95 protein-coding genes, 1 tRNA gene and 3 pseudogenes (1 of these 99 running past the window's edge) are annotated in these 115,343 nt (G+C 73.3%); 56 read left to right on the top strand and 43 right to left on the bottom strand.

Going from position 1 to position 115,343, the window contains the following annotated elements:
• A protein-coding gene (gene dnaE, locus H299_RS0124185) for a DNA polymerase III subunit alpha (RefSeq protein WP_027750506.1) crosses the window boundary here: on the bottom strand, window positions 1-1,445 show its 5' end (the start). Its footprint begins 2,098 nt before the window's first position; only the first 1,445 of its 3,543 coding nucleotides appear in the window; the start codon lies at window positions 1,443-1,445; the stop codon falls past the left edge of the window.
• A 171-nt stretch (window positions 1,446-1,616) separates the two neighbouring features.
• On the opposite strand from dnaE, the gene H299_RS0124180 reads away from it, so the two are divergent.
• Window positions 1,617-2,939: a DUF2252 domain-containing protein gene (locus H299_RS0124180; protein WP_486587445.1), complete on the top strand. Its 1,323-nt coding sequence runs from the start codon at window positions 1,617-1,619 to the stop codon at window positions 2,937-2,939.
• 87 nt (window positions 2,940-3,026) lie between these two features.
• Entirely contained in the window at window positions 3,027-3,728 is a 702-nt protein-coding gene (locus H299_RS36010; protein ID WP_051262799.1) for a hypothetical protein, read from the top strand.
• Between the two features lie 74 nt (window positions 3,729-3,802).
• Here the strand turns inward: H299_RS36010 and ybaK are convergent, their stop codons facing one another.
• From ybaK to H299_RS0124160, 3 genes are all read right to left on the bottom strand, one after another.
• Window positions 3,803-4,309: a Cys-tRNA(Pro) deacylase gene (ybaK, locus tag H299_RS0124170; RefSeq protein ID WP_027750504.1), complete on the bottom strand. Its 507-nt coding sequence runs from the start codon at window positions 4,307-4,309 to the stop codon at window positions 3,803-3,805.
• Between the two features lie 28 nt (window positions 4,310-4,337).
• The gene (locus H299_RS0124165) at window positions 4,338-5,180 is read right to left on the bottom strand and encodes an LON peptidase substrate-binding domain-containing protein (protein WP_027750503.1); all 843 of its coding nucleotides are present in this window, start codon (window positions 5,178-5,180) and stop codon (window positions 4,338-4,340) included.
• 105 nt (window positions 5,181-5,285) lie between these two features.
• The gene (locus tag H299_RS0124160) at window positions 5,286-6,899 is read right to left on the bottom strand and encodes a hypothetical protein (protein ID WP_027750502.1); all 1,614 of its coding nucleotides are present in this window, start codon (window positions 6,897-6,899) and stop codon (window positions 5,286-5,288) included.
• 163 nt (window positions 6,900-7,062) lie between these two features.
• Here H299_RS0124160 and hisD point away from each other — a divergent pair, with 163 nt between their 5' ends.
• From hisD to hisF, 8 genes are read left to right on the top strand one after another with little or no spacing between them, the layout of a single operon-like run.
• Window positions 7,063-8,418, top strand: coding sequence for a histidinol dehydrogenase (hisD, locus tag H299_RS0124155; RefSeq protein ID WP_027750501.1), 1,356 nt, complete (start codon window positions 7,063-7,065; stop codon window positions 8,416-8,418).
• A complete protein-coding gene (locus H299_RS0124150) occupies window positions 8,419-9,570 on the top strand; it encodes a histidinol-phosphate transaminase (RefSeq protein ID WP_037760475.1) in 1,152 nt (383 codons plus the stop codon).
• Complete coding sequence (hisB, locus tag H299_RS0124145) at window positions 9,567-10,160, top strand: imidazoleglycerol-phosphate dehydratase HisB (protein WP_027750499.1); 594 nt, start codon at window positions 9,567-9,569, stop codon at window positions 10,158-10,160. Before H299_RS0124150 ends, hisB begins: the two co-directional genes overlap by 4 nt.
• Entirely contained in the window at window positions 10,157-10,321 is a 165-nt protein-coding gene (locus H299_RS40010) for a hypothetical protein (protein WP_027750498.1), read from the top strand. Before hisB ends, H299_RS40010 begins: the two co-directional genes overlap by 4 nt.
• Window positions 10,322-10,326: 5 nt before the next feature.
• Window positions 10,327-10,992 (top strand): imidazole glycerol phosphate synthase subunit HisH, encoded by a 666-nt coding sequence (gene hisH / locus H299_RS0124135; RefSeq protein ID WP_027750497.1) that lies wholly within the window; start codon window positions 10,327-10,329, stop codon window positions 10,990-10,992.
• Window positions 10,992-11,723, top strand: a complete 732-nt coding sequence (gene priA, locus H299_RS0124130) for a bifunctional 1-(5-phosphoribosyl)-5-((5-phosphoribosylamino)methylideneamino)imidazole-4-carboxamide isomerase/phosphoribosylanthranilate isomerase PriA (protein WP_037760472.1) — start codon at window positions 10,992-10,994, stop codon at window positions 11,721-11,723. Before hisH ends, priA begins: the two co-directional genes overlap by 1 nt.
• On the top strand, window positions 11,720-12,124 hold the full coding sequence (locus H299_RS0124125) for a Rid family hydrolase (protein ID WP_027750495.1): 405 nt from the start codon (window positions 11,720-11,722) through the stop codon (window positions 12,122-12,124). The genes priA and H299_RS0124125 overlap by 4 nt, the downstream gene beginning before the upstream one ends.
• A 5-nt stretch (window positions 12,125-12,129) precedes the next feature.
• Entirely contained in the window at window positions 12,130-12,903 is a 774-nt protein-coding gene (gene hisF, locus H299_RS0124120) for an imidazole glycerol phosphate synthase subunit HisF (protein ID WP_027750494.1), read from the top strand.
• A gap of 43 nt (window positions 12,904-12,946) precedes the next feature.
• Here hisF and H299_RS0124115 read toward each other — a convergent pair whose 3' ends face one another.
• From H299_RS0124115 to H299_RS0124105, 3 genes are read right to left on the bottom strand one after another with little or no spacing between them, the layout of a single operon-like run.
• Entirely contained in the window at window positions 12,947-13,693 is a 747-nt protein-coding gene (locus H299_RS0124115) for a succinate dehydrogenase/fumarate reductase iron-sulfur subunit (protein ID WP_027750493.1), read from the bottom strand.
• A complete protein-coding gene (locus H299_RS0124110; RefSeq protein WP_078513006.1) occupies window positions 13,690-15,699 on the bottom strand; it encodes a fumarate reductase/succinate dehydrogenase flavoprotein subunit in 2,010 nt (669 codons plus the stop codon). Before H299_RS0124110 ends, H299_RS0124115 begins: the two co-directional genes overlap by 4 nt.
• A gap of 1 nt (window position 15,700) precedes the next feature.
• The gene (locus tag H299_RS0124105) at window positions 15,701-16,405 is read right to left on the bottom strand and encodes a succinate dehydrogenase cytochrome b subunit (protein WP_027750491.1); all 705 of its coding nucleotides are present in this window, start codon (window positions 16,403-16,405) and stop codon (window positions 15,701-15,703) included.
• Window positions 16,406-16,499: 94 nt separating this feature from the next.
• Between H299_RS0124105 and H299_RS0124100 the strand changes: the two genes are divergently transcribed.
• Entirely contained in the window at window positions 16,500-17,387 is an 888-nt protein-coding gene (locus H299_RS0124100; protein WP_027750490.1) for a LysR substrate-binding domain-containing protein, read from the top strand.
• A 101-nt stretch (window positions 17,388-17,488) separates the two neighbouring features.
• Here the strand turns inward: H299_RS0124100 and H299_RS0124095 are convergent, their stop codons facing one another.
• Window positions 17,489-18,313, bottom strand: a complete 825-nt coding sequence (locus H299_RS0124095) for an alpha/beta fold hydrolase (RefSeq protein ID WP_027750489.1) — start codon at window positions 18,311-18,313, stop codon at window positions 17,489-17,491.
• Window positions 18,314-18,382: 69 nt separating this feature from the next.
• Window positions 18,383-19,318 (bottom strand): imine reductase family protein, encoded by a 936-nt coding sequence (locus H299_RS0124090; protein WP_051262797.1) that lies wholly within the window; start codon window positions 19,316-19,318, stop codon window positions 18,383-18,385.
• Window positions 19,319-19,376: 58 nt separating this feature from the next.
• On the opposite strand from H299_RS0124090, the gene H299_RS0124085 reads away from it, so the two are divergent.
• Entirely contained in the window at window positions 19,377-19,790 is a 414-nt protein-coding gene (locus H299_RS0124085) for a MerR family transcriptional regulator (protein WP_027750487.1), read from the top strand.
• A gap of 62 nt (window positions 19,791-19,852) precedes the next feature.
• On the opposite strand, the pseudogene H299_RS40635 reads toward H299_RS0124085, so the two are convergent.
• Together H299_RS40635 and H299_RS0124080 are read right to left on the bottom strand one after the other, a co-directional pair.
• A pseudogene (locus H299_RS40635) lies at window positions 19,853-19,984 on the bottom strand (aldo/keto reductase); the annotation flags it as partial.
• A 100-nt stretch (window positions 19,985-20,084) separates the two neighbouring features.
• On the bottom strand, window positions 20,085-21,284 hold the full coding sequence (locus tag H299_RS0124080; RefSeq protein ID WP_027750486.1) for an MFS transporter: 1,200 nt from the start codon (window positions 21,282-21,284) through the stop codon (window positions 20,085-20,087).
• 203 nt (window positions 21,285-21,487) lie between these two features.
• Between H299_RS0124080 and H299_RS0124075 the strand changes: the two genes are divergently transcribed.
• Window positions 21,488-21,958, top strand: a complete 471-nt coding sequence (locus H299_RS0124075; protein ID WP_027750485.1) for a MarR family transcriptional regulator — start codon at window positions 21,488-21,490, stop codon at window positions 21,956-21,958.
• Window positions 21,959-22,039: 81 nt separating this feature from the next.
• A complete protein-coding gene (locus H299_RS0124070) occupies window positions 22,040-22,750 on the top strand; it encodes a phenylalanine--tRNA ligase beta subunit-related protein (RefSeq protein ID WP_027750484.1) in 711 nt (236 codons plus the stop codon).
• A gap of 201 nt (window positions 22,751-22,951) precedes the next feature.
• On the opposite strand, the gene H299_RS0124065 is transcribed toward H299_RS0124070, so the two are convergent.
• Entirely contained in the window at window positions 22,952-23,584 is a 633-nt protein-coding gene (locus H299_RS0124065; protein ID WP_027750483.1) for a TIGR03085 family metal-binding protein, read from the bottom strand.
• Between the two features lie 40 nt (window positions 23,585-23,624).
• On the bottom strand, window positions 23,625-24,494 hold the full coding sequence (locus tag H299_RS36005; protein ID WP_158692382.1) for a hypothetical protein: 870 nt from the start codon (window positions 24,492-24,494) through the stop codon (window positions 23,625-23,627).
• Window positions 24,495-24,808: 314 nt separating this feature from the next.
• Between H299_RS36005 and hisI the strand changes: the two genes are divergently transcribed.
• The 11 genes from hisI to lgt all read left to right on the top strand — a co-directional run bounded on the left by hisI (window position 24,809) and on the right by lgt (window position 34,059).
• On the top strand, window positions 24,809-25,174 hold the full coding sequence (gene hisI / locus H299_RS0124055) for a phosphoribosyl-AMP cyclohydrolase (protein ID WP_027750482.1): 366 nt from the start codon (window positions 24,809-24,811) through the stop codon (window positions 25,172-25,174).
• A 145-nt stretch (window positions 25,175-25,319) separates the two neighbouring features.
• Complete coding sequence (locus H299_RS0124050) at window positions 25,320-26,843, top strand: anthranilate synthase component I (protein ID WP_027750481.1); 1,524 nt, start codon at window positions 25,320-25,322, stop codon at window positions 26,841-26,843.
• Complete coding sequence (locus tag H299_RS0124045; RefSeq protein ID WP_027750480.1) at window positions 26,840-27,469, top strand: TIGR02234 family membrane protein; 630 nt, start codon at window positions 26,840-26,842, stop codon at window positions 27,467-27,469. Before H299_RS0124050 ends, H299_RS0124045 begins: the two co-directional genes overlap by 4 nt.
• 144 nt (window positions 27,470-27,613) lie before the next feature.
• The gene (locus H299_RS0124040; RefSeq protein WP_027750479.1) at window positions 27,614-27,883 is read left to right on the top strand and encodes an HGxxPAAW family protein; all 270 of its coding nucleotides are present in this window, start codon (window positions 27,614-27,616) and stop codon (window positions 27,881-27,883) included.
• A 64-nt stretch (window positions 27,884-27,947) separates the two neighbouring features.
• Window positions 27,948-28,412 carry a DUF2752 domain-containing protein gene (locus H299_RS0124035; RefSeq protein WP_486587404.1) on the top strand — a complete coding sequence of 155 codons (465 nt, stop codon included), beginning with the start codon at window positions 27,948-27,950 and terminating at the stop codon, window positions 28,410-28,412.
• Window positions 28,413-28,536: 124 nt separating this feature from the next.
• Entirely contained in the window at window positions 28,537-29,346 is an 810-nt protein-coding gene (gene trpC / locus H299_RS0124030) for an indole-3-glycerol phosphate synthase TrpC (RefSeq protein ID WP_027750477.1), read from the top strand.
• A 37-nt stretch (window positions 29,347-29,383) separates the two neighbouring features.
• On the top strand, window positions 29,384-29,569 hold the full coding sequence (gene trpM / locus H299_RS40630; RefSeq protein ID WP_078513005.1) for a tryptophan biosynthesis modulator TrpM: 186 nt from the start codon (window positions 29,384-29,386) through the stop codon (window positions 29,567-29,569).
• 225 nt (window positions 29,570-29,794) lie between these two features.
• On the top strand, window positions 29,795-31,030 hold the full coding sequence (gene trpB, locus H299_RS36000) for a tryptophan synthase subunit beta (protein ID WP_037760463.1): 1,236 nt from the start codon (window positions 29,795-29,797) through the stop codon (window positions 31,028-31,030).
• Window positions 31,027-31,845 (top strand): tryptophan synthase subunit alpha, encoded by an 819-nt coding sequence (gene trpA / locus H299_RS0124020; protein ID WP_027750476.1) that lies wholly within the window; start codon window positions 31,027-31,029, stop codon window positions 31,843-31,845. The genes trpB and trpA overlap by 4 nt, the downstream gene beginning before the upstream one ends.
• 128 nt (window positions 31,846-31,973) lie before the next feature.
• A complete protein-coding gene (locus H299_RS0124015) occupies window positions 31,974-32,720 on the top strand; it encodes a thioredoxin domain-containing protein (RefSeq protein WP_027750475.1) in 747 nt (248 codons plus the stop codon).
• 97 nt (window positions 32,721-32,817) lie between these two features.
• Window positions 32,818-34,059, top strand: a complete 1,242-nt coding sequence (lgt, locus tag H299_RS35995; protein ID WP_078513004.1) for a prolipoprotein diacylglyceryl transferase — start codon at window positions 32,818-32,820, stop codon at window positions 34,057-34,059.
• Window positions 34,060-34,157: 98 nt separating this feature from the next.
• Here the strand turns inward: lgt and H299_RS0124005 are convergent, their stop codons facing one another.
• From H299_RS0124005 to H299_RS35970, 12 genes and pseudogenes are all read right to left on the bottom strand, one after another.
• Window positions 34,158-35,006, bottom strand: coding sequence for an HpcH/HpaI aldolase/citrate lyase family protein (locus tag H299_RS0124005; protein WP_027750474.1), 849 nt, complete (start codon window positions 35,004-35,006; stop codon window positions 34,158-34,160).
• A 101-nt stretch (window positions 35,007-35,107) separates the two neighbouring features.
• A complete protein-coding gene (locus H299_RS0124000; RefSeq protein WP_027750473.1) occupies window positions 35,108-36,361 on the bottom strand; it encodes a CoA transferase in 1,254 nt (417 codons plus the stop codon).
• A gap of 35 nt (window positions 36,362-36,396) precedes the next feature.
• Window positions 36,397-37,311: a ribokinase gene (gene rbsK / locus H299_RS0123995; protein WP_027750472.1), complete on the bottom strand. Its 915-nt coding sequence runs from the start codon at window positions 37,309-37,311 to the stop codon at window positions 36,397-36,399.
• A complete protein-coding gene (locus H299_RS35990) occupies window positions 37,308-38,780 on the bottom strand; it encodes an ADP-ribosylglycohydrolase family protein (protein WP_486587444.1) in 1,473 nt (490 codons plus the stop codon). The genes rbsK and H299_RS35990 overlap by 4 nt, the downstream gene beginning before the upstream one ends.
• Window positions 38,781-38,978: 198 nt before the next feature.
• Window positions 38,979-39,305, bottom strand: a pseudogene (locus tag H299_RS40625) (ADP-ribosylglycohydrolase family protein); the annotation flags it as partial.
• A gap of 169 nt (window positions 39,306-39,474) precedes the next feature.
• Window positions 39,475-40,617, bottom strand: coding sequence for an ADP-ribosylglycohydrolase family protein (locus H299_RS0123985; RefSeq protein ID WP_051262795.1), 1,143 nt, complete (start codon window positions 40,615-40,617; stop codon window positions 39,475-39,477).
• Window positions 40,614-41,882 carry an ADP-ribosylglycohydrolase family protein gene (locus tag H299_RS35985; RefSeq protein WP_078513002.1) on the bottom strand — a complete coding sequence of 423 codons (1,269 nt, stop codon included), beginning with the start codon at window positions 41,880-41,882 and terminating at the stop codon, window positions 40,614-40,616. Before H299_RS35985 ends, H299_RS0123985 begins: the two co-directional genes overlap by 4 nt.
• Window positions 41,879-42,913 carry an ADP-ribosylglycohydrolase family protein gene (locus H299_RS35980; RefSeq protein WP_051262794.1) on the bottom strand — a complete coding sequence of 345 codons (1,035 nt, stop codon included), beginning with the start codon at window positions 42,911-42,913 and terminating at the stop codon, window positions 41,879-41,881. The genes H299_RS35985 and H299_RS35980 overlap by 4 nt, the downstream gene beginning before the upstream one ends.
• Window positions 42,914-43,145: 232 nt before the next feature.
• Entirely contained in the window at window positions 43,146-44,432 is a 1,287-nt protein-coding gene (locus H299_RS0123970) for an extracellular solute-binding protein (protein ID WP_027750471.1), read from the bottom strand.
• Window positions 44,432-45,298, bottom strand: a complete 867-nt coding sequence (locus tag H299_RS35975) for a carbohydrate ABC transporter permease (protein ID WP_051262793.1) — start codon at window positions 45,296-45,298, stop codon at window positions 44,432-44,434. Before H299_RS35975 ends, H299_RS0123970 begins: the two co-directional genes overlap by 1 nt.
• The gene (locus H299_RS0123960; RefSeq protein ID WP_027750470.1) at window positions 45,295-46,293 is read right to left on the bottom strand and encodes a carbohydrate ABC transporter permease; all 999 of its coding nucleotides are present in this window, start codon (window positions 46,291-46,293) and stop codon (window positions 45,295-45,297) included. The genes H299_RS35975 and H299_RS0123960 overlap by 4 nt, the downstream gene beginning before the upstream one ends.
• On the bottom strand, window positions 46,290-47,369 hold the full coding sequence (locus H299_RS35970; protein WP_037760459.1) for a LacI family DNA-binding transcriptional regulator: 1,080 nt from the start codon (window positions 47,367-47,369) through the stop codon (window positions 46,290-46,292). Before H299_RS35970 ends, H299_RS0123960 begins: the two co-directional genes overlap by 4 nt.
• A gap of 494 nt (window positions 47,370-47,863) precedes the next feature.
• On the opposite strand from H299_RS35970, the gene H299_RS35965 reads away from it, so the two are divergent.
• The 3 genes from H299_RS35965 (at window position 47,864) to H299_RS0123940 (ending at window position 55,107) form a co-directional block, all read left to right on the top strand.
• On the top strand, window positions 47,864-48,652 hold the full coding sequence (locus H299_RS35965; protein ID WP_078513001.1) for a VIT1/CCC1 transporter family protein: 789 nt from the start codon (window positions 47,864-47,866) through the stop codon (window positions 48,650-48,652).
• Between the two features lie 382 nt (window positions 48,653-49,034).
• A complete protein-coding gene (gene gltB / locus H299_RS0123945) occupies window positions 49,035-53,654 on the top strand; it encodes a glutamate synthase large subunit (protein ID WP_027750469.1) in 4,620 nt (1,539 codons plus the stop codon).
• On the top strand, window positions 53,647-55,107 hold the full coding sequence (locus H299_RS0123940) for a glutamate synthase subunit beta (RefSeq protein ID WP_027750468.1): 1,461 nt from the start codon (window positions 53,647-53,649) through the stop codon (window positions 55,105-55,107). Before gltB ends, H299_RS0123940 begins: the two co-directional genes overlap by 8 nt.
• A 525-nt stretch (window positions 55,108-55,632) precedes the next feature.
• Here H299_RS0123940 and H299_RS0123935 read toward each other — a convergent pair.
• Together H299_RS0123935 and H299_RS0123930 are read right to left on the bottom strand one after the other, a co-directional pair.
• Window positions 55,633-56,742: a hypothetical protein gene (locus H299_RS0123935; protein WP_027750467.1), complete on the bottom strand. Its 1,110-nt coding sequence runs from the start codon at window positions 56,740-56,742 to the stop codon at window positions 55,633-55,635.
• Between the two features lie 367 nt (window positions 56,743-57,109).
• Window positions 57,110-58,033 (bottom strand): hypothetical protein, encoded by a 924-nt coding sequence (locus tag H299_RS0123930; protein WP_027750466.1) that lies wholly within the window; start codon window positions 58,031-58,033, stop codon window positions 57,110-57,112.
• Between the two features lie 638 nt (window positions 58,034-58,671).
• Here H299_RS0123930 and H299_RS0123925 point away from each other — a divergent pair.
• Complete coding sequence (locus tag H299_RS0123925; RefSeq protein WP_027750465.1) at window positions 58,672-60,927, top strand: glycosyl hydrolase family 18 protein; 2,256 nt, start codon at window positions 58,672-58,674, stop codon at window positions 60,925-60,927.
• Window positions 60,928-61,109: 182 nt separating this feature from the next.
• On the opposite strand, the pseudogene H299_RS38610 reads toward H299_RS0123925, so the two are convergent.
• Window positions 61,110-61,826, bottom strand: a pseudogene (locus H299_RS38610) (RNA-guided endonuclease TnpB family protein); the annotation flags it as partial.
• A 171-nt stretch (window positions 61,827-61,997) separates the two neighbouring features.
• Between H299_RS38610 and H299_RS0123915 the strand changes: the two are divergent.
• Complete coding sequence (locus tag H299_RS0123915; protein ID WP_027750464.1) at window positions 61,998-62,306, top strand: chorismate mutase; 309 nt, start codon at window positions 61,998-62,000, stop codon at window positions 62,304-62,306.
• Window positions 62,307-62,319: 13 nt separating this feature from the next.
• On the opposite strand, the gene pyk is transcribed toward H299_RS0123915, so the two are convergent.
• The 6 genes from pyk to H299_RS0123885 form a co-directional block, all read right to left on the bottom strand.
• Window positions 62,320-63,753, bottom strand: coding sequence for a pyruvate kinase (gene pyk, locus H299_RS0123910; RefSeq protein WP_027750463.1), 1,434 nt, complete (start codon window positions 63,751-63,753; stop codon window positions 62,320-62,322).
• Between the two features lie 143 nt (window positions 63,754-63,896).
• Window positions 63,897-64,598, bottom strand: a complete 702-nt coding sequence (locus tag H299_RS0123905; protein WP_027750462.1) for an SIMPL domain-containing protein — start codon at window positions 64,596-64,598, stop codon at window positions 63,897-63,899.
• 60 nt (window positions 64,599-64,658) lie between these two features.
• On the bottom strand, window positions 64,659-66,131 hold the full coding sequence (locus tag H299_RS35955) for a SidA/IucD/PvdA family monooxygenase (protein ID WP_078512999.1): 1,473 nt from the start codon (window positions 66,129-66,131) through the stop codon (window positions 64,659-64,661).
• Between the two features lie 246 nt (window positions 66,132-66,377).
• Window positions 66,378-68,918 (bottom strand): aminopeptidase N, encoded by a 2,541-nt coding sequence (gene pepN, locus H299_RS0123895; protein ID WP_027750461.1) that lies wholly within the window; start codon window positions 68,916-68,918, stop codon window positions 66,378-66,380.
• Window positions 68,919-68,976: 58 nt separating this feature from the next.
• Complete coding sequence (locus tag H299_RS0123890; RefSeq protein WP_037760678.1) at window positions 68,977-69,765, bottom strand: hypothetical protein; 789 nt, start codon at window positions 69,763-69,765, stop codon at window positions 68,977-68,979.
• Window positions 69,766-69,874: 109 nt separating this feature from the next.
• Window positions 69,875-69,948, bottom strand: a tRNA-Leu gene (locus tag H299_RS0123885).
• A 186-nt stretch (window positions 69,949-70,134) separates the two neighbouring features.
• Between H299_RS0123885 and H299_RS0123880 the strand changes: the two genes are divergently transcribed.
• From H299_RS0123880 to H299_RS0123855, 6 genes are all read left to right on the top strand, one after another.
• Window positions 70,135-70,770, top strand: a complete 636-nt coding sequence (locus tag H299_RS0123880; RefSeq protein WP_027750459.1) for a response regulator — start codon at window positions 70,135-70,137, stop codon at window positions 70,768-70,770.
• Window positions 70,771-71,160: 390 nt separating this feature from the next.
• A complete protein-coding gene (locus tag H299_RS0123875; protein WP_486587403.1) occupies window positions 71,161-72,282 on the top strand; it encodes a branched-chain amino acid ABC transporter substrate-binding protein in 1,122 nt (373 codons plus the stop codon).
• Between the two features lie 148 nt (window positions 72,283-72,430).
• Window positions 72,431-73,354: a branched-chain amino acid ABC transporter permease gene (locus H299_RS0123870; RefSeq protein ID WP_027750457.1), complete on the top strand. Its 924-nt coding sequence runs from the start codon at window positions 72,431-72,433 to the stop codon at window positions 73,352-73,354.
• Window positions 73,351-74,736: a branched-chain amino acid ABC transporter permease gene (locus H299_RS0123865; RefSeq protein WP_051262791.1), complete on the top strand. Its 1,386-nt coding sequence runs from the start codon at window positions 73,351-73,353 to the stop codon at window positions 74,734-74,736. Before H299_RS0123870 ends, H299_RS0123865 begins: the two co-directional genes overlap by 4 nt.
• Entirely contained in the window at window positions 74,733-75,641 is a 909-nt protein-coding gene (locus H299_RS0123860) for an ABC transporter ATP-binding protein (protein ID WP_027750455.1), read from the top strand. Before H299_RS0123865 ends, H299_RS0123860 begins: the two co-directional genes overlap by 4 nt.
• Before the next feature lie 5 nt (window positions 75,642-75,646).
• Window positions 75,647-76,408 (top strand): ABC transporter ATP-binding protein, encoded by a 762-nt coding sequence (locus tag H299_RS0123855; protein ID WP_051262888.1) that lies wholly within the window; start codon window positions 75,647-75,649, stop codon window positions 76,406-76,408.
• A 91-nt stretch (window positions 76,409-76,499) separates the two neighbouring features.
• Here the strand turns inward: H299_RS0123855 and H299_RS0123850 are convergent, their stop codons facing one another.
• Both H299_RS0123850 and H299_RS0123845 read right to left on the bottom strand, forming a co-directional pair.
• Window positions 76,500-76,976 (bottom strand): hotdog fold thioesterase, encoded by a 477-nt coding sequence (locus H299_RS0123850; RefSeq protein ID WP_027750453.1) that lies wholly within the window; start codon window positions 76,974-76,976, stop codon window positions 76,500-76,502.
• Window positions 76,977-77,026: 50 nt separating this feature from the next.
• Entirely contained in the window at window positions 77,027-79,330 is a 2,304-nt protein-coding gene (locus tag H299_RS0123845; protein ID WP_027750452.1) for an FdhF/YdeP family oxidoreductase, read from the bottom strand.
• A gap of 146 nt (window positions 79,331-79,476) precedes the next feature.
• On the opposite strand from H299_RS0123845, the gene polA reads away from it, so the two are divergent.
• The gene (gene polA, locus H299_RS0123840) at window positions 79,477-82,164 is read left to right on the top strand and encodes a DNA polymerase I (RefSeq protein WP_051262790.1); all 2,688 of its coding nucleotides are present in this window, start codon (window positions 79,477-79,479) and stop codon (window positions 82,162-82,164) included.
• Between the two features lie 115 nt (window positions 82,165-82,279).
• A complete protein-coding gene (locus tag H299_RS0123835; protein ID WP_037760453.1) occupies window positions 82,280-84,028 on the top strand; it encodes a lytic transglycosylase domain-containing protein in 1,749 nt (582 codons plus the stop codon).
• Between the two features lie 52 nt (window positions 84,029-84,080).
• On the opposite strand, the gene hrpB is transcribed toward H299_RS0123835, so the two are convergent.
• Together hrpB and H299_RS0123825 are read right to left on the bottom strand one after the other, a co-directional pair.
• On the bottom strand, window positions 84,081-86,735 hold the full coding sequence (gene hrpB, locus H299_RS0123830) for an ATP-dependent helicase HrpB (protein ID WP_486587402.1): 2,655 nt from the start codon (window positions 86,733-86,735) through the stop codon (window positions 84,081-84,083).
• A gap of 8 nt (window positions 86,736-86,743) precedes the next feature.
• The gene (locus tag H299_RS0123825) at window positions 86,744-87,562 is read right to left on the bottom strand and encodes a class I SAM-dependent methyltransferase (RefSeq protein WP_027750448.1); all 819 of its coding nucleotides are present in this window, start codon (window positions 87,560-87,562) and stop codon (window positions 86,744-86,746) included.
• A gap of 383 nt (window positions 87,563-87,945) precedes the next feature.
• On the opposite strand from H299_RS0123825, the gene rpsA reads away from it, so the two are divergent.
• The 5 genes from rpsA to H299_RS0123800 all read left to right on the top strand — a co-directional run bounded on the left by rpsA (window position 87,946) and on the right by H299_RS0123800 (window position 93,019).
• Window positions 87,946-89,469: a 30S ribosomal protein S1 gene (gene rpsA / locus H299_RS0123820; protein WP_027750447.1), complete on the top strand. Its 1,524-nt coding sequence runs from the start codon at window positions 87,946-87,948 to the stop codon at window positions 89,467-89,469.
• A 152-nt stretch (window positions 89,470-89,621) separates the two neighbouring features.
• Window positions 89,622-90,587 (top strand): PAC2 family protein, encoded by a 966-nt coding sequence (locus tag H299_RS0123815; protein WP_037760450.1) that lies wholly within the window; start codon window positions 89,622-89,624, stop codon window positions 90,585-90,587.
• An 81-nt stretch (window positions 90,588-90,668) separates the two neighbouring features.
• Window positions 90,669-91,262, top strand: coding sequence for a dephospho-CoA kinase (gene coaE / locus H299_RS0123810; RefSeq protein WP_027750445.1), 594 nt, complete (start codon window positions 90,669-90,671; stop codon window positions 91,260-91,262).
• A 134-nt stretch (window positions 91,263-91,396) separates the two neighbouring features.
• The gene (locus H299_RS0123805) at window positions 91,397-91,765 is read left to right on the top strand and encodes a tetratricopeptide repeat protein (protein ID WP_027750444.1); all 369 of its coding nucleotides are present in this window, start codon (window positions 91,397-91,399) and stop codon (window positions 91,763-91,765) included.
• Window positions 91,766-92,320: 555 nt separating this feature from the next.
• Window positions 92,321-93,019 (top strand): S1 family peptidase, encoded by a 699-nt coding sequence (locus H299_RS0123800; protein ID WP_027750443.1) that lies wholly within the window; start codon window positions 92,321-92,323, stop codon window positions 93,017-93,019.
• Between the two features lie 96 nt (window positions 93,020-93,115).
• Here the strand turns inward: H299_RS0123800 and H299_RS35950 are convergent, their stop codons facing one another.
• Window positions 93,116-93,472 (bottom strand): cupin domain-containing protein, encoded by a 357-nt coding sequence (locus tag H299_RS35950; RefSeq protein ID WP_106965868.1) that lies wholly within the window; start codon window positions 93,470-93,472, stop codon window positions 93,116-93,118.
• Window positions 93,473-93,764: 292 nt separating this feature from the next.
• Between H299_RS35950 and H299_RS37745 the strand changes: the two genes are divergently transcribed.
• The 5 genes from H299_RS37745 (at window position 93,765) to H299_RS35940 (ending at window position 102,802) form a co-directional block, all read left to right on the top strand.
• Window positions 93,765-94,187 (top strand): hypothetical protein, encoded by a 423-nt coding sequence (locus H299_RS37745; RefSeq protein WP_051262789.1) that lies wholly within the window; start codon window positions 93,765-93,767, stop codon window positions 94,185-94,187.
• A gap of 160 nt (window positions 94,188-94,347) precedes the next feature.
• Entirely contained in the window at window positions 94,348-95,388 is a 1,041-nt protein-coding gene (locus tag H299_RS0123785; RefSeq protein ID WP_027750442.1) for an Acg family FMN-binding oxidoreductase, read from the top strand.
• Between the two features lie 81 nt (window positions 95,389-95,469).
• A complete protein-coding gene (locus H299_RS0123780) occupies window positions 95,470-98,100 on the top strand; it encodes a GmrSD restriction endonuclease domain-containing protein (RefSeq protein ID WP_027750441.1) in 2,631 nt (876 codons plus the stop codon).
• A gap of 281 nt (window positions 98,101-98,381) precedes the next feature.
• Window positions 98,382-101,348, top strand: coding sequence for a DEAD/DEAH box helicase (locus tag H299_RS0123775; RefSeq protein ID WP_199782498.1), 2,967 nt, complete (start codon window positions 98,382-98,384; stop codon window positions 101,346-101,348).
• Window positions 101,345-102,802 carry an SWIM zinc finger family protein gene (locus H299_RS35940; protein ID WP_051262788.1) on the top strand — a complete coding sequence of 486 codons (1,458 nt, stop codon included), beginning with the start codon at window positions 101,345-101,347 and terminating at the stop codon, window positions 102,800-102,802. Before H299_RS0123775 ends, H299_RS35940 begins: the two co-directional genes overlap by 4 nt.
• Before the next feature lie 226 nt (window positions 102,803-103,028).
• On the opposite strand, the gene H299_RS0123760 is transcribed toward H299_RS35940, so the two are convergent.
• Both H299_RS0123760 and H299_RS0123755 read right to left on the bottom strand, forming a co-directional pair.
• Window positions 103,029-103,718, bottom strand: a complete 690-nt coding sequence (locus tag H299_RS0123760; RefSeq protein ID WP_051262787.1) for a DUF4232 domain-containing protein — start codon at window positions 103,716-103,718, stop codon at window positions 103,029-103,031.
• 232 nt (window positions 103,719-103,950) lie between these two features.
• Window positions 103,951-105,972, bottom strand: coding sequence for an elongation factor G (locus H299_RS0123755; RefSeq protein ID WP_027750437.1), 2,022 nt, complete (start codon window positions 105,970-105,972; stop codon window positions 103,951-103,953).
• A 347-nt stretch (window positions 105,973-106,319) separates the two neighbouring features.
• Here H299_RS0123755 and H299_RS0123745 point away from each other — a divergent pair, with 347 nt between their 5' ends.
• From H299_RS0123745 to H299_RS0123715, 7 genes are all read left to right on the top strand, one after another.
• Window positions 106,320-107,180, top strand: a complete 861-nt coding sequence (locus tag H299_RS0123745) for a hypothetical protein (RefSeq protein ID WP_027750436.1) — start codon at window positions 106,320-106,322, stop codon at window positions 107,178-107,180.
• A 190-nt stretch (window positions 107,181-107,370) separates the two neighbouring features.
• Window positions 107,371-108,072, top strand: a complete 702-nt coding sequence (locus H299_RS0123740; protein ID WP_486587401.1) for a Crp/Fnr family transcriptional regulator — start codon at window positions 107,371-107,373, stop codon at window positions 108,070-108,072.
• Between the two features lie 223 nt (window positions 108,073-108,295).
• Window positions 108,296-109,033, top strand: coding sequence for a hypothetical protein (locus H299_RS35935; protein ID WP_158692381.1), 738 nt, complete (start codon window positions 108,296-108,298; stop codon window positions 109,031-109,033).
• The gene (locus tag H299_RS0123730; RefSeq protein WP_027750434.1) at window positions 109,030-111,237 is read left to right on the top strand and encodes a hypothetical protein; all 2,208 of its coding nucleotides are present in this window, start codon (window positions 109,030-109,032) and stop codon (window positions 111,235-111,237) included. The genes H299_RS35935 and H299_RS0123730 overlap by 4 nt, the downstream gene beginning before the upstream one ends.
• Before the next feature lie 107 nt (window positions 111,238-111,344).
• Entirely contained in the window at window positions 111,345-112,397 is a 1,053-nt protein-coding gene (locus H299_RS37740) for a hypothetical protein (RefSeq protein WP_051262784.1), read from the top strand.
• Window positions 112,394-112,774, top strand: a complete 381-nt coding sequence (locus H299_RS0123720) for a hypothetical protein (RefSeq protein ID WP_027750433.1) — start codon at window positions 112,394-112,396, stop codon at window positions 112,772-112,774. Before H299_RS37740 ends, H299_RS0123720 begins: the two co-directional genes overlap by 4 nt.
• Window positions 112,775-112,886: 112 nt before the next feature.
• Window positions 112,887-113,411, top strand: a complete 525-nt coding sequence (locus H299_RS0123715) for a Pycsar system effector family protein (protein ID WP_027750432.1) — start codon at window positions 112,887-112,889, stop codon at window positions 113,409-113,411.
• A 55-nt stretch (window positions 113,412-113,466) separates the two neighbouring features.
• Here the strand turns inward: H299_RS0123715 and H299_RS0123710 are convergent, their stop codons facing one another.
• Window positions 113,467-114,141, bottom strand: coding sequence for an AIM24 family protein (locus tag H299_RS0123710; protein WP_027750431.1), 675 nt, complete (start codon window positions 114,139-114,141; stop codon window positions 113,467-113,469).
• A 194-nt stretch (window positions 114,142-114,335) separates the two neighbouring features.
• Between H299_RS0123710 and H299_RS35920 the strand changes: the two genes are divergently transcribed.
• Window positions 114,336-114,884, top strand: a complete 549-nt coding sequence (locus H299_RS35920; RefSeq protein ID WP_037760441.1) for a peroxiredoxin family protein — start codon at window positions 114,336-114,338, stop codon at window positions 114,882-114,884.
• 30 nt (window positions 114,885-114,914) lie between these two features.
• Here H299_RS35920 and H299_RS35915 read toward each other — a convergent pair.
• Window positions 114,915-115,343, bottom strand: a 429-nt coding sequence (locus tag H299_RS35915) for an IS110 family transposase (RefSeq protein WP_037760438.1), incomplete at its 5' end; no start/stop codon positions are given.

Raw genomic sequence — 115,343 nt, 5'->3', positions numbered from 1 at the left:
TCGGCGGGCATCGCCTTGGTGATCCGGTCGCCCATCGCGTACGGGTAACCCAGTACCCGGGAGGCGTCCTTGATGGCGTTCTTGGCCTTGATGGTGCCGTAGGTGCCGATCATGGCGACCTTGTCGGCGCCGTACTTCTCGGTGACGTAGCGGATGACGTCGCCGCGCCTGCGCTCGTCGAAGTCGATGTCGACATCGGGCATCGAGACGCGCTCGGGATTGAGGAACCGCTCGAAGATCAGTCCGTGGACGATCGGGTCGAGGTCGGTGATGCCCATCGCGTACGACACGATGGAGCCCGCCGCCGAACCGCGCCCCGGGCCGACCGCGATGCCGTTGTTCTTCGCCCACATGATGAAGTCGGCGACCACCAGGAAGTACCCGGGGAACCCCATCTCGACGATGATGTCCATCTCGTAGTCCGCCTGCCGCTGGCGGTCCTCGGGGATGCCCGAGGGATAGCGGCGGGCCATGCCGCGCGCGACCTCCTCCTTGAACCAGGTCACCTCCGTGTACCCCTCGGGCACCTCGAAGCGCGGCATCAGGTTCCGGGTCTCGAACATGCCCGCCGTGTCGACCCGCTCGGCGATCAGCAGCTGGGTGTTGCGGCAGCCCTGCTGCCAGGCCTCCGAGGAGTCGATCGCGTACATCTCGGCGGCCGACTTGAGGTAGTAGCCCGCGCCGTCGAACTTGAAGCGGTCCGGGTTGGAGAGGTTGTTGCCGGTCTGGATGCACAGCAGCGTGTCGTGCGCGGAGGCTTCGCTCTCGTAGGTGTAGTGCGAGTCGTTGGTGACCACGAAAGGCGCGTCCAGCTTCCGGGCGATCTCCTCCAGACCGTCCCGCGCGCGCTTGTCGATGTCGATGCCGTGGTCCATCAGCTCGACGAAGAAGTTCTCCTTGCCGAAGATGTCCTGATACTCACCGGCGGCCCGCAGCGCCTCGTCCATCTGCCCGAGCCGGATGCGGGTGCTCACCTCGCCGGACGGGCAGCCGGTGGTGGCCATCAGCCCCTCGGCACACTCGGCCAGCAGCTCCTTGTCCATTCGCGGTTTGCGGAAGAAACCCTCCAGGCTGGCGCGCGACTGGGCGCGGAAGAGGTTGTGCAGGCCGGTGCTGTTCCGGGCCCACATCGTCATGTGCGTGTACGCGCCGTTACCCGAGACGTCGTCCCGCTTCTGGTGCGGGGTGCCCCACTTCACCGGCCGGGTGTTCCGGCGCGAGTCGGGCGCCAGGTACGCCTCGATGCCCATCACCGGAGTGACTCCGGCGCGCTGCGCCTGGTGGAAGAAGTCGTACGCCCCGTGCAGGTTGCCGTGGTCGGTCATCGCGATGTGCGACATGCCCATCTCGCCACAGGCCTCGAACATGTCCTTCAGGCGTGCCGCACCGTCCAGCAGCGAATACTGAGTGTGCACATGCAGATGAGTGAACGGCTGCTCGGTCACGGGGCGGGCCACCTCCGGCGCGGGACTTCTGGGGCGAGTGGGAAGTCTAAGCTTTTTTGCTGCGCTCGGTTCGCCGCCCGGCGGCGAACCGAGCGCAGGCAAAAGGGCACGCAGGCGTACGCTCGCGCGTTGGAGAGTTGCGACGGACAGCAGAAGGGGAACTTCATGGCAATGGAGCAGGGCGGCTCGGCCGAAGCGCGTGGTGAGCGGATTCTGGAGGTGTTCGGGACCGCGTTCGGAGAGCTGCTGGCCGCCGATCCGGCCGCGTTCCAGGTGAAGTTCCGGAAGATGGCCGCGTCCGCGTTCGCCTTCTACCGCGGTACGGCCTGCCTCTTCTACGCCGACCTCGACGCCGAGAAGCACGGCGGTCCCTTCCTGGACGACCGGACCGGCCGGGTGTGGATTCACGGCGATCTGCACGCCGAGAACTTCGGCACGTACATGGACGCGAACGGCCGCCTCACCTTCAACGTGAACGACTTCGACGAGGCCTTCGTCGGCCCCTTCACCTGGGATCTGAAGCGGTTCGCCGCCTCCGTCGCGCTGCTGGGGTACACCAAGGCGCTCAGCGACCAGCAGATCAGCGGCCTGGTGCGGACGTACGCCACCGCCTACCGGGAGCGTGTCCACGCGCTGGCCACCGGCGCCAAGGACGACGAGGCGCCCTCGCTCACCCTCGACACCGCGGAGGGCCCGGTGCTCGCCGCGCTGCGTGCGGCCCGTGCCAACACCCGCTTCGGGCTGCTGGACGGCATGACGGAGATCCGGGACTGGGAGCGCCGCTTCGCGCCCGGCAGCGGGACCATCGATCTGGACGCCGCCACCCGCTACAAGGTGCTGGACGCCTTCGACGGCTATCTCGACACCCTCCCCGGCGCGACCCACATCCGGCCGGACGCCTACCGGGTCAAGGACGTGGTGGGCCGCCGCGGCATCGGCATCGGCAGCGCGGGGCTCCCGTCGTACAACATCCTGCTGGAGGGGCACAGCGACGCCCTGGAGAACGACCTCGTCATCTACATGAAGCAGGGGCAGACCTCCGCCGTCTCCCGGCACATCACCGACCCCGCCATCCGGGACTACTTCCGGCACGGCGGCCACCGCACGGTGATCTCGCAGCGCGCCCTCCAGGCGCACGCGGACCCGTGGCTGGGCTGGACGGAGCTGGACGGCGCGGGCCAGCTGGTCGCCGAGGTCTCGCCGTACGCGGTGGACCTGGACTGGTCCGACCTGGACAGCCCCGAGGAGATCGCGCAGGTCGTCGCGGACCTGGGCCGGGCGACGGCGACGATGCACTCGGCGGCCGACGACGAGAGCGGCCACTCGCTGGTCCCCTTCTCCACCGAGCGCGCCATCGACGCCGTCATCGCGGGGGACGAGGACTCCTTCCCGGAGCTGCTGGTCGACTTCGCGCACACCTACGGCGCCTGTGCGCGCCGCGACCACCAGATCTTTGTCGACCTTTTCCGCAACGGCCGTATCCCCGGCCTGTAGCCCTGACCGGCCCGCCCCCGGGGTGCGGCGGCGTGCCCCGGCGCCGTCCCGTCCCGCGCACCCGTCCGCGCCTGGCACGATGTCGGGGTGACCGCACCGACACCCCCGTCACCTGACAGTGACCAGCCGCAGCAGCAGGACCCCTGGGCGCACCGCCCGCCGACCGCTCCGGTGGCCCCGGGCGGCGCCGGGCCCGTGCCCTACGGCCCGAAGTACGGCGGCGGTGCCGTCGGCCCTCCGCCGCTCTACACCGTCGAGCCGCAGGAGGAGCTGCGCGACGCTGCGCTGGCCGTGCTCGTGCTGACCGTGCTGGGCGCGGTGCTCGGCCTCCTGTGGCTCTGGCTGGCGCCCCGGGTGCCGCTGATCTCGAACGGCAGCGCCGTCTTCCTCCAGAACCCGGAGGGGGAGGAGGCCATCGGCGCCGAGGGCACCTTCGTGCTGCTGTCCCTGGCCCTGGGCGCGCTCGCGGGCGCGGGCGTGTTCTGGCTGCGGCGCCGGGGCGGGGTCGGCCTGGTGGTCGGCATCGCGCTCGGCGGTTTCCTGGGCGCGCTGCTGGCCTGGCGCTTCGGCGTCTGGTTCGGCCCGACCGGCGACCTGGTGGCGCACGCCAGGGAGGCGGGGAAGGGCGAGGTCTTCGACGCGCCGCTGAAGCTGGAGGCCAAGGGGGTGCTGTGCGTCTTCCCGTTCGCCGCGCTGCTGGTGCACCTGCTGGTCATGGCGATCTTCGGCGAGTCCGACCCGGAGCCGCCCCCGCAGCCCGTGCTGCCCCCGCCTCCGGCGGGCTGGTAGGCCGCACCGGTCCGTACGGTGCGGCCCGTACCTTCTCCGTAGCCGCACACACGTGCTGTACGGGACGTGGGCGTTCAGCGCCGGGCGATCGGCGCGCTTTTCGCGTCCGTGAGCGCGACCAGGTCCACCGGGGCGAGTTCGATCTCCAGGCCCCGGCGCCCCGCCGAGACGCAGACCGTGGCGTGGCCGGCGGCGGACGCGTCCAGCACGGTGGGCAGCCGCTTGCGCTGCCCCAGCGGGGAGATGCCCCCGCGTACGTAGCCCGTGGTGCGCTCGGCGGCGGCGGGGTCGGCCATCACCGCCCGTTTGCCGCCGAGCGCCGTGGCGAGCGCCTTGAGGTCGAGCGAGGCGGAGACCGGTACCACGGCCACGGCCAGGCCCCCGTCCACTTCGGCCACCAGGGTCTTGAACACCTGGTCGGGGGAGACCCCCAGCGCCTCGGCGGCCTCCTCGCCGTACGAGGCGGCGGCCGGGTCATGGGTGTACTGGTGGGTGGTGAAATCCACCCCGGCCTCTGCGGCGGCGACCGTCGCCGGTGTCGCCGCCGACTGCTGCCGCCGTCCCTGCTTCTTCTTCGCCATCGCACCTCGGCCAGGTCGGTGCCCCGTATCAGTTGGGGCTGGTCGGCCCGCGGGTCAACTCGGCCGCGGGCAGCGACGGGAGCTTACCGATGACCGCGGCCTCCCGGCGAAGGACTTTCAGCTCCTCCGCGAGCCGCGTCGCGGTGTCCGGCGCCTGGAGCAGCCGCTGCTTGGCCGGGGTGTCCAGCACCGTCGCGGCGGCCACCAGGTAGGAGACCACGGACGGGTCGTCCGGCAGCTCCTGCCCGGCCGCCAGCGTCCGCTCGCGCGCGCTCGCCAGCCGCTTCTGGTACGAGCGGAAGGCCCGCAGCACGCCGGAGGCCAGCGCCCCCGCGCCCTCGCCCCGCTCCTCGGGCAGCTCCTCCACCTCGCCGATCAGGTACGGGCCGCTCGCGTCCACGGACAGCAGCCGGAAGCGGGTGGTGCCGGTGGCCAGCACCTCGTATCCGGCGCTGTCGTCGGTGTCCGCGCCGCCCTCCGGATCGCCGAACCCCTCGGCCTGGCCGCCGGTGCCTCCGCGCCCGCCCGGCTCCGGCTCGTCGTCGCCCGCCGAACCGCCCGGGCGCGGGCGGATGGTGGAGGCATCCGCGACACAGCCCACCGTGTAGAAGGACTTGATCGGGTCGCTGCCGAAGCCCGCCGTGGGGTCGGCACCGGCCGGGGGCGCCGCCTCGGGCAGCCCGGCGCCCGTGGGGGCCACCTCCCGCCCGTCGCGGATGGCCACCACGCCGAACCGGCGCGGGGCGTCCTCGGGCAGGGCGAGCAGGTCGCGCATGAGCGCGCGGTACCGCTGCTCGAAGATGTTCAGCGGCAGCACGAGGCCCGGGAACAGCACCGAGTTGAGCGGGAAGAGCGGAAGCGCGGTGGTCACAACCGGTAAGCCTAAAGCCTCAAGGCCCGCATCCGGCGCCGCCCGCCGACCACCGGTGCCCGCAGCGCGTCCCGGCGGCGCGGGGCGCGCCGCGCGGCGGCCGTGTCACTGGCGCCGCAGCAGCCGCGTGGCACCCGCCGCGACCGTCGTCGCCAGGACCCAGCCCAGCAGGATCATCACGGCCGCCACCCACTGGTTCCAGCCGCGCGGGCTCCAGGCCGCGTCGTGGCCGAAGCTGATCACGGGCAGCAGCAGATCGAGCGCGTACAGCGATGCGTTCCACTGCGGCGCCTCGTCCTCCTTGAGCGGGGGCGGCGGCTGCTCGGTGAAGAAGAGCGCGCCGGAGGCCCAGATGAGCGCCATCCACAGCGCCGCCCGGCCGGGCCGGTAGCCGTAGGCGACCGTCCAGTCCTGGAGGTAGCCCCACAGCTTGCCCGCCAGCGGCAGCGTCTCGCGGCGCCTGCGGTGCTTCTCCAGCAGGACGGCACGCGCGTCCGCGTCCTCGCCGCTGTTGCGGTAGACGGCGGACAGCTGCTCGTACGGCCCGGGGGAGTACTCGGGGGTGGCGGTGGCCAGCCACTGCAGCCGCTGCTGGAGCGAGAAATGGCCGCGGTGGATCAGCTGTTGGTAGCTGAAGCCCGCCATCCACAGCCGCTCGTCCCGGGGCCAGCTGCCCACCTTGTCCACCAGGTTCTCCACCGTCGCGCCCGAGAGCACCACGACGCCCCGCTCGGGCGCCTGCGAGGTGAAGCACAGCTCCGGGGTGGTGATACGGCGCAGCGACAGCTCCTGGTCGCGCTCCAGGCGGAAGCGCGCGTTGTCCAGCACGAGCGCGCCGCCGAACCTGCCGTCGTCCAGCTTGACGCCGCCCGTGCACTCGAAGCGCTTGGTGCGGTGCCGCGAGACACCGGACGGGGAGAACGGGTTCTGGGTGCCGGTGGGCGGGGTGGTGCCCTGGATGAGGCGGGCCCGGTCCGGCTCGGCGTCGGCGAAGTGCGCGGACTGGTCGACGGTCAGCTGCGGGGCGTGCAGCGCGTACCGGCCGTGGGGGTTGCGCAGCACGCTGCCGTACATGAACAGCGAGCCGCCCACCGTCGCCCCGCGCAGGCTCACCTCGCCGTCCGTCACCAGCAGGCTGGCCTGGAGCTCCTGCGAGACCTGGAGGCCGTCGGCGGCGATGGCGCGGATACGGCGCCCGCTGCCGACGGTCGCCTCGTTGAGGAGCAGGTCGGTGCCGATGGAGGCGTCGGTGAGCCGGATGCCGTCCGGGATGCTGCACCGGGCCAGGTGCAGATCGCCCTCGGTGTGCACCCGCGCGGCCTCCAGCCGGGGCAGATAGCAGTTGATCATCCGGGCGGTGGTCAGATGCGCCTCCGGCATCAGCATCTCGTGCTCGAAGCGGCAGTGCCGCAGCTCGAAGTAGGGCTCGATGGCCCCGCCGGAGAGGTTCAGCTTGCCGGTGATGTACGCCCCGGTCAGGTGCAGCGCGGCGACCCGGCCCAGCAGGGGCGGCGGCCCGTGCAGCAGCAGCAGGGCGATGACCCGGGCGCGCACCGAGCGCTGCGGCCCCCAGGCGTGCTCGCCGTTCGGATCGTCCAGCTCCGCCTCGCCGCTGCGCAGGTCGTGCGCGCTGCCGTTGCGGAACGCCTGCCACATGCCCCACTCCGCGGTGGTCAGCCGCAGGCCTGCGGGCGGTTCGCCGGATTCGGGCTCGCTCATCGTCTTCCTCCCCCCATTCCGTAGGGCCGCCAGTCCCCGGCCCCACGGTCCCTTACCCCTCCGTGACGGGTTGAACGCCAGTGGCGACGGTCCCGGTACGGACGTGTATCACCCAGTGATACGGACGGCGGCCCGTCCCGCCCGGTCTGCGAGAATGGACCGCGTGATCTCCCGAATCGATCTGCGGGGTTCTGTCCCCTCCGGTGCGCCAGGCGCGCCCGGAGCCGGCGGCGGAATCGACCGCGACCTGCTGCCGCGTGCCGAGTTCGACGTCGAAGCCGCCCTGGAGAAGGTGCGGCCCATCTGCGACGACGTGCGCCATCGCGGCACGGCGGCACTGATCGAGTACGCCGAGCGCTTCGACGGCTGCGTGCTGGAGCGGGTCCGGGTCCCCGCCGAGGCGCTGAGCCGCGCGCTGGCCGAGCTGGCGCCCGAGGTGCGCGCCGCGCTGGAGGAGTCCGTGCGGCGGGCCCGTATCGTGCACCGCGAGCAGCGGCGTACGGACGCCCAGGTGCGCGTCGTGCCCGGCGGTACGGTCACCGAGCGGTGGGTGCCCGTCGAGCGCGTGGGGCTGTACGTGCCCGGCGGCCAGGCCGTCTACCCGTCCTCCGTCGTGATGAACGTCGTGCCCGCGCAGGAGGCCGGCGTCCCGTCGCTGGCGGTCTCCTCGCCGCCGCAGCGGGCGGCCGAGGGTTCGTACTGGGCGGGCCTGCCCAACCCCACGATCCTGGCCGCCTGCGAGCTGCTCGGCGTGCGCGAGGTGTACGCGGCGGGCGGCGCGCAGGCCGTCGCCATGTTCGCGTACGGCACCGAGGAGTGCGCCCCCGTCCAGCTGGTCACCGGCCCGGGGAACGTCTACGTGACGGCGGCCAAGCGACTGCTCAAGGGCCGCATCGGCATCGACGCCGAGGCCGGTCCGACCGAGATCGCCATCCTGGCCGACGACACGGCGGACCCGGTGCACGTCGCGGCCGACCTGATCAGCCAGGCCGAGCACGACACGCTCGCCGCCGCCGTCCTGGTGACCCCCTCGGAGGCGCTCGCGGACGCGGTCGAGGGCCAGCTGAAGATCCAGGTGGCCGCCACCCGGCACCGGGAGCGGATCACCGAGGCGCTGGCCGGGCGGCAGTCCGGCATCGTCCTGGTCGAGGACGTGGAGCAGGGTCTCGCGGTGGTCGACGCGTACGCGGCCGAGCACCTGGAGATCCAGACGGCGGACGCGGCGGCGGTGGCCGCCCGGGTGCGCAACGCGGGCGCGGTGTTCGTGGGCGCCTTCGCGCCGGTCTCGCTGGGCGACTACTGCGCCGGGTCCAACCACGTGCTGCCCACCGGCGGCTGCGCCTGCCACTCCGGCGGGCTGTCCGTCCAGTCCTTCCTGCGCGGCATCCACGTCGTGGACTACTCGCGGGAGGCGCTCGCCGAGGTCACCCACCACGTGGTGGCGCTGGCCGAGGCGGAGGACCTGCCCGCGCACGGGGCGGCCCTGACCGCCAGGTTCGACGGGAAGGTACCGCGCTAAGTGACCGGCGAACTCCGTGCCCAGAGCACCGCGCGCGACGACCTGCCCGTACGGGAGGAGCTGCGCGGCAAGTCCCCCTACGGCGCGCCCCAGCTGGACGTCCCCGTCCGCCTCAACACCAACGAGAACCCGTACCCGCTGCCCGAGCCGCTGGTGGCCCGCATCGCCGAGCGCGTGGCCGAGGCCGCCCGTACGCTCAACCGCTACCCGGACCGGGACGCCGTCGAGCTGCGCACCGAGCTGGCGCGCTACCTCAGCCGTACGGCGGGCCTGGCGGTGGAGCCGTGCCAGGTCTGGGCGGCCAACGGCTCCAACGAGGTGCTCCAGCAGCTGCTCCAGGCGTTCGGCGGCCCCGGCCGCACCGCGCTGGGCTTCGAGCCGTCGTACTCCATGCACGCGCTCATCGCGCGCGGCACCGGCACGGGCTGGATCTCCGGGCCGCGGCGTGAGGACTTCACCGTCGACGTCGAGGCGGCCGAGCGCCTGATCGCCGAGCGCCGGCCCGACGTGGTCTTCGTCTGCTCGCCCAACAACCCCACCGGCACCGCCGTGGACGCCGGGACGGTCCGCGCGCTGTACGCGGCGGCGCAGGCGGCGAAGCCGTCGATGGTGGTGATCGACGAGGCGTACGGCGAGTTCAGCCACGGCCCCTCGCTGCTGCCGCTGATCGAGGGCCGCCCCCGCCTGGTGCTCTCGCGCACGATGTCCAAGGCGTTCGGCGCGGCCGGGCTGCGGCTGGGCTACCTCGCCGCCGACCCGGCCGTGGTCGACGCCGTCCAGCTGGTGCGGCTGCCGTACCACCTCTCGGCGGTCACCCAGGCCACCGCGCTGGCCGCGCTGGAGTACACCGATACGCTGCTCGCCTATGTCGAACAGCTCAAGTCCGAACGCGACCGCCTGGTTGCGGAGTTGCGCGCGGCGGGCTGCGAGGTGACCGCCTCGGACGCCAACTTCGTCCAGTTCGGCCGCTTCCAGGACGCGCACGCCGCCTGGCAGTTCCTGCTCGACCAGGGCGTGCTGGTCCGGGACAACGGCGTGCCCGGCCGGCTCCGCGTCTCCGCGGGCACCCCGGCGGAGAACGACGCGTTCCTGGACGCGGTACGCAAGCTCATGAAGCTGCCGACAGCTTCCACGAAGGAGACCGCAGCATGACCCGCACAGGCCGCGCCGAGCGCACCACGAAGGAGACCTCGGTCGTCGTCGAGATCAACCTCGACGGCACCGGGAAGGTCGACGTCTCGACAGGGGTCGGCTTCTTCGACCACATGCTCGACCAGCTCGGGCGGCACGGGCTCTTCGACCTCAGCGTCAAGACCGACGGCGACCTGCACATCGACAGCCACCACACGATCGAGGACACCGCGCTCGCGCTGGGCGCCGCCTTCCGGCAGGCGCTCGGGGACAAGCGCGGCATCGTCCGCTTCGCGGACGCCTCGGTGCCGCTGGACGAGTCCCTCGCCCAGGTGACCGTCGACCTCTCCGGCCGCCCCTACCTCGTACACAGCGAGCCGGACGGCATGGCCCCGATGATCGGACCGGAGTACGACACGACGATGACCCGGCACATCCTGGAGTCCTTCGTCGCCCAGGCCCAGATCGCGCTGCACGTCCACGTGCCGTACGGGCGCAACGCGCACCACATCGTCGAGTGCCAGTTCAAGGCCCTCGCCCGCGCGCTGCGGTACGCCTCGCAGATCGACCCGCGCCAGACGGGCATCCCGTCGACGAAGGGCGCGCTGTGACCGGGCTGACGACACTCCTGATCTTCGTCGGGCTGTTCTTCCTCGGCGGGGCCATCTCCTTCTGGAAGCAGCAGCTGCCCAAGGGCGTCGTCGTACTGCTCGGCTTCGCCTCCTTCATGGCGCTGCTGGGCGGCGTCATGCGCCTCTCGGTCTGGACGTGACGGCCGTGACCGCGGCCGGCGGCCGGCGTACCAGGCGCGTCGTCGTCCTCGACTACGGCTTCGGCAACGTCCGTTCGGCCGAACGCGCCCTCGCCCGCGCGGGCGCCGAGGTCGAGATCACCCGCGACTACGACCGGGCGATGGCGGCGGACGGACTGCTCGTCCCCGGCGTCGGCGCCTTCGCCGCCTGCATGGCGGGCCTGCGCGAGGTGCGCGGCGAGTGGATCGTCGAGCGCCGCCTCGCGGGCGGGCGCCCGGTGCTGGGCATCTGCGTCGGCATGCAGATCCTCTTCGCCCGCGGCGTCGAGCACGGGGCGGAGACCGAGGGCCTGGCCGAGTGGCCGGGCACGGTGGGCCCGCTGCGGGCGGACGCCGAGCACGCCGTCCCGCACATGGGCTGGAACACCGTGGCGGCGCCCGAGGGCTCCCGGCTCTTCGCGGGCCTGCCCGTCGACAGCCGCTACTACTTCGTGCACTCCTACGCGGTCCACGACTGGGAGCTGGAGGCCACCCACGCCGCGATGGCCGCGCCCGTCGTCAGCTGGACCACGCACGGCGGCCCGTTCGTCGCCGCCGTGGAGAACGGGCCGCTGTGGGCCACCCAGTTCCACCCCGAGAAGTCCGGCGACGCCGGAGCGCAGCTGCTGACCAACTGGATCGAGACTCTCTGATGCCCCACGCCCCCCTCGAACTGCTCCCCGCCGTCGACGTCCGCGACGGCCAGGCCGTCCGGCTCGTGCACGGCGAGTCCGGTTCCGAGACCTCCTACGGTGACCCGCTCCAGGCAGCCCTGGGCTGGCAGCGCTCGGGCGCCGAGTGGCTGCATCTGGTCGACCTCGACGCGGCGTTCGGCACCGGCGACAACCGGAAGGCGATCGCGGAGGTGACCGCCGCGATGGACATCAAGGTGGAGCTGTCCGGCGGCATTCGGGACGACGCCTCCCTGGCCGCCGCCCTGGCCACCGGATGCACCCGGGTCAACCTGGGCACCGCCGCGCTGGAGAGCCCCGAGTGGGTCGCCAAGATCATCGCGGAGCACGGCGACCGCATCGCCGTCGGGCTGGACGTACGCGGCACCACGCTGCGCGGCCGCGGCTGGACCCGCGACGGCGGCGACCTCTACGAGACCCTGGCGCGCCTGGACACCGAGGGCTGCGCGCGCTACGTCGTCACCGACATCCAGAAGGACGGCACCCTCCAGGGCCCGAACCTGGAGCTGCTGCGGAACGTCTGCGCGGCCACCGACCGTCCCGTGGTCGCCTCCGGCGGCGTCTCCTCCCTTGACGATCTGCGGGCGATCGCCACCCTGGTACCGGAGGGCGTCGAGGGCGCGATCGTCGGCAAGGCCCTCTACGCCCGTGCGTTCACCCTGGAAGAGGCTTTGGAGGCCGTTGCCCCATGACCAGCACTCCTGGTACCCCTGTCACGCGCGTGCAGTCGGAGAGCCCCTGGGAGGACACCCTCGGCTGCGCCCACGCGGTCGCCGCCGGGGACCGCGTGCTGGTCTCCGGTGCCACCCCGCTCAGCGGCGGCGCCCCGCAGGGCGAGGGCACCCCCTACGACCAGGCGAAGGCCGCCTTCGCCAACGCCCTCCAGGCGCTGGGTGAGTTCGGGCTCGGCGCCGACGCGGTGATCCGCACCCGGATGTACCTCACGCACGCCCGCGACGTGGACGACGTGGCGCGGGCGCACAAGGAGCTGTTCGACTCCGTGCGTCCGGCGGCCACGGTGGTCGTCGTCTCCGGGTTCGTGGACTCCCGCATCGTGGTCGAAGTAGAAGTAGAAGCGTACCGAGGAGCCTGACGCGCATGTCCCTGGCCGTACGAGTCATCCCCTGCCTGGACGTGGACGGCGGCCGGGTCGTCAAGGGCGTCAACTTCCAGAACCTGCGCGACGCGGGCGACCCGGTCGAGATGGCCAGGGTGTACGACGCGGAGGGCGCGGACGAGCTGACCTTCCTCGACATCACCGCCTCCTCCGCCGACCGCAGCACCACCTACGACGTGGTGCGCCGTACCGCCGAGCAGGTCTTCATCCCGCTGACTGTCGGCGGCGGGGTGCGCAGCCCCGGCGACGTCGACAAGCTGCTGCGCGCGGGCGCGGACAAGGTCGGCGTCAACACCGCCGCCCTCGCCCGCCCCGAGCTGATCCGGGAGATCGCGCAGCGGTTCGGCAGCCAGGTGCTGGTGCTCTCGGTGGACGCCCGGCGCAGCGCGGACGGCGCCCCGGCCACCCCCTCCGGCTTCGAGGTCACCACGCACGGCGGGCGGCGCGGCACCGGCGTCGACGCCGTCGAGTGGGCGCTGCGCGCCGCCGAGCTGGGCGCGGGCGAGATCCTGCTCAACTCGATGGACGCGGACGGCACCAAGGCGGGGTACGACACCGAGATGATTGCCGCCGTCCGCAAGCACGTCACCGTTCCGGTGATCGCCTCCGGCGGCGCGGGGCGGCTGTCCGACTTCCCGCCGGCCGTCGAGGCGGGCGCGGACGCCGTACTGGCCGCGTCCGTCTTCCACTTCGGGGACCTGCGCATCCCCGAGGTCAAGGACACCCTGCGCGCGGCGGGCCACCCGGTCCGCTGAGCGTGCGGCCGGGCCGGGTACCCGGCCGCCGGTGCCGCGTGGCTCAGCGGCGGCCCTTGCGGACCGCGCGCAGGTACTCGCTGTTCATCGCCGCGATCGACGGCAGCGGGATGCCCTTGGGGCAGGCCACCGCGCACTCGCCGGTGTTGGTGCAGCCGCCGAAGCCCTCGGCGTCCATCTGCCCGACCATCGAGAGCACCCGGTCCTCCCGCTCCGGCGCGCCCTGCGGCAGCGAGCCCAGGTGGACGACCTTGGCGGAGGTGAAGAGCATCGCCGACCCGTTGGGGCAGGCCGCCACGCACGCCCCGCAGCCGATGCACTCGGCGTGCTCGAACGCCCGGTCGGCGTCGGCCTTGGGCACCGGCGTGGCGTGCGCCTCCGGGGCGCTGCCGGTCGGCACGCTCACGTACCCGCCGGAGCCGATGATCCGGTCGAACGCCGAACGGTCCACCACCAGGTCCCGCACCACCGGGAAGGCCGCCGCCCGCCAGGGCTCGACGTCGATCGTGTCGCCGTCGGCGAAGTGCCGCATGTGCAGCTGGCAGGCGGTGGTCCGCTCCGGGCCGTGCGCCTGCCCGTTGATGACCATGCCGCAGGCCCCGCAGATGCCCTCGCGGCAGTCGTGGTCGAAGGCGACCGGCTCCTCGCCGCGCTCGGCCAGCTCCTCGTTGAGGGTGTCGAGCATCTCCAGGAACGACATGTCCGGGCTGATGCCCTCGATGTCGTACGAGGCCATCGCGCCGTCGTCGTCGGGCCCGGCCTGGCGCCAGACGCGCAGGTGAAGGTTCACGTGTAGCTCCGCTGGGTGGGGTGTACGTACTCGAAGGTGAGCTGTTCGCGGTGCAGGACGGGCGCGGTGCCGGTGCCGGTGAACTCCCAGGCGGCGACGTAGGAGAACTCCTCGTCCCGGCGCTCCGCCTCGCCGCCCTGGGTGCGGCTCTCCTCGCGGAAGTGTCCGCCGCAGGACTCGGTGCGGTGCAGCGCGTCCAGGCACATCAGCTCGGCCAGCTCCAGGTGGTCCGCGACCCGGTTGGCCTTCTCCAGCGACTGGTTGAGCTGCTCGCCGCCGCCGGGCACCCGTACGCGCCGCCAGAACTCCTCGCGCAGCTCCGGGATGCGCGCCAGCGCCTTGCGCAGCCCCGCCTCGTTGCGGGCCATGCCGCACTCGTCCCACAGGAGTTCGCCCAGCTCGCGGTGGAAGGAGTCGGGCGTGCGGTCGCCCTGGTTGGACAGCAGCTGGTAGAGCCGGTCGGTGACGGCGTGCACCGTCTCCTGCACCGCCGGATGGTCGGCGGGCACGGGCTCGTGCGGGTGCCGGGCCAGGTAGTCGTTGAGGGTGGCGGGGAGGACGAAGTAGCCGTCCGCCAGGCCCTGCATCAGGGCGGAGGCGCCGAGGCGGTTGGCGCCGTGGTCGGAGAAGTTGGCCTCGCCGACGGCGAAGAGGCCGGGCACGGTGGTCTGGAGGTCGTAGTCCACCCACAGGCCGCCCATCGTGTAGTGGATGGCCGGATAGATCCGCATCGGGACCTCGTACGGGTTCTCGGCGGTGATCCGCTCGTACATCTCGAAGAGGTTGCCGTACTTGGCCTCCACAGCGGCCCGGCCCAGCCGCGCGAGGGCGTCGGCGAAGTCGAGATAGACGCCCTGCCCGCCGGGGCCGACGCCGCGCCCCTGGTCGCAGACGTTCTTCGCGGCGCGGGAGGCGATGTCGCGCGGGACGAGGTTGCCGAAGGCCGGGTACTGCCGCTCCAGGTAGTAGTCCCGCTCCTCCTCCGGGATCTCGGACGGCTTCCGGGCGTCGCCCGCCGCCTTGGGCACCCAGATCCGCCCGTCGTTGCGCAGGGACTCGCTCATCAGCGTCAGTTTCGACTGGTGGTCCCCGGCACGCGGGATGCAGGTGGGGTGGATCTGGGTGAAGCAGGGGTTGGCGAAGTGCGCCCCGCGCCGGTGGGCCCGCCAGACGGCGCTGGCGTTGGAGTTCTTGGCGTTGGTGGACAGGTAGAAGACGTTGCCGTAGCCGCCGGTGGCCAGTACCACCGCGTCGGCCAGATAGGTGTCCACCCGGCCGGTGACCAGGTCGCGGGCGACGATGCCGCGCGCCCGCCCGTCGACGACGAGCAGGTCGAGCATCTCGGTGCGCGGGTGCATCTCCACGCTCCCGGCGGCGATCTGCCGCGACAGCGCCTGGTAGGCGCCCAGCAGCAGCTGCTGCCCGGTCTGGCCGCGCGCGTAGAAGGTGCGGGAGACCTGCACGCCGCCGAAGGAGCGGGTGTCCAGCAGCCCGCCGTACTCGCGGGCGAACGGCACGCCCTGGGCCACGCACTGGTCGATGATCTCCACCGACACCTCGGCGAGCCGGTGCACGTTCGACTCGCGGGAGCGGAAGTCGCCGCCCTTGACGGTGTCGTAGAAGAGGCGGTGCACGGAGTCGCCGTCGTTGCGGTAGTTCTTCGCCGCGTTGATGCCGCCCTGCGCGGCGATGGAGTGGGCCCGGCGCGGCGAGTCCTGGTAGCAGAACTGCACGACGTGGTAGCCCTGTTCGGCCAGCGAGGCGCCCGCCGCGCCGCCCGCCAGGCCGGTGCCCACCACGATCACGGTGTGCTTGCGGCGGTTGGCCGGGTTGACCAGCTTCGCCTCGAAGCGGCGGCGCTTCCAGCGCTCGGCCACGGGCCCGTCGGGCGCCTTGGTGTCCACGAGCGGCTCGCCCACGCGGTAGTCGGCGTAGTCCGTGCGTTCCGTGTGCCCGGTGGGTTCCGTGTGCCCGGTGTCCTGCACGTGCTCGGTCTCGGCGGCCATCTCAGCTCACGACTCCTGTCATCACGCCGATCGGTATGGAGAGGAACCCGGCGGTGAGCACCAGCGCGAGACCGTTGGCGGTCGCCTTGAGCACCCGGTCGCGCCCCGCGCGGTTCGCCCCTAGCGTCTGGGCCGCGCTCCAGAAGCCGTGCCGCACGTGCAGCCCGACCGCGAGCACCGCCACGATGTAGATGACGTTCCCGTACCAGGTGCTGAAGGTGGCCACGATGTTCTCGTACGGGTGCCCCGCCTGGCCGCGCGGATTGACCGTGCCGGTCGTCAGGTCCAGCAGGTGCCACACGACGAACAGCGCGAGGATCACCCCGCCCCACCGCATGGTGCGCGTCGCGTAGCTGGCCCGCCGCCGCTGGTGCGCGTACTTGACCGGGCGCGCGGCCAGGTCGCGGCGGCTGAGCTGGTACGCGGAGACGCCGTGCGCCACGACGGCGGCGATCAGCCCGAAGCGGACGAGCCACACGAACCAGCCGTGCTTGAGGAAGGGTTCGCCGATGGTGCGCAGCCAGTGCGCGTAGCCGTTCATGTCGTCCGGGCCGAAGAAGACCTTGAGGTTCCCCAGCAGGTGGCCGACCAGGTACAGCAGCATGACCAGCCCGCTGACGGCCATCACCGCCTTCTTGCCCACCGTGGAGCGCCACGCGATCGTCACGAGTGACGGCCGCCGGTCCGTCCGAGTCGCCAGTGCCATGCGGCAGACGTTAGGGACCCGGCCGTGCATCAGTCCAAGACATAGAACAGCTGATTTCGATAGCTGCTGCCTATTCTGATCTATCCTGGCCGGTATGCAGCTGCACCAGCTCCGCTACTTCACGGCCGTCGCGGACACCCGCCACTTCACCCGCGCCGCGCAGCGCGAGCACGTCGCGCAGCCCTCGCTCTCCCAGCAGATCCGGGCCCTGGAGCGGGAGCTGGGCGCCGAGCTGTTCCACCGGGCGCGCGGCCACATCTCGCTGACCGACGCGGGCGAGGCCCTGCTCCCACTGGCCCGCCGCATCCTCGCCGACACCGAGACCGCCCGCCGCGAGGTGCAGGAGGTCGCGCAGCTGCGCCGGGGCCGGGTGCGGCTGGGGGCGCCGCCCAGCCTGTGCGCCAGCATGGTGCCGGACGTGCTGCGCGCCTTCCGCGACAGCTATCCGGGCGTCGACCTGGCCGTCCACGAGGACGGGTCGCAGGACCTGGTGCGGGTGCTGGCGGCGGGCGAGCTGGACCTCGCGCTGATCATCACCCCACTGGTGGCCCAGGCCCCCGCGCTGACCACCTTCGAGCTGCTGCGGGAGGAGCTGGTCGTGGTCTCCTCCCCGAACGCGCCGCCGCCGGTGCGGCGGGCGCGCCTGCGCATCGCGGACCTGCGGGGCCGTCCGCTGGCGATGTTCCGGCACGGCTACGACCTGCGGGACCTCATCTTCGCGGAGTGCCGCGCCGCCGGGTTCGAGCCGCTGCTCGGGGTGGAGGGCGGCGAGATGGACGCGGTGCTCGGCTTCGTACGCGCGGGCCTGGGTGTGGCGGTGGTCCCCGGCATGGTCGCCGCCCGCTCCGGCCTGCGGACGACGCCCTTCACCGCGCCCGGCCTGCACCGTACGATCTCGGTGGCCCACCGTGGCGACGTCTCCCCGCCCCGCGCGGCCCGTGAGCTGCAGCGCATCCTGACGGAGCGGATGGGCGGCGCCTGACGCGCGTTCCCTGGAGAACGTGTGCGCACGCGGCCACCGGGTGGCCGTACCGGCGCACGATCGGCTCCCCGTACCGGCGTGCTCGCCGGGGAGTTCTGAGGTCAGGACGGGACGGACGCCAGGAAGTCGCGGAGGAGGCCGCTGATCGTCTCCGGCTGCTCCAGCGTGCTGCTGTGCCCGCAGTCCGGCACCGTCTCCAGCCGTGCTCCGGCGATCCCGGCCGCGATCCGCTCGGCCCGTGCCGGCGGCGTGGCCGCGTCGTCCGCGCCGACGATCACCAGGGTCGGCACCGCGATCCGCGCCAGCTCCGCGTGGACGGGTGTCCGGTCCGCTACGCCCCGCACGGCCCGGCGGATGCCCGGCCGGGCGGAGCGCCGGAGCCGGTCGATCCACTCCGCGCGCAGGGCCGCGTGCCCCGGCGCGGACAGGGACGCCGGGCTGAACATCAGCGGCAGCGTCCGGTCCATCACCGGGCCGACGGGGCCCAGGAGCCGGTAGACCGCCGCCAGCACCTTGTACTCGCGGGAGCGTCCGGGCTCCTCGCCGTCGGCGCTGGTGCCCAGCAGGGTCAGTGAGCGCAGCAGCCCGCCCTGCCGGGCGGCGATCCGCTGCCCGACGAAGCCGCCCATCGACAGTCCGACGAAGTGCACCGGCGCGACGCCCAGCTTCCCGATGAGCGCCACGGCGTCACCTGTGAGGGTGTCCATGTCGTACCCGTCGGCCGGCGCGGGTGTCTCGCCCTGGCCGCGCCAGTCCACCGTCACGCACCGGTACTCCGCACGCAGCGCGGCGACCTGCGCGCGGAACATCCAGCCGCCGAACAGCAGGCCGTGCCCGAACACGACGGTGGCCGCGTCCGGCCGTCCGGGCGGGGGGCCGGTGTCCGCGTAGGCCACCGTCGTGCCGTTGATCCGGGCCGTCGGCATCGGCTCTCCCCCCTCACGCGGCGTGCACGCACAGCTACGCGACGAAGATAGCGCCTCACCGCCGGGTGGTCACCGCTCCCCGGAGTCCCCGTTCGACTGCCGGAGCACCTCGACGACCGCCATGTAGTTGTTCTCGCCGTACCCCGCCGCGATCGCCCGCTCGACCAACTCCTTCATCTGGCGCGGATGTTCGGTGTCCACGCCCTGTTCGCGGCTGGTGTGCAGGACGTGCTCGATCGCGGTCAGGTTCATTGCCATGGGGCCCAGGTCGCCGGGGTAGTCCCGCTGGTCGATCCCGCGTGCGAGCGTGTCGAGGTCGCTGATCACCACGGACGGCAGGAACCACTCGGCCGCCAGCTTCGCGAACTGCTCGGCCGGGACGCCGGTCGTGCCGACCAGTGCGGCGGCGTGCAGGAAGCCGTTGAGCGTCGAGTACATCAGGCCGAGCAGCGCCGTGTTGTAGACCACCGCCAGGCTCGGCTCGGCACCGAGGTAGGTGGGCTTGCCCAGCGTGGCGAGCGTGGCCTGGTGGGTGTCGAAGACGTCCTGCGAGCCGCTGTAGAAGAACACGGAGTCGGGGTGTCCGACGGCCGGGGGCGGGACCATGACCACGCCGCCCAGGTAGTCGACACCGTGCTCGGTGGCCCAGGCCGCAGCCTCGTGCGTGTGCTGGGGCGTGCCCGAACTGAGGTTCACCACGGTCTTTCCGGACAGGCCGGACGAGTCCGCACCGAAGATCGCGTACATCGCGTCGTAGTCCTTGACGCAGACGACCAGCAGCGGGCTGGCCGACACCGCCTCGGCCACACTCGCGGCGCGGGTGGCGCCCTTGGCGACGAGCGGGTCGGCCTTGCCGGGGGAGCGGTTCCAGACCGTGGTGGGGTGGCCCTGGCTCAGATACGCCTGGGCGAGCGCCAAGCCCATGGGGCCGAGGCCGATGACGCTGACGGGTGCGGGGGTGGATGCGGATGAGCGCTTCTGAGCTGCGGTTTCTTGAGTAGTCATACGCGAAAGGTAGACTTTCACATCGATGTGAGAGTCAACGGAATGTGGTGGTCGTCACATGCGGATAGGTGAGTTCTCCCGGCGTACCGGCGTGAGCGAGCGGCTGCTGCGCTACTACGAGGAACAGGGCCTGCTGCATCCGTCGCGGCGCTCCAGTGGGTACCGCGAGTACGCGGAGGAGGACGTGGAGACCGTCCGGGGCATCCGCATCCTGCTCGCCGTCGGGCTCAGCACCACCAGGATCGCCGAGCTGCTGCCCTGCATGGCCGACGAGGGGGCGGGTCTGGCGCCGCTCTGCACCGGCATGCTTCCCGATCTGTACGAGGAGCGCGAGCGGATCACCACCGCCGTCGCCGACCTGCTGGTCGCCCGCGACCGGCTGGAGGAGATCATCGCGGCCACGGCGCCGGACGAGGCCCCGGGTGTGACGGAGGGCGCCCCGGTCGCCGTTTCCGCCTCTCCCGCTGAGTGACCTCCTGGCACGGTCAGTTGAAGGAGTCCGGGTCCGGCCCGGTGCGCAGATCGCGGTCGAGGGCTGCGGTAGCCGGCCGCCAGGGCCTCGGCGACGGCGGTGGTGGTCTCCTCCTCGGGGATCTGGAAGACGCCGTAGCCGAGCTGCGGCATGGTGACACCGTTGTTCAGGGTGAGGCCCGGGACGGAGTTCATGGGATTCTGTACCTTTCACGTGGTCTGTCTTGTATGTGTGGTGATGCCTTGGATTCTGCCTCCGTCCGGCGCGGAGTTCGCGTCGGACGGTGGTGCTCGCTCAGTGCGCTGAGCGGGTGGTGGCGCGCGGGGCGGTGATCACGGGGGAGGGGCGGCGGCTGCCTCGTTCCAGTGCGCCGGAGACGAGTGCGAGCAGGAGAGCCGAGGTGGCGAGGAGCGCGCCGACCCAGTGGGGTGCGGTGTAGCCGAAGCCCGCCGCGATGACGAGCCCGCCGAGCCAGGCGGCGAGCGCGTTGCCCAGGTTGAAGGCGCCGATGTTGACGGCCGAGGCGAGGGTCGGGGCGCCCGAGGCGTGGTCCAGTACGCGCTTCTGGAGCGGCGGGACGGTCGCGAAGCCGAGCGCGCCGACCAGGAAGAGGGTGACCGCCGCAGCCGACTTGTCGTGCGCTGTCAGCGGGAAGAGTGCCAGCACCAGGGCCAGCGCGCCGAGCGCGGCGTAGAGCATCGGCATGAGCCTGCGGTCCGCGAGCTTCCCGCCGATCAGGTTGCCGCCCACCATGCCGAGGCCGAAGAGCACCAGCAGCCAGCTGACCGAGGACTCGGCGAAGCCGGTGGTGCGGGTCATCATCGGGGCGATGTAGGTGATCGCGGCGAACACTCCGCCGAAGCCCAGCACGGTCATGGCCATGGCCAGCAGTACCTGCACGTTGCGCAGGGCCGCCACCTCGTGCCGCAGCCGTACGCCCTCGGGCTTGGGGGCGTCCGGTACGAGCCGGGCGATGCCGGCCAGGCCGAGCACCCCGAGGGCGGCCACCAGGAAGAAGGTCGTCCGCCAGCCCGCGGTCTGGCCGACGAAGGTGCCCAGCGGGACGCCGACGACGTTCGCCACGGTGAGCCCGGTGAACATCATCGAGAGGGCTCCGGCCTTCTTCTCCGGTGCGACCAGGCTGGTGGCGACCACGGCGCCGATGCCGAAGAAGGCACCGTGCGCCAGTGAGGCGATCACGCGGCCGGTCAGCAGGAGGCCGAAGGAGGGGGCGAGCGCGGAGACGAGGTTGCCGAGGACGAAGAGGCCCATCAGCAGCGTCAGCATGCGGGTGCGGGAGACCCGGGTGCCCAGCGCGGTCAGCAGCGGTGCGCCGAGTACGACGCCGAGGGCGTAGCCGGTGACGAGGAAGCCCGCGGTGGGCACCGAGACGCCGAAGTCCGCGGCGACCTCGGGCAGCAGGCCCATGATCACGAACTCGGTGGTGCCGATGCCGAAGGCCCCGAGGGCGAGGGCCAGGAGCGCGAGAGGCATGAGGGGGGCTCTCCCTGGAGCGGAGGAGGTGGATGAATAGCAGGCGTGAGCGTTTTGCAGTCGCCAACAATAATTGCATACGCGGGTTAATTGCAAGCGCGCTATAGTGGTGCGTGCGTCACGCCGGGCGGTGACCGCCGCCGCTCGCTCGCCGTGTCCGCCGGGTGCGCCGCACCCGTCGTATCCGCCGCAGGAGGTGTCCGATGACCGCCACAGATCCGGCCATGACCGCTCTGGCCCAGGGCTGGTGCGCCCTGTCGCTGCTCCATGGGCGGATCGAGTCCCGCGTCGAGCGGGCCCTCCAGGACCGGCACGGCCTGAGTGTGCGCGAGTACTCACTGCTGGACGTGCTCAGCCGCCAGCACGACGGCGAGGGCGGCCACCTCCAGATGCGGCAGGTCGCTGCGGCCGTGGTGCTGAGTCAGAGCGCCACGACCCGGCTCGTCACCCGCCTCGAGGAGCGCGGCCTGCTGTCGCGCTACCTGTGCCCCACCGACCGGCGCGGCATCTACACCGACGTCAGCCCCGCCGGGTCGCGGCTGCTGGCGGAAGCCCGTCCGACGAACAACGCGGTGCTGCGCGAGGCCCTGGACGAGGCGGCGCGGGACCCGGAGCTGGCGCCGCTGGTGAAGGCCGTCGAGACCCTGGGCCCGGTGGCGGCGCCCCTCGGTTGAGGTGGCGGGCAAGTGCATTAGGGTCGACGGCACAGTTTATGGAAGTGAACCGTCCGCGAAGCCGACCCCTGGGGGAGAACCGTGCACGCCGAGAACAAGAGGTGGCTGGATTCGGCCACCGTCGACCCCGCCGTCCGTGAGCTGCGCCCGGATTACCGCGCGCTGCTCGTCGTCGCCGACGGCCTGCGGCCCGGACCAGGTGACGAGACCAGCGAGCGGCTGCTCGCGGACGCCGAACGGCAGGCGCGCGAGCGGTTCGCGGACACCGACCCGGCGGCCCACCCGCACGTCGCGGCCTGGCGCGAGGCGTTCCGCGCCTTCGGCGCGAAGCCCCAGCGCACCCGGCCCAGCGTGGAGGCGCTGCTGCGGCGGCTGGACGCGGGGCTGCCCCGGATCGACCGGCTGACCGACCTCTACAACGCGGTCTCCGTCGCCCACGTCCTGCCGCTGGGCGGTGAGGACCTGGACCACTACGCGGGCCCGGCGCGCCTGGTCCGCGCGGACGGCATGGAGCCCTTCGAGGTCACCGCGGGCGGCGAGGCGGCGGTGGAGAACCCGCGGCCTGGCGAGGTCGTCTGGCGGGACGACGCGGGCGTCACCTGCCGCCGCTGGAACTGGCGCCAGTGCGTCCGTACGCGCCTCACGCACGGGACGACCCGCGCGGTGTTCATCCTCGACGCGCTGGCCCCGATGACCGACGACGCGCTCGCCACCGCGGGCGAGGCGCTGACCGCCGCACTCGCGGAGTCCAGCCCGGGCACCCGTACGGCCTCCCGCGTCGTCACCGCCTGAGGGACCGCTGCCCCGCGTCCGTACGGGAAGAGGTCCGGGTCGGCGCGGCCTCGGCCGTCCGGGGTGTCGAGCGGGACTTCGCCGCCTGCGGCGCGCTGAGACTGGTCTCGGGGATGGCCGTCAGGTGCCTCCGCGTCAAGGCCGTGCCGCCTGACGCGTCCGCCCTGCGGGTGATACGGCCGCCGCGTGCGGAGCGGGCGGCTACAGGCCCAGAGCCGCCTCGCTCACCCGGGTCACGGCCTCCTTCTCGCCCTCCAGTTCCAGCCGCGCCGCGTCTTGGCGGCCGGAGACGAACAGGAGCAGCTCGGCGGGCTCGCCGGTGGCCGTCACGACCGGGGTGCCCTTGCGGGCGACGACCGTCTGGCCGTTGGGGCGGCGCAGCACCAGGCCCACCGGGGACTTGCGGCCGAAGAGGCGCGCGGTGGTCTCCAGCCGCTGCCAGAGGACGTCGGAGAAGACCGGGTCCAGCTCACGCGGTGTCCAGTCGGGCTGGGCTCGGCGGACGTCCTCCGCGTGCACGAAGAACTCGACGGTGTTCGCCGCCTCGTCCACCTGCTTGAGGGCGAACGGGGAGAGCCGGGGCGGGCCGGTGCGGATGAGCTGGATCAGCTCGTCGTACGGCTTCGCGGTGAACTCGCCGCGCACCCGCTCCAGCCGCGCGGCGAGCGGCTTGACCAGAGTGCCCGCCGCCGCGTCACCGCGTCGCTCCCGCACCACGACGTGGGCGGCGAGATCCCGGGCCCGCCAGCCCTCGCACAGGGTCGGAGCTTCCGGGCCCGCCGCCTCCAGCAGATCCGCGAGGAGCAGGCGTTCGCGCTTGGCATGGGTCGACATACCGCCAGCCTACGTCGGCCGCCCGCGCTCGCAGCGGAACTCAGCCCGGGAGCGGCTTGTCCAGCTTGGTGCCGTCGAGCGAGTTGCTGAGGGTGAGGGAGCAGGAGATGGTGTCCTTGCCCCGGATGCGGTAGGTGTCCAGCGAGGGGTAGATCGCGTAGAAGTAGTAGTTCTTGCCGTCCTGCGGGATGGTCTTCAGCCGCTCCGTGGCGTCCGCTTTGCACAGCTCCAGCACCTTGGCCTGGAGCTGCTGGTCGGTGGAGAAGGAGCCGGTCAGCTTGTCGTTCGCGATGACCTCGCCGTTGTGCGGACCGTCGCAGGAGCGCTTGGTGACGACGCTGACGCCGCTGTCGAGGGCGGGGTGGTCGAAGCACTCGCCCGGGTCGAGCACGACGAAGGGGACCAGGTCGCTGGCGCTGGCGTCCGGCGTCGGCTCGTCGTCCGGTGCCTCGGTCTCCAGCTCGGTGTCACGGCCGGTGCTCTCGTCCGGGTCCGGTGTCTCGCTTTCGCCGTCCGCGTCGTCGCTCGGCTTCGCCGAGGCGCTCGGGGTGCTCTTCGACTTCGAGTCCGACGCGCTGTCGTCACCGTCGTCGTTGCCCATGAGGACGACGCCGCCGACGATCAGGCCCAGCACCAGCACCACGCCGACGACGATCGCCGCCACCTTGCCGCCGTTGTTCCCGCCGCCGGGAGGCTGGCCGGGACCGCCGTAGGGCGGCTGGCCCGGACCTCCGGGGCCGGGGGGCTGACCGAAGCCGCCGGGCTGGCCCTGGCCTCCGCCCGGATATCCGTATCCCTGCGACGGTCCCGGCTGCTCGGGCGGGCCGTATCCCTGCGGCGGACCGAAGCCGCCGCCTGAGCCGGCAGCGCCGGAGCCGTGCGGGTCTTGCGGCGGCGGAGGAAAGCTCATGAGCGAAAGAATGCACCATCGCACTGACTTACGGGGAGCGCGGGGTCGTGAAATCCGCTTGTGCGACGAGCCTGTTACCCACGACGTACCAAGTGTCCGGTTCATGCGCCTGTCCAGGCTGCTTCCCTGGTGGTGGCCTCCCTCCTCCGGTCCCTTCCCGAACTCGCGGTGACACGTTCCGCTTGGACCCGTCACGTTCCCCTCAGACGCCTGACGGGCTGGGCGGCCGGCTTGCAGGGGCACCTGGCAGGCGTCCCCTCGGGGCCGGGAAGCCGGATTTCGCCCCGACGCCCCCGCGGCGGCAGAATGTCACCATGCCCAGCGCCTCCTCCCCGCTCGCGCCCGAACTGGCCGCCCGCCTCAAGCGCAACGCCGACGGCCTGTTCACCGCCATCGCCCAGCAGCACGACACGGGGGAGGTGCTGATGCTCGGGTGGATGGACGACGAGGCACTGCACCGCACCCTCACCACCGGCCGGGCCACCTACTGGTCCCGCAGCCGCCGGGAGTACTGGGCCAAGGGCGACACCTCCGGCCACGTCCAGCACGTGAAGTCGGTCGCGCTCGACTGCGACGGCGACACCGTGCTCGTACGGGTCGACCAGGTCGGCGCCGCCTGCCACACCGGCGACCGCACCTGCTTCGACTCCGGCGAGCTGCCGCTCTCCGGCGGCCGGTAGGAACCGTCCCGCGGAACGGCGAAACCGGCGCCCGCGCCGTGCCGGGCACCCCACTTTTCCGGCGGCCCCGGAAGCCGCTCGCGGCGGGCTGCCCGGACTCTTCGCCGGGTGAACCTTGCCCGGCGCGGTACTAGGGTCTCCGATCATGACGACACCGGACCTCGACACCTTCCGTGCGCTGGCGAAGGACCGCCGGGTCATCCCGGTCACCCGTCGGCTGCTGGCCGACGGCGACACCCCGATCGCGCTCTACCGCCGGCTGGCCGCCGAGCGCCCCGGCACCTTCCTGCTGGAGTCCGCCGAGAACGGGCGCACCTGGTCGCGCTACTCCTTCGTCGGCGTCCGCAGCTCCGCCGCCCTCACCGTCCGCGACGGGCAGGCGCACTGGCTGGGCACGCCGCCGGTCGGCGTCCCGCTCGACGGCGACCCGCTGCGCGCGCTGCGGGAGACCGTAGAGGCCCTGCACACCCCGCGCGACCTGCACGAGAGCGGCGAGCTGCCCCCGTTCACCGGGGGCATGGTCGGCTACCTCGGCTACGACGTCGTACGCCGGCTGGAGCGGATCGGCGACAGCACCACGGACGACCTGCGGGTCCCCGAGCTGACCATGCTGCTCGCCTCCGACCTGGCCGTGCTCGACCACCGCGACGGCACCGTGCTGCTGATCGCCAACGCCATCAACCACAACGACCTGGAGACCGGCGTCGAGGACGCCTACCGCGACGCGGTCGCCCGTCTCGACGCCATGACCGCCGACCTGGACCGGCCCGCGCCCGCCAGCGCCGTCGCGCTCCCGGCCTCCGAGCTGCCCGAGCACACCGCCCGCTCGGGCGGCGAGACCTTCCGGGCCGTCGTGGAGGACATCAAGGAGCGCATCCGCGCGGGCGAGGCGTTCCAGGTGGTGCCCTCGCAACGGTTCGAGACCCCGTGCGCCGCGAGCGCCCTGGACGTCTACCGGGCGCTGCGGGCCACCAACCCCAGCCCGTACATGTACCTCTTCCGCTTCGAGGACGAGGACGGCGGCTTCGACGTCGTCGGCTCCAGCCCCGAGGCCCTGACCAAGGTCGAGGACGGGCGCGCCCTGCTCCACCCCATCGCGGGCACCCGGCCGCGCGGCGCCACCCCGCAGGAGGACACCGCGCTGGCCGAGGAACTGCTCGCCGACGCGAAGGAGCGCGCCGAGCACCTGATGCTCGTCGACCTGGGCCGCAACGACCTGGGGCGGGTGTGCGAGCCGGGCAGCGTGGAGGTCGTCGACTTCATGTCCGTGGAGCGCTACAGCCACGTCATGCACATCGTCTCGACGGTCACCGGGCGGCTCGCGGCCGGTCGTACGGCGTTCGACGCGCTCACCGCCTGCTTCCCCGCGGGCACCCTCTCCGGTGCGCCCAAGCCCCGCGCCCTCCAGATCATCGAGGAGCTGGAGCCCACCCGGCGCGGCATCTACGGCGGCTGCGTGGGCTACCTCGATTTCGCGGGCGACTCCGACACCGCCATCGCCATCCGGACGGCGCTGCTCCGCGACGGCACGGCCTACGTCCAGGCCGGGGCCGGGATCGTCGCCGACTCCGATCCCGCGGCCGAGGACGCCGAGTGCCGGAACAAGGCGGCGGCCGTACTGAGGGCGGTCCGTACCGCCGAAGGGCTCGGCGGTAGCGTGGAGGGGTGACTTCCCCCTCACCCGCCCGTACTTCACGGGCCCCCCGGCGGGCGCTCGCGCTCGCGCTCCTGTCCGGTGCGCTGGGCGCGGCCGTCGTTCTTGTGGCCGCAGGACAAGTGTGGGGCGAGAGCACCGCCTCCTTCGCCCAGGGCACGCTGCCGGTGGAGGCCGAGGGCGGCGACATCGGCGGCCTGCCCAGCGCACTCGCGCTGGTCGGACTGGCCACGCTGGTCGCCGTCTTCGCGGTGCGCCGAGCGGCTCGACTGGCCGTCGCCGGGCTGCTCGTCCTCAGCGGCGCCGGGACGCTGACGGCCGCGCTGCTCGGCGCGGGCGACACGGCCGCGCTGGAGGAGAAGGCGGCGCAGGCGAGCGCGCTCGCGGGCAGCGACATCGGCTCCGTCGACGTCACCGTCTGGCCCTACCTCTCCGCGCTCGGCGGCGCGCTGCTGCTGCTCGCCGGGGTGCTGGCGCTGCGGTACGGGCGTGCCTGGCCGTCGATGGCGGGCAGCGGCCGGTACGAGCGGGGCTCCCGCTCGGCGCGGAAGGCGGCCGTTGCCGCGGTCGACCCGGACCGCCCGGAGGACCTGTGGAAGGCGCTCGACCGGGGCGAGGACCCGACGCGGGGCACGGCCTGAGCCGTCCGGCGAGGCGCCCCGGCGCCGACCCCGGTCCACCCGGCAGACCCTCAGCACCCCCTGGGTCCGGGGGCGATCGGGCCCGGTGGAGAATAGCGGGGCGGGCGCCGTACGCCCACGAAGTTGATCAACGAGGAGCAGTCAATGGCGGGCAACAGTCACGGACACACGCTGGCAGCGTGGACCGGTGTCATCATCGCCTTCATCGGCTTCACCGTCGCCGGGATGTTCACGGTGATGGCGGAGCCGCTCGGCGTCGCGGCGGGCGGAGCCGTCGTCGTGATCGGCGGGCTGGTCGGGCTCGCCATGCGCGCGGCGGGCATGGGGCAGCCGAAGGGGCACAACCAGGGCCGCCAGGCGCACCAGCTCCAGGGCTCCCAGGCCCAGACGCAGGCGGCGCAGAGCCAGTCCTGAACGGATGGACGGCTCGCCGCGCCACCGGTTGGCGGCCGGGCCGCAGAGCGGGGAGGCTGAGAGCGTGACGGACGCGGACGACATCCCGCCCCGCGGCGCCCGGCCCCGCCCCGCCGGCCCCGCCGGCCCCGGGCTGTTCGTCCGGCTGGCCGCTCCGGCGGGTGCGCTGGCGGGGGTCGGCGCGGCCTTCGCCGTCGTGGGCACCCTGGACCCGAACGAGCCGGGCCACTACCCGACGTGCCCGCTGCTCTATCTGACCGGAATCGACTGCCCGGGTTGCGGCGGGCTGCGCGCCGCGCACGCCGTCGCGCACGGTGATCTGGCCACCGCGCTGGGCGCGAACGTCCTGGCCGTCGCGGCGTTCGCGGTCTTCGCCGTCTGGTGGGCGGTGTGGGCCGTGCGGGCCCTGCGGCACCGTCCGGCCCCCTCCCTGGTGCTGCGGGCGCCGCAGTGGTGGGTGATCGGCCCGCTCGTCGCCATCTTCACGGTTGTCCGGAACCTGCCTTTCGGAGCGGCGCTCGCACCCTGATCACATCTGGCGGACTGTCCGTATTGTGGGCATTCAGGTATCCGGATGCGGGCGCTCCGCCCCCGTCCGGATACCATCGAAGTGCTTGACCACACCATTCCCTGCCAAGAAGGGGGCCGCTCGCGTGAGTGTGCTCGACGAGATCATCGAAGGCGTCCGCGAAGACCTCGCCGAGCGGCAGGCGCGCGTCAGCCTCGACGAGCTCAAGCAGCGCGCCGGGGCCGCTCCGCAGGCGAAGGACGGTGTCGCGGCCCTGAAGGGCGACAGCGTCAAGGTCATCTGCGAGGTGAAGCGCTCCAGCCCCTCCAAGGGCGCCCTCGCCGCCATCGCCGACCCGGCCGGGCTCGCCGCCGACTACGAGGCGGGCGGCGCCGCCGTCATCTCCGTGCTCACCGAGCAGCGCCGCTTCGGCGGCTCCCTCGCGGACCTGGAGGCGGTGCGCGCCAAGGTCGACATCCCGGTGCTGCGCAAGGACTTCATCGTCACCGCCTACCAGCTCTGGGAGGCGCGGGCGTACGGTGCCGACCTCGCCCTGCTGATCGTCGCCGCGCTCGAGCAGGAGGCGCTCGTCTCGCTCATCGAGCGTGCTGAATCGATCGGCCTGACGCCGCTGGTCGAGGCGCACGACGAGGACGAGGCGCAGCGCGCGGTGGACGCCGGGGCGAAGATCATCGGGGTGAACGCGCGCAACCTCAAGACCCTGGAGGTCGACCGGGGCAACTTCGAGCGCATCGCGCCGGAGATCCCGGACCACATCGTCAAGATCGCCGAATCGGGTGTGCGCGGCCCGCACGACCTCATCGCCTACGCGAACGACGGCGCGGACGCCGTCCTGGTCGGCGAGTCCCTGGTCACCGGCAAGGACCCGCGGGCGGCCGTCGCCGACCTGGTCGCGGCGGGGGCGCACCCGGCGCTCCGCCACGGGAGGGGCTGACACCCCGGTGACACGAGACGGCCACCATGCCTGCCCCGTGACGCGCGCGCCCCGCGCGGCCGTGCCGGACCCCGGTCCGTGCGCGGCGCTGCGGCGCGGCTGCCGGCCGCGCGGGTGCCGGGCACCCGCGCGGCGGGTGCGGGGGCGGAGGGTGCGCTACCACATCGGCTGTGAGCCGGGGCAGATCAACGGGTGCCGATGGCCGGAGGCCGCCGCGGCCTGACCGGCCCGCGGGCGCCGCCCGTACCCGGCCCGTTCCGTCTGGCCACCTCCGCACGCCGTGCGCCGTTCAGTCGTGCGCCGTTACGCGGTGCGCCGTTCGGCCGTGCCGTGCTCCGGCGGTCGGCGCGGCACGGCCGCGGGCCGCAGCGCGGCGGAGCCCCGCGCGCGGCAGGCGCGTCCACCCCCTTCACTCACCACACCCCTTTTCTTTCGAGGAGTACGTCGGATGTCCGACTTCTTCATCCCCGACCCCGAAGGCCGGGTTCCCACGGCCGAGGGCTACTTCGGGATCTTCGGCGGCAAGTTCATCCCGGAGGCGCTCGTCGCCGCCGTGGACGAGGTCGCGGTCGAGTACGCCAAGGCGAAGGCGGACCCCGCGTTCGCCGCCGAGCTGGAAGACCTGCTCGTCCACTACACCGGCCGCCCCAGCGCCCTCACCGAGGTGCCGCGCTTCGCCGGACACGCGGGCGGCGCGCGGATCTTCCTCAAGCGGGAGGACCTCAACCACACCGGCTCACACAAGATCAACAACGTGCTGGGCCAGGCGCTGCTCACCAAGCGGATGGGCAAGAGCCGGGTCATCGCCGAGACCGGTGCGGGGCAGCACGGTGTCGCCACGGCCACCGCCTGCGCGCTCTTCGGCCTCGACTGCACGATCTACATGGGCGAGATCGACACGGAGCGGCAGGCCCTGAACGTCGCCCGGATGCGCATGCTGGGCGCCGAGGTGATCCCGGTGGCCTCCGGCAGCCGCACCCTCAAGGACGCCATCAACGAGGCGTTCCGCGACTGGGTCGCCAACGTCGACCGTACGCACTACCTCTTCGGTACGGTCGCCGGCCCGCACCCCTTCCCCGCCATGGTCCGCGACTTCCACCGGGTCATCGGCGTGGAGGCGCGCCGCCAGGTGCTGGAGCGGGCCGGACGCCTGCCGGACGCGGTCGCCGCGTGCGTGGGCGGCGGGTCCAACGCCATCGGCCTCTTCCACGCCTTCATCCCGGACGCGGACGTGCGCCTGATCGGCTTCGAGGCCGCGGGCCACGGCGTGGAGTCCGGCGAGCACGCCGCGACGCTGACGGCCGGCGAGCCCGGCATCCTGCACGGCTCCCGCAGCTACGTGCTCCAGGACGACGAGGGGCAGATCACCGAGCCGTACTCGATCTCGGCCGGGCTGGACTATCCCGGCATCGGGCCCGAGCACTCCTACCTCAAGGACTCCGGCCGGGGCGAGTACCGGCCGGTCACCGACGACGAGGCCATGCGCGCACTGCGCCTGCTCTCCCGTACGGAGGGCATCATCCCGGCCATCGAGAGCGCCCACGCGCTGGCGGGCGCGCTGGAGATCGGCCGGGAGCTGGGCGGCGAGGGTCTGATTCTGGTCAATCTCTCCGGCCGCGGCGACAAGGACATGGACACGGCGGCCCGCTACTTCGGGCTCTACGACGAGGGGGCGGACACGTGAGCGGGAACGTCGAGCTGCTGAACTCCACACTGGCCAGGGCCAAGGGCGAGGACCGGGCCGCGCTGATCGGCTACCTCCCGGCGGGGTTCCCCACCGTCGAGGGCGGCATCCTGGCCTGCACCGCGCTGCTGGAGGGCGGCTGCGACATCGTCGAGGTCGGCCTTCCGCACAGCGATCCCGTGCTGGACGGGCCGGTCATCCAGACCGCCGACGACATCGCGCTGCGCGGCGGCCTCCGGATCGCCGACGTCCTCCGCACGGTGCGCGAGGTGTACGCGGCGACCGGCGCGCCGGTGCTGTGCATGACGTACTGGAACCCGGTCGACCGCTACGGCGCCGAGCGCTTCGCCGCCGAACTCGCCGAGGCGGGCGGGGCGGGCTGCATCCTGCCGGACCTGCCGGTCGAGGAGTCCGAGGGCTGGCGCAAGGCGGCCGAGCAGCACGGGCTCGGCACCGTCTTCGTGGTCGCCCCCTCCAGCCGCGACGAGCGGCTGGCGAAGATCACCGAGGCGGGCAGGGGGTTCGTCTACGCGGCGTCGCTGATGGGCGTCACCGGCACCCGCGAGTCCGTGGGCCGGGAGGCGCGCGACCTGGTGGAGCGCACCCGTCGGACCACCGAGCTGCCCGTCTGCGTCGGCCTGGGCGTCTCCACGCCGGAGCAGGCCGCGGAGGTGGCCGCGTTCGCGGACGGGGTGATCGTCGGCTCGGCCTTCGTCAAGCACCTGCTGGCCACGCCGGACGATCCGGACGCGGGTCTCGCCGAGGTGCGGGCGCTCGCGGGCCGGCTGGCGCGCGGCGTACGGCGCTCCGGCTGATCCGGGGCCCCGCCGTCCCCTGAGGGGGCCCCGCCGTCCCCTGAGGGGGCGCCGGAGTCCTCCTTTCGGGGGAAAGCACGGCCGGGGGCGCACGCAGGTGCGTCCCCGGTTCGTTTGCGCAGGATGTGATGAACCAGACGAACCATGACGCAAGGCGCACCGCCCGTGAGCGGCTGCGGGAGCAGCGGGAGCGGGACAAGACCGCGGACAAGCGCATCAGGGCGCTGAAGGTGACGGGAGTGATGGTCGCCGTACTGGCGGTCGCGGGCGGGGTGGGGGCGGTCGTCGCCAACCAGAGCGGCGGGGGCGGGGGAGGCGGCGACGCGCCCGCCGCCGCGCCGATCACCCAGGGCAAGGGCAAGGCGCCCGCGACCCTGACCGTCTACGAGGACTTCCGCTGCCCGGCGTGCGCGCAGTTCGAGAAGTCCTTCCGGAGCACGATCCACGACCTCCAGAAGGCCGGAAAGCTCAAGACCGAGTACCACATCGTCACGATCATCGACGGCAACATGGGCGGCGAGGGCTCCACCCAGGCGGCGAACGCCTCCGCGTGCGCCCGCGACCAGGGCGAGTTCGGGCCGTACCACGACGTGCTCTTCAGCAACCAGCCCCCGGAGCAGGACGACGCCTTCGGTGACCCGAAGCGGCTGGTGGAGCTGGCCGGGAAGGTCAAGGGCCTGGACAACGCCACGTTCCGCAAGTGCGTCGAGGACGGCGAGCACACCGGCTGGGTGGAGCGGTCCAACAAGGGGTTCCTGGAGTCCGGGCACGACTCGACACCCACCGTCCTCCTCGACGGGAAGAACATCTACGCCGATGCGACGAATCCGCTGACACCGGAGAAGCTGCGGGAGATGGTCGAGAAGCGGGCCTGACGCACCGGCCGGATCGCGGCGCGCGGTCTCGTTTTGGAGGCGTTGTGCCGTGCTGAGTGCCGCAGCGTGCGCCGGGCACGGTAGCGTCGGCTGGGCTATGAACACCCTTGCCTTCATTCCCAGCCCCTCGGCCGGCGAGATCGATCTCGGACCGGTGCCGCTGCGTGGCTACGCGCTCTGCATCATCATCGGCGTCTTCTTCGCCGTCTGGCTCGGCGGCAGACGGTGGGTCGCCCGCGGCGGCCGGGCCGGCACGGTCGCCGACATCGCCGTGTGGGCGGTGCCCTTCGGGCTGATCGGCGGTCGCCTCTACCACGTCATCACCGACTACCAGCTGTACTTCGGTGACGGGCGGAACTGGGTCGACGCGTTCCGCGTGTGGGACGGCGGCCTCGGCATCTGGGGCGCCGTCGCCCTCGGCGCCGTCGGCGCCTGGATCGGCTGCCGCCGCCGGGGCATCCCGCTCCCGGCCTGGGCGGACGCCCTGGCACCGGGCCTGGCCGCCGCGCAGGCGATCGGCCGCTGGGGCAACTGGTTCAACCAGGAGCTGTACGGCCGGGCGACCGACCTGCCGTGGGCCGTGAAGATCGACCCGGAGAACCGCCCCGTCGACACGCCCGACCTGGCCACCTACCACCCGACCTTCCTGTACGAGTCCCTGTGGTGCATCGGTGCCGCCCTGCTGATCATCTGGGCGGACCGCCGGTTCCGGATGGGCCACGGCCGGGTGTTCGCGCTGTACGTGGCGATCTACACGGCGGGCCGGTTCTGGATCGAATACATGCGGGTCGACGACGCGCACGAGATGTGGGGCCTGCGGCTCAACAACTGGACGTCGATCGTGGTCTTCGTCGCGGCGGTCGCCTACATCGTGATCTCCCGGAAGAAGCGGCCGGGACGCGAGGAGGTCGTCGAGCCCCGGGCGGAGGACGACGGGCCCGCGGGCGCGGCCGTGCCGGCCAAGGGCGCGGGCACGGTGAAGGGGCTCGCCGCGGGCGGGGACTCGGCCAAGGCCAAGGATTCGGCAACGGCGGAGGACCCGGACGAGGGCGAGGACGCGGCTTCGGGCAAGGATGCGGCGTCGGGCAAGGGCGCCGCGAAGGGCCGGAGCGCGGCCGATGGTGACGCGGCCGAGCCGAAGGACGGCGGCGAGGCGGCGGACGAGGCCAAGGGCTCCGGGCTCGCCGCCTCGCCGGGCACCTCCCCCTTCTTCACCAAGAAGAAGGACTCTCCCGACGAGGAGAAGAACGACGGAGCCGAAGGCTCCGGTGCCACGGACGAGGCGGAGGCCCCCGCGGCCTCCGGCGGTGCCCGGCAGGACTCCGGGAAGAAGACCTGACCCGCACCCGCGAGGCCTCGGCCACAGCACCAGCCGCGCCTGCGTCCCGCTGACGCCCACCCGCCGCGCGGGTGGGCGTCAGCGTGTGCCCGGGTGGCTCAGGCACGCGGCGCCCGGTGGGCGAGCGCCAGTGTGCGCCGCGCGCCGGCGACCACCGCCGCGTCCACGAACCGCCCGTCAGGCAGTGCTGAGGCTCCCGCGTCGGCGGCCCCCGCCCGTACGACCTCCTCCGCCGCCTCGATCTCCGCGGCGGTGGGCAGATAGGCCCGCTCGATGACGGGCAGTTGACGCGGGTGGATCGCCGTCCGGCCGAGGAAGCCCAGCGCCCGGCCCCGGGCACAGGAGCGGGCCAGCCCTTCGGCGTCGCGCACATCCGGGTAGACGGACTGCGCGGGCGGCGCCAGGCCCGCCGCGCGGGCCGCGACGACGGCACGGCTGCGCGGCCACGCCAGCCCGGCCTCGCCGGACACTCCCAGGACGGCCCGCAGATCGGCCTCGCCCAGGGCGAGGCCGCGCACGGCGGGGTGGGCGGTGGCGATCGAGAAGGCGTTCTCGATACCGAGGGCGGACTCCAGCAGCGCGTAGAGCGGCGGGACCCCGCCGATGGCCCCGGCGGAGCTGGAGGCGTCGGCGGCCCACTCGGTACTCCGCAGCACCCCCTCCGCCGCGTCGACCTTCGGCAGCCGCAGCCCGGCCAGACCCGGCAGTGCCGCGAGCGCCCGGGTGTCGGCCGCCGCGAGCGGGGTGTCCAGCGCGTTGATCCGCACGTGCACGGGGACGGGCCCCGGCGCGCGCTCGGTGAGCAGCTCCGCCGTCGCGGCACGGGCGTACGCCTTGCGGCCGGGCGCGACGCCGTCCTCCAGGTCGACGACGACGATGTCCGCGCCCGAGCCGAGCGCCTTGGCGACCCTCTCCGGCCGGTCCCCGGGGACGTAAAGCCAGGTCAGCGGGAGCGCCTCGGGCGCGGCCCGCGGGGCTGCCGCCCCTGCCGCGGTGCCGGTGCGGCCGGGGGCGTGGTCGTGCGGGGTGGCGGCTGCCCCGGCGCCGCTCACAGCGCGCCTCGTTCCCGCAGGGCGTCGATCTGCGCGCGGGTGAGGCCGAGTTCGGTAAGGACCGCCTCCGTGTCCGCCCCGTGCCGCCGCCCCGCCCACCTGATGGCACCGGGAGTCTCGGAAAGGCGGAAGAGGACGTTCTGCATCCGCAGGGTGCCCAGCTCCTCGTCCTCGACCTCGGTGATCGTGCCCAGCGCCGCGTACTGCTCGTCGGCCATGACGTCCCGGATGTCCTGCACGGGGGCGACCGCCGCCTCCGCCCGTTCGAAGGCGGCGATCACCTCGGCACTGCCGTGTGCCGCGATCCAGCCGCCCACCGCCTCGTCCAGCTCGTCGGCGTGCCGGGCGCGCCCGGCGCCCGTCGCGAACCACGGCTCGTCGATGAACTCGGGCCGCCCCACCAGCCGCAGCACCCGCTCCGCTATGGACTGCGCGGAGGTGGAGACGGCCAGCCACCTGCCGTCGGCTGCGCGGTAGGTGTTGCGCGGCGCGTTGTTGGTGGAGCGGTTCCCCGTGCGGGGCTGTACGTAGCCGAGCTGGTCGTACCAGAGGGACTGCGGCCCCAGCACCGCCAGCATGGGCTCGATGATCGCCATGTCGACGACCTGGCCCCGGCCCGTCGCCTCCCGGCCGCGCAGCGCGGTCAGTACGGCGAAGGCCGTGGACAGCGCCGCGATCGAGTCGGCCAGCCCGAAGGGCGGCAGCGTCGGCGGCCCGTCCGGCTCGCCGGTGACCGCGGCGAAGCCGCTCATCGCCTCGGCCAGGGTGCCGAAGCCGGGGCGGCGCGCGTACGGGCCGAACTGCCCGAAGCCGGTGACCCGGGCCAGCACGAGGCGGGGGTTGGCGGCGGAGAGGCGGTCCCAGCCCAGATCCCACTTCTCCAGGGTGCCCGGGCGGAAGTTCTCGATGACGACGTCGGACTCGGCGGCCAGCCGCAGGAGCACCTCCCGGCCGCCGGGGGTGGACAGGTCCAGGGTCATCGTGCGCTTGTTCCGCCCCAGCAGCTTCCACCACAGGCCGACGCCGTCCTTCGCCGGGCCGTGGCCGCGGGAGGGGTCGGGCTTGTGGGGATGCTCGACCTTGATCACCTCGGCGCCGAAGTCGCCGAGCATGGTGGCGGCCAGAGGTCCGGCGAAGAGCGTGGCGAGGTCGAGCACGCGCAGCCCTTCGAGGGAGCCGGGGACCGGCGCGGGCGAGGCAGGCGTGGAGGAAACGGGTGTGGCGGGTGTGGGGCTGTGCGGGTCAGGCATCGGAGCACCGGGCTTTCCTGGTTCAACTTCCCTTGTCAGTCTTCCTGGCCGGACCGCGCCATGGCGTCGATCTCGGCGCGGTACGGCATCGACGCGGAGGCTCCCGCGCGCTGGACGGAGAGTGCGGACGCCGCCGAGGCCCAGGCCATCGCCTCGGGCATGGCGCGCCCCTCAACGGAGGCCACCGCCAGGGCGCCGACGAAGGTGTCGCCCGCGGCCGTGGTGTCCTGGGCGCGCACCGGGCAGGCGGGCACGGTGACGGGCTGCGCGCCGCGCGCGGCGTACAGGCTGCCCGACGCGCCCAGCGTGACCACCACTTCGGGGACGAGGCCGAGCAGCGCGGCCGCCGCCTCGTACGGATCGGCGCGGCCGGTCAGGGCGGCGGCCTCGTGTTCGTTGGGGACCAGCAGGTCGGTGACGGTGAGGAGCTCGGTCGGCAGGGGCTGCGCGGGGGCCGGGGTCAGGACGACCCGCACCCCGTGCGCACGGGCCGCGCGCGCTCCTGCCAGCACGCCGGACAGGGGGATCTCCAGCTGGAGGAGCAGCGCGGAGGCCGCTGCGATCCGCTCCTCGTCGCCCTCGGCGAGGCCGCTCACCGCGCCGTTCGCGCCGGGGACGACGATGATCGAGTTGCCTCCCTCGTCGTCCACCACGATGTGCGCGATGCCGCTGGCGCCGGGCACCGAACGCAGGCCGTCCGTCCGCACGCCCGCCTCGCTCAGCGCGGCGCGCAGCCGCCCGCCGAAGTCGTCCTCGCCGACGGCGCCGATCATCGACACGGCGCCGCCCGCCCGCGCCGCCGCGACGGCCTGGTTGGCGCCCTTGCCGCCGGGCACCGTACGGAACGCGCTGCCCGTCACGGTCTCACCGAGGCGCGGCGCCCTCGGCACGTAGGCGACCAGGTCCATGTTGGTGCTGCCCAGCACGGCCAGGGCGGGGGGAGCGGTCATGGTGCGGGGTTCTCCTTTCCTTCGGCATACGGCTGAGGGGCGAGCGAGTGTGGGGGGTGGGGACGGGTCTCGGGCGGGGCAGCGGCGGGGGGCACCGCCAGCGCGAGGGTGCGGTCGGCGAGCGCGTCGAAGCCGACGCCGTCGAAGCCGCCGACGGCGCTGGCCAGCCGGTTCCGCAGCGGAGCGGTCCAGCGGTCGGGGAGCGCGCCGGGCGAGCCCGCGAGCAGGCCCGCGACCGAACCGGCGGTCGCGCCGTTGGAGTCGGTGTCCCAACCGCCGGAGACCGCGCGGCAGATGGAGCCGGTGAAGTCACCGTCCGCGTGGGTGAGCGCGGCGGCCAGCAGGGCGGCGTTCGGCAGGACGTGCACCCAGTGGTACGTCCCGTAGGCCGCGTGCAGGGCGTCCACGACGTCGGCGAACCCCGCCGCGCTGCCGGTGGGTTCCGCGAGCGCCGCCGCTCTGCCGAAGCGCACGGCCTGCGCGTAGCGGGAGTGCTCCGGCACGACGGCCAGGCCCGCCCGCAGACAGGCGTGCACGTCGGCGCCCCCGCGCGCGGCCTCGGCGACGACTGCCGCCACGAACATCGCGCCGTACACGCCGTTGCCCGTGTGGCTCAAGGTGGCGTCCCGCCAGGCTTGCGCGGCGGCGGTCGCCGGGTCACCGGGGTGCGTCCAGCCGAAGACGTCGGCGCGGATCTGCGCACCGATCCACTCCCGGAACGGGTTGTGGCGCACGGCTGTGAGCGGCGGCTCCAGCCCGTCGAGCAGGTTGCGGTAAGCGACGCGCTCGGCGGTGAACGTACGGCCCGCGGGCAGCTCGTCCAGCCACAGCCGGGCGACGTCGGCGGTACGGAAGCCGTGGCCGTGCCGCTCCAGCAGCAGCAGGGCGAGCAGGGGGTAGTTGAGGTCGTCGTCCTCGGGGGTGCCGTCGATGTTCTCGGCCAGCGAGGTGGGGCGGCTGCGGCGGTTCCACGGCCAGCGGCGGGCGACGTCGGCGGGGAGGCCCGCCTCGGTGAACCAGGTGTCCAGCGGCCAGTTGCCGGTGGCGCGGGCGATCTCCCGGATGCCGGGCAGCGGCAGCTTCTCGACCGGCTTCCCCAGCACGCATCCGGCGGCCCGCCCGAGCCACCCGGCCTCCAGCCGGGCCCGCAGGGCCGCGCGTTCCGCGCTGCGGGCAGGGACGGGCCGGTCCGGCGATCCGGCGCCTGCGGCCGGACCGCGCCCGGCGGCGGCTGTGGTGCCGCCGGGTTCCGTCGGCGCGCTTGTGCTTGAGCCCGCGTCTGTTCGCGGAGTGCGGGTCGGGGCAGGTGATCGGCGGGAGACGTCGGTGGCTGTGCCCGGGGTGCTGTTCGGGGTGCGGGTGGGCAGGTTTGTGCCCGCGTCCGTGTCCGGGGCGATGGCCGTGTCCGGCCTATGGGGGGTGTCCGTCGTCGCGTCAGCGGCCGGGGAAGGGGATCGGTGGCCGGGCATGCCCGTGCCCGGTGGCGCGTGGGCGGGGGAAGCGGCCAGCCCGTCGGCCGGTGGGGGGCCGGGCGTTGCGCGTGGGTCGGCCGCCGGTCCGGGCGACTCGGCGGGTGAGTGCGCGGGAGGCGCGGGAGCGAGAGAGCGGCCGGGTCGCTCCGAGCCCGGAGCACCCGGCGCTCCGGAGGGGGCGACCGGCCGAGCGGAGGCGGTCGGCGCCGTCGCCCGCCCCTCCGGCCACGCCGGGCAGGCCGCGCGCAGGGAGGCGAGGTCCGTCGGCTCGCGGGCGGCCAGCGGCGACCGAAGCAGCTCCAGCTCGTCCAGCAACCGCACCGCCAGGGCGCGCAGTTCCGGGTCGCACGGGCCCGGAGAGGCACCGGCCCGCTCCGGGGCCAAGGCGCCGCCCGAGGCGAGCCAGCGCCGCTGGATGGCCTCGGCGTCCCGTCCGTCCTCGGCTGCCTGCCGCAGCTCGTGGCCGACCAGGTCCTCGGGCTGCACCCAGGTCAGCCGCACTCCCGCCGCGCCGCTCGGCATCGGGGCACCACCGGGCGGCGGGGCGCCGGTACCGGTGCCGGTCATCGCGCCTCCCACAGGCTGTCCGCGCGCGCGGCGGCCGGGGCGGCGCACGCGGGGTCGTCCCACCCCGGCCGCTCATCCGGGACGGACCGTCGCACGGTGCTTACGCCGGTGAGGCCGCCCCGCATCACGCGCCCGCGATCGCGTCGAAGGCGTGCTCGTGCGCCCGGCGGCGCTGCGCGTCCAGGGTGAAGACCTCGCGGGTGACCGCGGCCAGGGCCGCCGCCGGAGCGTGCAGGTCGAGCCTGCTGGCGCGGGCCACCTCCGCGCTCCACTCCGCCGGGACGGCGTCCTCCCCGCGCAGCGCGCCCACGACGGCCCCGCTCATGGTGGCGATCGAGTCGCAGTCGCGGCCGTAGTTGACCGAACCCAGCACCGTGTGGCGGTAGTCGCCGTCACCGATGAGCAGCATGCCCAGGGCGATGGGCAGTTCCTCGATGGCGTGCAGCCGGGACGGCCGACGGGCACCGAGCGAGGGCTGCCGGTACTCCGGGCCGACGGTGTCGAACGGCGCCACCGCCGCACGCAGCGGCTTGAGTGCCGCCTCGAAGTCCGAGAACCCGGCCGCCGTCTCGCACACCGCCTCGATGGCGTCGCGCGTGCCGTCCTTGGCCAGCGACAGCGCCGTGTCCACCACGGAGCGCGGGGTCGCGTCCGGCAGGCAGGCCGCCGCGACGGCCGCCGCGAAGACTCCGGCCGCCTCGCGCCCGTAGGAGGACTGGTGGGCCCCGGCGACGTCCAGCGCCTCGGCGTACGCGGCGGCCGGGTTGCCCGCGTTGACGGCGCCCACCGGAGCCATGTACATCGCGGCACCGCAGTTGACGATGTTGCCCACGCCCGCCTCGCGCGGGTCGACATGGCCGTAGTGCAGCCGTGCCACGATCCACTTCTCCGCCAGGAAGAGCCGCTGCAAGGGCAGCGCCTCGGCCTCCAGCTCGGGAATCCAGCGCGGGTTGCCCATCAGGTCGGGGACCAGGTGGTCGGCCACGGAGTAGGCGTCGAGGTGGTCGCGCACGCGCTCGTACACGCGGATCAGGGCGTGGGTCATCAAGGTGTCGTCGGTGACGTGCCCGTCGCCCTTGTGGTACGGGGCGATGGGCCGCGCCGTGCGCCAGTCCTCGTAGAAGGGGCCGACGATGCCCCGCACCCGGCCGCCGTGCCGCTCGGCGATCCGCTCCGGTGTCCAGCCTTCGACCGGCCCGCCGAGCGCGTCGCCGACGGCGGCGCCGATCAGGCATCCGGCCGTACGGTCCTCCAGGGTGAGCGTCATGTGCGGGTCAGTCCTTCCGCCGAGGTGGTCCCGGATGTGAGGGGTGGTTCGAACGTGCCTTCGGGCGTGGTCAGTTCGGCATGCATCAGCCTGTCGGCCAGCTCGACCAGGTCGGTGCCGGCCAGCCGGGGCAGTGCGCAGCCGGAGAGGGAACGGCAGGCGTCCCGCCAGCTGTCGGGGAGATCGGCGGCGCCGCCGATCGCGCCGGTCAGCGCGCCGGCCAGGGCGGGCGCGCTGTCGGCCACCCGGGAGAGGCAGGCTGCCGAGGGCACCGCCTCCGCGATCCGGCCGCCGCCCGCGAGGGCGACGGCGAGCGCGACGGGCACGGTCTCGGCAGCCGCGATGCCGTAGCTGTAGATGTGGTCGACGATCTCGTGCTCCAGCACGGGCACCAGGGCGAAGGCGTTGCCGGGCTGGCCCGGACGGCCGTCGACGGCGGCCCGGGCGAGCCGCACGGCCTGCTGCGCGTTGCGGTGGATCTCGGTGTGCGCCGGGAGCTGGCCGAGGGCGGACTCCACACACTCCTCGACCCGGGCCCCGCCGAGCGCGGTGGAGACGGCGGCGGCCATCGCACGGGCGCCGTGCACGCCGTCGCCGTCCTGTGTGTAGTGCGCGTCGTACTCCGCCAGTTCGGCGGCGGCTGCCGGATCGCCCGGATACGCGGTGGCCAGCACCACCGCGCGTACGCACGCCGCGTCGTCGAAGAAGTGCGGGTTGTCGTGGCCGGTGGCGGGCGGGCGCAGACCGGCGGCGAGATTGCCCAGCCCGGCCCGTACGGAGATACGGGCGCGCAGCGGCAGCACCGCCGACTCGACCTCGGGGGCCCGCTGGGCGGCGGCGGCGACCTCGCTGGCCAGAGTGTTCCAGGCGAGGTCGATCGCGGCGCGCATGCGCCGGTCCCGGCCGAAGTCGCTGAGCAGGGCGCCGGCGGCGGTGAGCACCGACTCGGCGGTGAAGGCCGCCCATTCGGCGTCGTCGGAGGGGCCCAGGCGCAGGGGCTCGGGCGCCTGGTTCAGCGCGGTGGGCACGGGCAGCGTGGTCGTGGCGTTCTGCTCGGCGAAGGTGTCCAGCTCGCGGGTCAGCCGCCGGGTCCACTCCGGCATGCGGGAGGCGCGGTGCCGTGCGGCGGGCCAGCCTGCGGCGTCCCCGGCGGCGAGGCCGAGCAGCAGGCCCTCGATCCGGCGCGGATCGGCGGCGGCAGTGGCAGCAGTGGCAGTGGTCGCGGTGCGGGCGGTGGCCCCGGGAGGACGCGGCGCGGGGGTCATGAGGCCGCCGGTCCCGGCGAGGCGCCGCCCCAGGCCGCCGCGGGCGGCTGCTGCCCGCGCGCCGACTCCACCGGTGCGGGCGCGGAGGAGGTGAGGAGGTCGGCGATGTCCAGCACGTGGTAGCCCGCCATCGAGGGCAGGCAGCTGCCGCGCACCGGGCCGATCGCCGCGGCCCACTCGCCCGGCACGGCCTCCGCGCCGCCGAGCGCACCGGCCAGCGCGCCCGCGACGGCCGCCGTGGTGTCCGCGTCGCGGCCCATGTTGACGGCTGTCAGCACGGAGGCGGTGAAGTCGCCCCGGGCCGCGGCGAAGGCGCCGAAGGCGAGGCCGACGGCCTCCGGGGCCAGGTCGGTCCAGGGGTAGCCGCCGATGACCACCGCCGAGCGGACCGTACGCTCCGTGCTGAGCCGGGTCGCGTCCGGGTCCAGCAGGGAACGCTGGGCGGCGGAGACCGCCCGGCGCAGCGAGCGCGCCGTCCAGGAGTCCTCCGGCACGACGGACAGCGCCGCGGCGATCACCATGTCGGTGCCCCGGCCGACCATGGCCGCGGCGACCCCGGCCGCGACGGCCTGGCCGCCGTAGATGCCCTCGCCGTCGTGGCTGACGGTGCCGTCCACCGCGACAAGCCGGGCCGCCTCGGCGGGACGCCCCGCGCAGTAGACGCCGAACGGGGCGGCCCGCATGGCCAGTCCGTCGCTCCAGGCGTGCCGGTGCTGGGCGGAGATGGGTGCGGCCAGACCGCGCCGCAGGTTCTCCAGGGTGCCGCGCTCACTGAACCCGGCACCACGGAAGGGGCCTTCGTCGAGGTTGGCGATCCACTGGTGCCAGGCGGACTCGACATGTGCGACGGTGAGCGAGGAGCCGTGCTCGGCCAGCAGCAGCCCGGAGAAGATGGCGTACTCGGTGTCGTCCGTGCCTGCCGGGTCGTCGTCGACGAAGCCCTCGATACGGCCCCAGCGCTGGCGGATCTGCGACGGCTTGAGGTTCTCCGCGGGCGCGCCCAGCGCGTCGCCGACGGCCAGGCCGAGCATGCCGCCGCGGCCCCGGCCGCGCAACGCGCTCGTGCTCTTCGCCGACGGCGCCTGGGCCGGTGGCGGGACGGTACGGAGCCGGGCGCGCGGCTCCGGCGGTGGATGGGGGGAAGGGGATGCGTGCGCTGCGCTCAAGGTGCGTGCCGTTCTGTGCTGGTGGGGCGGCGTGCGGCGGCGTGCGTGGTACGGGCCGGCCGGTGCGGCGGGCGGGGGTGGGGGCGGCAGAGGGCCGTCAGCGCTGGTACCGCGCGAGTATGCGGTTGCCGTCGTCGACGAGCTTGTCGCGGAGGGCGCCCAGGCCGATGCCGCCGCTGTAGTACTCCTGGAAGGCGGGGGTGGCGATCTTGTCCTTCCACTCCGGGTAGCCGCGCACTCCCAGCACCGGGGAGGCGCGCAGGCCCTCGGAGACCTGCACGCCCGTGCGCCAGCCGAGCTTCGGGGTGTTCAGCGCCGGGTCGCGCAGGGCCTCCTCGCCCGTCGGCACCAGCCAGTCCGCCCGTGCGAGCCGGGCCATCCGGTCGGGTGCGGTGAGGAAGGCGACGAACGCCATGGCGGTCTCCTTGCGGGTGGTGTCCTGCGCGATGGAGAGGGTCTGCGGGCTGACTCCCTGGGCCCGGCCGCCGTCGGGTCCGCTTCCGACGGGCAGCGGCAGCGTCACCCAGTCGAAGCCCTTCGGCGCCTGCTGCTGGATCTGCTGCCGGTAGGAGAAGTTGAGCGGCACCATGGCGTAGCGGCCGCTGAAGAACCCGGGCAGGGTGTCGCCGCCGGCCATGCCGAGGCTGCCCGAGGGCGCCGTGCGGTCCTCGTTGACCTGCCGGTGGATGATCTGGGCGATCTGCGACTCGGCCTCGCCGAAGCGGATGACGTTCTTGCCGCCCTCGCGCTGGAAGACCGAACCGCCGGTGCTCATGGCGAGGTTGACCGACTGGTTGACCGGCTCCTTCATCGACCACGCCACACCGTAGTCCCGGCCTCGGGTCAGCTCCTTGGCGGCGTCCTCGAACTCCGCCCAGGTCCACGGGTCCTCGGCGGTCGGGACGCGCACCTGGGACCGCTCCAGGAGCGTGCGGTTGGCGATCAGTACGCGCGGGTCCTGGAGGAAGGGCACGCCGTAGACGCCGTCGGCCTGGCTGACCATGTCCCAGGTGCTCCGGGGGATCTGCCGCTTGAGCCCCCCGGGCAGCAGCCCGGTCAGATCGGCGAGGTAGCCGCCGTGCGCGAAGTCGGTGAGGTCGTTGGCCTCGTCGTGGATGATGTCGGGGGCCTCGCCGCCCTCGAAGGAGGTGAGCAGCTGGTCGTGGACGCTCTCCCAGCTGCCCTGTACGTAGCGCACGCGGGAGCGCGGATGCCGCTCGTTCCACGCGGCCACCAGCGCCTTGTTCGCCTTGATGGACTCCGCCTGCCACGCCAGGCTCAGGAAGTCGAGCGTGCCGTCGTCCGAGTCGTCCGCGCAGCCGCTGAGCACGGTGGCGGCGGGCACGGCGGCCACCGCGGCGGCGAGCAGGCTCCGGCGGCGCATCAGCCCTTCACCGCCCCGCTCATCATGCCGCTGACCAGCCGTCGCTGGAGCAGGGCGAAGAAGATCAGGCTGGGCAGCGTCGCCAGTACGGCCGCCGCGGCGAGCGGCCCCAGGTCGGCGGCGCCCTCGGCGCCGAGGAAGTGGGTCAGGATCACGGACATCGTCTGCTTCTCCGGGGACTTGAGCAGGACCAGGGCGAAGAAGAACTCGTTCCACGCGGTGACGAAGGAGAACATCACGGTGGCCACCAGCCCGGGAGTGAGCAGCGGGAAGACCACGCTCACCAGCGTCCGGAAGCGGCTGCACCCGTCGATCGCGGCGGCCTCCTCCAGCGAGGCGGGCACCGCCTTCACGTAGCTCCGGAGCATCCACAGCGCGAACGGGAGGTTCCACACGACGTAGACGAGGATGACTCCGAAGAGCGAGTTGACCAGCTGGAGGTTCTTCAGCACCAGGAAGAGCGGGATGATCACCAGTACGAACGGGAACATCTGGCTGACCAGAATCCAGCCCGTCGCCGCCTTGCTGACCACCGAGCGGTACCGCACCATCGCGTACGCGGCGGGCACCGCGATCACCACCGATATCCCGGCCGCGGACACCGCCACGATGAGGCTGTTGAGCGCCGAGCGGGCCAGCGGCTGCTGGTCGAAGGCGTCCCGGAAGTTGTCCAGGGTCGGATGCCGGGGGAGCCAGTCGGGGTCCACCGAGCCCAGCTCCTGCGGTGCCTTGAAGGCGATGGAGACCAGCCAGAACAGCGGGAAGGCCAGGAAGACCAGGTAGCAGGACAGCGCGAGGTACTGCCCGGCCCGGCCGAGCCGGTGCTTCCGCGACGGGCGTCCGTACCGTGGCGAGTGGGACGTCACTGGTCGTCCTCCTTCAGACGGTTGCGCAGGAAGATCGTCAGCAGCACGGCGACGACGGCGATCATCACCAGGCCCATCGCGGCGGCGTAGCCGAACTGCCCGTAGCGGAACGCCTCTTCGTAGGCGAAGAGGGACGGCAGCCGGGTCTCGCCGCCCGGTCCGCCCTGGGTCAGCACGTAGACCAGGCCGAAGGAGTTGAAGTTCCAGATGAAGTTGAGCGCGGTGATGGCCAGGACGACCGGTTTCAGCGCCGGCCAGGTCACCGTGCGGAAGCGGCGCCACAGGCCCGCGCCGTCCAGCGCGGCGGCCTCGTGCAGCTCGTGCGGCACGTTCTGGAGGCCGGCCAGCAGCACCACCGTCGTCTGCGGCATGCCGGCCCAGACGCCGACCGCGATCACGGCGGGCAGCGCCATGGAGAGGCTGGAGAGCCAGTTGACGTTCTCCGAGATCAGGTGCAGGTCCCTGAGCGTGGCGTTGAGGATGCCCGCGTCCTGGTGGTAGACGAGCCGCCACATGATGCCGATGACGACCTCGGGCATCGCCCAGGGCACCAGCGCGAGCGTGCGGGCCAGCCAGCGGAAGCGGAGGTTCTGGTTGAGCAGCAGGGCCAGGCCCAGCGCCAGTACGAACTGGATGGCCGTGACGCTGACCGCCCAGATGATGCCGATCCGGAAGGAGTCCCAGAAGAGCGAGTCGAAGCGCAGGTCGTCGAAGTTCCGCAGGCCGATCCACTGGGTGGGGTCGGTGCGGCCCGCCTGCGAGTCGGTGAAGGCCAGCGACAGCCCGTACAGCAGCGGGCCGACGCTGAGGACCAGGATCGGCAGCAGGGCGGGGAGCAGCAGGAACCAGGCGTCGCGGTCCAGACCGAGGGCGGCCTTGCGCGCCTTGGCGGTGCGCGGCGGCGGCGAACCCCGGCCGAACGGTTTGCGCGCACGGGGGCCGTCGGGGGAGTCCGCACCGGCGTCGGCACCGGCGCGGGGAGCCGTCCCGCTCATCGGACCACCTGCTTGCCGCGGGGCCCCGCCGGGGCGGACGAGGCGCGGACGACCAGCTCGGGCGTGACGGTCTCGGACCGGACCGGGGCGCGCGCCGGTCCGTCCCGGCCCGCGCTCTCCCGCGCCGCCTCGTCCCGCTCGGCGATGCGGGCCAGCAGCATCTCGGCGGCGATCCGGCCGCGCTCGGCGGAGCCGAGGTCGACGCTGGTCAGCGGCGGCCAACTGGCGCGGGCGAGCGAGGTGTCGTCCATGCCGACGACCGCGACGTCCTCCGGTATGCCCACCTGCCGGGTGTGCAGGGCCTGCGCGGCGCCCAGCGCGAGCTGGTCGTTGGCGCAGAAGACGGCGTCCACCCGCGGATCGGACTCCAGCAGTGTGTGCATGGCGCGCATCCCCGCCTCGATGGTGAACTCGGTCGTCGCCACCAGCCGCGGATCGGGCTGGAGGCCGCAGGCGGCCAGCCCGGCGCGGTAGCCGCGCAGGCGGTTGCGCCCCGGCACCGTGTCCGCCGGGCCGTTGACGAAGGCGATCCGGCGGCGCCCCGTCTCCACGAGGTGGCGCACCGCCTTCTCCGCGCCGGTCACGGAGTCGGCCCGCACGCTGTCGACCGGCGCGCCGGCCGGCAGCGAGCCGATGACCACGACGGGCTGGGCCGCCGTGCGCAGCGCGTCGAGGTGCTCCGGCGTGATCCGGATCGGGCAGATGACCAGCCCGTCGCTCGTACGGTCCGCGAGGCTGCGCAGCACCGCCAGCTCGTCCGCGACCACGGCGTCCGTGGAGTGCAGCAGCAGGCGGTAGCCGTGTGCCTTGGCGATGGTCTGGATCTGCCGGACCATCGAGACGTAGACCGGGTTGCCGATGTCCTGCATGGCGAAGGTCAGCTGCATGGACCGGCCGCCCTTGAGGGAGCGGGCCACGGCGTTGGGCACGTAACCCAGCTCGGCCGCCGCCCGCTCGACCCGGGTGACGGTGTCGGGGCGGCCACCGTGGCCGTTGAGCACTCGGGAGACCGAGGCGATCGAGACTCCGGCGCGCTCGGCGATCGTCTCGACGGTGGGAGGCCCGTCTGTCGTCACCACAATTGCCCCTCCGCTGACTCGGTGTGCTGGAAACGTTTACAGCGCGACTCGTCCCCGCACCGGCCGGATGCGGTGGGGATGAAGAGAATGTTGCGCGCATGCGTCACGGGCGTCAATGGCCGGTGATCGGCGAAATCCACGGAGTCCGCCGCCGGTTCCGCCGGGAGGGAGCCTCTCCCTCGTCCCCGCCGACTGCTGCGCGCGACCTGTCGGCAAGCCCTCACCGGGGGCGTCCGTGCAGGTGGAAGGCCGGATGGGGGACTGGGTAAGTACGGCCTTCCTTGCTGGCGCGGGACCGCGGAGCGTGCGTACTGTCGAGGTGTCAGGGCCGCAGGGCGGGTGGTGCCGGAGGCGGCAGGACGATCGAAATTGTCCGCTTCGGACCGGCATCGAGCGCCACCGGCCTCTGTTGATCCGGCGAGGGCCCGTGCCGACGAGGTGAGTGCGTGCGGAAGCAGCGAGACGCGATGAGGACGGGAGCGCGAAGCGGCATGACGACCCTCGCCAGGCCCGGGACCAGGCCCGGCGCCAAGCCCGAGGCCCAGCCCGCGGCCACGCCAGCCGTACGGGCCGGCACCGCCGCCGCGGCACGGCTCGAGGACCACCACCGCGACGTCAACGGCGGCTGGCTGCGGCCGGCCGTCTTCGGCGCCATGGACGGCCTCGTCTCCAACCTCGGACTGATGGCCGGCGTCGCGGGCAGCTCCGCCTCCTCGCAGACGATCGCCGTCGCGGGCCTGGCGGGGCTCGCGGCCGGAGCGTTCTCCATGGCCGCCGGCGAGTACACCTCCGTGGCCTCCCAGCGCGAGCTGGTACAGGCGGAGCTGGACGTGGAGCGGCGCGAGCTGCGCCGCGACCCCGGGGGGGAGCTGGCCGAGCTGGCGGGGCGCTACACCGCGCGCGGTGTGGAGCCCGCGCTCGCGCTGGAGGTCGCCCGCCAGCTCACCCGGGAGCCCGAGCAGGCGCTGGAGATCCACGCGCGCGAGGAACTGGGGGTCGATCCGTTCGACCTGCCCTCCCCGACGGTCGCCGCCGTCTCCTCCTTCGCGTCCTTCTCGCTGGGCGCGCTCCTGCCCGTGGCGCCGTACCTGCTCGGCGCGACGGCGCTGTGGCCCGCGCTGCTGTCGGCGCTGCTGGGGCTCTTCCTGTGCGGTGCGTTGGTGGCCCGGGTGACCGCGCGGACCTGGTGGTTCAGCGGGCTGCGGCAGCTGGCGCTGGGCGGGGCCGCCGCGGCCGTCACCTACGGGCTGGGCGCGGTCTTCGGCACCGCGGTGGGCTGAGAGCCGCGCACGGAACGCCTCCGCGGTCCCGCCGCCCCGGCGCGGGTACGCTGGGGCGGTCCCGCCAGGTGATGATCCACTGGTTACCGATCGGTTTCGCGCGCGTCACGGTGGGCAGAAGCCGGGAAGCCCACGCGCAACGAAGCCCGTGTCGGCAGACCGTTCCAGGCCGTGGAAGGCTGAGTTTCCCCGGTGTTCCCCGGTGTCCCCCCCGGCGCCCGCTCCCGCATGTGGCAGTCGTCCCCAACGTCCGCATGTTGATACGACTTATCCGCGTACTGGGAAGATGCGCCATCATGTAATCTGCACGAAAATTCGATTCTGAGGGCCGACGCCGTCCCTCGGTGAGTGCAACATGCCACCGACGACGACGGGAGAGCCGATGCGCGCAGCATCTCTGGCGGCCCACCCTGCCAAGCAGGGGATGTACGACCCCCGGTACGAGCACGATGCCTGCGGTGTCGGCTTTGTGGCCACTCTCACCGGCGTGCCGAGCCATGAGCTGGTGGAGCAGGCGCTGACCGTGCTGCGCAATCTGGAGCACCGCGGCGCGACGGGTTCCGACCCGGACACCGGTGACGGTGCGGGCATCCTGCTCCAGGTGCCGGACGCCTTCCTGCGCGAGAGCGTCTCCTTCGACCTGCCCGAGGCGGGCGCGTACGCCGTCGGCATCGCCTTCCTGCCGGTCGAGGAAGCGGAGTCCGCCGAGGCCGTCGCCCGCATCGAGGAGATCGCCGCCGAGGAGGGCCTCCGGGTGCTGGGCTGGCGTACGGTACCCGTCGCCCCGCAGCTGCTCGGCGCCGGCGCCCGGGCCACGATGCCCGCCTTCCGCCAGTTGTTCGTGGCCGACGCCGCCGCGGCGGACGCGGAGACCGCAGCCGCCGCCCCGCGCACCGGCCTGGCACTGGACCGGCCCGCCTTCGTGCTGCGCAAGCGCGCCGAACGCGAGGCGGGGACGTACTTCCCCTCGCTCTCCGCGCGCACCCTCGTCTACAAGGGCATGCTCACCACCGGCCAGCTGGAGCCGTTCTTCCCGGACCTGTCCGACCGCCGGTTCGCCTCCGCCGTCGCGCTGGTCCACTCCCGCTTCTCCACCAACACCTTCCCCAGCTGGCCGCTGGCCCACCCGTACCGCTTCGTGGCACACAACGGTGAGATCAACACCGTCCAGGGCAACCGCAACTGGATGCGCGCCCGCGAATCCCAGCTGGCGAGCGAACTCTTCGCCGACGGAAACCGGGACCTGGAGCGGATCTTCCCCGTCTGCACTCCGGACGCCTCCGACTCCGCCTCTTTCGACGAGGTGCTGGAGCTGCTCCACCTGGGTGGCCGCTCGCTGCCGCACTCGGTGCTGATGATGGTCCCCGAGGCCTGGGAGTCCGCCGAGTCCGCCGACTCGATGGACCCGGCCCGGCGCGCCTTCTACCGCTACCACTCCACGATGATGGAGCCCTGGGACGGCCCCGCCTGCGTCACCTTCACCGACGGCACCCAGGTCGGCGCCGTTCTCGACCGCAACGGGCTGCGCCCGGGCCGCTACTGGGTCACCGAGGACGGCCTGGTCGTCCTCGGCTCCGAGGTCGGCGTCCTGGACATCGACCCGGCCAAGGTGGTCCGCAAGGGCCGTCTCCAGCCGGGCCGGATGTTCCTGGTGGACACCGCCGAGCACCGCATCATCGAGGACGACGAGATCAAGGCGCGGCTCGCCGCCGAGCAGCCCTACGGGGAGTGGCTGGAGGCCGGGCTCATCGAGCTGGCCGACCTTCCCGAGCGCGAGCACATCGTGCACACCCACGCCTCGGTCACGCGGCGCCAGCAGACCTTCGGCTACACCGAGGAGGAGCTGCGCGTCCTGCTCGCTCCGATGGCCAAGGCAGGCGCCGAGCCGATCGGCTCGATGGGCACCGACTCGCCGATCGCCGCGCTCTCGGACCGCCCCCGGCTGATCTTCGACTACTTCACCCAGCTGTTCGCCCAGGTCACCAACCCGCCTCTGGACGCCATCCGCGAGGAACTGGTCACCTCGCTGCACTCCTCGCTCGGCCCGCAGGGCAACCTGCTGGACCCGAACGCGGCGTCCTGCCGCAGCGTCACGCTGCCCTTCCCGGTGATCGACAACGACGAGCTGGCCAAGCTCATCCACATCAACGCCGACGGCGACCTGCCCGGCTTCAAGGCCACCACTCTCTCCGGCCTCTACCGGGTGCACGACGGCGGCGCGGGCCTGGCCGAGCGGATCAAGGAGATCTGCGCCGAGGCGGACGCGGCCCTCGCCGCCGGTGCCCACCTGATCGTGCTCTCGGACCGCCACTCGGACGCCGAGCACGCGCCGATCCCGTCGCTGCTGCTGACCTCGGCCGTGCACCACCACCTCATCCGTACCAAGCAGCGCACCCGGGTGGGCCTGCTGGTCGAGGCGGGCGACGTGCGCGAGGTGCACCACGTCGCGCTGCTCATCGGCTACGGCGCCGCCGCCGTCAACCCCTACCTCGCCATGGAGTCCGTGGAGGACCTGGTGCGCGCGGGGACGTTCCTGCCGGACGCGGAGCCCGAGGCGGCGATCGGCAACCTCATCAAGGCGCTGGGCAAGGGCGTGCTGAAGGTGATGTCCAAGATGGGCATCTCGACCGTCGCCTCCTACCGCGGCGCCCAGGTCTTCGAGGCCGTCGGGCTGGACGAGAGCTTCGTGGAGACCTACTTCCACGGCACCGCGACGAAGATCGGCGGCGCCGGCCTGGACGTCGTCGCCAGGGAGGTCGCCGCCCGGCACGCCAAGGCGTACCCCGCCAGCGGCATCGCCCCGGCCCACCGCGGCCTGGAGATCGGCGGCGAGTACCAGTGGCGCCGCGAGGGCGAACCGCACCTCTTCGACCCGGACACCGTCTTCCGGCTCCAGCACTCCACGCGTGAGCGCCGCTACGACGTCTTCAAGCAGTACACCAGCAGGGTCGACGAGCAGTCAGAGCGGCTGATGACGCTGCGCGGCCTGTTCCGCTTCAAGGACGGCGAGAGCCCCGGGGGCCGCACCCCCGTGCCGCTGGAGGAGGTCGAGCCGGTCTCCGAGATCGTCAAGCGCTTCTCCACCGGCGCGATGTCCTACGGCTCCATCTCCATGGAGGCGCACGAGACGCTGGCCATCGCCATGAACCAGCTGGGCGGCAAGTCCAACACCGGCGAGGGCGGCGAGGACCCCGAGCGGCTCTACGACCCCGCGCGCCGCTCCAGCATCAAGCAGGTCGCCTCCGGCCGCTTCGGCGTCACCAGCGAGTACCTGGTCAACTCCGACGACATCCAGATCAAGATGGCCCAGGGCGCCAAGCCCGGCGAGGGCGGCCAGCTGCCCGGCCACAAGGTCTACCCCTGGGTGGCGAAGACCCGGCACTCCACGCCGGGCGTGGGCCTCATCTCGCCTCCGCCGCACCACGACATCTACTCCATCGAGGATCTCGCCCAGCTGATCCACGACCTGAAGAACGCCAACCCGAGGGCCCGCATCCACGTCAAGCTGGTCTCCGAGGTCGGCGTCGGCACCGTCGCCGCCGGCGTCTCCAAGGCGCACGCCGACGTCGTGCTCATCTCCGGCCACGACGGCGGCACCGGCGCCTCCCCGCTCACCTCGCTCAAGCACGCGGGCGGCCCGTGGGAGCTGGGGCTCGCCGAGACCCAGCAGACGCTGCTGCTCAACGGGCTGCGCGACCGGATCGTCGTGCAGACCGACGGGCAGCTCAAGACCGGCCGCGACGTGCTGATCGCCGCGCTGCTGGGCGCCGAGGAGTTCGGTTTCGCGACCGCGCCGCTGGTCGTCTCCGGCTGCGTCATGATGCGGGTCTGCCACCTGGACACCTGCCCGGTCGGCATCGCCACCCAGAACCCGGTGCTGCGCGAGCGCTTCTCCGGCAAGGCCGAGTTCGTGGTCAACTTCTTCGAGTTCATCGCCGAGGAGGTACGGGAGCTGCTCGCCGAGCTGGGCTTCCGCACCCTGGACGAGGCCATCGGGCACGCCGAACTGCTGGACACCAGCCGCGCCGTGGATCACTGGAAGTCGCAGGGCCTGGACCTGGCGCCGCTGCTGCACGTGCCCCAGCTGCCCGAGGGCGCCGTACGCCACCAGGCCGTCGAGCAGGACCACGGGCTGGCCAAGGCGCTCGACAACCAGCTGATCAAGCTGTCCGCCGACGCCCTCGCCGCCGATTCGCCCGAAGCCGCCCAGCCGGTCCGCGCCGCGCTCACGATCCGCAACATCAACCGGACCGTGGGCACCATGCTCGGGCACGAGGTGACCAAGAAGTTCGGCGGCGCGGGCCTGCCGGACGACACGATCGACCTCACCTTCACCGGCTCCGCCGGGCAGTCCTTCGGCGCCTTCCTGCCGCGCGGCGTCACGCTGCGCCTGGAGGGGGACGCCAACGACTACGTCGGCAAGGGCCTCTCCGGCGGCCGGATCGTCGTACGGCCCGACCGCGGCGCCGACCACCTCGCCGAGTACTCCACCATCGCGGGCAACACCCTCGCCTACGGCGCGACCGGCGGCGAACTGTTGCTGCGCGGCCGGGTGGGCGAGCGCTTCTGCGTACGCAACTCCGGTGCCACGGTGGTCTCCGAGGGCGTGGGCGACCACGGCTGCGAGTACATGACCGGCGGTCGGGCCGTCGTCCTGGGCACCACCGGCCGCAACTTCGGCGCGGGCATGTCCGGCGGCACCGCCTACGTCATCGACCTGGACATCCGGCACGTCAACATCGGCCTGCGCCCGGCGGTCGACGTGCTCGACGACGACGACAAGCGGTGGCTGCACGACGTCGTGCGCCGCCATCAGGAGGAGACCGGCTCGACCGTGGCCGCCGCGCTCCTCGCCGACTGGGATGCGGCAGCGACCCGCTTCAGCAAGGTCGTGCCGCCCACCTTCAAGGCCGTGCTCGCCGCCAAGGACGCCGCCGAGCGGGCCGGACTCCCCGAGTCCGAGACCCACGAGAAGATGATGGAGGCGGCGCTCAATGGCTGACCCCAAGGGCTTTCTGACCACCGGCCGCGAGGTCGCCGCCTCGCGCCCCGTCCAGGAGCGCGTCCGCGACTGGAACGAGGTCTACGTCCCCGGCTCGCTGCTGCCCGTCATCAGCAAGCAGGCCGGGCGCTGCATGGACTGCGGCATCCCCTTCTGCCACAACGGCTGTCCGCTGGGGAACCTGATCCCCGAGTGGAACGACTTCGCCTACCGCGAGGACTGGGCCGCCGCCAGCGAGCGGCTGCACGCGACGAACAACTTCCCGGAGTTCACCGGGCGGCTGTGCCCGGCGCCGTGCGAGTCGGCCTGCGTACTCGGCATCAACCAGCCCGCGGTGACCATCAAGAACGTCGAGGTCACCATCATCGACAAGGCGTGGGAGACCGGGGACGTCACCCCGCAGCCGCCCGACCGCCTCTCCGGCAAGACCGTCGCCGTCATCGGCTCCGGCCCGGCCGGGCTGGCCGCCGCCCAGCAGCTGACCCGGGCCGGCCACACCGTCGCCGTCTACGAGCGGGCCGACCGGCTCGGCGGCCTGCTGCGGTACGGCATCCCCGAGTTCAAGATGGAGAAGCGGCACATCAACCGGCGCATCGAGCAGATGCGGGCGGAGGGCACCAAGTTCCGTACCGAGGTCGAGATCGGCCGCGACCTGGACGCCGCCAAGCTGCGCAAGCGCCACGACGCCGTCGTCATCGCCGCCGGGGCCACCACCTCCCGCGACCTGCCGGTGCCCGGCCGCGAACTGGGCGGCATCCACCAGGCGATGGAGTACCTGCCGCTGGCCAACAAGGTGCAGGAGGGCGACCTGACCGTCTCCCCGATCTCCGCCGAGGGCAAGCACGTCGTGGTCATCGGCGGCGGCGACACCGGCGCCGACTGCGTGGGTACGGCGCACCGGCAGGGCGCGCTCTCCGTCACCCAGCTGGAGATCATGCCCCGGCCGGGCGAGGAGCGCGCGCCGGGCCAGCCGTGGCCGACCTACCCGATGCTCTACAAGGTCACTTCCGCGCACGAGGAGGGCGGCGAGCGGGTCTACTCCGTCTCCACCACCCACTTCGAGGGCGACGACGAGGGCAACGTGCAGTGGCTGCACATGGTCGAGGTCGAGTTCAGCGGCGGCAGGCCGGAGCCCAGGCCGGGCACCGAGCGGAAGATCCCCGCCCAGCTGGTCACCCTCGCCATGGGCTTCACCGGCACCGACCAGGCCAACGGGCTGGTCGAGCAGTTCGGCGTCGAACTGGACGCGCGCGGGAACGTCGCCCGCGACGCGGAGTACGCCACCTCCGTCGAGGGCGTCTTCGTGGCCGGCGACGCCGGGCGCGGCCAGTCGCTCATCGTCTGGGCCATCGCCGAGGGCCGCTCCGCCGCCCGCGGCGTGGACCGGTACCTGGCGGGCAGCAGCACGCTGCACGCCCCCGTGCGGCCGACGGACCGGGCGCTGACCGTGTGACGCCCGCCTGAGCCCCCCGGTGTCCCGTACGAGGACGTACGGGTCCGACGCGGCGCCTGCCACTCCCCGACCGGAGGCGGGCGCCGCGTCTTTTTCACGGGCTCAGCGGCCCCCCGCCCCCCGCCCACCGGCTGCCCACGCTCAGGGGCATGAGCCTTCCGTCGCGAGCGGGGTGGACGGCGCGGGCCGGATCGTGATCGCACCTACCCCGAGCGCGCCATGACCCGCAACGCGCGCCGCACGGCAGCCCCCGACAGGGGTAAGACAACAGCTTCTCAGCCTGATCGTCCGCCGCGACGAGTATCTGGCGGCGATGATCCGCCAGGGCAAGTCCCCCCCTGATCCGGGGCCGCCGAGAACAACAGCGGCCTCTCCGTCACCAGCATGAGCCTGGGCGGCGGCGCGCGAACTCTTTCTGGACGGGACCGTACGCGGTGCCGTCACCTGCGGCGGTGTGCAGTTCGGACTCGCTGGGGAACAACGGGGCCGACGCCTGCGACTACGGCCCCGCCCGCTGAGGGGCGCTCAGTCCCTGCCGCAGTCGACGCAGCCGCCGCGCCGCCGCAGGTAGTAGGAGTACGTCGCCGCCCCGAGGGCCACGCCCCAGGTGATCCAGAAGAGCATCGGGCCGCTCGCTCCCCACTCGTCCCGCTCGATGTGCCCGATGGTCATCACCCCGCCGGGGATCAGGGCCAGTGCCACCGCGGTCGCCGGGATGATCGCGGTCTTCGGGTTGACGGGTTTGCCCGCCTTGAACCACACCCAGCGCGGCCATACCTCGCCCCACTTGCTGATGAGTCCGTGCGCCAGCAGGCTGCCGAGCGTCGAGACGACACCGAGGGCGAGGCCGATCTCCAGCATGCCGCTGGTGTCCTGCATGTCCTTCAACAGCGCGTCCGTGATGCCCAGCGGATAGCCGAAGTACCAGGCGATGCGGGTGATGTCGTACGGGAGCGTCGAGAGCACCGCCACGTACACCGCCAGGCGTCCCCACCGAAGCGCCCGGCCGGGCGAGGTCCACGCTGCGGCGCCTGCTTCGCCGCGTCCGCAGCTCAGGCACTGCCGCGCGCTGCGCCGCTGGTAGGCGAGCGTGGCCAGGGCCCACAGCAGGCCGCCGACGAACACGAGGATCAGATGGTCCCGGTGCCAGTACAGGATGTCCTCGATGCCGCCCTGCGGACCGGGGATACCGGTGAAGGCGAACACCACCAGGACCGGGGAGAAGGCGACCACGGCGATCAGCGTGTAGTCGGGAATCACCAGGGCCAGCAGCCCGGCCGACACCCATCCGAAGACGAGCAGCGCCTTGCGGGACCGCCCCCCCTGCCGGTTCCTGATCATCATGACCCCGGCGACGACCGTGGCCGCGCAGAACACCGCGAGGATCGGTGCGACGATCTCCGCCCGGCTGGGCTCGAGGAGCGAGGCCGAGGCCCGGTCGTCATGGGTACGGGCGAACGGGTACGCGGCTCCGCCCAGCGCCCAGTAGACCGAGGCGGCCCCGTAGACCACCGACCACACGAGGGCCGCGTACGGCGACCACTCGGGCCACCGCGCCCACCAGCGGCGGTGCCCCGCCCGGCCGTGCTCCGGGGAGCCCCCGCGCGCCACCCGTTCCTTCACTGCCCCGGCCATGGCCGACCTCCTCCTGATAACCCGCTGTGCCGCCGCTGTGGTGACGAGGCAAGCTTGTGGCCGGGGTAGCCGGCCGCACCATCTGCCGATCGGCGGACCCGGAGCGCTCTGCCGATCGGCAGAGGAACGCTGCGCCCCGTACGGGAGCAGGGCGCTCCGACTGCCGCTCGGCCCCCGGACAGCGCGAGCGCGCCCCGCAGCCGCGCCGGGCCGGTCGACTTCCTTTCCGGCATGGCAGTACGGCCCAGTGCCGCCCGTGAGGGCGGTGCGGGATGGAGGCAGGTGCGTGCAGCTGCAAAGCGGATGAAGCCAGGGGGGAGTGCGCGTACCAGGCGTCGCGGGCCCGGGAGGATTTGCCGGACAGGCGCTACGTGTCGCAGTCCAGCACCGTGTGGCACAGGCCGCAGCGGGCCCGTACGCGGCCCCGCACGGGGACGCGGATGCGCTGGTGGCACGTCGGGCAGGGGAAGGAGACGCGCGCCGGGGCGTGGCCCTCGAAGGCGTACCCGGCACGGTCCGACGGCGGGGGAGGGGCGCCCGTCCCGGGCCCGGCCGGTGCCAGCGCCAGCCGCCGGTCCCGTGCGTACCGGCGCCGTCCGGCCCAGCCGGAGGAGGCCAGCGGCGGCTGCGCCTCGTCCCGCCGGGCCAGGGCGCGCCCGGCGGTGTACGCCTCGTACGCCTGCGGGCTGGTGAACCAGATCGCCGGGTCCTCGTCGAACAGCGCGGCCCGCTTGGCCAGTACGTACCCGAACTCCTCCGGGGTGAGGTAGCCGAACTTCTGCGAGGTGAGGGAGTCCTGCCGGAAGGCGTCCAGCAGCAGCCAGCCGGAGCCGAGGTAGGCGGCGGCCGTGTCGGTGAGGATCTCGTTGTCACGGGTGCCGGGGAAGGCGAGGCCGAGGCGGTGCAGGTAGACGTGCATCACCTCGTGGGCGAGCGCGGCACCGATGTCCCGGCGGTGGGTCTTGAAGCGGGAGTTCAGCTCGACGAAGTACTCCGGGCCCGCCTCCAGCTCGACGTGGGCCGCGTCCCGCATGTCGCGGAAGCTGACGATCACGCGCGCGTCGGGCAGCCGCAGGTGCGAGACCATCACCCGGGCCAGCCGCTGCACCCCGGCGTACAGCTCCTCGCCGTCGGAGAGGGCGACTTCGGCCGGAGTGACGCTGAGGTCGAAGGTGCGCACCGTGTCGCAGGACAGCCGCTTGTACAGGGCGGTCACCGCCGCGCGCACGGTCTCCAGGTGCGGGAAGCCCCGCTCGACCGGGTCGGCCGTGCCGCCGTGCCGCGCGACCATCCGCTCCACCCCGCCTCCGCCGGTCCGGGCCCGCCCGGCCGGTGACGCCGAAGGGCTCACTCCATCGTCGCACCCGCCCGCGGCTGTCCCGGAGGTCTGGACTTCGCGGTCACCGTGGGTGCCCGTACGGCAGCGGGCCGTGAATAATTCCGCCGCTGCTCCGAGGCGGCGATCGACGTCCCCGGCTTTGAGACGGACGTGCCGGCCGGGCCGCTGCGTGCGGCGGGGCGTACGCAGCGTCCGGCACGGGGCAGGCACCGCAGGCCAAGGAACGGTAAATTCCCGGGAGTTGGTCCAGTCCACCCCTGGTGTCACGAGCGGGCACGAGTGCTCCCGGCCCTGCGAATTGGTCTGGGCCAATCCTCGCCCCACGTGTTGACATGTACGCAAAGAGCGGCTGTTTTAGAGGTCTGTACCGCAGCGCAGCGCGTCCGACGTCCCGAGCGGCAGGACACGTTCACGCCTCCGCCGCCCCGCTTCGGCGATCGGCGGGCACGCGGACGCGGACGACCGCCTCGCCTTACACCCCCTCAAGGAGAGCCGTGTCCCCACGCAGATCCCTCCGCAGATCCCCACGCAGCCCCGCCGGCAGATCCGCCGGCACACCGCACCGCTTCTGGCGGAGCACGCGCAGCAGGCTGACCGCCGTCCTCACGGTGCTCGCGCTGGCGCTCGCCGGACTGACCGGGCTGGCCGGCCCGGCACACGCCGAGACCGGGCTCACCGCGACGTTCAGCAGCAGCGGCAGCGGCTCGTCCTGGACGGGCAAGTTCGTCGTCCGCAACAGCGCGGCCACCGCCGTGAACAACTGGTCGCTGGAGTTCGACCTGCCCGCCGGAGTCACCCTCAGCGGCCACACCCACGGGACCGCCCAGGTCAACGGCTCGCACGTCACCGTGACGCCCGCCTACTACAACGCCCGCGTCCCCGCCAACGGTTCCACCGAGCCGTACAGCTACACCTTCCAGGCGTCCAGCCCCATCACGGCTGCGGGCTGCCTGATCAACGGCGACAAGTGCGACGGCAGCGCCGCCGTACCGCCCGAGGCGCCCGGCGGCGTCACGGTGGCCGACACCACCGCCCGCACGGTGAGCCTGAAGTGGACGGCCGCGGTCAAGGGCGACTTCCCGGTGGCCTCCTACGAGGTGCTGCGCGGCAGCACGGTCGTCGGCGTCAGCGCCAAGGCCGAGGCCACCGTCCGCGACCTGACACCGGCCACCAGGTATGAGTTCACCGTCCGGGCCAAGGACACGCGCGGCAACCTGGGGCCCGCCAGTGCCCCGGTCGCGGCGACGACCGTCGACCCGGCGACCGATCCGGACCCGCCGACGGCACCTGGCGGACTGCGGGCCGGTGAGGTCACCTCCAGCACCGTGGTGCTGAACTGGAACGCCGCCACCGACAACAAGCGCGTCGCCGCGTACGACGTCTACCAGGGCGCCACGCTGGCGGCCAGCGTGCCCGCCGACACCCTCACCACCACCTTGACCGGCCTGGCGCCCGCCACCGGCTACCAGTTCACCGTCAAAGCCCGCGACGCGGCCGACAACTCCTCCCCGGCGAGCAACACCCTCACCGTCACCACCGACGAGGCCGTGGGCAACGGCGGCTACGCCAAGGTCGGCTACTTCGTGCAGTGGGGCATCTACGGCCGCCAGTACTTCGTCAAGAACCTCGACACCTCCGGGGCCGCCGCCAAGCTGGACGTGATCAACTACGCGTTCGGCAACATCGACCCGAAGAACCTCACCTGCCTCAACGGCGTCACCAAGGGCACCACCACCAACCCCCAGGACCCCAACCAGGGCGACGGGGCGGGCGACGCCGAGGCCGACTACGGCCGCGCCTTCTCCGCCGCGCAGTCCGTGGACGGCGTGGCCGACGACGGCTGGGGCAAGCTGCGCGGCAACTTCAACCAGCTCAAGAAGCTCAAGGCCAAGCACCCGCACCTGAAGGTCCTCATCTCCCTCGGCGGCTGGACCTACTCCAAGTACTTCTCGGACGCCGCCGCCACGGACGCCTCCCGGAAGAAGTTCGTGAAGTCCTGCATCGACATGTACATCAAGGGCAACCTGCCCGAGTACCTCGCCGCGGGAGGCGAGGGCGTCGCCGCCGGGATCTTCGACGGGATCGACCTCGACTGGGAGTGGCCCGGCTCGCCCGACGGCCACCCCGGCAACCACTGGAGCGCCCAGGACAAGGCCAACAACACCGCGCTGATCGCCGAGTTCCGCGACCAGCTCGACGCGCTGGGCGGCGAGCACAAGCTGCTCACCGCCTTCACCCCGGCCGACCCGAAGAAGATCGACGCGGGCTGGGACCTGCCCAAGATCTTCAAGGACCTGGACTACGCCAACATCCAGGGCTACGACTTCCACGGCTCCGGCAGCGACAACTCCTGGGAGCCCAACCGCTCGGGCCACCAGGCCAACCTCTACCCGGACCCGCAGTCGCCGTACGCCACCGACTTCAGCGTCGACGGTGCCGTGCAGACCTACCTCGACCAGGGAATCTCGCCACGCAAGCTCACCTTCGGCTTCGCCTTCTACGGCCGGGGCTGGCAACAGGTGGCGGACGGCGGGGTCCGCGGTGAGTACCAGAGCGCCAACGGGGCCGCGCCCGGCCAGTTCCAGGAGGAGGCCGGAATCCGGGGCTACCAGAACATGCTCACCAGCGTGCCCAACATGACCGTCCACCACGACGCCGAGTCCGTGTCCACCTACGGCTACACCGGTCCAGGCGGCCAGTGGTGGTCCTTCGACGACGCCTGGTCCATCGGGAAGAAGACGGCGTACATCAAGTCCAAGGGCCTGCTCGGCGGGATGGTCTGGGAGATGTCCGGCGACACGCCGAACGGCTCCCTGATGACCGCCTTGAACAGCGGCCTCAGATAGCGGCCCGGCCGCCGTCCCGATCCCCTGTTTCCCGTGTCCCCCGCGGTGCGGTACGTCCGCACCGCGGGGGACGTACCCGACAAGGAGGCGTCCACGATGCGGCCTGCCCGTGAAACCGCCCCCGTGCGCGGCATAGGCTTTGCCGACCTTGACATCCTCTCCTCCCTGGGGGGAGGAGGTTCCTACGGCTCGCGCCGTGGGGTTTTCTGCTTCGTTGCCGACTGCCCGCCCGGAGTACTCCGTTGAGGTCTTACGCCAGCTCCACAGACAGACACCGCCAGCCCGGCGGCCTTGAGATTCGTCGCCGCGTTCACGTCACGGTCGTGGGCCGTGCCGCAACTGCTGCACCTCCAGGTATGGACGCGGAGCGGCATCTTGCTGCGCAGGGCGCCGCAGACGGAGCACAGTTTGGACGAGGGGAACCACCGGTCGACGGCGACCACCTCCCGCCCGTACCAGCTTGCCTTGTACTCCAGCATCGAGCGAAACGTGCTCCAGCTCGCGTCCGAGATGGCGGGGGCGAGGGAGTGGTTCTTGACCATGTTGTGCACGGCCAGGTCCTCGATCACGAGCGTTTGGTTCTCACACACGAGCCGGGTGGTCAGCTTGTGCAGGTGGTCCCGGCGGCGGTCGGCGATGCGGGCATGGACCTTTGCGACCTTCCAGCGGGCCTTGTTCCGGTTGGTTCCCTCACCCTTGGCCTTGCGGGAGAGATTCCGCTGGGCCCTGGCGGGCCGGACGCGGTCCTTGCGCTCGAACTTCGGGTTGGTGACCTTCTCCCCGGTGGAGAGCGTCACCAAGCTGGTGATCCCGGCGTCGATACCCACAGCCGCGCTCACCGGCGCGGGCAAGGCGGGCCGGTCCTCGCACAGGATGGACGCGAACCAGCGCCCGGCCGCCTGCGCACCGGTCGGATAGAAGCGGTACTTGAACGCCCACTTCACCTGATTCCCGGCCATGCTCGTAAACTAGCGCATAAAGGTGACCTTCAAACCCGCCCGCTGGCTTCCTTCGCAGGCGCTTCGCTTCCTCCCCCGGCTGAAGCCAGGGGTATCCACGAAAGAATCCCGATGAATGAGATCGACGGTACCGACGAGTCCGTACAGGCACAGCTGGAAGAACTGCGCGACAGCATCGACAACATCGACGCGGCTGTGGTGCACATGCTCGCCGAACGCTTCAAGTGCACCCAGCGGGTCGGCAGACTCAAGGCGGACCACCGCCTGCCCACCGCCGACCCGTCCCGCGAGGCGCGTCAGATCAAGCGGCTGCGGGAGCTGGCCGGGAACGCCAAGCTGGACCCGGCGTTCGCGGAGAAGCTGTTGAACTTCGTCATCGCCGAGGTCATCCGGCACCACGAGACGATCGCCCGCTCCTGACCGGAGCGGCGGGTCAGCCGCGGGTGTCGTCCTCGCCGATGTGGTGCACGTGCACCAGGTTGGTCGTCCCGGGCACACCCGGCGGCGACCCGGCCGTGATCACCACGATGTCGCCCTTCTCGCAGCGCCCGATCTTCAGCAGCTGCTCGTCGACCTGGGCGATCATCTCGTCCGTGGTCTGCACCGTCGGACCCAGGAACGTCTCGACGCCCCAGGTCAGATTGAGCTGCGAACGCGTCGCCTCGTCGGGCGTGAAGGCGAGCACCGGGATCGGCGAGCGGTAGCGCGCCAGGCGCCGCACGGTGTCCCCGGACTGGGTGAAGGCGACCAGGAAGCGGGCGCCGAGGAAGTCGCCCATCTCGGCCGCCGCCCGCGCCACCGCGCCGCCCTGGGTCCGTGGCTTGCTCCGCTCGGTCAGCGGCGGCAGCCCCTTGGCGAGCATGTCCTCCTCGGCGGCGGCCACGATGCGGCTCATGGTGCGGACCGTCTCCACCGGGTAGTGGCCCACGCTGGTCTCGCCCGAGAGCATCACCGCGTCCGTGCCGTCCATCACGGCGTTCGCCACGTCCGAGGCCTCCGCGCGGGTCGGGCGGGAGGCGTCGATCATCGACTCCAGCATCTGCGTCGCCACGATCACCGGCTTGGCCATCCGCTTGGCCAGCTTGACCGCCCGCTTCTGGACCATCGGCACGGCCTCCAGCGGCATCTCCACGCCGAGATCGCCGCGCGCGACCATCAGACCGTCGAACGCGTCCACGATCGACTCGAGGTTCGCCACCGCCTGCGGCTTCTCGATCTTGGCGATGACCGGGACGCGCCGCCCCTCGTCCGCCATCACCCGGTGCACCTCCCGGATGTCGTCGCCGCTGCGCACGAACGAGAGGGCGATCAGATCGGCACCCATGCGCAGCGCCCAGCGCAGGTCCTCGACGTCCTTCCCGCTCAGTGCGGGCACCGAGACCGCGACACCGGGAAGGTTGAGGCCCTTGTGGTCCGAGACCATGCCGCCCTCGACCACCGTGGTACGCACCAGCGGCCCCTCGACCGCCGTCACCTGGAGGGTCACCCGGCCGTCGTCCACCAGAATCAGCTCACCTGCGGTGACGTCCGCGGCCAGACCGGCGTACGTGGTGCCGCAGCAGGTGCGGTCGCCCTCCCCTTCCTCGACGGTGATGCTGAACTCGTCACCGCGTTCAAGGAGTACCGGGCCCTCACGGAAACGCCCGAGACGAATCTTCGGACCTTGAAGGTCCGCCATGACACCCACGCTGCGGCCGGTCTCCTCGGACGCCCGGCGCACCCGCTCGTACCGCGCCTCGTGCTCGATGTGCGTGCCATGGCTGAAATTGAACCTGGCCACATCCATTCCCGCCTCGACAAGCGCTTTGATCTGCTCGTACGAGTCGGTGGCGGGACCCAGGGTGCTGACGATCTTCGCTCGGCGCATGTTTCGAGTTTAGGACTTACCAGTCAGTAGAGAGCTGTGGAAAGGTAACTGACCAACGTCCTTCTGATGAAAGGCCATTGACAACTAATAAACTGGGCGGGCACCCGCTCCGATGAGCGCCCGCCACGGCGCGGCGAGGGCGCTCAGAGCACCGGCGGGCTCATCGTGAAGCGCGCGTTCACGCGGGCGTACACCTGCTGCGCCGCAGGCTCCAGGTCGAGCGGCTCAGCCTCCTGCGCCCCGCCCCCGTACCCCGCCGCACGGACCAGACCTCCCGGCGCGACGGCCGCCAGCTCCGCCCCCGGCCCCTCCGCGCCCTCGTCCGCCAGCTCCAGCAGCGCCACCAACTCCGCACCCAGCGCGCCCGCGTACTCCCGCGCCCGCGTCACCGCCTCCCGCACCGCCTGCTGCCGCACCCGCCGGTGGACCGGCGAGTCGGGACGCAGCCCCCACCACGGTCCGTCCACCCGGGTCAGCTCCAGCTCCGCCAGCCGTGTGGTGAGTTCGCCGAGCACCGTGAAGTCGGCGACGGTCGCCGTCACCCGCACCTGGCCGTGGTACGTGCGCACCCGCTCGCGCCGCCCGCCGCCCGCCAGCTCCGGGGTAACCGTGAAGGAGCCCGTCTCGACCTTCTCCACCGCCTCGCCACACCCCTTGAGCAGCTCCAGCACCTGGGCGTTGCGCCGGGTCAGAACCGCCAGCGCGCCCCGCCGGTCGGTGCCGCGCGCCGCCGTGGTGACGCCGATCCGGGCCGTCTCCGGCTCGACCTCCAGACGGGCCTCGCCGCGCACGGCGACCCGTGGGGCGTCGAAGGTTGCGTGCGGCGGGCTGGGCTGGGCGGTCATGGCGGGCACCCTCTGCGGTCGCGGCGGCCGGCGGCTCTCGTCACCGGTACGGTACGCCCGTCACGCGCCCCCGTCCGCCCGCAGCCCGAAAGTGGTGAACGCGCTGCGCCGGGGCAGCGGAAAGTGCTCACCGCCCGTGACGGCGTGCAGAATCCGCGCACCGCGGTACGCCGTCAGCCCCAGGTCCGGCGCCCCGACGCCGTGCGTGTGCCGCTCCGCGTTCTGCACGTGTACCGCGCCGCGCACCGCCGGGTCCAGAACCAGCCGGAACTCCTGGTCGATCCGGGGCCGCCCCGCCGCGTCGCGCCGCACGAGCGGCCACAGCTCCGGCAGCAGGGCCTCGCAGGAGCGCTCCCGGTACCCCGTCGCGAGCACCACCGCGTCCGTCACCAGCCGTGAGCGCTCGCCCTGTTCCGCGTGTTCGAGATGCAGCTCCACCTGCGCCCGGCCGATCCGCCCCGCCGTGCGTACGCCCACTCCCGGGGTCAGCACCGCGTCCGGCCAGCCGCCGCGCAGCGTGCGCTGGTACAGCTCGTCGTGGATCGCGCCCAGCGTGCCGTGGTCCACCGCCTTGTGCAGCTGGCCCTGTCGGGCGAGCAGGCCGTCGCGCACCTGCTCGGGCAGGGCGTGGAAGTAGCGGGTGTAGTCGGGGGTGAAGTGCTCCAGCCCCAGCTTGCTGTACTCCATCGGCGCGAACGCCGGGCTGCGGGTGATCCAGTGCAGCCCCTCCAGCCCGGCCGGGCGCCGCCGCAGCAGGTCCAGGAAGACCTCGGCGCCCGACTGGCCCGAACCGACCACCGTCACGTGGCCCGCGGCCGACAGCCGCTCCCGGTGCGCCAGGTAGTCGGCCGAGTGCAGCACCGGCACACCCGGCGCCTCCAGCAGCGGGCGCAGCGGCTCGGGCACGTACGGCGCCGTGCCCACGCCCAGGCAGAGGTTGCGCGCGTAGGCGCGCCCGCGAGCCTGCGGGGCGCCCGAACCGGCGTGCAGCCGGGTGAAGTCCAGCTCGAAGACGGACCGCTCGGCGTGCCAGCGCACCGCCTCGACGCGGTGGCCGAAGTAGAGCCCCACCCCGCCGGGCCCCGCGCCGGGCCGCGCCTGCCGGGCCGTCAGCTCCGCGCACACCCAGCGGCAGTACGCCTCGTACTCCGCCCGCGTGACGTGGAAGCGCTCCGCGAAGTAGAAGGGGAACAGCCGCTCCTGCGCCCGGAGATAGCACAGGAACGACCACGGACTGGCCGGGTCGGCCATCGAGACGAGATCGGCCAGGAAGGGCACCTGGAGCGTGGCCCCCTCGATGAGCAGGCCCGGATGCCAGGAGAAGTCGGGCCGCTGCTCGAAGAAGACCGTACGCAGCCCGGCGATCCCGTGCGAGAGCGCGGCCAGCGACAGGTTGGCCGGGCCGATGCCGATCCCGGCGAGGTCGAGCGGCCTCGCCCGCGGCGCCTCGGCGGGGGGCGCTTCGGCGGGGGCCGATCCCGAGCCGGAGTCCGCGGCGGCGCCCCCGGACGGGTCGACGGGGGGTGTGGGCATGGCGGCTGGACCTTCCCTGTCGGGGACGGAGGGCAGCGCGGCACACCGCACGTCGCCGGAGGCCGTGCGCAGCTCGGGCACGCCCACGCTACGCACGCCACGCGCCGCCACCACCGATGTCGCGGTTCTTTCGCCCGAAGGTGGTAGCGGCGCACGGAGCGGAGGGCGCGCTCTGCCTGGGCGCGCCCCTTGCCTCAGCCCGGACCGCCCCCGCCCCGGCTGCCTCCCGCCCCGGCCGCCCGCGCCTCAGCCGCCCGCGCCGCGCACCGCCCGTACCCGCCGCAGATCGTCGAGCTGGTCCGCCAGTTGCCGGCGCAGCGCGGGCGTGGGCGCGTCCGAGGCCAGGCACTCCTCCCCGCGTCGCACCGCGTCCTCGTCGGCGACGAAGAACGGGAACGCCCAGTGCCCCGCCGACGCCGCGATGGAGTCCCCGCGCCGGGCGGCCAGTTCGACCGCCGCGTCGTAGTAGCGGGCGGCGTACTCCGTCACCAGCTCCGCTTGCTCGGGCTGCCAGAACCCCTGTGCCGTGGCCTTGAAGAGGTAGTTGGACAGCGCGTCCGCCGGGCCGAACAGCGCCTCCCAGGCCGCCGCCTTCGCCGCTGCGTCCGGCAGTGCCGCCCGGCAGCGGGCCGCGCCCTCCTGCCCGGTCGCGCTCGGGTCGCCCGCCAGCGCCTCCGCGATCTCCGGCTCGCCCACCGCGCCCAGCACCGACAGCCGCCGCAGCAGCCGCCAGGACAGCTCCGGGTCCAGCGCCGGGCCGCCGGGTACCGTACCCGCCGCGCGCCAGGCCAGCAGTTCGTCCGGCGCGGTCACGGTGTCGGCGAACACCCGCACCGCGGTCAGCCGGATGCCTGGCGCCGAGCCGTCGGCCGTACGCGCCAGCAGCGCGCGGCAGGTGTCCGCGAGCGCGTCCAGGCCCCGGGTGCGCGCGCTGCCGGTCAGGAAGCGGTCGGCGACCTGCGTACGGGCGAAGGACAGCACGCCCTGGACCACCGCGTCGTCCGTCTCCGCCGGAAGGTGGTCCCGCACGGCGGCCAGGTACTCGGCAGGGGCCAGCGCACCGTCCCGCACCAGGTCGCGCGCCGCGTTCCACACCAGCCCGCGGGAGAGCGGATCGGGCAGCCCGGAGAGGCAGTCCCGGACGGTCTGCCAGGACTCCGCGTCCAGGCGGATCTTGGCGTAGGTGAAGTCGCTGTCGTTGAGCAGCACCAGGTCGGGGCGCGGCCCGTCCGCGGTCAGCGCCGCTCCCGGGCCGTCCTCGGGCAGGTCCCGCTCCAGCCGCTCCCGCAGCACGAGGCGGCCGGGGTCGGCGGGTGCCCGGTCGTAGAGGCCGACCGCCAGCCGGTGCGGACGCCCGCCCGCATGGCCGATCTCCAGCGACCACTGCCGCCCGGAGCGGCCCGCGCCGTCCGGGGCGGCGGACTCGGTCACCTGGGGGGTGAGCGTGTCGACGCCGGTGGTGCGCAGCCAGCGGGCCGCCCAGGCGTGCACGTCGCGGTCGGTCGAGGCGCGGGCGAGGGAGTCGAGGAAGTCGTGCAGGGTGGCGTTGCCGAAGCGGTGCCGGGCGAAGTGGTCGTTGATGCCCGCCAGGAACGTCTTCTCGCCCAGCCAGGCCACCAGTTGGCGCAGTGCGCTGGCGCCCTTGGCGTAGGAGATCCCGTCGAAGTTGAGCCGGGCGGCGGCGGTGTCCGGTACGGCGTCGGGGTCGGGGGCCACCGGGTGGGTGGAGCCGCGCTGGTCGGCGTCGTACCCCCAGCCCTTGCGCGCGACGGTGAAGTCCGTCCAGACGCCGGTGAAGCGGGTGGCGTCGGCGAGGGTCTGGAAGCCCATGTACTCGGCGAACGACTCGTTCAGCCAGATGTCGTCCCACCAGCGCAGGGTGACCAGGTCGCCGAACCACATGTGCGCCATCTCGTGGGCGATCACCATGCCGCGCGTCTGCCGGTCGGTCTCGGTGACCGCGGAGCGGTGGATGAACTCGTCCCGGAAGGTGACCAGTCCCGGATTCTCCATCGCGCCGGAGTTGAACTCCGGCACGAACGCCTGGTCGTAGGAGTCGAACGGGTAGGGCTCGTCGAAGATCTCGTGGTAGCGGTCGAAGAGCCTGCGGGTGAGGTCGAACAGCTCGTCGGCGTCCGCGTCCAGGTACGCGCCCAGGGAGCGGCGCACGTGCAGGCCGAAGGGCAGCCCGGCGTGCTCGGTGCGCACCGAGTGGTACGGGCCGGCGGCGACCGCCATCAGGTAGGTGCTGATCGGCGGCGTGGGCGCGCACTCCCAGTGGCCCTCGGCGGTACGCCGGGCCACGCCGTTGCCCAGCACCGTCCACTCCGGCGGGGCGGTGACCGAGACCTGGAGCACGGCCTTGAGGTCGGGCTGGTCGAAGCAGGCGAAGACGAGCGGCGCGTCGTCCATGCAGCACTGCGTGTAGAGGTAGGTGAGCCCGTCGGCCGGGTCGGTGAAGCGGTGCATGCCCTCGCCCACACGGGAGTAGGGCATGTCCGCCTCGACGCGCAGTTCGTGCTCGCCCGCCGCCAGGCCGGTCAGCGGCAGGCGCCCACCCGCGAGGGTGGAGACCGCCAGCTCCGTCCCGTCGAGCGTGGCCCGGTGCAGCGTGTGCGGGCGCAACTGGACGAAGGTGTCCGCACCCGCCTCCCCCGCGGTGAAGCGGATCACGGTCGTGGAGCCGAAGACGTCGTCGCCCCGGGTCACGTCCAGGGCGATCTCATACCGCTGGACGGTGAGGAGGCTGGCTCGGGTCTGCGCTTCGTCGCGCGTCAGTACGGACATGCGCTCCATGCTGCCGTACGCTCCGCCCGCGGCGTAGGGGGTCTCCGAGCGGGAGATGTCAGTACTTCGGCCCGACGTGTGCGTCCATCAGCGCGACCGACGCACGACGGGCAACGGAGATGTGGAACGGGTCGCTGCCGCGATGAGTGATTCTCCAGGCAACGCCGACCTTGTCGAGGGTGTCGGCGCAGATGTGTAGGATGTCCGCGGATTTGTTGGTGAAGAGGTAGCGAGGATATTCGTAGCGCTTTCGCTCCCCGGCTACCGTCCTCGTCGTCCAGTTGGTGACGCGACAACCGTCGGAATGGATCAAGCCTCGGATGAGCGCCCAAGGGTTCCTGTCCACGATCTGCTGTTGCCACGGCAACAGCTCGATGGTCCGTTCATGCTTCCTGCCCTTGCCGTGCTGAGGGAACATGCACCACAGATGCCGGGAGTACATCTTCACGTTGCGGCAGCCGGCCCTGCGCACGCGGCAGACGGAATTCCACGGGAACACCGCCTGCATGGCAACCTCACACTCATCCATCAGCCCTGGCCAGGACTCTGCACAGGTGATCATGAGACTTGGGACGTGCTGTGCAGAATGCTGGGAGATGTGCCCATCCCCGAGGTACAGGCCGAGGAGGTACGCGTACATGGCTTCATCGAGTGCGCTGCTGCCGTCACACCGAGGGCAGTGCGGGGTTCGTCGAGGGGGGAGAGGGCCGTGACGACGAGCCCGGTCCGTATGCCGCCAGTAACTGATCGTTCCTGCGGGTATGTTGAGCTTCCTCGAAACCTCTGCGTTGGACATCCCCGCACGAGTCAGGGACACGGCCTGGGTGCGGATCGCGATGCTGTGCATCCCCTGATCTTGCTCGCTATAGCAGACATGGCAGGGGAGGGTGAAGGCAGCTTCCCTCGATCGGGTGAAGTCGAGCAATGTGGCTGCGATCTCGAAACCAAAGGGAGAGTGCCCCGAGTGGGATTCGAACCCACACTGTCGGTGGTTTGAGCACCGCTTCTCTAACCATTGGAATACCGGGGCCTGGGAACTGAAGGCTAGCGGAGACCCGCTGTCAGCACATCCTACAGGAACTGGGTAGGCTCGGGGCTCCCATCCTGTGTTGTGACGAGGAGCCCAGTGACCACCCCGGACGCCCCCGAGCCCATCCCGACCACGCCTGTCGAGGCGCACCCCGAGGCGGGCCCCGAAGGGAGCGGGTCCGAGGCCATGGAGGGGAGCGCGCACGTGCCGCCGGAGACGACGCGGGTCGTCATCGCGGAGGACGAGGCCCTCATCCGCATGGATCTCAAGGAGATGCTGGAGGAGGAGGGGTACACGGTCGTCGGCGAGGCCGGGGACGGGCAGACGGCCGTCGAGCTGGCCCGCGAGCACCGCCCCGACCTGTGCATCCTCGACGTGAAGATGCCGGTGCTGGACGGCATTTCGGCCGCGGAGCGGATCGCGGAGGAGGGCATCGCGCCGGTGCTGATGCTCACCGCCTTCTCCCAGCGTGAGCTGGTGGAGCGGGCGCGGGACGCGGGCGCGATGGCGTACCTGGTGAAGCCGTTCAGCAAGAGCGACATCGTTCCGGCCATCGAGATGGCCGTCTCGCGGTTCACCGAGTTGCGGTTGCTCACGCAGGAGGTGGCCGACCTCGCCGAGCGGCTGGAGACGCGGAAGCTGGTGGACCGCGCCAAGTCCGTGCTCCAGACGCAGTACGGGCTCTCCGAGCCGGCCGCGTTCCGCTGGATTCAGAAGACGTCGATGGACCGGCGGCTGTCCATGCGGCAGGTCGCGGAGGCCGTGATCGAGGACGGCGAGGAGAAGAAGGCGGCGTCGGAGGCGGACAAGAGGCAGAAGTAGCGGAATCACTCATTCCGCCCTGCCTCGGCCCAGCGGGCCATGGCTTCGAGGGCCGTCCCCTTGCCGGGCATGCCGGGCGAAACGGCAGGTCAGACCCTACATGTGAGGACTCCCTGCCCGCCCGCGCCAACAGCGGGTGATCTTCTGGATTCGTCCGGTGATCGGTCAGCAGTGTTCTGAATCCGGCACATGACACAGGTCACAGGGCGATCACATCTGTCACCCGCGGGTATCTGGGGCCGCGTGCCTGGCAATAGATTCCGGCGCACACCGCACGAGAGTGTGGTCCGTGGCCCCGTGATCACCCTGCGGGGGCCGCGATGATCCCGGCCGGCTTCAGGGGGTTCGACAGTGGTTCGTACGAAGATCGCCAGAATAGGCATACCTGTGGTGGCGGGAGCCCTCCTGCTCACCGCTTGCGGTGGTGACGACAGCGGAGACGGTGGTGGCGGCGTCACGATCGCCTATCAGGGCCCGCTCTCCGGTGACAACGTCCAGCTGGGCCTGAACATGGAGAACGGCGTCAAGCTCGCCATCAAGGAGGCCAACGCCTCCGGCGACCTGGACTTCAAGGTCGAGTACAAGGCTGTCGACGACCAGGGTCTGCCCGAGAAGGCGACCGCCTCCGCCCAGAAGGCCATCGACGACACGAACGTCGCCGCGGTCGTCGGTCCCGCCTTCTCCGGGCCGACCGACTCCGCCTCCCCGCTCTACACCCAGGCCGGCATGGCAACGGTGTCACCCTCGGCGACCCGCCCCGACCTGACGGAGAAGGGCTACAAGAGCCTGCTGCGCGCGGTGCCCAACGACAGTTCCCAGGGCGCCAGCATGGCCGCCTACCTCGACAAGAAGACCGACGTCAAGAAGGTCATGATCGTCGACGACAAGACCGACTACGGTGTCGGCCTCGGCGACGTCGCCGAGAAGGAGCTGAAGGCGGTCGGCATCTCGACCGTGCGCACCAGCGCGCAGCAGAAGACCCCGGACTACAGCGCGACCGCGAAGAAGGTCGTGAACTCCAAGGCGGACGGCCTCATCTACGCGGGTTACTACCAGGACGCCGGGCCCTTCGCGAAGAAGATCAAGGAAGCCGGTTTCGACGGCATCATGATGTCGGACGACGGCACCAAGGACGACCAGTTCCTGAAGCTGGCCGGGAAGTCCGCCGAGGGCTGGTTCCTGACCTGCCCGTGCACCGACCCCAACGTGGACGAGAAGACGAAGAAGTTCGCGGCCGACTACAAGAAGGAGTTCAAGGAAGCTCCGGGCACGTACTCGGCCGAGTCCTACGACGTCACCAACATGATCATCGAGCAGCTGAAGAAGCTCGGCGGTGACGTGGAGCGCCAGGCGCTGGCCGACGCGCTGGCCAAGGCCAGCTACAAGGGCCTGACCAAGACGTTCTCCTTCGACGACAAGGGGAACCTCAAGGAGCAGGCGATCTTCCTGTACCAGGTCAAGGGCGGAAAGATCGAGTACCAGGGCGCCGTCGAGGAACTGACGGGCAGCTGATCGCGGGGCCGGCCCCGGACGGCGTCCGACGCGCCGTCCGGCTGGCGTACCGGACCGCAGTAACGCCCGCTCGTCCCGGGCCCGGCCGCCCCGCTCCGCCGTGTGCGCCCGCCGGGCCCGGACACTTATCCCCAAGGAAGTCAGTTCGATGTCCCTCAGCGAATTCTGGGACTTTCTCGTCCTAGGGGTGGTGCTCGGCTCGCTCTACGCCGTCATCGCCATCGGCTACACCCTTGTCTACGGCGTACTCCAACTGCTGAACTTCGCGCACAGCGAGGTCTTCATGTTCGGCGGCTACGGCGGCCTCATCGCCCTCACCGCCTGGGCGCCCGTCACCAACCCCTCCGGTCTCCAGTCCGTCGCGTACGTGGCGCTGGGCATGTGCGCCGGCGCGGCGCTCGGCGGCGTGGCGGCCTACGGCCTGGAGAAAGTCGCCTACCGACCGCTGCGAAGGCGGCGCGCACCACGGCTGGTCTTCCTGATCACCGCCATCGGCGCCTCGTTCTTCCTCTACAACCTGGCCGGCAAGCTCTTCGGCCGCAACGCGGCACCGATGCCGCACATGTACGAGAACAAGAAGCTGTTCTCGCTCTTCGGCGCGGACATCAACATCACCCAGCTGCTCATCCTGGTCTCGGCCGTCGTGATGATGATCGGCCTCGACTACGTGGTGAACCGCACCAAGCTCGGCTCCGGCATCCGGGCGGTCGCCCAGGACCCCGAAGTCGCCTCGCTGATGGGCGTGGACATCGACAAGGTCGTCTCGCGCACCTTCGTCATCGGCGGACTGCTGGGCGGTGCGGCGGGCTTCCTCTTCGGCACCAACCAGCAGGTCGTCTACACCATGGGCTTCCTGCCCGGCATCACAGCCTTCGCCGCCGCGGTCCTGGGCGGCATCGGCAACGTCCGCGGCGCCATGGTCGGCGGCCTGCTGCTGGGCATCGTGGAGAACCTGACCGTCGGGTTCTGGGGTGACGGCTGGCGCTACGTCGGCGCCTTCGCCGTCCTGGTCCTGGTCCTGATGTTCCGGCCGACCGGCATTCTCGGCGAACGGGTGGGGAGGACGGCATGAGCGGCAGCACGCGGAATCCCGTGAAACAGCGGCCCGGTGGCGGCCCCGCCGCCACCGCCCGGCTGCGCGGCGCCGCCTGGTACCAGCATCCGCGCTGGTCGAGGCTGATGGCCATGGTGGCCGTCGCGATCGTCCTCACCCTGGTCACCGGCGAACAGGGCACCGACAACGACATCTTCTACGCGCTGAAGGAGGACTTCACCGGCGTCGGCCTCTGGATATGGCTGGGCCTGTGCCTCTTGGTCTGGGCGGTCCGCGAGTTCTGGAGCACGCCGCTGCGCAACGCTCGCCAGGCCTCCGCGGCCAAGGCGGTGGCACCGGCGGCCCGGGTGCGCGCGGTGTGGCAGGGGGACCGGCGGGTACGGCAGCTGGTGCTGGCCGCCGTGGTCGCCGTCGCCGCGTTCGCGCCGCTGGGCCTGGCGACCTACTGGCACCAGGTCCTGGTGGACCAGATCGCGATCTACGTGCTGCTCGCGATCGGGCTGAACGTGGTCATCGGCTGGGCCGGCATGCTCGACCTGGGCTTCGTCGCGTTCTTCGCCATCGGCGCGTACAGCGCGGCGTACTGGACCGGCGCGCTGCCGGTCGACCCGCCCTTCGAACTGAACAACTTCCTGGTAATCCCGGTCGCGGTGCTCACCTGCCTGATCGCCGGGGTGATCCTGGGCGCGCCCACGCTCCGGCTGCGCGGCGACTACCTGGCGATCGTGACGCTGGGGTTCCACGAGATCGTCTACATCACCTCCAAGAACGTCGAGGACTTCACCGGCGGCGCGCGGGGCGTCTCGGGAGTCGAGCACTTCTCGGTCGACCTGGGCTTCAGCTACGAGTGGAAGCTCGATCCGCTGCCGTACTACTGGCTGCTGCTCGCCTTCGTGGTGCTGCTGGTCTTCCTCTTCATGCGGCTGGAGCACTCGCGGGTGGGGCGCGCCTGGACCGCGATCCGGGAGGACCAGGTGGCCGCCGCCGCGACCGGGGTGAACACGGTGCGCTTCAAGCTGATGGCGTTCGCCATCGGCGCGTCCACCTCCGGCATCGCGGGGGTGGCGTACGCGAGCAAGGTGGGCTACTTCAACCCGGAGAACTTCCCGCTGCTGGCCTCCGTGCTGGTGCTGGCGTACGTGATCTTCGGCGGCATGGGCTCGATTCCCGGCGCGATCTTCGGCGCGGCGTTCCTGGTGTGGCTGCCGGAGGTGCTGCGCGACTACGTGGACCCGCGCGACCGCTACATGTACCTGGGCGCGCTGCTCGTCATCATGATGATCTACCGCCCCCAGGGTGTGTGGCCGTCCAAGCGGCGCCAGCGTGAATTGAAGATGGCCGCGGAGGGCACCGCCGACGGAGACGGTACGTCCGCGCCGGCGGGAGGCAAGGTGTCATGACGGCCCACGTGAGCAAGGAAGACCACCAGCCCGGCGGCGGGGCGGGGACGTCCCCCTCGGCCGGCGACCTGGTGCTGGAGACCGCGGGGGTGACACTGCGGTTCGGCGGGGTCACCAGCCTGGACTCCGTCGAGCTGCGGATGCGGCGCGGCGAGATCCTGGCGGTGATCGGGCCCAACGGGGCGGGCAAGACCTCCCTGTTCAACTCGCTCACCGGGGCCTACGTACCGCAGGAGGGGAAGATCACCTTCCGTTCCGGCGGGGGCGGCGAACACAGCCTGCTGGGCCGCAAGCCGCACGTGGTCAGCCTGCTGGGACTGGCCCGCACCTTCCAGAACATCCGGCTGTTCGGGGCGCTGACCGCGCTGGAGAACGTCAAGATCGCCGCGGAGACCCGGCTCAAGGCGGGCCCCGTCTCGATCATGCTCGGGCTGCCGAACGCGCGGCGCGCCGAGCGCGAGAGCGACCGCAAGGCGCACGAGATGCTGTCCTACGTCGGGCTCGACAGCAAGATGAACGAGCTGGGCGGCTCCCTCAGTTACGGCGACCAGCGGCGGCTGGAGATCGCCCGCGCGCTGGCCACCGGCCCCGAGGTACTGCTGCTGGACGAGCCCGCGGCGGGCACCAACCCGACCGAGAAGCTGGAGCTGGAGGACCTGATCCGCCGGATCAACAGGGAGCGCGGGGTCAGCGTGCTGCTCATCGAGCACGACATGCGGCTGGTGATGTCGGTCGCGGACCGGGTGATGGTGCTCAACTTCGGCAAGAAGATCGCGGAGGGGGCACCCGAGGAGGTGCAGCGCGACCCGGCGGTGATCGAGGCCTATCTCGGGGTGGCAGCAGAGGAGGACACGGCCGCGGTCGCGGACGTGGTCGCGGCGCGGGACGCGGAGGGACACGAGTGAGCGACATCAAGCTGGCGAAGGAGCCGGGGGGAACCGGCCCGCCGGCCGGCCCCCCGGCGCTGCTGGAACTCCGCGACCTGCGGGTCTTCTACGGTGCCATCGAGGCGCTCAAGGGCATCGACCTGAGCGTGCGGGAGGGGGAGGTGGTCGCCCTGCTCGGTGCCAACGGCGCCGGGAAGTCGACCACCTTGCGCACCGCGTCCGGCATGCTCGCCCCGCGCAGCGGGCAGGTCCTGCTGCGCGGCGAGCGCATCGACGGCATCAAGCCGCACGACCTGGTGCGCTTCGGCATCGGCCACGTGCCGGAGGGACGCCGGGTGTTCGCCCGGATGACCGTGCGGGAGAACCTGCAGATGGGGGCGTACCGCTTCAAGTCCCCCGACCAGCGGGAGATGGACCGCATCTTCGGTCTCTTCCCGCGCCTCGCCGAGCGGCGGAGCCAGCTGGGCGGCACGCTCTCCGGCGGCGAGCAGCAGATGCTCGCCATCGGCCGCGCGCTGATGGGAAAGCCGGAACTGCTGCTGCTGGACGAGCCGTCGATGGGGCTGGCACCGCTGGTGGTGCAGCAGATCTTCGAGATCCTCCGGGAGATCAACGAGCAGGGCACCACGGTACTCCTGGTCGAGCAGAACGCAGCGCAGGCGCTCCAGCTCGCCGACCGCGGCTACGTCCTGGAGACGGGCTCGGTGGCGATGCACGACGAGGCCTCTTCGCTGCTGGCGGACCCGCGGGTGCGCGCGGCGTACCTGGGCGAGAGCGTGGAGTAGGACGGCACCGTGTACGGGCCCGGGCGGCATACCGGATTGGTGTGCCGCCCGGGCCCGGTGCGCTGCGTGCGCTGCTTCGGCCGGTGGCCGCTCAGCCCGCGCTGTGCTGCCCGGGGCTCTCCCGCAGCATGCAGGTCAGCCGGGCGGTGCAGACGCGCTTGCCCGTCGCCTCCTCGGTGATCACGACCTCGTACGTCGCCGTGCTGCGCCCCCGGTGCACCGGCGTGGCGGTGCCCGTGATCAGGCCCGAGCTGACGCCCCGGTGATGGGTGCAGTTGAGGTCCACGCCCACGGCGAGCTTGTGGGGCCCGCCGTGCAGCATGGCGCCGACCGAGCCGAGGGTCTCGGCGAGCACGGCGGACGCACCGCCGTGCAGCAGCCCGTACGGCTGGGTGTTGCCCTCCACCGGCAGGGTGCCCGTCACGCGCTCCGGAGCGGCCTCCTGGACCAGCACCCCCATCCTCGCGCCCAGGGCGCCCGCCGAGAACAGCGCCGGCAGGTCGATGCCCAACCCGCCCCACTCGTCGAGGATCTCCTGCGGGAACCGGGTCGTGGTCTGCTCGCCCATGGGCTGAGTGCTCCGTTCACCTGCGTCGCTGACGTGTACCCCGCTTCCTATCAGAGCGACGCGGTGCCCGGGCGCGCGGGCTCTGCGGCCGTGACGAGGCGGATCACCAGCGACTTGCTGGCCGGAGTGTTGCTGGTGTCGGCGGTCGCGTCGAGCGGGACCAGGACGTTGGTCTCGGGGTAGTAGGCGGCGGCGCAGCCGCGCGCGGTCGGGTAGTGGACGACCCGGAAGCCGGGCGCGGTGCGCTCCGTGCCGTCCCGCCACTCGCTGACCAGGTCGGCGTAGTCGCCGTCCGCGAAGCCGAGCGCGGCGGCGTCCTCAGGGTGGACGAGGACGACCCGGCGGCCGTTCCTGATGCCCCGGTAGCGGTCGTCGAGCCCGTAGATGGTGGTGTTGTACTGGTCGTGCGAGCGCAGGGTCTGGAGCAGCAGACGGCCCGGGGGCACCTGGGGGTACTCGACGGGCGCGGCCGTGAAGTGGGCCTTTCCGCTGGCGGTGGGGAAGGTGCGCGAGTCGCGCGGCGCGTGCGGGAGGGTGAAGCCGCCGGGCTGGGCGGCGCGTCGGTTGAAGTCCTCGAAACCGGGGATGACGCGGGCGATGCGGTCGCGTACGAGCGCGTAGTCCGCCGCGAAGTCCTCCCACGGCGTGCGGGAGCCGGGCCCGAGCACCTGGCGCGCCAGTCGGCAGATGATCGCGGGCTCGGACAGCAGCTGACCGCCGGCCGGCCGCAGCCGCCCCCGCGAGGCGTGCACTATGCCCATCGAGTCCTCGACGGTCACGAACTGCTCGCCGCCGGCCTGCACATCGCGCTCGGTGCGGCCGAGGGTCGGCAGGATCAGCGCCCGCGCACCGGTGACGCAGTGCGAGCGGTTGAGCTTGGTGGAGACGTGCACGGTCAGCCGGGCCCGCCGCATGGCGTCCTCGGTCACGGCCGTGTCCGGCGAGGCGGCGACGAAGTTGCCGCCCATCGCGAAGAAGACCTTCGCCTTACCGTCGCGCAGGGCGCGGATGGCCCGTACGACGTCGAGCCCGTGCTCGCGGGGCGGGGCGAAGCCGAACTCCCGCTCCAGCGCGTCGAGGAAGGCGGCCGGAGGGCGCTCGAAGATGCCCATCGTGCGGTCGCCCTGCACGTTGCTGTGCCCGCGTACGGGGCACACCCCGGCGCCGGGGCGGCCGATGTCGCCGCGCAGCAGCAGCAGGTTGACGATCTCCTTGATGCTGGGCACCGCGTGCTTGTGCTGGGTCAGCCCCATCGCCCAGCACACCACCGTGCGACCGGAGGCCAGCACCAGGCGGGCCGCCTCCTCGATCTCGGCGCGGCGCAGCCCCGTCGCCCGCTCCGTCTCGGCCCAGTCCACCGCACCGGCCGCGGCGGCGTACTCGGCGAAGCCGCGCGTGTGGTCCCGGACGAAGGCCTCGTCCGCGCCGTCCGCGTCGAGGACGAGGCGGCCCAGCGCGCGGAAGAGGGCCTGGTCCCCGCCGATGCGGATCTGGAGGAAGAGGTCGGTCAGCGCGGTGCCGCCGCCGGCCAGGCCGCGTGCGGTCTGCGGGTTCTTGAAGCGCTCCAGCCCGGCCTCGGGGAGCGGGTTGACCGTGATGATCTTCGCGCCGCCCGCCTTCGCCTTCTCCAGCGCGCTGAGCATCCGGGGGTGGTTGGTGCCGGGGTTCTGCCCGGCCACGATGATCAGCTCCGCGCGGTGCAGGTCCTCCAGCAGCACGCTGCCCTTGCCCACGCCCAGCGTCTCGGTGAGCGCGGAGCCGGACGACTCGTGGCACATGTTGGAGCAGTCGGGCAGGTTGTTCGTTCCGAACTCGCGGGCGAAGAGCTGGTAGAGGAAGGCCGCCTCGTTGCTGGTGCGCCCGGAGGTGTAGAAGACGGCCTCGTCGGGCGAGCCGAGGGCACTCAGCTCCTCGGCGACGATCCCGAAGGCGCGCTCCCAGCTGACCGGGGTGTAGTGGGAGGCACCCTCCGCCAGGTACATCGGCCGGGTCAGCCGCCCCTGTCGGCCCAGCCAGTAGCCGGAGCGGGCGGCCAGCTCGGTGACCGGGTACCGGGCGAAGAAGCCGTCCGTCACCCGCTGCCGGGTGGCCTCCTCGGCCACCGCCTTGGCGCCGTTCTCGCAGAACTCCGCCGTGTGCCGCTCCTCCCCTTCGGGCCAGGCGCAGCCGGGGCAGTCGAAGCCGTCCTTCTGGTTGACCCGGAGGAGGGTGAGCGCCGCGCGCCGTACGCCCATCTCCTGCCCGGCCACGCGCAGCGAGTGCGCCACGGCGGCAGGCCCGGCCGCGGCGTGCGGCGGCTCCCGCACCTCGGGGGCGTCCTGGACCGGGTCGTGCGCGCGCGGCTTTCGGCTCATACCCCGATGCTCGCACGGGTCCCCGCCGGTGCGCTCGGGGGCACGGGCGGGGCCGGGGCGGATTGTCAGTGGTCCGTGGGAGTATTCGCAGCGTGGCAAAGACAGCAAAGACAGCATCGAAAGAGACCGCCCCGCGCCTGCTCCTCATGGACGGGCACTCCCTGGCCTATCGCGCGTTCTTCGCGCTGCCCGCGGAGAACTTCTCCACGACGACCGGCCAGCCGACGAACGCCATCTACGGCTTCACCTCGATGCTGTCGAACACCCTGCGTGACGAGGCGCCGACGCACTTCGCGGTCGCGTTCGACGTGTCCCGCAAGACCTGGCGCTCCGAGGAGTTCGCCGAGTACAAGGCGAACCGCTCCACCACCCCGGACGAGTTCAAGGGCCAGGTCGAGCTGCTCGGCGAGCTGCTGGACGCGATGCGGGTCAAGCGCTTCGCCGTGCCGGGCTTCGAGGCGGACGACGTCATCGCCACTCTGGCCACGCAGGCGGAGGCCGAGGGCTTCCAGGTCTCGATCGTGACGGGCGACCGCGACTGCTTCCAGCTGATCACCGACAACGTCACCGTGCTGTACCCGACCAAGGGCGTCTCCGAGCTGACCCGCTTCACCCCGGAGAAGGTGCGGGAGAAGTACGGCCTCTCGCCGGAGCAGTACCCGGACTTCGCGGCGCTGCGCGGCGATCCGTCCGACAACCTCCCCGGCATCCCCGGCGTGGGGGAGAAGACGGCCGCCAAGTGGATCAACCAGTTCGGCTCCTTCGCCGAGCTGGTCGAGCGGGTGGACGAGGTGAAGGGCAAGGCCGGGCAGAACCTCCGCGACCACCTGGACGCCGTCCGGCTCAACCGGCGGCTGACCGAGATGGTGCGCGACGTCGAGCTGCCGGAGCGGCCCGCCGACCTGGCCCGCGCGCCGTACGACCGGGAGGCGCTGGGCGTCATGCTGGACGCCCTGGAGTTCCGCCACCAGAACTTCCGCGACCGCCTCTTCTCCGTCGACCCGGGCACCGCGGCCGAGGAGCCGCCCGCCCCGGCCGGCGGCGTCGAGGTGGACGGCGCGATGCTGACCACCGGCGAGCTGGCGGGCTGGCTCGCCGAGCATGCCGCCGCCGGGCCGCTGGGCCTGGCCACCGTCGACGTCTGGAAGCTGGGCGGCGGCAGCGTCAGCCAGGTCGCGCTCGCCGCCGCGGACGGACCGGCCGCCTGGTTCGACCCCGCCCAGCTGGACGAGGCGGACGAGCGGGCCTTCGCCGCCTGGATCGCCGACGCCGTCCGGCCCAAGGTGCTGCACGACGCCAAGGGCGTCATCCGGGTCTTCGCCGAGCACGGCTGGCAGGTCGGCGGCGTCACCATGGACACCGCCCTCGCCGCGTACCTGGTCAAGCCCGGCCGCCGCTCCTTCGCGCTGGACGCCCTCTCGGTCGAGTACCTGGGCCGCGAGCTGGCCCCCGCCGTCGCCGAGGGCGACGGCCAGCTGGCCTTCGGCACCGGCGAGGAGGCGGCGGACCAGACCGAGGGGCAGGCCGAGGCCGACACCCTGATGGCGACGGCCCGTACCATCCTCGACCTGGGCGCCGAGTTCGAGGGCAGGCTCGAGGAGGTCGGCGCGGCCGGCCTGCTGCGCGATCTGGAGCTGCCCACCTCCGCGATGCTCGCCCGCCTGGAGCGTGCCGGGATCGCCGCGGACCGCGAGTGGCTGGCGGGTCTGGAGCAGCAGTTCGCGGACGCCGCCGGGCAGGCGGTGACCGAGGCGCACGCCGCGGTGGGCCACGAGTTCAACCTCGGCTCGCCCAAGCAGCTCCAGGAGGTGCTCTTCGGCGAGTTGGGCCTGCCGCGCACGAAGAAGACCAAGACGGGCTACACGACGGACGCGGACGCGCTGGCCTGGCTGGCGGGGCAGACGGAGCACGAGCTGCCGGTGCTGATGCTGCGCTACCGCGAGCAGCAGAAGCTGCGCACCACCGTCGAGGGGCTGATCAAGACCATCTCGCCCGACGGCCGCATCCACACCACCTTCCACCAGACGGTGGCGGCCACCGGCCGGCTGTCCTCGACGGACCCCAACCTCCAGAACATCCCGGTGCGCACCGACGAGGGCCGGGCCATCCGCCGCGGCTTCCGCGTCGGCGAGGGGTACGAGTCGCTGCTGACGGCCGACTACAGCCAGATCGAGCTGCGCGTCATGGCTCATCTGTCCGAGGACGAGGGGCTGTTGGAGGCCCTCACCTCCGGCGAGGACCTGCACGACACCGTCGCCTCCCAGGTCTTCGACGTCGAGCGCAGCGCGGTCGACCCGGAGATGCGCCGCAAGATCAAGGCCATGTCCTACGGCCTGGCGTACGGCCTCTCCGCGTTCGGCCTCTCCCAGCAGCTCTCCATCGCCCCCGACGAGGCGCGCAGGCTGATGGACAACTACTTCGAGCGTTTCGGCGGGGTGCGGGACTACCTGCACCGCGTGGTGGAGGAGGCACGGGCCACCGGCTACACCGAGACGATCATGGGGCGCCGCCGCTACCTCCCCGACCTGACCAGCGACAACCGGCAACGCCGTGAGATGGCCGAGCGGATGGCGCTGAACGCGCCCATCCAGGGCACCGCGGCCGACATCGTGAAGGTGGCCATGCTGCGGGTCGCGGAGGGCCTGGACGAGGAGAAGCTGTCCACCCGGATGCTGCTCCAGGTGCACGACGAGATCGTGCTGGAGGTCGCGCCGGGGGAGCGGGAGCGGGCCGAGGAGTTGGTGCGCAGCCGGATGGCCGGCGCGGTCCGGCTGCGGGCCCCGCTGGACGTCTCCGTCGGGTCGGGAGGGGACTGGGAGTCGGCCGCGCACTGAGCGCCCGCCGGGTGGTCCGGCGTTCTCCGAGTCGGGAGTTCCTCCTGACGTCGGGCCTGTGGTTGCCGTAGGGTCACCATGTGTGGTGCTCGCAGGGGAGAGGGCGGTCGGATTCATGACGCGATACCGCGGAAGGCACGCGGCGGCGAAGTTCACCGACTTCGGGGGCAGCAGACTGCGAAGAGGGGTGAGCACCGCCGCGGTCGCGGCGGCGGCGATGGCCGCGCTCACCGCCTCCCAGGCTCCCGGTCTCAACTCCGCCCAGGCGGGCGGCGGTGAGGACCGCGGGCAGCCCGACACCCCGCCGGAGGGACGCCCCGGCGACGACTCGTACCACACGGAGCTGCCGCCGCTGAAGTCTCCCGAGCCCGGTGAGCGCACCCCCGACGGCACGGGCCCGAACGAGTCGGGCATCCCGGTGACGGTCCTGGCGGCGTACAAGAAGGCCGAGGCGTCCGTCGCCGGTTCGGACCCCAGCTGCGCGCTGCCCTGGGAGTTGCTGGCGGCGATCGGCAAGGTCGAGTCCGGGCAGGCGCGCGGCGGCGCCGTCGACGACGACGGCACCACCCTCAAGCCCATCCTCGGCCCCGTCCTCAACGGCGGGGACTTCGCGGAGATCACCGACACCGACCGCGGCGTCTACGACGGCGACGCCACCTACGACCGCGCGGTCGGGCCGATGCAGTTCATACCCTCCACCTGGGCGACCTGGGGCGCCGACGGCAACGGGGACGGCCGCCGGGACCCGAACAACATCTTCGACGCGGCCCTCGCCGCCGGAGAGTACCTGTGCGCGGGCGAGCGGGACTTGTCGGTCAAGGGCGACCTGGACCGCGCAGTCCTCAGCTACAACCAGTCCCGCGAGTACCTGAACACCGTCCTGTCGTGGCTCGAGTTCTACCGCGAGGGCGTGCGGGAAGTGCCCGACGGCGAAGGCTCGCTGCCCGACTCGCCCGGCCCCGGCGGCCGGGACGATCCGGACCCGGCGGGCGACCGGCGCGGCGGGGACGGCCGCGGCGGGGACGGGCGCGGCGGGGACGGGCGCGGTGGCGACTCGCCCCGGCCGGGCACCCCGTCGGACAAGCCCAGCAAGCCCACAAAGCCCACCAAGCCCGGCGGCGACAAGCCGACGACGCCGCCCCCGACCAAACCCGCCCCCGAACCCGCCGCCCTGGAGCGCGTCAGCCCCGCCGAGATCACGGCCACGGCGGGCGGCGAGTTCACCGAGCGGCTGCGGGTGCGGGTCGCCGACTCGCGCGGCAAGCCGATGGACGCCGTCCAGGTGCGGTACGCGATCGTCGGAGCCGGCGACACCGACGCCCGCTTCACCGGCGGAGCGACCAGGTCCACCGTGACCTCCGGCGCCGACGGCACCGCCCGCGCGCCGAAGCTGCTCGCGGGTGAGCGCACCGGCGTCTTCGTCGTGCGCGCCACCGTCGTCGGGCAGGACGTGCCGGCCGCCGACTTCAGCGCCACCGTCAAGGCCCGGCCCGTCCCGCAGGCCGACGCGCTGAAGCGCACCTCGGACGCGGCGCTGGAGACCGTGGCGGGCGGCGTCTTCGCCCAGGGCGCGATCGAGGTGCGCGCCACCCGCGACGGCGACCCGGCCGCGAAGGTGCCGCTGACGGCGACGATGGTCACGAAGGAGGGCGCGCCCGCGACGACGGGCCCGTACTTCGTGGGCGCGGACGAGAAGCCGCTGCGCTCCCTGACCGGCCTGAAGACGGACGCCGAGGGGCTGCTCGTGCTCCCCGAGATCCGGACGGACAAGGCGGACGAGGGGACGTACACCCTGCGCGTCTCCACCGACGACGGCGTGGCGGTCGACATCACGCTCACGGTCAGCCCGCCGGAGGCCGCGTAGGCGCCGGCCCGGTTCCGGCCGGGCCGGCGGGCCGCCGCGCCGCGGGCGGCCTTCAGCCGCGCCGGGCGTTGACCCGGCGCGTCGGCTCGGCCGTGGCCGGGTCCTCCGGCCACGGGTGGCGCGGGTAGCGCCCGCGCAGTTCCGCCCGCACCGACCGGTAGCCCTCCCGCCAGAACGACGCCAGATCCGCGGTGACGGCGGCGGGCCGCCCCGCGGGCGAGAGCAGATGCACCAGCAGCGGCACCCGCCCGTCCGCGATCCGCGGGCTCCGGCTCCAGCCGAACAGCTCCTGGAGCTTGACCGCCAGCACCGGCTGCTCGCCGCCGTAGTCCACCCGCACCCGTGAGCCGGACGGCACCGCGACCCGCTCCGGTGCCAGCTCGTCCAGCCGGGCGGCCTCACCGCCCGCCCACGGCAGCAGCCCGCGCAGCAGCTGCCCGGCGTCGATCCGGGCCAGTCCGGCCCGGGACCGCGCCCGCCCCAGCACGTCCCCCACGTGCGCGAGCAGCGCCTCGTCGGACACTTCGGGCCACGGCTCGCCCAGCGTGCGGTGGAGGAAGCCCAGCCGCAGGCGCAGCGTGACGGCCTCCTCGGACCAGCGCAGCAGCCCGAGCCCCTCGCGCCGCAGTCCGTCCAGCACGGCCGCCCGCACCTGCCCGGCGTCGGGCGACCGCAGCGGCCGGGACCGCAGTTCGACGGCGCCCAGGGACTCCACCTCGCGGGCCACCACGTCGCCGCGCGCGCCGTCCCAGTGCACCTGCGCGCGTACGCCGTGCAGCGCGCCGGCGGCCGAGCGCGCCGTCTCCTCGTCCACCGCGGCGGCCAGCCGTACCCGCGCCGAGGGCGCGCCCGCCGGACGGTCCGCGACGGCGACGGCCAGCCACTCCGCCTCCCGCAGCGGTGAACTCCCGGCCAGCTCCGCACGCGTGCCCGAGACCATCAGGTACGACCCGCCGGAGCGTGCCCGCGCCACCCGCTCGGGGTATGCCAGCGCGGCGATGGTGCCCGCGACCCGTACATCGTCCCCGGCCGCCGGGTCCTCCCCGGCCGCCGCGCCCTCCCGGCGGCCCGCCTCGCCCCGGGCGCCTGTGCCGCCGCCGGACGCGGACCGCAGCCGCCGCACCTCGGCACGCCAGCGGGCCGCGTACGCGTCGCCGCCGCGCCGTGCCCTGCGCAGCGCCTCCGCGAGGTCGTCGCCGTACTCCCGGGGCGGCTCCTCGCTCAGCAGCGCCACCGCCTCCGCCGCCGCGCGGGAGCCGAGAAGCTCCGCACCGTCCAGCAGCGCCCGCGCCAGGCGCGGGTGCACCCCCACGCGGGCCAGCCGGCTGCCGCGCCGCGTCACCCGCCCCGCCGCGTCCACGGCCCCCACCGCCCGCAGCGTCTCGCGGGCCGCGGCCAGCGCTCCGGCGGGCGGCGGGTCGAGCAGCGCCAGCCCGGTGGCGTCCGGTTCGCCCCAGCAGGCGGCCTGGAGGGCGAAGGCCGTCAGGTCGGCCACGGCGATCTCGGGGGCCGGGAAGCGCGGCCGGGAGGCGTCCTCGCCCTCCGCCCAGCAGCGGAACACCGTGCCCGGCCCCTCCCGGGCCGCCCGCCCGAGCCGCTGCTCGGCGGCGGCCCGCGAGACCCGTACCGTCGCCAGCGAGCCGAGCCCGCGTGCGTGGTCCGTCCGGGGCTCGCGGGCGAGGCCGGAGTCGACGACGATCCGGACACCGGGCACCGTCAGGCTCGACTCGGCCACCGAGGTCGCGAGCACCACGCGGCGGCGCCCGTCGCCAGGAGCGCCGCCGTCCGTCCCGCGCAGCACGCTCTCCTGTACCGACGCGGCGGCCCGGCCGTGCAGTTGCAGCACCTCCGCGCCCGAACCGGCCAGCAGCGACGCCACCTTGGCGATCTCGCCGACGCCGGGCAGGAAGCACAGCACGTCCCCCGCCGGTACCTCCCGCAGCGCCTCCCGCACCGTCGCCGCCACGTGCCGCAGCAGCGCCGGATCGACCCGGGTGCCGTGCGTGGGGCGTACGCCCGGCGGCGGCGGAGCGTGGCGCACCGCGACCGGATGAGCAGCACCGCCGCCCCGTACGACCGGCGCCGGTCCCCGCTCACCGGGGGGCGCCAGCAGCCGCGCCCAGGCGTCGCTGTCCTGGGTGGCCGACGCGGCGACGACGCGCAGGTCGGGCCGGAGCGTGGCGCGTACGTCCAGCAGGAAGGCGAGCGAGGTGTCGGCGTCGAGGTGGCGCTCGTGGCACTCGTCCAGCAGCACCACGTCGACCCCGGACAGCTCCTGGTCCCGCTGCAGGCGCTGGAGCAGCACTCCAGTGGTGACGACCTCCACCCGCGTACGCGGGCCCACCAGGCGTTCGCCGCGCACCGTGAACCCGACCGAGCCGCCCGGCCGCTCGCCCAGCAGCCAGGCCATCCGCCGGGCCGCCGAACGGGCCGCCATCCGGCGCGGTTCGGCGACCAGCACCCGCCGCGGTGGCGGGGCGTCCCCGCCCGCCGCCGGGCCCGGCAGCAGCCCGGCCAGCTCCAGCGGCACCAGCGTCGTCTTGCCGGTGCCCGGAGGCGCGCACAGGACGGCGACGCCGTGGCGCTCCAGCGCGGCGCGCAGCGCGGGCACGGCCGCCGCCACGGGCAGCCCGGCCAGGACCCGGGCGCGCGCCGCCTCGCCCGGTACCTCACGCACGCGGTCGGCCTCGCGCGGTCCGTCACTCACGCGGCGCGTCAGCCGCGGGTGCAGACGAAGATCGCGGTGCCGGGGAAGAGGTTCCCCCGCAGCGGGGACCAGCCGCCCCACTCCTGCCGGTTCCACTCGGGCCACTCCGGCTCGACCAGGTCCGTCAGTCGCAGCCCGGCCGAGACCACGTCGCGTATCCGGTCGCCCAGCGTGCGGTGGTGCTCGACGTACACCGCCCGCCCCGCCGCGTCCTGCTCGACGTAGGGCGTCCGGTCGAAGTAGGAGGCCGAGACCGTCAGCCCCTCGGGGCCCGGCTCGTCCGGGAAGGCCCAGCGCATCGGGTGGGTGACGGAGAAGACGAACCGCCCGCCGGGGCGCAGCACCCGCCGCACCTCGCGCAGCACCCGCACCGGCTCGGCGACGAAGGGGAAGGCGCCGAACGCCGAGCAGGCCAGGTCGAAGGAGGCGTCCGCGAACGGCAGCGCGGCGGCGTCCGCCTCCACCAGCGGCACGGCCGTCCCGCCGGGGGAGGTGCTGATCCGGTGCGCGTGCTGGAGTTGGCGGTGCGAGAGGTCCAGCGCGACCGGCCGGGCGCCCTGCCCGGCCAGCCAGCGGGAGCACTGCGCCGCGCCGGCACCGATCTCGAGCACGGCGCGCCCGCGCAGTGCGGACGCGGGGCCCAGCAGCCGGGCGTCGGCCTCGTCGAGGCCCTCCGGGCCCCACACGAAGCGGCTGTCGCCGAGGAACGCGCCGTGCTCCCGCTGGTAGCCGTCGGCGTTCCGGTCCCACCAGCCCCGGTTGGCCCGTACGCTCTCCGCGTCGCCGGCGTCACGGCGCGTGGCCATCGGTTCGTCGTCCTGGGTCATGCCGTCCTGGATCATGGTGCCCGTCGTCGTGGTGTGGAAGCGGAATCGGCCCTGTGAGTTCCGGGAAAGCGGCTGGTCGTGGCGCGAATGGCCGGTCCCTCGTCGGCCGTCCGCGTGGTCCGGGCGGCGAATAGTGCCGGGATTGGGGCGTTGTGCCCCAGCTGTGCTTGTTCGCGCATTGACCGTGCCCGGCTGCCCCCGTATGCTACAAGTTGCGCTGCGGGCCTGCGCGCCTCAGACATAGCAGGTCGCGCTCGCATCTGTTGTTCGTCCCCTCGGGCAAGCGCCTTCCAGGCGTCCGGCTGACTTGCATGTGGTGCGATAGCGGGTTCTCGGCGTAGCAGCACCTACGACTCACTGTCCGTACCGGAGCCCTTTTCCACATGACGAGCAGCACCGAGACCACCGTGACCACTCCGCAGGTTGCGGTAAACGACATCGGTTCCGAGGAAGCCTTCCTCGCCGCGATCGACGAGACGATCAAGTACTTCAACGACGGCGACATCGTCGACGGCGTCATCGTGAAGGTCGACCGGGACGAGGTCCTGCTCGACATCGGCTACAAGACCGAGGGTGTCATCCCCTCTCGGGAGCTGTCGATCAAGCACGATGTCGACCCCAACGAGGTCGTCGCCGTCGGTGACGAGATCGAGGCCCTTGTTCTCCAGAAGGAGGACAAGGAAGGCCGCCTGATCCTCTCGAAGAAGCGCGCCCAGTACGAGCGGGCCTGGGGCACCATCGAGAAGATCAAGGAAGAGGACGGGATCGTCACCGGTACCGTCATCGAGGTCGTCAAGGGTGGTCTCATCCTCGACATCGGCCTCCGTGGCTTCCTCCCGGCCTCCCTGGTCGAGATGCGCCGCGTCCGCGACCTTCAGCCTTACGTGGGCAAGGAGCTCGAGGCCAAGATCATCGAGCTGGACAAGAACCGCAACAACGTGGTTCTGTCCCGCCGTGCCTGGCTGGAGCAGACCCAGAGCGAGGTCCGCCAGACCTTCCTCACCACCCTCCAGAAGGGTCAGGTGCGCTCCGGCGTCGTCTCCTCCATCGTCAACTTCGGTGCCTTCGTGGACCTGGGTGGCGTGGACGGCCTGGTGCACGTCTCCGAGCTGTCCTGGAAGCACATCGACCACCCCTCCGAGGTCGTCGAGGTCGGCCAGGAGGTCACGGTCGAGGTCCTGGACGTCGACATGGACCGCGAGCGCGTGTCCCTGTCGCTCAAGGCGACCCAGGAAGACCCGTGGCAGCAGTTCGCCCGTACGCACCAGATCGGCCAGGTCGTGCCCGGCAAGGTCACCAAGCTGGTGCCCTTCGGCGCGTTCGTCCGGGTCGACGAGGGCATCGAGGGCCTGGTCCACATCTCCGAGCTGGCCGAGCGCCACGTGGAGATCCCGGAGCAGGTCGTCCAGGTCAACGACGAGATCTTCGTCAAGGTCATCGACATCGACCTCGAGCGCCGTCGCATCAGCCTCTCGCTGAAGCAGGCCAACGAGGCGTTCGGTGCCGACCCGACGGCGGTCGAGTTCGACCCGACGCTGTACGGCATGGCCGCGTCCTACGACGACCAGGGCAACTACATCTACCCCGAGGGCTTCGACCCCGAGGCCAACGACTGGCTCGAGGGGTACGAGAAGCAGCGCGAGGAGTGGGAGCACCAGTACGCCGAGGCGCAGCAGCGCTTCGAGCAGCACCAGGCGCAGGTCGTCAAGTCCCGCGAGGCCGACGAGCAGGCGGCGGCCGAGGGTGCCACGGCAGGCGGCGCTCCGGCGCCGCAGGGCGGTGGCGGCGGCCAGACCGGTGGCGGCGGCAGCTCGTACTCCTCGGAGTCTCCGGACGACTCCGGCGCCCTGGCATCGGACGAAGCGCTGGCGGCGCTCCGCGAGAAGCTGGCCGGCGGCCAGAGCTGACCCCGCGCCGCTGAGGCGGCGAGCGGTCGACTGAACGGCGCGTGAGGCCCGTACCCGAAAGGGTGCGGGCCTCTCGTCGTGCGATGTGCGCCGCACGGGGAATTCCGTGCCGGGCCGGTGCGTTGGCGCTGAGGTAGACGAAGGAGCTGAGCGTGCTGGAACCGAAGGGTTTGTACGAGTGGGAGCCCGCCGGGCTCCGTGCCGTCGACGAGATCATCGGTGGTGACGACACCGCCGGGCTGGTGCTGCTCTACCACTTCGAGGGCTTCATGGACGCCGGCGAGACCGGTGCCCAGATCGTGGCGCGCGTGCTGGAGACCCAGTCTCCGGTGACCGTCGCCCGGTTCGATGTCGACCGGCTCATCGACTACCGGGCCCGTCGACCCGCCATGACCTTCCGCCGCAGCCAGTGGGTCGACTACGAGGCGCCGTCCCTGGAGCTGCGACTCGCCCGGGACGCGACGGGTGCGCCGTTCCTGCTGCTGTCCGGCCCGGAGCCGGACGTGGAGTGGGAGCGGTTCGCTGCGGCCGTCCGCGAGATCGTGGAGCGTACGGGAGTGCGGCTGGCCGTCACCTTCCACGGCATACCGATGGGGGTGCCGCACACCCGTCCGGTCGGGCTGACCCCGCACGGCAGCCGCGTGGACCTGGTGCCGGGCCACCAGCCGCTGTTCGACGAGGCGCAGGTGCCGGGGAGCGCCGCCGCGCTGACCGAGCTGCGGCTCACCCAGTCCGGGCACGACGTGCTGGGCGTCGCGGCGCACGTGCCGCACTACATCTCCCGTTCCACCTATCCCGACGCGGCGCTCGTCGTGCTCGAGTCGATCACTTCCGCGACGGGGCTGGTGCTGCCGGAGATCGCGCACGGGCTGCGCGGTGACGCGCTCCGGACGCAGAACGAGATCGAGCGGCAGCTGGCCGAGGGGGACGACGAGCTGGTCTCCGTGGTGCGCGGGCTGGAGCAGCAGTACGACGCGGTGGCGGGTGCCGAGACGCGCGGCAATCTGGTCGCCGAGCCGGTGGACCTGCCGTCGGCGGACGAACTGGGCGAGGTCTTCGAGCGGTTCCTCGCCGACCGCGAGCCCGACGGCGGCCCGGGGGAGCGCGGCGAGCACTGATGTGTCCGCCCCGGCCGGGGCGTGACCGGGCCGGGTGCCTGGTCGCGTTCCCGGCGGCGGGCACCGTATAGCGTGGCGCCCATGTACAAGGTGGGTCTGACGGGCGGTATCGGCGCGGGCAAGAGCGAGGTGTCGCGGCTCTTCGCCGAGTGGGGCGCCGTGCTCATCGACGCGGACCGGCTGGCCCGCGAGGTCGTGGAGCCCGGTACGCGCGGACTGCGCGCCGTGGTCGCCGAGTTCGGCGAGGAGATCCTCGCCCCCGACGGCACCCTGGACCGCGCGAAGCTCGGGGCGCTCGTCTTTGCCGACACGGAGCGGCTGGCCGCGCTCAACGCACTGGTGCACCCGTTGATCGCGGAGCGGTCCGCCGAACTGGAACGGGCGGCCGGGTCTGACGCGGTGGTCGTGCACGACGTCCCGCTGCTCGTCGAGAACGGCCTCGCGCCGCTCTACGACCGGGTGGTCGTCGTGGACGCCTCGCCCGCCACCCAGCTCGACCGGCTGACCCGGCTGCGCGGCATGACCGAGTCCGAGGCCCGCTCCCGGATGGCGGCGCAGGCGACGCGCGAGGAACGCCTCGCCGTGGCCGATGTGGTGATCGGCAACGACGGTCCGCTGGAGGCGCTGGAGCGGCGCGCCCGCAAGGTGTGGGCGCAGCTGTGCGCGGCGGCGTGACCCCTCGGCAGCGCGGGCGGGACGGAAGGGGCGGGAAGGGCGAAGGGTGCGAAAGGGGTGGACTCCACGCGGAATACGCGGGGTGGCCACGGGCGTTACCGCCCTCGTACGCACCAGCCGAGGAGGGATTCGTCGTGTCCCAGGTCACGCCCGCCACGCACGTCATCGGCTTCCGGGCCGCCGAGCAGCTGCTCGAAGCGCGCGATCCGCGCGGTGCAGTCAAGCTGCTGGACCCGGTCGTCGCCGCCCACCCGGAGAACACGGCGGTGCGGCTGCTGCGTGCTCGCGCGTTCTTCCTGGCCGCTCAACTGCGGGCGGCCGAGAGCGAGTTCCAGACCGTGCTGGAGCGCGAGCCGGACAACGCCTTCGCGCACTTCGCGCTGGGGCGCACGCTCCAGCGTGCGGACCGCGGTGACGAGGCGCGCCGCCACTTCCGGCTGGCCGCGGCGCTCGACCCGCGTCCCGACTTCGTGGAGGCGGCGGGCTTCGGCGACGGGAGCTGAGACGCGTCGCGCCGACCGTGCGTGTCCGGGGCGCCTGCCCGGTCCGCTGCGGTCGGCGGCTCGCCGTTCACGTCCCTGGGGTGTCCCGCGTGTCCGGCAGCTGCTCCCCGTCCGCCCCCGCCCCGGTCGCAGGGACGGGGGCGGCGCTGTTGCGCACCCGGGACGACGCCTCCGGCCGTCCGGTGACCACCTCGGCCCGTCCACGGGAGCGCGCACACCACCTGCCTGCGGCGCGGACGGCGGGAAGCCGTCCGTCTTCACCTTCGAAGCCGTCCCGTCCGCACTGTCCCGTCCGCCCGGCGCGAAGCCGCGCCGCGTGCGGGGGAACGGGACGGCACCGCCCAGCCCGCCGCGACCGGCCTGCGACCGCAGCCGACCCAGACCGCGAAGGGCGTACGGGACTTGCCGACGGCGCTCCGCATCCGCCCGGAGTGAGCGGGCGGCGCCCCCCGGCGGCTGGTGAATGGCGCGCGGTGGGCTACCGCCGTGCGCCGGGTGCGCCCACAATGCGGGAGCCGAACGGAAACCGAGATCCGGAGACCCCGGGAGGAAACCGTGAGACTCAGACGCATCGTGCCCGCCGTCATCGCGGCGGCGGTGGCGGCCCTGACCCTGACCGCCGCCCCCGCAGCCGCGTCCACCAGCGCACCGCCCGGCACCTCCCCGTCCGCGGCGCCCGCCGTCCGCGGCGGCGACGTGCTCTACGGAGAAGGCGGCGGCGCCTGCACCGTCGGATACAACGCCCGCAACACGAACACCTACTTCGGCATCATGGCCGGACACTGCGCCGGTACCAGCCAGACCTGGTACGCCGACCCCGGCCACACCGTCAAGGTCGGCGTCACGGCCGGGGTGAGCTTCCCCGGCGACGACTACGCGCTGGTCAGGTACACCAACCCGGACCTCTCCTACCCCGGGGAGATCAACCTCGGCGGCGGCCGGACGCTGGACATCACCGGCGCGGCCAACCCCGTGACCGGGCAGAGCGTCTGCCAGGCGAGCCAGGTGACGGGCGTGCACTGCGGCACCGTCCAGGCGGTGAACGTGACCGTCAACTACCCGTGGGGCACGGTGAACGGCCTCTTCCGCACCAACCTCTGCTCCGGCCCGCGCGAGGGCGGCGCACCCGTCTTCTCCGGCAGCACGGCGCTCGGGGTGGGCTCGGCCGCCTCCGGCAACTGCCAGTCCGGCGGGACGACCTTCCACCAGCCGGTCGTCGAGGTGCTCGCCGCGTACGGGCTCAGCATCTACTGACCACCGGCGGACACCCGGCACCACCCGCGGCCGGTGTCCTCACGGCCGCGGCGTCCGGCGGCCACCGCCGCGCCGCGGCCACCGGCCGAGCCCCGCTCAGCCGCAGCCGGGGTCCTCCGCGTCGACCGTGTCGGGGCTGCCCTTCGGGGTGAAGTACGTCGCGGAGAGCACCACGGGCTCGCGGCCCAGGTTGCGGCCGATGTGCGCGTGGTCGGCGCCCACCGGTTCGAGCACAGTGTCACCGGCGCGGGAGACCTCCACCGAGCAGTCGGCGAGCGTACGGGTCAGGGTGCCTGACTCGACGACGACGATCAGCCGCCCCGGGTGGTAGTGCCAGCCGGTGGAGCCGCCGGGCGCGATGGTGATGCGCCGGTGGCTCACCTCGGTGCCGCCCGCCGCCTCGCTCTTCACCCCGGTCTCCGCGTGGCCCTGCGCGAACGTCTCGCCGGACATCCTGTCGCCGGCGTGGCCGCCGCCGAGGGCGCCGCGAGACCCCCCGCCGTACACGCTGCCGAGCCCAGAGCCTGCCGTAGCCGTCTCCAGCGCAGAGAAGCCGTCATGACGCTCACGGTAGCGCCGCAGGCACGCAATGAACATGCCGTGCGCCGGGGCGCCGCCCCCCGGGGGGGGAGGGGAACCGGCGGCGCGCGGGGCACGTCTGCGGTACATGCGGCCACGGGGGAGCGGGACGAGGCGGGCGGGCACCTTACTGGCGCTGGCCCTGGCACTGAGCGGGTGTGCGGGCGTGACCGGCTTCGGCCGCGACAGCCCGGAGGACGACGGACCCGGCAGGCGTACGGACCTCGTACGCCTGGGCCCGCTGCGTACGGACGGCACGGGCGCGTTCGCCACGCGGGTGCGCCTCGGCCCCGGCGACGCGGGCGGACCTGGCGGCGCACTCCACGCCCAGCTGCGCGCGGCGGGTGCGCGGGAACTGCCGCGCGTTCGGGCCGCGTTGCACCGGGCGCCGCCCGGCGGACACGAACGTCTCGCGTTCGTGCTGCCCGGCTGCGCGCAGGACGGTGCGCGGCTGTCCGTGGACGGCGGCGCCGTCCGGGCCGAGCTGACCGGCGGCGAGAACATCGCCTGCGGCCAGGCCGTCCACTACCTGGCCGTCTTCGAGATCGCGGCGGAGGACCTGCCCGGGCACTGGTCCCTCGGCCGGTGACCCCGCCGTGCGGGCGCGGAGCCACCGCCGGGCGCCGAGCCTCGGGCCGACCCCGGGCACCTGGGACGGCCCGAGGCTCCCGCCCGGCGCCGCGACGGCGTCTCCCCCTGCCGAACGGGGGCGAGGCCGCTACCGTGGAAGGGTACGGAGGGAGGCCGCCATGCCCGCGCAGCCGCTCGACGAGGACGCGGTGCTCAGCCTGGTCGCCGACGCCGTCGCCGCGCCGTCCCTGCACAACGCGCAGCCGTGGCGGTTCCGCTTCCGACCGGAGAGCCGTACGTTCGAGCTGCGCGCGGACCTGCTGCGTGCCCTGGAGCACGCCGACCCCGACAGCCGCGGCATGTACCTGGGCTGCGGCGCGGCCCTCTTCAACCTGCGCGTCTCCGCCGCGCGTGCCGGCTGGCACCCGGAGGTGCGGCTGCTGCCGGAGGAGGACGCGGAGCATGCCATGTCCGCCGATCCGGACTCGCCCCTGCTCGCCACGCTGACACTGGCCGCACCCGGCGGTGCCGCCGACCACGCGGCCGAGGACCGCGAACTGGCCGCGCTGCACCCGGCCGTCGCGCGCCGGCGCACCAGCCGCGAGCCGTTCGAGGAGCGGGAGATCCCGGCCGCCGTGCGCGCCGCCCTGGCCGCCGCCGCCCGTCTGGAAGGCGCCCGGCTGGTCCTCCCCAGCCAGTGGCACGCGGACGCCCTGCTGGAGCTGGTGCGCGACGCGGCGGCCCGCGACCGGCAGGACCCGGCCCGTGCGGCGGAACTGGCCCGCTGGACGCGCCCCGGAGACGACGCGCTGGACCCGCCGTTCTCCGACGAGGGGGTCCCTGCCTCCGCGTTCGGCCCGCGGGTGGCCGGCGGCCACGCCCCCGTAAGGGACTTCGCCGCCCGGCGCACGGGGGCCGGGCGCAGGGCCGCGGTCTTCGAGGAACGGCCCCAGCTCGCGCTGCTGGGCACCGAGGGGGACGCCCCGCGGGACTGGCTGGGGGCGGGGCAGGCGATGGAGCGCGTCCTGCTGGTGGCCACCGGGCACGGCCTGGCGACCGCGCTCGACTCCCAGGCGCTGGAGTCTCCCGACCTGCGCAGCCTCGCGCGCGACCCGCAGTTCTCGATGGCCTTCGTGCAGATGGTGCTGCGTCTGGGGTACGGGCCGCCGGGCCCGGGAGCGCCGCGCCGCGCGGCCCGCGACGTCCTGGACAGGGACTGACGCGGGCGTTGTCAGTGGCGGAACGTAGGGTGCCGTGTACAAGGGGGCACGAGGCACCGGCGGATGCGGGGGCAGGCGCGGATGGACGCACGAGAGACCACGTTCGAGAAGCTGATCCAGGGCGACAACCAGTTCCAGATCCCGCTCTACCAGCGCACCTACAGCTGGCGGCGGACCAACCACGAGCGGCTCTGGGCGGATCTGACCGAGCAGGCGGCGCTGCTGGGCTCACCGGACTCCGCCGCCGGGGCGGACGATCCGGTGCGGCACTTCCTGGGTTCCGTGGTGCTCGCCCCGCAGCAGCCCTTCCCCGACTCGGTGCAGCGGTACGTCGTCATCGACGGCCAGCAGCGGCTGACCACGCTCATGCTGCTCGCCTGCGCCCTGCGGGACCACGTGCGCGCCGCCGATCCGGGCAAGGCCGAGATCGTGCACCGGCGCTACCTGGTCAACGAGGAGGACTACACCGGGCTCGACGCCTACCGGCTGCTGCCGACGCAGGCCGACCGGCCCGCCTTCCTCGCCTGTGTGGACGCAGAGCCGTCCGCGGGGGGCGAGGACAGCGTCGGGCGGGCGTACGGCTTCTTCCGCGCCGCGCTCGCCGAGCACGACCCGGCCGGCAGCTGGGAGGCGGTGCGCCGGCTGGACCAGGCGCTCCGGCACCGCATGTCGGTGGTGACCATCACCGCCGGGCCCCGGGACAACGTCTACCGGATCTTCGAGTCGCTGAACAACACGGGTGAGCCCCTGACCCAGGTCGACCTGCTGCGGAACTACGTCTTCATGCGCCTGCCCCACCTGGGCGAGCTGGTGTACGACAAGGTGTGGCTCCCCATGCAGGCCGACCTGGGCCCGGCCCGCCTGGTGACGCTGGCCTGGCTCGACCTCGTCCTGCGGGGGGAGACCAGGGCCAAGCAGGGCGAGGTCTACCACCGGCAGCAGCGGCGTCTGGCGGAGGTCGAGGCGGCGGGGGGAGAGGAGGGGCTGCGCGCCGACCTGGCCGGGCTCCGGCGGCTGGGCCATCTGCTCATGCTCCTGGTGGAGCCCGAGCGGGAGCCGGACGCCGCCCTGCGCGCGGCGCTGCGGAGGCTGGGGGAATGGGGCGGCGAGGTCCACTACCCCCTCGCGCTGCACATCCTGCGTGAGCGCGCGGAGGGCCGCGCGACGGCGGACGAGGCGTGTGCCGCGCTGGCGTGCGTGGAGAGCTTCCTCGTGCGGCGCATGATCTGCTACGTCCGGACGAACAACCTCAACCGCGTGCTGGCGGCGGCCCCCTCCGAGTTGGAGCGCGACCGCCCGCTGCCCGACGCCGTCCGCCGCTACCTCTCCGGGCCGCGCCGCTACTGGCCCGGAGACACCCAGCTGCGCGAGGCGATCCGCTCCCAGCCGTTCTACTGGCACGGCAAGTCGGCGCAGCGCGCCTGCGTGCTGCGCCGCCTGGAGGAGAGCTACGCGGCACCCGAACCGGTGGACCTCAGCCGGGCCTGGGCGACGGTCGAGCACGTGCTGCCGCAGACGCCGACGACCGAGTGGCTCGACATGCTCGCCCAGGACCTCGCGGCGGAGGAGGACGGCGCCGCCGCGGGCCCGGCCGCCGCCACGGCCCTGCACGAGGCGCTGGTGCACACCCTGGGCAACCTCACCCTCAGCGGGGAGAACGGCCGCCTCTCCAACCACCCCTACGAGCGCAAGCAGCAGATCCTCGACCAGAGTGCGCTGCGCATGAACCGCGAGATCGCGCGTGCCGAGCGCTGGGGCAGGCCGGAGATCCTGGCGCGGGCCGACCGCCTGGCGGAGCGCGCGGTGCGACTGTGGCCCGCGCCGCTGCCCGCCGGGGCGGGCGAGCTGCACGCGGCCGAGGAGCGCAGCGAGTGGTCCCTGCTCCGCGAGATCCTGGGCAGCATCCCCGCGGGCTGCTGGACGAGCTACGGGGACGTCGCCGCGGTCGTCGGCATGCACCCCCGGCCGGTGGGGACCTACCTGGGCACGCACCGCGTGCCGCACGCCCACCGGGTGCTGACCGGCGCCGGAGCACCGTCCCCCGACTTCAGCTGGCCGGACGGCCGTGGCGGGACGCAGCGTGAGGCGCTGGAGGCCGAGGGGGTCCGCTTCGGGCCCGCCTCCGCCGATCCGGAGCAGCGGCTGCGTCCGGCCGCGCTCGCGGAGCTGGCCGGGATGGAGCTCCCGGCGGCGGACGGGGCGGAAGGCGCCGACGGTGCGGGGGACCCGGGGGCTGCGGAGACGGGGCGGCCCTCCTCCGTGAGCGTCCCGGCGCCCGAACGGCGCGCGCGGTTCGAGGCTCTCCTGCGCCGCCACCAGCCGCGACTGGCGGAAGACCTGCTCGCCCTCCTGTCCAAGTGGGAGGCGGCGGGCGGACGGCTGGGCTTCGGCGCCGCCGACGAGACGAGCTGTACGCCCATGCTGCGCGGCGGTGAGGGTCCCCGGGGCGGGATCCGGCCGCTCGCGATCTATCCGCGTTCGGGCCGGGTGGAGGTGGTGCTGGAGTACCTGTCGCGCCGGGAGCCCTTCACCCGGCCGGTGCTCCTGCGGGAGTACCTCACGCGGATCAACGCGATACCGGGCCTGCGGCTCGACGTCGCCGACGGCGAACTCACCCGCCGCCGCCCGAGCTTTCCCCTGGAGCTGCTGGATGACGCCGGGCTGCGGGCGCTCCAGGAGGCCCTGGAGTGGTTCCGGCAGCAGGTCGGCTAGGGCGTTCCGTCAAAATGACGGCGCCCGCCCGGAGACCGGGCTGTACGGCGCCTGGCGCACGTCGCTCGCTTCGCCCCGTCTCCTTCTCCCGGCCCCCGTGAAGCGGAGCGCAGCCGCACGGCGGAGGTGCGGAAGCGGAGCAGCGCCGCCATGCCCGGCCCGTAGACTCGGCGGAGGCGCGAGCGGGGAGCCGTGGGCCGCGGGCCGGATTCCCTCGGCGGGGCCAGGGCGGGGCCCGCCCGCCGCCGCGCGAGCGCGGCGGCGGCAGTACGAGGGGAGCGGTGGGGACAGTGGCGGGGAGTGGGCTGCCCGAAGCAGCGGGCCTGCTGCGCTGCGCGGCCGTCTTCCTGCCCGGTGAGCCCGCGCGGGAGGGGCAGGTCGCCTTCTGGCGGTCGGACGGCGGGCCGCTCCCGCCGGCGGCCGGACCCTCCGCCCCGGTCACCTCCGCGCCCCTGACGGTCGCCCGGCGGCACGGCACCGGCGCGCGGGCGCGTACGGTCCCGGCGGTGCGCCTGTCCGTCGCCGACGCACTGCCGCTGCTGGTCCGCGCCCGGCACGAGCCCGGCGCGCACCCCGCCGCCGCCTGCTGGGGCGCCGCCGCGCTGCACGCCGTGCACCTGGCCGCGCGCGGGCTGCTGCTGCCGGGGCTGGCGGCCGACGACGTCGACGCGTGGCGCGCCGGGCCGCTGGACGCCCGCGACCGCACGCAGCTGCGGGCGATCGCCGCCGCCATGCCCGCCGAGGCGCACGCCGTACCGCTGCCCGCACCCGCTCCCCGCCCCGATTCCGCCGCCCGACCCGGCCCGTTGCGGCTCCCGGCGCCCGAGGCCCTGTTGCGCGCCTTCCTCGACGCCGTCGCCGACACGCTGCCCCGTACGCCGGCCGTGTCCGCCGCCGTGGGCCCCGCCTTCGCGGACCGGGCGGCGACGCGCCTGCCCGGCGCCCGCGACTGGGCTGCCGAGGTCGCCGTCGGCGCGGACGCGGGCGTACGGGTCTCGCTGCGGCTGGACCTGTCTGCGCACGATCTCTTCGACGCGGGCGCGGACGCGGATGCGGACAGGGGCGCGGACAGGCGTGCGGGCAAGGGCGCGGCCGCCAAGGCCAGTACGGCGGCGGCGCTCGTCCAGGTGCACAGCCTGGCCGATCCCGCCCTCGTCGCCGACGCCGCCGACCTGTGGGCCGCGGAACCGGCCGCCGAGCCCGGCCACTTCGGGCCGCGCGCCCGGATCGACACGCTGCTCGTCCTGCGCCGCGCCGCCCGCGTCTGGCCGCCGCTGGCCCGCCTGCTGGAGCGCCCCGTACCGGACGTCCTGCCCCTGACCGACGAGGAGTTGTACGAGCTGCTCGGCCGGGCGGCGCACCACCTCGCCGCCGTGGGCGTCACCCTGCACTGGCCCCGCCGCCTCGCTCGCGAGCTGACCGCCACCGCCGTCGTGCGCAGCCCCGCCCCGGGTTCGGCCGCCGACGGGCACGGCTTCTTCGAGGAGACCGGCCTGCTCCGCTTCCACTGGCAGCTGGCCCTTGGCGGCGAGCCGCTCACCGAGGCCGAGATGGACACGCTGGCCGAGGCGCATCGCCCGGTGGTCCGGCTGCGCGACGAGTGGGTGCTGGTCGATCCCGCACTCGTACGCAAGGCCCGCAGGCGGGACCTCGGCCTGCTGGACCCGGCGGACGCGCTGGCCGTGGCGCTGACCGGTGAGGCCGAGGTGGGCGGGGAGCGGGTGGCGGCGGTGCCGGTGGGCACGCTCGCCAAGCTGCGCGACCGCCTCACCGCCGAACCGGCCCCCGTCGCCCCGCCCGAGGGCCTGCGGGCGACGCTGCGCGACTACCAGCTGCGCGGCCTCGCCTGGCTGGACCTGATGACCTCGGCGGGGCTCGGCGGCTGCCTCGCCGACGACATGGGCCTGGGCAAGACCGTCACGCTCATCGCCCTGCACCTGCGCAGGGGCCTCGCGGCGCCCACGCTGGTCGTCTGCCCGGCGTCCCTGCTGGGCAACTGGCAGCGTGAGATCGAGCGCTTCGCGCCGGGCGTGCCGGTGCGCCGCTTCCATGGCGCGGAGCGCAGCCTCCCGCCCGAGCCGGCGGGCCCCCGCGCAGCGGGCGGCCAGGACGGCGGCTTCGTCCTCACCACCTACGCCACCATGCGCGGCAGCGCCCCCGAGCTGGCCGCGCGCCGCTGGGGGATGGTCGTCGCGGACGAGGCCCAGCACGTGAAGAACCCGCACTCCGCGACCGCCCGGGCCCTGCGCACCCTGCCGTCCTCCGCGCGCGTCGCCCTGACCGGTACCCCGGTGGAGAACAACCTCTCCGAGCTGTGGGCCCTGCTCGACTGGACCACGCCCGGCCTGCTCGGCCCCCTCCCGGCGTTCCGCTCCCGGCACGCCCGCGCCGTCGAGGGCGGCAGCGGCGCCCTGCGCGACACCGAGGCCACCGAGCGCCTCGCCCGGCTGATCGGCCCGTTCCTGCTGCGCCGCCGCAAGTCGGACCCGGGCATCGCGCCGGAGCTGCCGCCCAAGACCGAGACGGACCATCCGGTGCCGCTCGGCCGGGAGCAGGCCGCGCTCTACGAGGCCGCCGTCCGCGAGACGCTCGCCCGGATCGCGGCGGCCGAGGGCATGGCCCGGCGCGGCCTGGTGATGAAGCTGCTCACCGCGCTCAAGCAGATCTGCAACCACCCGGCGCAGTACCTGCGCGAGGCCGCGCCCGGGCTGACCGCCCGTTCCGGCAAGCTCGAACTCCTCGACGAGCTGCTCGACACGCTGCTGGCGGAGCGGGCGTCGGTGCTGGTCTTCACCCAGTACGTGCGGATGGCGCGGCTGATCGAACGGCACCTGGCGGAGCGCGGCATACCTTCCCAGCTGCTGCACGGCGGTACGCCCGTCGCGCGGCGCGAGGAGCTGGTCGACCGCTTCCAGTCGGGTGCGGCGCCCGTCTTCCTCCTCTCGCTGAAGGCGGCGGGCACCGGCCTCAACCTCACCCGCGCCTCCCACGTGATCCACTACGACCGCTGGTGGAACCCCGCCGTCGAGGACCAGGCCACCGACCGGGCCTACCGCATCGGCCAGACGCAGCCCGTGCAGGTGCACCGGCTCGTCACCGAGGGCACGGTCGAGGACCGCATCGCCCAACTTCTGGCGTCGAAGCGGGAGTTGGCGGACGCGGTGCTGGGGGGCGGGGGAGAGGCCGCGTTCAGCGAGCTGAGCGACGCGGACCTGGCGGACCTGGTCTCCCTGCGGCGGTCCCCGTGACCGGCCGGAGCGGCGGCCCCGCGCGCGAGGGGGGCCGTTCGCGCGGCGCGGGGGCGGCGGCCGGCCGGGCACCCGCCCGCTCGCGCACGCTGCCCCCACTGCCCCCACTGCCGCCCGCCGGCGGCTCCGGCCGCCGTTCCGGTTCCGGTTCCGGTGCGGCGAACGCCCCCTTTGCCGCGTCCTGGTGGGGTGCTGCCTGGGTCCGCGCCCTGGAGGGGTCCGCCCTCGACCCCGGCCGCCTCGCCCGTGGCCGTACGTACGCGCGCGCGGGACAGGTCGGCGCGATCACCGTGGCGCCCGGACGGATCACTGCCGCCGTCCACGGCGCCCGGGCCCGCCCGTACCGCACCGGCCTCCGGCTGCGCGTGTTCTCCGACGCGGAATGGGATGCCTTCCTCGGCGCGGTGGCCGCGCGACCCGCGCACATCGCGGCCCTGCTGGACGACGACATGCCGCACGCGCTGGTCGCGGCGGCGCAGAGCGCGGGCGTACGCCTGCTGCCCGCGCCCGGCGAACTCGTGCCGCACTGCTCCTGTCCGGACGACGGCTACCCGTGCAAGCACGCCGCCGCCCTCTGCTACCAGACGGCCCGCTTCCTGGACACCGACCCCTTCGTGCTGTTCCTGCTGCGCGGCCGGGACGACGGCGAACTGCTGGACGAACTCCGCCGCCGCAACGCCGTACTGGCGGCCGCCTCCGGTGGCTCCGGCTCCGACCCCGGCTCCGGCCCCGCCCCCGACCCGGCAGACCCCGCCGACCCGCCCGCAGGCGCCCGTGCCGCCCGGCGGCTGCCCGCCGTCAGCGCCCGCGCCGCGCTCGCCACCGCCGTACGCCCGCCGCTGCCCCCGCCGCTGCCGCCCCCCGACGCCCCGGGCGGGCCGCCCCTGCTGCCCGACGCGGACGTACTGGAGGCGGACGTGCCCGACGCCGCCGCGCTCGACTTCCTGATCACTGACACGGCCGCCCGCGCGCACGCGGCCCTCACCTCCGGCACGCCCGCTGACGCCTTCCCCCGGCTGACCGCCGGGCACGACGCCGTACGCCTGGCGGCCACCCACCCCCACCTCACCGGGCGCCGCACCTTCTCCCCGCTGTTCGCCCGCCTCGCGGAACGCACGGGCCGCGACGCCACCGCGCTCGCGCGCGCCGCCGCCGCGTGGCGCCAGGGGGGTGCGGCGGGCCTGGCCGTGCTGGAGGACTGCTGGGACCCGCCCGCCGGTGACTTCGACCGGGCGCGCGGTGCGCTGGCCGCCGCCGGGCTGCCGCGTATGTCGATCCACCGCAACCGGCTCACCGCGGGCGGCGTCCAGCTCCGCTACGGGCAGGACGGCCGCTGGTACCCGTACCGCGGTGATCCGGGGCGCGAGGACTGGTGGCCGGAGGGCTCGGCCGCCCCGGACCCGGTCGCCGCGCTGGCCGGGCTGACCGGACCGCCGGACGGTCCGTCGGCCTGAGCGGCGGGCGGCCCGTGGGCGGGGCCGTCAGGACCGCTCGTCGTGGTAGCCGTCGCCGTGCGAACTCCCCGTGTCCGGAAGGCCGTTGTCCGGCCCGCCGCCGGAGGCATCCGCGCCGCGCTCGTACGGCCCGTCCTCGCGCCGCGAAGCGGTGGGTTCGGCGGGGGCCGCGCCGGTTGGGCGGTTCCGCCGCGCCGTCCGCCCGCGGAGCACGGCGTCGCAGGGGTCAGGGCCGGGGCGCGCCGCTCGCCTCGGCGTCCAGCGCGGCGGCCCAGGGGCTCACCTCGAGCCTGCCCGTGTTGCCCAGGTCGATCAGGGCCGGGACGCGCTGCGACGGCTCGCCCGCCACCGGTGCGACGGACAGGTAGCGGCCCTCGGCGGCCGGTTCGGTGGAGAGCGTCACCGTGTTGCGCCACACCAGCTGGGCCATCGCCCGCTCGCCGCGCCGGAGGGTGACCGGCTGCGGGCCGTGTGCGAACCGGTCGTGCACGGCAGTGGAGTCCACTCCCTGCCGCACGTCGACGCCGAGGATCTCCCGCTGCGCGTCCAGCACCCGTACGGCCGGATAGCCGTTGACCGTGTACGCGTCCTCCGCGCCGCAGTTGACCAGCTCGACGGTCATCGCCCGCAGCCCCATGGCCGCGCTCACCTCACCCGCGCGCACCTGGACGCCCGACGCGGGGCAGGCCGTCTCGGACGGGGGCGGGCCGGACGGTCCGAGCGCGGACGGCGCCCCCGAGACCGGTACGGGCACGGTGGCGGGGTCCGCCCCCGACCTGCCGTCGGGCGCGGGGGTGCTCCCGCAGGCCGCGAGCAGTCCGGCCGCCAGGACCGCCAGCGCCCCCCGCCCGAGGCGGGCGGGCAGCCCGGTGCGTGCGGGCGGTGTCCGGGAACTCTCGGCCTGGGAGGGGTACATCGGACGATGATCCCATGCCCCGCCACGCACCGGCCGGGCATGTGGCGACGAGGTCCAGGGTGACGGGCCGTGCTCCGAGGAGTCGCGAGGGGCGGTGACTCGGCAGCCGGTGACACGGCTGACCACGCTGGGCGGCTGACGGGCCGAGGGCGCCCCGGCGCAGGACCGGACGGTCAACGGCGGGCTCCACATCGCCGCGCCCGCGCCCGTCCTCGATGCGCCGACCGTGCCGTCATGCCGGAGACTCCGGGGTGGCCAGCAAGACCCGGCGGTTGACAGCCAGCAGGTACTCCCTGCGGTCCAGCGGGTTGTGGTCCGTGCGCGCCCTGCCGGGGACGGCGCCCCGAACCGGCCGGTAGCGCGCGAACGCCGACTCGAGCACGCCCTCGCCCCGCGTCAGCGACGGCAGGAGCTGTCCCAGTTCGTGCACCCGCGCCGCCGGAATCTCCCCCTCCAGCACGTACGCCGCCCCCCGCGCCTCCGGCGCGCCGGGCACCGCGTCCAGCCGTGCCAGTACGGGCAGCAGCGCACCGAAGGTGTCGGCCGGCAGGTCGAGCTGGAAGCGGTGCACCGGCTCGTGCACCCGGGTGCCCGCCTCGCGCAGCGCGTCCATCAGGACCAGCGGGGTCAGGTTGCGGAAGTCCCCGGCCGTGCTCGACATGCTCTTGTCGAAGGTGCCGTGCGCGTGGCTCTGCCGGGGCCAGTAGCCCGAGTGCGTCATGGTGACCCGGCAGTCCGGGATCGGCCAGCCGTGGATTCCCTGGTGCAGGGTCTCCCGTACGGTCTCCTCGACGGCGTGGAAGAACGCGTACGGCATCGAGCCCAGCTCGACGTCGAGGCCGAACTCCACCCCGCTGCCCACCGGCGCCGGGGCGACGCGCAGCCCGACCGTGGCGAGAAAGGGATTCGGCTCTTTGTCGATGATCTCGAACGCCGAGCCGGTGCCCGCGACCCGCTCCGTGCACAGGGTGGTGGTCTCGCGGAACGCCACGTCGAGCCCGAACTCCTCCGCCAGCGTGGCCTGGATGACCTCCTTCTGCACCTCCCCGTAGAGCGAGACGGACACCTCGCGCCGCCGCTCGTCCTGCCGCAGGCCGATCAGCGGGTCCTGCTCGGCGAGCCGGGTCAGTGCCAGGTGCAGCGCGCCCCGGTCGATTGGCCGGCAGGGCAGGACGACGGTCTCCAGCGTCGGCGGCGCGAAGTGGTGCCGCGCGGCGCAGGGCCCGGTGGTACGCGGCTCGCCGACCGGGTCGCCCACGCGGACCGCGCCGAGCCCGGTGAGCCTGCCGATCCGCCCGGCGGAGACGGCCGTGTCCGGCACCGCCGCGCCCTCGCTGAAGACGCTGATGCCCGTCACCTTCGCCGCGTCGTCCGCGGGCAGCCGCACCCGGTCCCGGGTGCGCAGCGTGCCCGAGAACATCCGGACGTAGGCCAGCTTCTGCCCGGCCGGGCCGCGTTCGACCTTGAAGACGGTGCCCGAGACCGGGCCGTCGGCCGCGCCCTGCGCCGGGGGCAGCAGCTCCCGGACGCCCGCGGTCAGCGCGTCGGTGCCCGCGCCCGTGACGGCCGAGCCGAAGAAGACGGGGTGCACCAGGGCCTGCCCGGTCTGCGCGGCCAGCCCGGCCCGCAGCCGCGCGTACCCGATCGCCGTCTCGTCCTCGACGTAGGCGGCCAGCAGCGCGTCGTCGCGTTCCGCGAGCAGTTCGGCCAGGCGGGCGGTGAAGGCGGCGTCGCCCTCCCCGTACGGGGTGAAGCCGGCGCCGGGGGCGCCCTGTGTACTGACCGCGCCCATCGGCAGCACCGCGTCGGTCAGTTTCTCCGTGATGCCGCGCAGCACCCGCGCCGCGTCCGCGCCACGGCGGTCGATCTTGTTCACGAAGAGCAGCGTCGGGATGCGGAGCCGTTGGAGCGTCCGCATCAGCACCCGCGTCTGCGCCTGGACGCCCTCCACGGCGGAGACGACCAGCACCGCGCCGTCGAGCACGCTCAGCACCCGCTCGACCTCGGCGATGAAGTCCGGGTGGCCGGGGGTGTCGATCAGGTTGACGGTGGTGTCGCCGGCCGTGAAGGAGACCACGGCGGACTTGATGGTGATGCCGCGCCGGCGCTCCAGCGCGAGGGAGTCCGTCCGGGTGCTCCCGTCGTCGACGCGGCCCAATGCGTCGGTGATGCCGGCGGTGTGCAGCAGCCGCTCGGTCAGGCTCGTCTTACCGGCGTCTACGTGCGCCAGAATTCCCAGGTTCAGTACGGTCACCGCGGGTCATGTCCTTCGGGTAGATGTCGATTCCCTTCGTGATGGACATGAACGCTCGCCGCATGTGACTTTCCCTTGGTCGGCCGACTGGTGCCGAGAGTTCAGCAGAGGAGCCCCGGGCCCGCAACAGGTTTACGGCCGGGACGGCGGCGCCGCCGCGGAAGGCACCGGGACCGAGCGGTCCGGGTGGGCGGCCGTGGGGGATGATGGGGGAGACCGCTCCCTTGCCGCGACGAGAAGGACCTGGTCCGTGGTGGGTCGGAGCCTCCCCGGTGCGGGCACCGGGCGAGCGGATGGGGCCGTTCGGTCGCAGGGTCCCTACGAACTCGTATGAAGAGGTGCCGCTGATGACCCAGCCTCCCCACCCTCCCCAGCAGCCGCCGCAGGGCGGCTTCGGCGCGCCCCCGCCCCTGCCGCCCGGACCGCCCCCGCCGTCCGGCCAGCCGCCGCAGCCGGGCCCGCAGCCTGGTTACGGCTATCCGCAGGCGTCGGCGCAGCAGCCGTACGGCCAGCAGGGCCAGCAGCCGGGGCCGTACGGCCAGCAGGCGGGACCCTATGGTCAACAGCCCCCGTACGGCGGGTATCCGCCGCCCCCGCCGGGCGGCGGCGGGGGGATGAGCCCCCGGCGCAAGGTGACCGCGATCATCGCCGCCGCCGTCGTGGCGGTGCTGCTGACAGCGGGCGGGGTCTACCTCGCGGTCGGCGGTGACGACGGCGGCGAGAAGAAGCCCGCCGCCGACAGCAGCGCGAGCGCGAGTCCGTCGGAGGACGCCTCGCAGGAGCCGGACGACGAGCCCTCCGAGGAGCCGGAGGACCTCGACACGGCCGAACCGGAGATACCCGATATACCGGACGCCGCACCGTCGGACGACAGCTCGGGCGAGGACGGACCCCCGCCCGCAGCAGGCGACTTCGAGGGCTCCTGGCAGGACGCCGAGGCCAAGACGCTGACCATCGGCGCGGAGCACAGCAGCGGTGATGCCGCGGGCAAGAACTCCGTCTCCTGGATCGACTTCGGCGACCAGGGCCTGTGCATCGGCCTCGGGGAGAAGCGCGGCGCGTCCGAGTACCGGCTCGCCCTCAAGTGCGGCGAGGGCGAGGACGAGACGTACATCGCGGGCACCGGAAGGAAGACCGGCGACAACGACGCCATCACCATCGACTGGGACGAGGGCGGCTCCGACACCCTCGACTGGGCGGGGAACTGAGGGCCCGCACTCTCCTTGCGGCGCCCGCCCGCACACCTGGCCGGTTCCCTCCCGGCCGCCCCGCGCCCTGAACGCGCCTCGATGCGCCCTGTCGTGCTCCCCTCAAGTCGTGTAAAAGCTCCTTTGCGGAGCGCGATCCGCGGCCGTACCGCACCGCGGCGGTAGGGCGGACGAGGGGAATCCGAGCACTGTGAGCGAAGACCGGAGCGTGGAGGGCTGGCTCGGTGACCGCGTCCCCTATCTGGCCCGGGTGGACGAAGCCGCCCGGGCCAGCCTGCTCGCCGCGGGTACGGAACTGCGGTACCCGGCACGGGACGTCCTCATCCGGGAGAACGAACCCTCCACGCACGTCCTGCTGATCCGTGCGGGCTGGCTCAAGGTCACCTCGGCCGCGCCGAGCGGCCACGAGGCGCTGCTCGCCCTGCGCGGCCCCGGGGACATCGTGGGCGAGGGCGCCGCGCTGAGCGGCAAACCGCGTTCGGCCACCGTCTCGGCCCTGGAGCAGGGCCGCGCCGTCACCGTACGGGCGGACCGTTTCGCGGAGTTTCTCACCGAGCGCCCCCAGGCCGCGCTCTGCCTCACCTCGCTGATCGCGGACCGGCTCAGCGCCGGAGACCGCAAGCGCGTGGAGTACGGCGCGTGCGACGTACGGGAGCGGATCGCCCGGCTGCTGCTGGAGCTGGCGCACGAGCACGGTGAGGCCGTCGAGGGCGGCGTCGCCGTCCAGGTCCCGCTGACCCACTCCGAACTGGCCGGATCTGTCGGCTCCTCCCGCGAAGCCGTCACCCGGCAGCTGCGCGACTTCCGCGAGCGCCGGGTGGTGGTGCGCCGGGGACGCACGCTGGTGGTCCTGCGGCCCGACGTCCTGCGCCGCATCTGCGGCACAGGGTAGCCCGGCGGCGGGCGGTCGCCCGGTCGGGCGGCCGGGTAATCCGTCACATTCCGCGTGCGTCATCGTCCCTCCGCCGAGCCCGCCCCGTCGCGGAATGCTGAGCGCGGACGGCCCGCGGCAGCGCGGCGCCGTGCGGCGGGCCACCTGCCCCCTGCGGCACAGCCCTTGGTCCGAGACAACGGGAGCACCGATGCAAGACCCCCTCAACAGGACGATCCTGCTCATGGACATCGAAGCGTCCGGCGGCCGGCTCGACGTCGAACAGGGCATCATGCGCAGGCAGTTGTACGCCGCGCTCAAGGAGACGCTGCGCGCCGCGGCCGTGGAGGCGGACGAGTACCGCTGCGAGGACCGGGGTGACGGCGTCTTCGTCCTGCTCGACGCCGCCGTACCCAAACCCCGGCTGATCCGCGCGCTGCTGCACGAGACCCCGATGCGGCTGGACGCCAGCAACCGGCTCTCCAGCGCGGGTACCCAGGTGCGCCTGCGCCTCGTGCTGCACGCGGGCGAGGTGGCGCTCGACGAGCACGGAGCGGTCAGCGCCGACCTGGTGGCCGGGTTCCGGCTGCTGGACGCGGAGCCGCTGCGCGCGGCCCTGCGGGAGTCGGCGGAGCCGGCCGTGCTGTGCGTGTCCGACCTGATCTACCAGGGCGTGGTGCGCCACGCCCACCCCGGCATCCCCCCGGAGCACTTCCGGTCCTTCACCGCGCGCGGCAAGGAGGGCCCGTTCCAGGGCTGGCTGTACGACCGGTCCCCGGCCCCGGCCCCTGCGCCGCCCGTCGCCGAGCCGGACGGTCCGGCCGCCGCCGCGCCGCCGCCCCAGCACGGGCCGCCGCAGCCGGGCCACATCGGCTCCGGGAACTTCGTGTACGGCGGCTCCCCTCGGGTGCGCGGGGACATGGTCGGCGGGAACAAGATCGTGAACGTCACCCCCGAGCAGGGCGGCGGTGCTCCCCGATGAACGACCGCCCCCTGAAGGACCGCCCCGTGAACGGCCGGGCGGCGAACGGCGGGGCCGCCGGGGGAGCCGCCGCCGACGGTGCCGCGCCCGGCGCGGAAGGCGCGGCGAGCGCGCCGAGCCCCGGCAGCCCCGGCAGCGCCGACACCCCGGAGGGCCCGGACAGCGCCCCGGACGCGTGGGAGGCGTCCGAGCAGCTGCACCAGCTCGCCCGGCACCTCTTCGCCCGCAGCGGCAACCTGATGCGGGACGCCGACATCGCGGGCGACCTGGTCGGCGGCGACAAGACCGAGCACCGGGACGTGCACATCCACGGCGTGGACGCGCTCTCCCGCCCCCGCGCCTCGGGCCCGCTGCCGTCGGACGAACTGACCGCCGTGGCCGAGCAGTTCGTCCCCAGCGACTGCTTCGAGAAGGCGCTCGGCCAGTTGCGCGCCCAGCGCGTCCTGCTGCTGTACGGGCGCGGCGGCACCGGCCGCCGGATGGCCGCCGTACGCCTCCTCCAGCGCGTCACCGGGCCGGAGGCGAAGGTGATCGCGCTGGACCCGGGCACCGAACCGGCCGGGCTGCCCGCACAGGTGGAGGCGTCCTGCGGCCATCTCCTGGCCGATCCGGTCACCGGCCGGGACACCCCGCTGCGCTCCGCCGCGCTGCACGCCCTGCGCGAGCGGGTGCGGCAGCGGCAGGGCCATCTCGTGATCACCGTGGGCCCGGAGACCGTGCTGGAGGCGGGGGTGGGCACCTTCCGCTGGGAGCCGCCGGAGCCTGCCGCCGTGGTCCGGGCACAGCTGAGTCCGCTCCTCCCCGCAGGCGCGGACCCGGAGGCGGCCTGCCGTGAACTGCTCGCCCGGCCGGTGACCCGGGAGTTCCTCGGCAGCGGTCCCACGCCCCGGGAGGCGGCTGAGTTCACCCGGCTGCTCGCCGACCACGCGCACGGCCGGGTCTCCGCCGAGGAGTTGGCCGACCACGGGCGCGCGGCGGCCGAGACGCGGGTCGACGCCTGGTTCGACGACCCCGGACTGGGCCTGCGGGACAAGGCGTTCCTGATCTCCCTCGCGGTGTTCGACGGCGCCCCCTACCCGCTGGTGGCCGAGGCCTCCGACGCGCTCTTCCGCGAGTTCCGGGCGCTGGAGACACCCGGACGCGCGCCCGCCCTGCGGGTCTTCGCCGCCTCCCGCGAGGCGCGCCTCGTCCTCGCCCGCGCCGCCGAGTTCGACGGCACGCTCGACTCGCCCTGGGGCCCGCTGTCCCAGCGCCTGGTCGCCTACCAGGACGGCGGCCTGTGGGCGGTGCTGCTGGGCCGGGTCTGGACGGCCCACCCCACCGTGCGGGAACCCATGCTGCGCTGGCTCTCCGGGCTCGGCGGCGGGCAGCGCGCCATGGTCCGCATCCGTGCCGCCGTCTGCGCCGGGACCCTCGCCTGCCACGACTTCCCCTACGCCGCGAGCGGGCTGATCGCCCCGTGGGCGGCCTCGGACTCGCCGCGTGAGCGCCAACTCGCCGCGTGGGCATTGCTGGTGGCACACCGCTCGGGCCAGGAGGCGGTGGTACGCCGCCTGTTGCGCGAATGGAGCCGCAACGGCGGGGCCGGGCGCCGGTGGACGGCGGTGCGCGCGTACGCGGAGCTGGCTCCGGAGATGCTCCCCACCGCGCTGGCGGACCTCGCAGCCGTGGTGCGCGACTCCGCCGAGGGCGGGTCGGGCCCGAGCCTGCGCGCCGCCGTCACCCAGACGCTGGAGGCCCTGCTCGGCGGTGCGTCGGCGCCCGCCGTGCTGCTGGGGACGGAGGACTGGCACGAGGCCGGGCAGCCGCTGCGGCAGGTCCTCCTGAACGCCTTCCTGCTGGCCTCCGCGCATCCCTGCCCGCTGCTCGTCGACGGCAGTCGGCGGCAGGTGCCGCCCGCCGTGCGCTGGCTCCACGAGGAGGCGGGCTGGGCGCGGTACACGCAGACGTGGCGGCGGGTACTGGGCGAGCCCCGCCTGCGGCGTGCCGGGCTCGACCGGCTGGCCTCCTGGGTGGAGGCGGCCGAGCACGACGAGGAGCACGCCTCGGCCCTGGAACGGCTGTTGACCGGAATGGCGGTGACCGACAACGAGACCGACCGCCTCGACCACCTGCTGCGCAGGATGCGGCGCGCCCCGGAGGGCGGGCCGCGGACCGTGCCGGACCGCTTGCGGGACGCCCTGCTGCGCAAGGCGCTCGGCTGAGCGTCCCGGGGCACGGCACGCCACCGCACCGCACTACTCGCCGCAACCACTACCGCCGCACAGCACCGCTCTATCCGTAGCAGAGAGAACAAGAGAGAAGCGAGACCATGAACGAGACCGCCGAGCCGGTGGACGCCGAGCAGTACGCCCCGCCCGTGCCGCTGCCCGACCACCCGCAGATCGTCAACGACCCCGTCCACGACAAGGGAGAACTCGGCCGCTTCCAGTTCGTCCGGCACCGCCCCGCGGTCTCCGCCGACCGCGCGCTGGTGCTGATGACCGCCTCGGGCGAGACCGTCGCCTACCCGCCCGACCGGCAGCCGACCCGCGGCGAGCTGGTCAGCCGGAACTTCCGCAGGATGTACCAGGTGCTGATGGGCTACCACCACCAGTCCTTCGAGCACCGGCTGCCCAGCTCGGGCGACGCGTTCTTCTTCCACGCCGAGACCGACCTCACCTGGCAGGTCGAGGACCCCGCCGCCGTCGTCCGCAAGCGGGTGCGGGACATCCGGGCGCTGCTGGAGCCCCGGCTGCTGGCCCGCATGCGGCAGGCCACCCGCTCCTACGACATCGAGCGCAGCGCCGCGGCCGAGACCGCCGTGCACGACGCGCTCGCCGCCACCCCGCTCGCCGAGGCCGAGGGCCTCAGCGTGACCTGTACCGTGCGGCTGAGCCTGGACGAGGACGCCATCCGCCAGTACTCGGCCATCCGCGGTTTCGACTACGCCCGCGGCAAGGCCGAGAGCGAGCACCTGCTGGAGCGCCTGCGGACCAGCAACGAGCAGGAACTGACCGAGCAGCGCGCCGGGTTCTACGCCGACCTGCTGGACCGCGGCGACATGCACCGGTGGGCACTCCAGGTCGCGACCAACCCGAACGACCTGCCGCTGGCGCTGGAGGGCATCCGGGACGACGCCCGGGAGGCGATGACGAACCAGGTGGCCATCGTGGGCAAGCTCCTGGACGCCGGCGCCCTGGAGGAGCACCACCTGGAGGAGACCGCCCGGCTGGCCGTCGAGAGCCTCAAGGCCCCGCTGCGGGAGGCCGCGCAGGGCAGGACGCGCAAGCAGCCGCTCTACCGTGAGCTGCCCGGCCGGGACGACGCGCACGAGGACGGCGACGGCCACGGCGACGGGGCCGGCGCGGGGGCGCCGCGGTGAACGGCGCGGCCGACGCGGCTCCCGTACTGATCGCCTTCGCCGTCCTGGCCGTGGCGCTGTACGCCACGCTGCGCTGGGGCGCCGACCCGGCGGTGACGCACCTGGGGACTGGGGTGGCGTACGGCGTCGATCTGTGCGCCGCCGGACTGCTCTACCCCGAGTACCTGTGCACCCGGGTGGCCCGCCGCACCTCCGGACGGGCCGCCCCGTTCGCCTACGCCTACGGGGACACCGTCTGCGGCCTCGCCTGCGGGGCGCACCGGGTGCTCACGGCGGTGACCGCGCTGCTGCACGCCGCGATCCGGCACCTCGGCCACCGGGCGGCGCTGGTGCTCAGCGTGCTGCTGAGTCCCGCGCTGCTCTACGTGTTCCGGTGACTGGGCCGCCCCCGGTGACCCCGACGACCGCGTGACCCGTACGACCGCGTGACCAGACCCGTGCGACCCGACCCGTACCACCGTGTGCCCGACGGACAGGAGGCGATCCCCCGTGACCGGAGAACCGCGAAGGGGCGTGCGCGCCCCCGGTGTGCGTACGGGGGAGCGCCTGCTGGGCGAGGTCCGGGCCGAGATCGGCCGTGCGGACGCCAAGGCCGCCGTGCTGGTCGCGGCGCTCGGGGTGAGCACCGCGGCCTGGGCGGGCGCCGTGCTGGAGCCCGCGGCGCTGGCACCGGCGCGCCCGGACGGGACAGGGGGCCTGCTGTGGTGGTCCGGGGCCGTGGCGTGGGCCGCGGCCCTGGGCTGCCTGCTGGCCGCCGTCACCCCCCGGTACGGCAGGCCCGCCTGGCGCAGCGGGGAACCGCTGTCCTACTTCCACGACATCAGCGCCGCGGCCGACGCGGGCCGGCTGCGTGAGGCACTGCTGCGCACCGACGAGGCGCCGTTGGAGGGGGTGCTCGTGGCCCTCGCGGACACCAGCCGGATCGCCGCCGCCAAGCACCGCTGGATGCGGGCCGCCCTGGCCTGCATCGGCGCGGGCCTCGTCCTCCTCCCGGCCGGCACGCTGCTCGGCTGAACCGGACGGCGTACGGGCGCGGGAGGAGCCGGGGGTGACCGCGGTGGCGGTGCCGTCAGTTGGAGACGGCCTTGGCGGTGAGCTCGCTGGGACGGACGATCACGAAGCCCTCGCCCTCCAGCTTCAGCTGCACCGCCTCGCCGGAGCCGCCGCGGATCATCGACCCGAAGCTCTGCGAGCGGTTGAGGGAGGTGTGCAGCTGCGCGCTCCAGCCCACGACCGCGTCGGTGTCCACGAAGACGGGGGACTGCGGCGAGACGGGAATGACGATGGGGCTGCCCTCGCACATCACCGCGAGCCTGCCCTGCCCGTTGAAGAGGCAGTTGAACAGCCCGCCGCCCGTCATCCCGGCGCCTTTGACCATCTTGATCTCGTAGTTGAGGGTGGAGTCGAAGCACAGCACGTTGCGGCCGTTGACGGTGAGGCTGTCGCCCGCGGCGAAGTCGACGATGAAGCAGCTGTCCGCCTCGTGCGCGAACCACGCCTCGCCCTGGCCGCGCACGGCCATCAGCGCCAGACCCTCACCGGTGGCCGCCCGCTTGAGGAAGTTCCCCACGCCCTGGCCGTGCTTCTCGAACTGGAGATTGCCGCGGAAGGCGACCATCGCACCCTGGCGCGCGTAGCATTCGCCGTTCACGGCGTACTTGATCGACTTGGAGTTCTGCTGCGTCATGCCCGGTGCCGTCGCGGGCTGAGCCATGTTCTCGGAGGCGAAGATCTCACTCTGCATGCCCTGATCCTCCTCCGGAACCCTGCCGTCCGCCAAGCGGTCGGAGCATGCTTGCCAGGCGTGAGCGCGGGCTGCCGGAGTGTGGTGCCCCGTGCGGTGCGTGATCTTGCGGCAGTACGCCCCCAGCCGGGCGCGGACGAGCCGGGCACCGCCCGGGGCGGCCCGTCCGGCCCGAGACCCCGGAGGACCACACCATGGCGAAGCCACCCGAGACCGGCCGCCCCGCGCCCGGTTTCACGCTGCACGGAGTCCGGCCCGCCGGAGCGGGCGGCGGGAGCGCCGCTGAGCACGGGGACGGCGCGGCGGGGGAGGGCGGCCCGGTCCGGCTCGAGCGGGCCGAGTTCACCCTCGCCGCCGACCAGCCCCCCGGCCACCCGCTGCTGCTCGTCTTCTACCCGCGCGACGACACCTCGGTGTGCACCAAGCAGCTGTGCACGTACTCCTCGGGACTGGAGGGGTTCCGCGAACTGGACACGGAGGTCTGGGCGATCAGCCCGCAGGGCCTGGAGAGCCACGAGGCGTTCGCGCGCAAGCACGACCTGCACATTCCGCTGCTTGCCGACGAGGACCGGACGGTGGCCAGGGCGTACGGCATCGCCGCCCCCGGCATCGGGCTGCGCCGCGCGCTGTTCCTGATCGGTCCGGAGGGGACGCTGCGGTGGAAGCACGTCGCGCTGCTCGGGGCGACCTTCCAGCCCGTCGAGACCATCCGGGAGCAGCTCGTCGGGCTCCAGAGGGGCTGACCCCGCTGCCCTCACCTCCTAATGATGTTGTCAAGCCGCCACTGTGACCGGGAGTTCACGTTGGTAGCACCTTCCGTCACGGATCAGAGCCCACACAACGTTGACTCGTCGCCGGGCCAGCGCGAGGACGGCCTGGGTGTGCCGTTTACCTTCGGCGCGCTTGCGTTCGTAGTAGCGGCGGGACGCGTCGCAGTTTCGGATGCTGATGAGTGCGGAGGTGTAGAAGACGCGTTGCAGGCCGCGGTGGTAGCGCCGAGGGCGGTGCAGATTGCCGCTGACATTGCCGGAGTCCCGGGGCACCGGGGCGACTCCAGCGAGGCTGGCCAGGCGGTCGGCGCTGCCGAAGCGGCTCATGTCGCCGGCGGTGGCGGCGAGGAACTCGGCACCAAGCAGCGGCCCGATTCCGGGCATGCTGGAGATCACTTCGGCGAGTTCGTGCTCGCGAAACCGGGCCGCAAT

The organism is Streptomyces sp. CNH287, assembly GCF_000424825.1.
This window is presented reverse-complemented; position numbering and strand designations above follow the sequence as displayed.

Bases quoted from the DNA above. Each gene is read 5' to 3' on its own strand.
- H299_RS0124180 (WP_486587445.1), top strand. From the start codon at position 1,617: ATGGAGCAGGGCGGCTCGGCCGAAGCGCGTGGTGAGCGGATTCTGGAG.
- ybaK (WP_027750504.1), bottom strand. From the start codon at position 4,309: ATGGCGAAGAAGAAGCAGGGACGGCGGCAGCAGTCGGCGGCGACACCG.
- H299_RS0124160 (WP_027750502.1), bottom strand. From the start codon at position 6,899: ATGAGCGAGCCCGAATCCGGCGAACCGCCCGCAGGCCTGCGGCTGACC.
- hisB (WP_027750499.1), top strand. From the start codon at position 9,567: ATGACCCGCACAGGCCGCGCCGAGCGCACCACGAAGGAGACCTCGGTC.
- priA (WP_037760472.1), top strand. From the start codon at position 10,992: ATGCCCCACGCCCCCCTCGAACTGCTCCCCGCCGTCGACGTCCGCGAC.
- H299_RS0124125 (WP_027750495.1), top strand. From the start codon at position 11,720: ATGACCAGCACTCCTGGTACCCCTGTCACGCGCGTGCAGTCGGAGAGC.
- hisF (WP_027750494.1), top strand. From the start codon at position 12,130: ATGTCCCTGGCCGTACGAGTCATCCCCTGCCTGGACGTGGACGGCGGC.
- H299_RS0124110 (WP_078513006.1), bottom strand. From the start codon at position 15,699: ATGGCCGCCGAGACCGAGCACGTGCAGGACACCGGGCACACGGAACCC.
- H299_RS0124105 (WP_027750491.1), bottom strand. From the start codon at position 16,405: ATGGCACTGGCGACTCGGACGGACCGGCGGCCGTCACTCGTGACGATC.
- H299_RS0124100 (WP_027750490.1), top strand. From the start codon at position 16,500: ATGCAGCTGCACCAGCTCCGCTACTTCACGGCCGTCGCGGACACCCGC.
- H299_RS0124095 (WP_027750489.1), bottom strand. From the start codon at position 18,313: ATGCCGACGGCCCGGATCAACGGCACGACGGTGGCCTACGCGGACACC.
- H299_RS0124090 (WP_051262797.1), bottom strand. From the start codon at position 19,318: ATGACTACTCAAGAAACCGCAGCTCAGAAGCGCTCATCCGCATCCACC.
- H299_RS0124085 (WP_027750487.1), top strand. From the start codon at position 19,377: ATGCGGATAGGTGAGTTCTCCCGGCGTACCGGCGTGAGCGAGCGGCTG.
- H299_RS0124080 (WP_027750486.1), bottom strand. From the start codon at position 21,284: ATGCCTCTCGCGCTCCTGGCCCTCGCCCTCGGGGCCTTCGGCATCGGC.
- H299_RS0124075 (WP_027750485.1), top strand. From the start codon at position 21,488: ATGACCGCCACAGATCCGGCCATGACCGCTCTGGCCCAGGGCTGGTGC.
- H299_RS0124065 (WP_027750483.1), bottom strand. From the start codon at position 23,584: ATGTCGACCCATGCCAAGCGCGAACGCCTGCTCCTCGCGGATCTGCTG.
- H299_RS36005 (WP_158692382.1), bottom strand. From the start codon at position 24,494: ATGAGCTTTCCTCCGCCGCCGCAAGACCCGCACGGCTCCGGCGCTGCC.
- hisI (WP_027750482.1), top strand. From the start codon at position 24,809: ATGCCCAGCGCCTCCTCCCCGCTCGCGCCCGAACTGGCCGCCCGCCTC.
- H299_RS0124050 (WP_027750481.1), top strand. From the start codon at position 25,320: ATGACGACACCGGACCTCGACACCTTCCGTGCGCTGGCGAAGGACCGC.
- H299_RS0124040 (WP_027750479.1), top strand. From the start codon at position 27,614: ATGGCGGGCAACAGTCACGGACACACGCTGGCAGCGTGGACCGGTGTC.
- trpB (WP_037760463.1), top strand. From the start codon at position 29,795: ATGTCCGACTTCTTCATCCCCGACCCCGAAGGCCGGGTTCCCACGGCC.
- H299_RS0124015 (WP_027750475.1), top strand. From the start codon at position 31,974: ATGAACCAGACGAACCATGACGCAAGGCGCACCGCCCGTGAGCGGCTG.
- lgt (WP_078513004.1), top strand. From the start codon at position 32,818: ATGAACACCCTTGCCTTCATTCCCAGCCCCTCGGCCGGCGAGATCGAT.
- H299_RS0124000 (WP_027750473.1), bottom strand. From the start codon at position 36,361: ATGCCTGACCCGCACAGCCCCACACCCGCCACACCCGTTTCCTCCACG.
- rbsK (WP_027750472.1), bottom strand. From the start codon at position 37,311: ATGACCGCTCCCCCCGCCCTGGCCGTGCTGGGCAGCACCAACATGGAC.
- H299_RS35990 (WP_486587444.1), bottom strand. From the start codon at position 38,780: ATGCCCGGCCACCGATCCCCTTCCCCGGCCGCTGACGCGACGACGGAC.
- H299_RS0123985 (WP_051262795.1), bottom strand. From the start codon at position 40,617: ATGACGCTCACCCTGGAGGACCGTACGGCCGGATGCCTGATCGGCGCC.
- H299_RS35985 (WP_078513002.1), bottom strand. From the start codon at position 41,882: ATGACCCCCGCGCCGCGTCCTCCCGGGGCCACCGCCCGCACCGCGACC.
- H299_RS35980 (WP_051262794.1), bottom strand. From the start codon at position 42,913: ATGCTCGGCCTGGCCGTCGGCGACGCGCTGGGCGCGCCCGCGGAGAAC.
- H299_RS0123970 (WP_027750471.1), bottom strand. From the start codon at position 44,432: ATGCGCCGCCGGAGCCTGCTCGCCGCCGCGGTGGCCGCCGTGCCCGCC.
- H299_RS0123960 (WP_027750470.1), bottom strand. From the start codon at position 46,293: ATGAGCGGGACGGCTCCCCGCGCCGGTGCCGACGCCGGTGCGGACTCC.
- H299_RS35965 (WP_078513001.1), top strand. From the start codon at position 47,864: ATGACGACCCTCGCCAGGCCCGGGACCAGGCCCGGCGCCAAGCCCGAG.
- gltB (WP_027750469.1), top strand. From the start codon at position 49,035: ATGCGCGCAGCATCTCTGGCGGCCCACCCTGCCAAGCAGGGGATGTAC.
- H299_RS0123940 (WP_027750468.1), top strand. From the start codon at position 53,647: ATGGCTGACCCCAAGGGCTTTCTGACCACCGGCCGCGAGGTCGCCGCC.
- H299_RS0123935 (WP_027750467.1), bottom strand. From the start codon at position 56,742: ATGGCCGGGGCAGTGAAGGAACGGGTGGCGCGCGGGGGCTCCCCGGAG.
- H299_RS0123930 (WP_027750466.1), bottom strand. From the start codon at position 58,033: ATGGTCGCGCGGCACGGCGGCACGGCCGACCCGGTCGAGCGGGGCTTC.
- H299_RS0123915 (WP_027750464.1), top strand. From the start codon at position 61,998: ATGAATGAGATCGACGGTACCGACGAGTCCGTACAGGCACAGCTGGAA.
- pyk (WP_027750463.1), bottom strand. From the start codon at position 63,753: ATGCGCCGAGCGAAGATCGTCAGCACCCTGGGTCCCGCCACCGACTCG.
- H299_RS0123905 (WP_027750462.1), bottom strand. From the start codon at position 64,598: ATGACCGCCCAGCCCAGCCCGCCGCACGCAACCTTCGACGCCCCACGG.
- H299_RS35955 (WP_078512999.1), bottom strand. From the start codon at position 66,131: ATGCCCACACCCCCCGTCGACCCGTCCGGGGGCGCCGCCGCGGACTCC.
- pepN (WP_027750461.1), bottom strand. From the start codon at position 68,918: ATGTCCGTACTGACGCGCGACGAAGCGCAGACCCGAGCCAGCCTCCTC.
- H299_RS0123890 (WP_037760678.1), bottom strand. From the start codon at position 69,765: ATGCACAGCATCGCGATCCGCACCCAGGCCGTGTCCCTGACTCGTGCG.
- H299_RS0123880 (WP_027750459.1), top strand. From the start codon at position 70,135: ATGGAGGGGAGCGCGCACGTGCCGCCGGAGACGACGCGGGTCGTCATC.
- H299_RS0123870 (WP_027750457.1), top strand. From the start codon at position 72,431: ATGTCCCTCAGCGAATTCTGGGACTTTCTCGTCCTAGGGGTGGTGCTC.
- H299_RS0123865 (WP_051262791.1), top strand. From the start codon at position 73,351: ATGAGCGGCAGCACGCGGAATCCCGTGAAACAGCGGCCCGGTGGCGGC.
- H299_RS0123860 (WP_027750455.1), top strand. From the start codon at position 74,733: ATGACGGCCCACGTGAGCAAGGAAGACCACCAGCCCGGCGGCGGGGCG.
- H299_RS0123850 (WP_027750453.1), bottom strand. From the start codon at position 76,976: ATGGGCGAGCAGACCACGACCCGGTTCCCGCAGGAGATCCTCGACGAG.
- H299_RS0123845 (WP_027750452.1), bottom strand. From the start codon at position 79,330: ATGAGCCGAAAGCCGCGCGCGCACGACCCGGTCCAGGACGCCCCCGAG.
- polA (WP_051262790.1), top strand. From the start codon at position 79,477: ATGGACGGGCACTCCCTGGCCTATCGCGCGTTCTTCGCGCTGCCCGCG.
- H299_RS0123835 (WP_037760453.1), top strand. From the start codon at position 82,280: ATGACGCGATACCGCGGAAGGCACGCGGCGGCGAAGTTCACCGACTTC.
- H299_RS0123825 (WP_027750448.1), bottom strand. From the start codon at position 87,562: ATGACCCAGGACGACGAACCGATGGCCACGCGCCGTGACGCCGGCGAC.
- rpsA (WP_027750447.1), top strand. From the start codon at position 87,946: ATGACGAGCAGCACCGAGACCACCGTGACCACTCCGCAGGTTGCGGTA.
- coaE (WP_027750445.1), top strand. From the start codon at position 90,669: ATGTACAAGGTGGGTCTGACGGGCGGTATCGGCGCGGGCAAGAGCGAG.
- H299_RS35950 (WP_106965868.1), bottom strand. From the start codon at position 93,472: ATGTCCGGCGAGACGTTCGCGCAGGGCCACGCGGAGACCGGGGTGAAG.
- H299_RS0123785 (WP_027750442.1), top strand. From the start codon at position 94,348: ATGCCCGCGCAGCCGCTCGACGAGGACGCGGTGCTCAGCCTGGTCGCC.
- H299_RS0123780 (WP_027750441.1), top strand. From the start codon at position 95,470: ATGGACGCACGAGAGACCACGTTCGAGAAGCTGATCCAGGGCGACAAC.
- H299_RS0123760 (WP_051262787.1), bottom strand. From the start codon at position 103,718: ATGTACCCCTCCCAGGCCGAGAGTTCCCGGACACCGCCCGCACGCACC.
- H299_RS0123745 (WP_027750436.1), top strand. From the start codon at position 106,320: ATGACCCAGCCTCCCCACCCTCCCCAGCAGCCGCCGCAGGGCGGCTTC.
- H299_RS35935 (WP_158692381.1), top strand. From the start codon at position 108,296: ATGGACATCGAAGCGTCCGGCGGCCGGCTCGACGTCGAACAGGGCATC.
- H299_RS0123730 (WP_027750434.1), top strand. From the start codon at position 109,030: ATGAACGACCGCCCCCTGAAGGACCGCCCCGTGAACGGCCGGGCGGCG.
- H299_RS37740 (WP_051262784.1), top strand. From the start codon at position 111,345: ATGAACGAGACCGCCGAGCCGGTGGACGCCGAGCAGTACGCCCCGCCC.
- H299_RS0123710 (WP_027750431.1), bottom strand. From the start codon at position 114,141: ATGCAGAGTGAGATCTTCGCCTCCGAGAACATGGCTCAGCCCGCGACG.
- H299_RS35920 (WP_037760441.1), top strand. From the start codon at position 114,336: ATGGCGAAGCCACCCGAGACCGGCCGCCCCGCGCCCGGTTTCACGCTG.